Source organism: Niveispirillum sp. GW835-FHT14G11, from assembly GCF_058793615.1.
Window position 1 is genome coordinate 229,840 of the sequence record NZ_JBXAFZ010000006.1, and the last position, 84,387, is coordinate 314,226.

67 protein-coding genes and 1 pseudogene (1 of these 68 only partly in view) are annotated in these 84,387 nt (G+C 64.9%); 40 read left to right on the forward strand and 28 right to left on the reverse strand.

Annotation, left to right across the window (positions count from 1 at the left end):
* A protein-coding gene (locus AC1Q7F_RS13360) for a metallophosphoesterase family protein (RefSeq protein ID WP_492507549.1) crosses the window boundary here: on the reverse strand, positions 1-49 show its 5' portion. Its footprint begins 812 nt before the window's first position; only the first 49 of its 861 coding nucleotides appear in the window; the start codon lies at positions 47-49; its stop codon lies off the left edge, out of view.
* A gap of 98 nt (positions 50-147) precedes the next feature.
* On the opposite strand from AC1Q7F_RS13360, the gene AC1Q7F_RS13365 reads away from it, so the two are divergent.
* From AC1Q7F_RS13365 to AC1Q7F_RS13380, 4 genes are all read left to right on the forward strand, one after another.
* Complete coding sequence (locus tag AC1Q7F_RS13365; RefSeq protein ID WP_492507551.1) at positions 148-3,345, forward strand: ligand-binding sensor domain-containing diguanylate cyclase; 3,198 nt, start codon at positions 148-150, stop codon at positions 3,343-3,345.
* Positions 3,346-3,610: 265 nt separating this feature from the next.
* Entirely contained in the window at positions 3,611-5,425 is a 1,815-nt protein-coding gene (locus AC1Q7F_RS13370; RefSeq protein ID WP_492507553.1) for an IlvD/Edd family dehydratase, read from the forward strand.
* A gap of 201 nt (positions 5,426-5,626) precedes the next feature.
* Positions 5,627-6,094: a flagellar basal body-associated FliL family protein gene (locus AC1Q7F_RS13375; RefSeq protein WP_492507555.1), complete on the forward strand. Its 468-nt coding sequence runs from the start codon at positions 5,627-5,629 to the stop codon at positions 6,092-6,094.
* 183 nt (positions 6,095-6,277) lie between these two features.
* Positions 6,278-8,401 carry a sodium-translocating pyrophosphatase gene (locus tag AC1Q7F_RS13380; RefSeq protein ID WP_492507557.1) on the forward strand — a complete coding sequence of 708 codons (2,124 nt, stop codon included), beginning with the start codon at positions 6,278-6,280 and terminating at the stop codon, positions 8,399-8,401.
* Between the two features lie 103 nt (positions 8,402-8,504).
* Here AC1Q7F_RS13380 and AC1Q7F_RS13385 read toward each other — a convergent pair whose 3' ends face one another.
* From AC1Q7F_RS13385 to AC1Q7F_RS13410, 6 genes are all read right to left on the reverse strand, one after another.
* The gene (locus AC1Q7F_RS13385; RefSeq protein ID WP_492507559.1) at positions 8,505-9,698 is read right to left on the reverse strand and encodes a class I SAM-dependent methyltransferase; all 1,194 of its coding nucleotides are present in this window, start codon (positions 9,696-9,698) and stop codon (positions 8,505-8,507) included.
* Positions 9,699-9,787: 89 nt separating this feature from the next.
* Complete coding sequence (locus AC1Q7F_RS13390) at positions 9,788-10,453, reverse strand: GGDEF domain-containing protein (RefSeq protein WP_492507561.1); 666 nt, start codon at positions 10,451-10,453, stop codon at positions 9,788-9,790.
* Complete coding sequence (locus AC1Q7F_RS13395; RefSeq protein ID WP_492507563.1) at positions 10,450-11,217, reverse strand: substrate-binding periplasmic protein; 768 nt, start codon at positions 11,215-11,217, stop codon at positions 10,450-10,452. Before AC1Q7F_RS13395 ends, AC1Q7F_RS13390 begins: the two co-directional genes overlap by 4 nt.
* Positions 11,218-11,242: 25 nt before the next feature.
* Positions 11,243-11,659, reverse strand: coding sequence for a response regulator (locus AC1Q7F_RS13400; RefSeq protein WP_492507565.1), 417 nt, complete (start codon positions 11,657-11,659; stop codon positions 11,243-11,245).
* 500 nt (positions 11,660-12,159) lie between these two features.
* Positions 12,160-12,789 carry a flavin reductase family protein gene (locus AC1Q7F_RS13405; protein ID WP_492507567.1) on the reverse strand — a complete coding sequence of 210 codons (630 nt, stop codon included), beginning with the start codon at positions 12,787-12,789 and terminating at the stop codon, positions 12,160-12,162.
* A 137-nt stretch (positions 12,790-12,926) separates the two neighbouring features.
* On the reverse strand, positions 12,927-15,617 hold the full coding sequence (locus AC1Q7F_RS13410) for an exo-rhamnogalacturonan lyase family protein (protein ID WP_492507569.1): 2,691 nt from the start codon (positions 15,615-15,617) through the stop codon (positions 12,927-12,929).
* Positions 15,618-15,840: 223 nt separating this feature from the next.
* On the opposite strand from AC1Q7F_RS13410, the gene AC1Q7F_RS13415 reads away from it, so the two are divergent.
* The gene (locus AC1Q7F_RS13415) at positions 15,841-17,751 is read left to right on the forward strand and encodes a rhamnogalacturonan lyase (RefSeq protein WP_492507571.1); all 1,911 of its coding nucleotides are present in this window, start codon (positions 15,841-15,843) and stop codon (positions 17,749-17,751) included.
* Positions 17,752-17,953: 202 nt separating this feature from the next.
* Here AC1Q7F_RS13415 and AC1Q7F_RS13420 read toward each other — a convergent pair whose 3' ends face one another.
* Positions 17,954-20,899 carry a TonB-dependent receptor gene (locus AC1Q7F_RS13420; RefSeq protein WP_492507573.1) on the reverse strand — a complete coding sequence of 982 codons (2,946 nt, stop codon included), beginning with the start codon at positions 20,897-20,899 and terminating at the stop codon, positions 17,954-17,956.
* Between the two features lie 646 nt (positions 20,900-21,545).
* Here AC1Q7F_RS13420 and AC1Q7F_RS13425 point away from each other — a divergent pair.
* From AC1Q7F_RS13425 to AC1Q7F_RS13480, 12 genes are all read left to right on the forward strand, one after another.
* Entirely contained in the window at positions 21,546-21,860 is a 315-nt protein-coding gene (locus tag AC1Q7F_RS13425) for an L-rhamnose mutarotase (RefSeq protein WP_492507575.1), read from the forward strand.
* A gap of 17 nt (positions 21,861-21,877) precedes the next feature.
* A complete protein-coding gene (locus AC1Q7F_RS13430; protein ID WP_492507577.1) occupies positions 21,878-25,705 on the forward strand; it encodes a beta-galactosidase in 3,828 nt (1,275 codons plus the stop codon).
* Positions 25,706-25,906: 201 nt separating this feature from the next.
* The gene (gene bglB / locus AC1Q7F_RS13435) at positions 25,907-27,013 is read left to right on the forward strand and encodes a beta-galactosidase BglB (protein WP_492507579.1); all 1,107 of its coding nucleotides are present in this window, start codon (positions 25,907-25,909) and stop codon (positions 27,011-27,013) included.
* Between the two features lie 86 nt (positions 27,014-27,099).
* On the forward strand, positions 27,100-28,575 hold the full coding sequence (locus AC1Q7F_RS13440; protein WP_492507581.1) for an MFS transporter: 1,476 nt from the start codon (positions 27,100-27,102) through the stop codon (positions 28,573-28,575).
* Positions 28,576-28,757: 182 nt separating this feature from the next.
* The gene (locus AC1Q7F_RS13445) at positions 28,758-29,666 is read left to right on the forward strand and encodes an amidohydrolase family protein (protein WP_492507583.1); all 909 of its coding nucleotides are present in this window, start codon (positions 28,758-28,760) and stop codon (positions 29,664-29,666) included.
* Positions 29,663-30,874 (forward strand): glycosyl hydrolase 53 family protein, encoded by a 1,212-nt coding sequence (locus AC1Q7F_RS13450; RefSeq protein WP_492507585.1) that lies wholly within the window; start codon positions 29,663-29,665, stop codon positions 30,872-30,874. The genes AC1Q7F_RS13445 and AC1Q7F_RS13450 overlap by 4 nt, the downstream gene beginning before the upstream one ends.
* 158 nt (positions 30,875-31,032) lie before the next feature.
* Positions 31,033-32,262, forward strand: coding sequence for a rhamnogalacturonan acetylesterase (locus AC1Q7F_RS13455; protein WP_492507587.1), 1,230 nt, complete (start codon positions 31,033-31,035; stop codon positions 32,260-32,262).
* 25 nt (positions 32,263-32,287) lie between these two features.
* Positions 32,288-33,247, forward strand: a complete 960-nt coding sequence (locus AC1Q7F_RS13460) for an alpha/beta hydrolase (protein WP_492507589.1) — start codon at positions 32,288-32,290, stop codon at positions 33,245-33,247.
* Positions 33,234-34,223 (forward strand): family 43 glycosylhydrolase, encoded by a 990-nt coding sequence (locus tag AC1Q7F_RS13465; RefSeq protein WP_492507591.1) that lies wholly within the window; start codon positions 33,234-33,236, stop codon positions 34,221-34,223. Before AC1Q7F_RS13460 ends, AC1Q7F_RS13465 begins: the two co-directional genes overlap by 14 nt.
* Positions 34,220-35,722, forward strand: a complete 1,503-nt coding sequence (locus AC1Q7F_RS13470) for a rhamnogalacturonidase (protein ID WP_492507593.1) — start codon at positions 34,220-34,222, stop codon at positions 35,720-35,722. The genes AC1Q7F_RS13465 and AC1Q7F_RS13470 overlap by 4 nt, the downstream gene beginning before the upstream one ends.
* On the forward strand, positions 35,722-37,017 hold the full coding sequence (locus AC1Q7F_RS13475; RefSeq protein ID WP_492507595.1) for an oligogalacturonate lyase family protein: 1,296 nt from the start codon (positions 35,722-35,724) through the stop codon (positions 37,015-37,017). The genes AC1Q7F_RS13470 and AC1Q7F_RS13475 overlap by 1 nt, the downstream gene beginning before the upstream one ends.
* Before the next feature lie 151 nt (positions 37,018-37,168).
* Entirely contained in the window at positions 37,169-37,963 is a 795-nt protein-coding gene (locus AC1Q7F_RS13480; protein WP_492507597.1) for an IclR family transcriptional regulator, read from the forward strand.
* A gap of 106 nt (positions 37,964-38,069) precedes the next feature.
* Here the strand turns inward: AC1Q7F_RS13480 and lra1 are convergent, their stop codons facing one another.
* Entirely contained in the window at positions 38,070-38,834 is a 765-nt protein-coding gene (gene lra1 / locus AC1Q7F_RS13485; RefSeq protein ID WP_492507599.1) for an L-rhamnose 1-dehydrogenase Lra1, read from the reverse strand.
* A 197-nt stretch (positions 38,835-39,031) separates the two neighbouring features.
* Between lra1 and rhmD the strand changes: the two genes are divergently transcribed.
* The 3 genes from rhmD to AC1Q7F_RS13500 are packed head-to-tail and all read left to right on the forward strand — an operon-like array spanning position 39,032 to position 41,865.
* Positions 39,032-40,219: an L-rhamnonate dehydratase gene (gene rhmD, locus AC1Q7F_RS13490; protein ID WP_492507601.1), complete on the forward strand. Its 1,188-nt coding sequence runs from the start codon at positions 39,032-39,034 to the stop codon at positions 40,217-40,219.
* Between the two features lie 36 nt (positions 40,220-40,255).
* The gene (locus AC1Q7F_RS13495) at positions 40,256-41,119 is read left to right on the forward strand and encodes a 2,4-didehydro-3-deoxy-L-rhamnonate hydrolase (protein WP_492507603.1); all 864 of its coding nucleotides are present in this window, start codon (positions 40,256-40,258) and stop codon (positions 41,117-41,119) included.
* The gene (locus tag AC1Q7F_RS13500) at positions 41,116-41,865 is read left to right on the forward strand and encodes an SDR family NAD(P)-dependent oxidoreductase (protein ID WP_492507605.1); all 750 of its coding nucleotides are present in this window, start codon (positions 41,116-41,118) and stop codon (positions 41,863-41,865) included. The genes AC1Q7F_RS13495 and AC1Q7F_RS13500 overlap by 4 nt, the downstream gene beginning before the upstream one ends.
* Before the next feature lie 52 nt (positions 41,866-41,917).
* On the opposite strand, the gene AC1Q7F_RS13505 is transcribed toward AC1Q7F_RS13500, so the two are convergent.
* Both AC1Q7F_RS13505 and AC1Q7F_RS13510 read right to left on the reverse strand, forming a co-directional pair.
* Positions 41,918-42,256 carry a hypothetical protein gene (locus AC1Q7F_RS13505; protein WP_492507607.1) on the reverse strand — a complete coding sequence of 113 codons (339 nt, stop codon included), beginning with the start codon at positions 42,254-42,256 and terminating at the stop codon, positions 41,918-41,920.
* A 255-nt stretch (positions 42,257-42,511) separates the two neighbouring features.
* The gene (locus tag AC1Q7F_RS13510; RefSeq protein ID WP_492507609.1) at positions 42,512-44,875 is read right to left on the reverse strand and encodes a Tex family protein; all 2,364 of its coding nucleotides are present in this window, start codon (positions 44,873-44,875) and stop codon (positions 42,512-42,514) included.
* Between the two features lie 290 nt (positions 44,876-45,165).
* Here AC1Q7F_RS13510 and cueR point away from each other — a divergent pair, with 290 nt between their 5' ends.
* The 8 genes from cueR (at position 45,166) to AC1Q7F_RS13550 (ending at position 53,669) form a co-directional block, all read left to right on the forward strand.
* A complete protein-coding gene (gene cueR / locus AC1Q7F_RS13515; RefSeq protein WP_492507611.1) occupies positions 45,166-45,552 on the forward strand; it encodes a Cu(I)-responsive transcriptional regulator in 387 nt (128 codons plus the stop codon).
* A gap of 199 nt (positions 45,553-45,751) precedes the next feature.
* Positions 45,752-46,201, forward strand: a complete 450-nt coding sequence (locus tag AC1Q7F_RS13520) for a hypothetical protein (RefSeq protein ID WP_492507613.1) — start codon at positions 45,752-45,754, stop codon at positions 46,199-46,201.
* 251 nt (positions 46,202-46,452) lie between these two features.
* On the forward strand, positions 46,453-47,154 hold the full coding sequence (locus AC1Q7F_RS13525) for a LuxR C-terminal-related transcriptional regulator (RefSeq protein ID WP_492507615.1): 702 nt from the start codon (positions 46,453-46,455) through the stop codon (positions 47,152-47,154).
* 580 nt (positions 47,155-47,734) lie between these two features.
* Positions 47,735-48,406, forward strand: a complete 672-nt coding sequence (locus tag AC1Q7F_RS13530; protein WP_492507617.1) for a response regulator transcription factor — start codon at positions 47,735-47,737, stop codon at positions 48,404-48,406.
* A gap of 317 nt (positions 48,407-48,723) precedes the next feature.
* Positions 48,724-49,392, forward strand: coding sequence for a tetratricopeptide repeat protein (locus AC1Q7F_RS13535; RefSeq protein WP_492507619.1), 669 nt, complete (start codon positions 48,724-48,726; stop codon positions 49,390-49,392).
* Between the two features lie 19 nt (positions 49,393-49,411).
* Positions 49,412-50,809 carry a PQQ-like beta-propeller repeat protein gene (locus AC1Q7F_RS13540; RefSeq protein ID WP_492507621.1) on the forward strand — a complete coding sequence of 466 codons (1,398 nt, stop codon included), beginning with the start codon at positions 49,412-49,414 and terminating at the stop codon, positions 50,807-50,809.
* A gap of 13 nt (positions 50,810-50,822) precedes the next feature.
* Positions 50,823-52,244, forward strand: a complete 1,422-nt coding sequence (gene der, locus AC1Q7F_RS13545) for a ribosome biogenesis GTPase Der (protein WP_492507623.1) — start codon at positions 50,823-50,825, stop codon at positions 52,242-52,244.
* A gap of 219 nt (positions 52,245-52,463) precedes the next feature.
* A complete protein-coding gene (locus AC1Q7F_RS13550; RefSeq protein ID WP_492507624.1) occupies positions 52,464-53,669 on the forward strand; it encodes a hypothetical protein in 1,206 nt (401 codons plus the stop codon).
* 18 nt (positions 53,670-53,687) lie between these two features.
* Here the strand turns inward: AC1Q7F_RS13550 and sciP are convergent, their stop codons facing one another.
* The 6 genes from sciP to AC1Q7F_RS13580 form a co-directional block, all read right to left on the reverse strand.
* The gene (gene sciP / locus AC1Q7F_RS13555; RefSeq protein WP_492507626.1) at positions 53,688-54,002 is read right to left on the reverse strand and encodes a CtrA inhibitor SciP; all 315 of its coding nucleotides are present in this window, start codon (positions 54,000-54,002) and stop codon (positions 53,688-53,690) included.
* Positions 54,003-54,112: 110 nt separating this feature from the next.
* Entirely contained in the window at positions 54,113-54,781 is a 669-nt protein-coding gene (locus AC1Q7F_RS13560) for a flagellar hook assembly protein FlgD (RefSeq protein ID WP_492507628.1), read from the reverse strand.
* A 30-nt stretch (positions 54,782-54,811) separates the two neighbouring features.
* Positions 54,812-57,274, reverse strand: a complete 2,463-nt coding sequence (locus AC1Q7F_RS13565) for a flagellar hook-length control protein FliK (RefSeq protein ID WP_492507630.1) — start codon at positions 57,272-57,274, stop codon at positions 54,812-54,814.
* A 229-nt stretch (positions 57,275-57,503) separates the two neighbouring features.
* Positions 57,504-57,947 (reverse strand): hypothetical protein, encoded by a 444-nt coding sequence (locus AC1Q7F_RS13570; RefSeq protein ID WP_492507632.1) that lies wholly within the window; start codon positions 57,945-57,947, stop codon positions 57,504-57,506.
* Positions 57,944-58,291: a rod-binding protein gene (locus AC1Q7F_RS13575; protein ID WP_492507634.1), complete on the reverse strand. Its 348-nt coding sequence runs from the start codon at positions 58,289-58,291 to the stop codon at positions 57,944-57,946. The genes AC1Q7F_RS13570 and AC1Q7F_RS13575 overlap by 4 nt, the downstream gene beginning before the upstream one ends.
* Positions 58,291-59,448: a flagellar basal body P-ring protein FlgI gene (locus AC1Q7F_RS13580; protein ID WP_492507636.1), complete on the reverse strand. Its 1,158-nt coding sequence runs from the start codon at positions 59,446-59,448 to the stop codon at positions 58,291-58,293. Before AC1Q7F_RS13580 ends, AC1Q7F_RS13575 begins: the two co-directional genes overlap by 1 nt.
* A 282-nt stretch (positions 59,449-59,730) precedes the next feature.
* Between AC1Q7F_RS13580 and AC1Q7F_RS13585 the strand changes: the two genes are divergently transcribed.
* The gene (locus tag AC1Q7F_RS13585; protein WP_492507638.1) at positions 59,731-60,150 is read left to right on the forward strand and encodes a flagellar assembly protein FliX; all 420 of its coding nucleotides are present in this window, start codon (positions 59,731-59,733) and stop codon (positions 60,148-60,150) included.
* 172 nt (positions 60,151-60,322) lie between these two features.
* Entirely contained in the window at positions 60,323-60,751 is a 429-nt protein-coding gene (gene dksA / locus AC1Q7F_RS13590; RefSeq protein ID WP_492507640.1) for an RNA polymerase-binding protein DksA, read from the forward strand.
* A gap of 61 nt (positions 60,752-60,812) precedes the next feature.
* On the opposite strand, the gene AC1Q7F_RS13595 is transcribed toward dksA, so the two are convergent.
* Together AC1Q7F_RS13595 and AC1Q7F_RS13600 are read right to left on the reverse strand one after the other, a co-directional pair.
* Positions 60,813-62,264: a mannitol dehydrogenase family protein gene (locus tag AC1Q7F_RS13595; protein ID WP_492507642.1), complete on the reverse strand. Its 1,452-nt coding sequence runs from the start codon at positions 62,262-62,264 to the stop codon at positions 60,813-60,815.
* Entirely contained in the window at positions 62,264-63,796 is a 1,533-nt protein-coding gene (locus AC1Q7F_RS13600) for a UxaA family hydrolase (protein ID WP_492507643.1), read from the reverse strand. Before AC1Q7F_RS13600 ends, AC1Q7F_RS13595 begins: the two co-directional genes overlap by 1 nt.
* A gap of 177 nt (positions 63,797-63,973) precedes the next feature.
* Here AC1Q7F_RS13600 and AC1Q7F_RS13605 point away from each other — a divergent pair, with 177 nt between their 5' ends.
* From AC1Q7F_RS13605 to AC1Q7F_RS13615, 3 genes are read left to right on the forward strand one after another with little or no spacing between them, the layout of a single operon-like run.
* On the forward strand, positions 63,974-65,119 hold the full coding sequence (locus tag AC1Q7F_RS13605) for an ABC transporter ATP-binding protein (protein ID WP_492507645.1): 1,146 nt from the start codon (positions 63,974-63,976) through the stop codon (positions 65,117-65,119).
* Positions 65,120-65,130: 11 nt separating this feature from the next.
* On the forward strand, positions 65,131-66,024 hold the full coding sequence (locus AC1Q7F_RS13610; protein ID WP_492507647.1) for a carbohydrate ABC transporter permease: 894 nt from the start codon (positions 65,131-65,133) through the stop codon (positions 66,022-66,024).
* Entirely contained in the window at positions 66,021-66,896 is an 876-nt protein-coding gene (locus AC1Q7F_RS13615; RefSeq protein ID WP_492507649.1) for a carbohydrate ABC transporter permease, read from the forward strand. Before AC1Q7F_RS13610 ends, AC1Q7F_RS13615 begins: the two co-directional genes overlap by 4 nt.
* Before the next feature lie 21 nt (positions 66,897-66,917).
* Here AC1Q7F_RS13615 and AC1Q7F_RS13620 read toward each other — a convergent pair whose 3' ends face one another.
* The gene (locus AC1Q7F_RS13620; RefSeq protein ID WP_492507651.1) at positions 66,918-67,931 is read right to left on the reverse strand and encodes an agmatine deiminase family protein; all 1,014 of its coding nucleotides are present in this window, start codon (positions 67,929-67,931) and stop codon (positions 66,918-66,920) included.
* A gap of 79 nt (positions 67,932-68,010) precedes the next feature.
* Between AC1Q7F_RS13620 and AC1Q7F_RS13625 the strand changes: the two genes are divergently transcribed.
* The gene (locus tag AC1Q7F_RS13625; protein ID WP_492507653.1) at positions 68,011-68,238 is read left to right on the forward strand and encodes a hypothetical protein; all 228 of its coding nucleotides are present in this window, start codon (positions 68,011-68,013) and stop codon (positions 68,236-68,238) included.
* 144 nt (positions 68,239-68,382) lie between these two features.
* Here AC1Q7F_RS13625 and AC1Q7F_RS13630 read toward each other — a convergent pair whose 3' ends face one another.
* Positions 68,383-69,402, reverse strand: a complete 1,020-nt coding sequence (locus tag AC1Q7F_RS13630; RefSeq protein ID WP_492507655.1) for a PfkB family carbohydrate kinase — start codon at positions 69,400-69,402, stop codon at positions 68,383-68,385.
* Positions 69,403-69,664: 262 nt separating this feature from the next.
* Here AC1Q7F_RS13630 and AC1Q7F_RS13635 point away from each other — a divergent pair, with 262 nt between their 5' ends.
* The 3 genes from AC1Q7F_RS13635 to AC1Q7F_RS13645 all read left to right on the forward strand — a co-directional run bounded on the left by AC1Q7F_RS13635 (position 69,665) and on the right by AC1Q7F_RS13645 (position 73,937).
* Positions 69,665-72,496, forward strand: coding sequence for a TonB-dependent receptor (locus AC1Q7F_RS13635; RefSeq protein WP_492507657.1), 2,832 nt, complete (start codon positions 69,665-69,667; stop codon positions 72,494-72,496).
* 180 nt (positions 72,497-72,676) lie between these two features.
* Complete coding sequence (gene eda / locus AC1Q7F_RS13640) at positions 72,677-73,312, forward strand: bifunctional 4-hydroxy-2-oxoglutarate aldolase/2-dehydro-3-deoxy-phosphogluconate aldolase (protein ID WP_492507659.1); 636 nt, start codon at positions 72,677-72,679, stop codon at positions 73,310-73,312.
* A gap of 97 nt (positions 73,313-73,409) precedes the next feature.
* Positions 73,410-73,937 (forward strand): PepSY domain-containing protein, encoded by a 528-nt coding sequence (locus AC1Q7F_RS13645; protein WP_492507661.1) that lies wholly within the window; start codon positions 73,410-73,412, stop codon positions 73,935-73,937.
* Between the two features lie 58 nt (positions 73,938-73,995).
* Here AC1Q7F_RS13645 and AC1Q7F_RS13650 read toward each other — a convergent pair whose 3' ends face one another.
* Entirely contained in the window at positions 73,996-75,369 is a 1,374-nt protein-coding gene (locus AC1Q7F_RS13650) for a pectate lyase family protein (RefSeq protein ID WP_492507663.1), read from the reverse strand.
* 245 nt (positions 75,370-75,614) lie between these two features.
* On the opposite strand from AC1Q7F_RS13650, the gene AC1Q7F_RS13655 reads away from it, so the two are divergent.
* Positions 75,615-76,718, forward strand: a complete 1,104-nt coding sequence (locus AC1Q7F_RS13655) for a LacI family DNA-binding transcriptional regulator (protein ID WP_492507665.1) — start codon at positions 75,615-75,617, stop codon at positions 76,716-76,718.
* Between the two features lie 113 nt (positions 76,719-76,831).
* Positions 76,832-77,626, forward strand: a complete 795-nt coding sequence (locus AC1Q7F_RS13660; RefSeq protein WP_492507667.1) for a 2-keto-4-pentenoate hydratase — start codon at positions 76,832-76,834, stop codon at positions 77,624-77,626.
* A 108-nt stretch (positions 77,627-77,734) separates the two neighbouring features.
* On the opposite strand, the gene AC1Q7F_RS13665 is transcribed toward AC1Q7F_RS13660, so the two are convergent.
* Positions 77,735-78,829 carry an aldose epimerase family protein gene (locus tag AC1Q7F_RS13665; protein WP_492507669.1) on the reverse strand — a complete coding sequence of 365 codons (1,095 nt, stop codon included), beginning with the start codon at positions 78,827-78,829 and terminating at the stop codon, positions 77,735-77,737.
* Positions 78,830-78,976: 147 nt separating this feature from the next.
* Between AC1Q7F_RS13665 and AC1Q7F_RS13670 the strand changes: the two genes are divergently transcribed.
* Positions 78,977-79,903 carry a Gfo/Idh/MocA family protein gene (locus AC1Q7F_RS13670; RefSeq protein WP_492507671.1) on the forward strand — a complete coding sequence of 309 codons (927 nt, stop codon included), beginning with the start codon at positions 78,977-78,979 and terminating at the stop codon, positions 79,901-79,903.
* On the opposite strand, the gene AC1Q7F_RS13675 is transcribed toward AC1Q7F_RS13670, so the two are convergent.
* The 5 genes and pseudogenes from AC1Q7F_RS13675 to AC1Q7F_RS13695 form a co-directional block, all read right to left on the reverse strand.
* On the reverse strand, positions 79,904-80,611 hold the full coding sequence (locus tag AC1Q7F_RS13675) for a FadR/GntR family transcriptional regulator (RefSeq protein WP_492507673.1): 708 nt from the start codon (positions 80,609-80,611) through the stop codon (positions 79,904-79,906).
* Between the two features lie 3 nt (positions 80,612-80,614).
* Entirely contained in the window at positions 80,615-81,589 is a 975-nt protein-coding gene (yjfF, locus tag AC1Q7F_RS13680) for a galactofuranose ABC transporter, permease protein YjfF (RefSeq protein WP_492507675.1), read from the reverse strand.
* Positions 81,586-82,605, reverse strand: a complete 1,020-nt coding sequence (locus AC1Q7F_RS13685) for an ABC transporter permease (protein ID WP_492507677.1) — start codon at positions 82,603-82,605, stop codon at positions 81,586-81,588. The genes yjfF and AC1Q7F_RS13685 overlap by 4 nt, the downstream gene beginning before the upstream one ends.
* Positions 82,602-84,131 carry a sugar ABC transporter ATP-binding protein gene (locus AC1Q7F_RS13690; RefSeq protein ID WP_492507679.1) on the reverse strand — a complete coding sequence of 510 codons (1,530 nt, stop codon included), beginning with the start codon at positions 84,129-84,131 and terminating at the stop codon, positions 82,602-82,604. The genes AC1Q7F_RS13685 and AC1Q7F_RS13690 overlap by 4 nt, the downstream gene beginning before the upstream one ends.
* Before the next feature lies 1 nt (position 84,132).
* Positions 84,133-84,387 (reverse strand): annotated as a pseudogene (locus tag AC1Q7F_RS13695) (sugar ABC transporter substrate-binding protein); the annotation flags it as partial.

Below are 84,387 nucleotides of genomic sequence, written 5' to 3' on the forward strand. Positions count from 1 at the left end.
ATAGACGCGGCGCGCGGTTACCGCACCCGTTCGCAACCTGCAGCCGCATGGTGAATTCCACCTGGAAATGCTAAACTTGGCCCCAGTTTGAGGCGGAGGGAAGGTTTGGGCAACGCGGTTGGGCCAACATACGTCTGGATGGCGGCCATGCGTCGGCCCTTCCGGCATGCATTGGCGTTATTCTGCGCGCTGCTGGGCCTTTTCACCCTGGCGACTGTCGCGCAGGGAGAGGAAGACCCAGCCGCCGCCTATTGGAACGCGCGGGCCGAGGTTCTGTTTGAACGGATCGGCCGCGCGGCCGGCATGCCCAGCGACATTATCACCGCCATCGTCCAGGACCGGGCCGGCTTCATCTGGGTCGGTACCCCGGTGGGCCTGACCCGCTTCGACGGCTACCGGTTCCGGGTGTTCCAGCCGGACAGCCGCGACCCGTCCTCCCTGCCTGACGGTTATATCAATGCCCTGCATGTCGACCGGCGCGGGCGGCTGTGGGTGGGCACCAACAATGGCGGCGTGGCCCGTTTCATTCCGGAGACGGAAAGTTTCGCCCGTTATCCCGCCGGGCCCGGCGGCCTGGCGCATCCCACCGCCTACCGATTCGAGGAAGATGCGCGCGGTGACATCTGGGTGGCGCTGCGCTCGGGTCTGGCGCGGCTGGATGCCGAAACCGGGGCGGCAGAGAATTTCCGCACCCAGGATCCCCGCAATGACGGTTTGCCCGGCAATGTGGTGATGGATTTGCTGTTCGATGCGGCCGGCATGCTTTGGGTGGCAACCGACCAGGGGCTGGCCGTCCGCCGGCCGGGCCATAGCGGGTTTGAGCCGGTGTCGCAGGTGGTGTCGCTGCCGTCGCTGGCGCCCGGTAGCGCTGTCTCCACCCTGTTCCTCGACGGTCAGGGGCGCATCTGGATCGGCACGCGCGGCGGCATCGTCATCTGCCACGACCCGGCCACGGGCGTCGCCCGGTCCTTCGACATGGCCCGCGCCGAAGGCCGTATCGCCGACCGGCCGCACGTCCGCGCCTTTCAGGATCTGCGGGCCGATGGTGACCCGCGCGACCGCATCTGGGTGGCGACCGACCCCGGCGGGCTGGTGGAGCTGGATGTGGAGAGCGGGGCGGTGCGCTCCATCCATCATGACCCGTCCGTCCTGGCCAGCGTCAGCAGCGATGCGGTGCGCAGCCTGTTGCGCGACCGGTCGGGCCTGATCTGGGTGGCCACCTGGGGCGGGGGACTGAATGTCCACAACCCTGCCAACCAGGGCATCCTCTCCATCTTCTCCTCCCCTTCGCAGCCTGACAGCCCCAGCGAGCCGCAGGTGCGCTCCGTCCTGGCGGCACGCGACGGCAAGGTCTGGCTGGGGTTCGAGACCAAGGGCATCGACATCATCGATCCCGTGGCCGGCACACGGGAGCGGTTGGTACCGGGCCAGGGGCCGGCCCAAGGTCTGCCCCGCGCCAATGTCCTGGCCCTGGCGGAGGATGGCGCCGACAATGTCTGGATCGGCACGCAACTGGGCCTGTCGCGCTACAGCCGTGCCACGGGGCAGGTGCGGCCGGTCGATCTGCCGGGATCGGTGGCGGGCCAGCCCATCCATGCCATCCTGGTGCGGGACGGCGAATTGTGGCTGGCCAGCGAAGGGCTGGTGCGGTTCGATCCGCGCACCGGTGCCGTCACCCAGTTCCGCCACGACCCCGACGATGCCACGACGCTGGCCGACGATCGGGTACGGGTGCTGGCCGCCACCGGGGACGGCCGCATCTGGGTGGGCACCCATCGCGGACTGCATCTGGTTGATCCGGCCACAGGCCATGTCCGGCGGGTACAGAGCCGGTCCTGGGACTGGTCGTCGCTGGCCCATAATTACGTCACCGGCCTGATCCATGACCGGCAGGGCCGCCTGTGGGTGGGCACGCTGGGCGGTGGGGTCAGTATCCTGGCCAGTGACGTGACCGATGAGCGCTACCGCTTCACCACCCTCTCGCAGCGCCATGGCCTGCCCGGCGACAGCGTGCAGGCCATGGTCATGGATGATACCGGCCAGATCTGGGTCAGCACGGAGGATGGGCTGGCCCGCATCGACCCGCAGACCCGCGCCATCAGTGCCATCGGCTGGGACGACGGCTTGGGCGTGCGCGGCACCTGGGTCGGGTCGGCGACGCGGCTGGCCGGCGGGGAACTGCTGTTCGGTGGGCGGGAGGGGCTGACCCTGGTGCGGCCCGATGCGTTGCGCCAATGGCGGTTCCAGCCGCCGCTGGTGCTGACCGATATCCGCATCGACAATGAACCGGTGCCTGCCGCCGCCCTGAACCTGGCGCCCCTGCCCACGGAAACGACAGCGGGTGGGGCGGCCAAGGCGCGGACGGCCACGCCATCCGCCGTCATCATGCCGGCCGGGGCAAGGACCCTGACCGTTGGCTTTGCGGCGCTGGATTACGCGGGGCCGGCCAACCTGCGCTACAGCTACAGCCTGGAGGGGTTCGACAAGGGCTGGGTGGAGGTCGACGCGCTGGAGCGGCTGGCAACCTATACCAATCTGCCGCCCGGCACCTATACGCTGCGCCTGCGTGCCACCAATAAGGAGGGGGTGTGGGGGATGGCCGACCGGCTGGTCACGGTCGATGTCTTTCCCGCCTGGTACCAGACGGGGTTGGCCCGGGTGGGCGCGGTGCTGGCTGTGCTGGCCATTCTGGGACTGGTCATCCAGGCCCGAACGGCGGCCCTGCGCCGGCAGCGGCGCTGGCTGGAACAGCTGGTGGCCCAGCGCACGGAGGATCTGGTCAATGCCAATGCCGAGCTGGCGCGGCTGGCCAGCACCGATGGCCTGACCGGCCTGTTGAACCGTCGCCGATTCGAGGAGATGGGCCTGGCCGAGATCGACCGCGCCCAGCGTTATGGCCGCCCCTTCTCCCTGCTGCTGGTCGATCTGGACCATTTCAAGCAGGTAAATGACAATCACGGCCACAATGCCGGCGACGCCGTCCTGCGTGCCGCCGCGCAGCGCGTGCTCACCGCCGTGCGCACCACGGATGTCGTCGCCCGCTATGGCGGGGAGGAACTGGCCGTGCTTCTGCCGGAGACGGAAGAGGGGGAGGCCCGGGTGGTGGCCGAGCGTATCCGCCAGTCCATCGGCGGCCGGCCCATCGATTTCGAGGGCATGCCCATCGCGCTGACCGCCAGCGTCGGCGGTGCGCAATACGGTGCCGGGGATGACAGCCTGGCCATCCTGGTGGGCCGCAGCGATGCCGCGCTCTACCGTGCCAAGCAGGGCGGGCGCAACCGGGTGCAGTTCAGCGAACGCGGCGGCACCATCGGCCGCACCCCGCCACAGACCGTGGCACCCTGATGATTGTTGCCCGCGATGCGGGGTGCCAGCTTGCGACGGCCATGGGCGATACCCAGCGCGCTGAACTTGCGGCGCTCCGATTCTCCTCTGTCCCCCTTTCGAAAAGGGCTTGCCTTTGTGGGTGGCGAGGGGGTGTCCTGGCTGGATGGTGGCGGTTTCGCTGATTAATATGATAATAATAGAATTTGGTTGAAGCCCATGCTATTCCCAGAAGAGCCGGGGCCGCCACGTGGGCGGGGTCCGGAGGTTCTCAGGGAGACGCGTGATGGCCAAGGATCAGGTCGTGCAGGGTGCCGCACCCCGCCGCCTGCGGTCGCAGGAATGGTTCAACAACCCCGCCAACGCCGACATGACGGCGCTATATCTGGAGCGGTATCTGAATTTCGGGTTGAGCCGCGAGGAATTGCAGTCGGGACAGCCGATCATCGGCATCGCCCAGACCGGGTCCGACCTGTCGCCTTGCAACCGCCACCACATTGTCCTGGCCGAGCGCATCCGTGAGGGTATCCGCACGGCCGGCGGCATCGCCATCGAATTCCCCGTCCATCCCATCCAGGAGACAGGCAAGCGCCCGACGGCCGGGCTGGACCGCAACCTGGCCTATCTGGGTCTAGTGGAACTGCTCTACGGCTATCCGCTGGACGGGGTGGTGCTGACCATCGGATGCGACAAGACCACGCCGGCCATGCTGATGGCTGCCGCCACGGTCAATATCCCCGCCATCGCCCTGTCGGTGGGCCCCATGCTGAATGGCTGGCACAAGGGGGAACGCACCGGTTCCGGCACCATCGTGTGGAAGGCGCGCCAGATGATGGCGGCCGGCGAGATTGACTATAAGGGCTTCATCGACCTGGTGGCGTCTTCCGCCCCGTCGACCGGCTATTGCAACACCATGGGCACGGCCACGACGATGAATTCGCTGGCCGAAGCCCTGGGCATGCAGCTGCCCGGCTCCGCCGCCATCCCGGCACCATACCGGGAGCGCCAGCAGGTGGCGTACGAGACGGGCAAGCGCATCGTCGGCATGGTGCAGGAGGATCTGAAGCCGTCGGACATCATGACGCGCGACGCCTTCCTGAACGCCATCGTCGTCAATTCCGCCATCGGCGGCTCCACCAATGCCCCCATCCATCTGGCCGCCATCGCCCGGCATATGGGCGTGGAACTGTCGCTGGACGACTGGCAGAACTATGGTCACAAGATCCCGCTGCTGGTGAACCTGCAGCCCGCCGGCGACTATCTGGGCGAGGATTACCATCATGCCGGCGGCGTGCCGGCCGTGGTCAATCAGCTGATGGAACAGGGCCTGATCCGCGAGGGCGCGATGACCGCCAATGGCCGCACCATTGGTGAGAATTGCCGGGGCAAGGCGATCGAGATGCCCGAGGTGATCCGCACCTTCGACAATCCCTTGAAGAAGGATGCCGGCTTCATCGTTCTGCGCGGCAGCCTGTTCGACAATGCCATCGTCAAGACCAGCGTCATCAGCCAGGAATTCCGGGACCGGTACCTGTCCAACCCGGCTGATCCGGAAGCATTCGAAGGCAAGGCCTTCGTCTTCGACGGGCCGGAGGATTACCATCACCGCATCGATGATCCCGCCCTGGACATATGCGCGGACGACATCCTGGTGATGCGCGGCACCGGCCCCATCGGCTATCCGGGGGCGGCGGAGGTGGTGAACATGCGTCCGCCCGCCTATCTGATCAAGCAGGGCGTCAGCGTTCTGCCCTGCATCGGCGATGGCCGGCAGTCGGGCACGTCGGGATCGCCCTCGATCCTGAACGCCTCGCCGGAGGCGGCGGCCGGCGGCAATCTGGCCATCCTGCGCACCGGCGACCGGGTCCGCATCGACCTGACGAGTGGTACGGCCGACATCCTGATCCCGGCCGAAGAGATCGCGGAGCGGCGCCGGGTTCTGGAAGCGGCCGGCGGCTATGTCTATCCGGCATCGCAAACCCCCTGGCAGGAAATCCAGCGCCGCATGGTGGGGCAACTGGGCGATGGCGCGGTGCTGGAGCCCGCCGTGCAGTTCCAGCGCATCGCCGAGACGTATGGCGTGCCCAGGGATAACCATTGAGAATACCTTTCCTGCCTTCCCGGCCTTCGCCGGGAAGGCAGGAACTGACCATGAATTCGGTGTTTTTCTTGACAGACCGGATGGGTGTGAACGATGTTCACACCCATCCGGTCATACCTGCCCGCCTCCCGGCAATTGGCCCTGATGACCGCGGACCCGAGGTGCTATGATGGTGCCAGCGGTTGAAAGGCGCCTGTTCCCATGAAGAAGATCATCCTGCTTATCCTGGCTTTGCTGGTGCTGATCGGTGCCGGCGTGGGCGGCTATGTCATGTTCGGCCCCAAGCCCCACAAGGAGGGTGAGGAACATGTCGAGGAGAAGTCCAAGAAGAAGGAGCGCACCGGCCCGCCCGTCTTTGTGCAGGTCGGCCCGATGATCGTGCCGGTGCTGGGCGCCAAGACCGTTGAACAGAACATCATGGTCACCGTCAGCCTGGAAGTGGATGACGATGTCACCCGCGATCTGGTGCGCGTGCAGAGCCCGCGTCTGGTCGATGCCTATGTCCAGGCACTCTATGGCGGCATCGACAAGGGCCAGGTGATCGATGGCCAGGTGCTGAACATCCCGGCCCTGAAGACCAAACTGATGGAAACCACCGAGAAGGTGCTGGGCCCCGACGTCGTGCATGACGTGCTGATCCAGTCGGTCAGCCAGCGGCCCGTCTATTGACAAGGGCGTTGCATACCCCGTTGTGGCGCATCGCGACGCCGCTAAACGCTTTTCCATGCCCATTATTCATTGGCGGCGTATTGCCGCATCCAAAAACGCATGGCATGCTTGCGCCCGTCTAATGCCGCCGGCCGTCCGGTCATCAAAACAGAAGCGGCATCTTCAACAGGGTAAGGAAACGACATGACCACGCAAGTGTTGTACTTCGTGCTGGCATGCGGGGTGCTGGCCATCCTTTACGGGCTGGTGACGGCGCGTGCCGTGCTCTCCGCCAGTCCGGGCAATGCCCGCATGCAGGAAATCGCCCAGGCCATCCAGATCGGCGCCAATGCCTATCTGAACCGCCAATACACCACCATCGCCATTGTCGGCGTGGTGATCGCCGTGCTGGTGGGTTTTCTGCTGGGCATCCACGTCGCCATCGGCTTCATCATCGGCGCGGTACTGTCCGCCGCCGCCGGCTATATCGGCATGAACATCTCCGTCCGTGCCAATGTGCGCACGGCCGAAGCCTCGCGCCAGGGGCTGGCGCAGGGCTTGTCGCTGGCCTTCCGCGCCGGTGCCGTCACGGGCATGCTGGTGGCGGGTCTGGCCCTGCTGGGGGTCGCGGGCTATTACTTCGTGCTGAGCGGCATGGGCATCACCGGCCGGACGCTGATCGACGCGCTGGTGGCGCTGGGCTTCGGCGCCTCGCTGATCTCCATCTTCGCGCGCCTGGGCGGCGGCATCTTCACCAAGGGTGCAGATGTGGGCGCTGATCTGGTGGGCAAGGTCGAAGCCGGCATCCCGGAAGATGACCCGCGCAACCCGGCCGTGATCGCCGACAATGTCGGCGACAATGTCGGCGACTGCGCCGGCATGGCCGCCGACCTGTTCGAAACCTATGCGGTGACGGTGGTGGCCACCATGGTGCTGGCCAGCATCTTCTTCGCCGGCCAGGATGTGCTGTCCTCCGCCCTGGTCTATCCGCTGGCCATCGGCGGGTCCTGCATCATCACCTCGATCATCGGCACCTTCTTTGTGAAGCTGGGATCGTCCAACAACATCATGGGCGCCCTTTACAAGGGCTTCATCGCCTGCGGCGTGCTGTCGCTGGGCGCCATCGCGGCGGTCACGCACTGGGTGCTGCCGCAGGGCTTCGACACGGCCTTCACCACGGGTGCGGGCGTGGCCTTCACGGCCCGCGACCTTTACCATTGTGCCGTCGTCGGGCAGGTGGTGACGGGTCTGATCGTCTGGATCACCGAATATTATACCGGCACCAATTACCGCCCGGTGAAGTCGGTGGCGCAATCCAGCACGACCGGCCACGGCACCAACGTCATCCAGGGTCTGGCCGTGTCGATGGAGGCCACGGCCCTGCCGGCCCTGGTGATCTGCGTCGCCATCATCGTCTGCTTCCTGTTCGCGGGCCTGTTCGGCATCGCCATCGCCGTGACCAGCATGCTGGCGGTCGCCGGCATGGTCGTGGCGCTGGATGCCTATGGCCCGGTCACCGACAATGGCGGCGGCATCGCCGAAATGGCGGACCTGCCCAAGGAAGTGCGCGTCACCACCGACGCGCTGGACGCCGTGGGCAACACCACCAAGGCCGTCACCAAGGGCTATGCCATCGGCTCGGCCGGTCTGGGCGCCCTGGTGCTGTTCGCGGCCTATAACGAGGATCTGAAGTTCTTCATCGCCAATGCCGCGACATATCCCTATTTCGAGGGGGTGACGGTGGATTTCAGCCTGGCCAACCCCTATGTCGTCGTCGGTCTGATCCTGGGCGGCCTGCTGCCCTATCTGTTCGGCGCCATGGGCATGACGGCCGTGGGCCGGGCCGCCGGCTCCGTCGTGGAGGAGGTGCGCCGCCAGTTCCGCGAGGATAGCGGCATCATGGCCGGTACGTCCAAGCCCGATTATGGCCGCGCCGTCGACATGCTGACCAAGGCCGCGATCAAGGAGATGATCATCCCCTCGCTGCTGCCGGTGCTGGCGCCGGTGGTGCTGTATTTCGTGGTCGCCGCCATCGCGGGCAAGGGGGCGGCGTTCAGCGCCGTCGGCGCCATGCTGCTGGGCGTCATTGTCACCGGCCTGTTCGTCGCCATTTCCATGACGTCGGGCGGCGGCGCCTGGGACAATGCCAAGAAATATATCGAGGAGGGGCACCATGGCGGCAAGGGCTCGGACGCGCACAAGGCGGCCGTGACCGGTGATACCGTGGGCGACCCCTACAAGGACACGGCCGGTCCCGCCGTGAACCCGATGATCAAGATCACCAACATCGTGGCGCTGCTGCTGCTGGCCATCCTGGCCCACGGCTGAGGAAGATGTAGGTCAGGTCGAGCGGAGCGAGCCCTGACAGAAAAGGCCAAATGCCTGTTCTGTCAGGGCTCGGCTGACGCCTCGACCTGACCTACGGTTCACGTCAGAACCCCGCCTCTGCCCCCAGCAGCGCAGACAATTTGGGGGTCACGCCCCATTCCCGGACCAGCGTCTGGTACTCCTCCACCGCCTTGCGGTCCGCCGCCGCCCCGGTCTTCACGGCCCGCAGCAGCGTGTTGCGCGGGGTATGTTCGGATGGCACGAATTCGATGATCTCCGTCCGGTACCCGGCCTGACGCATCAGGCTGGCGCGCAGCGCGTCGGTCAGCATGTCGGCGAAGCGTTCGCGCAGGATGCCGTGGCGGGTCAGCAGGCCATAGGCGGCCGGCGCCTCTTTGCTGCGCAGCTGCCTTTGCAGATCATGATGGCAGCAGGGTGCGGCCAGCACATATTTCGCGCCCCAGGACACGGCGCGGGCCAGGGCGTCGTCGGTGGCGGTGTCGCAGGCATGCAGGGCCAGCACGATATCGGCGCCCTCCACCGGGGCCTCGGCGATGGTGCCCTCGATGAAATGCAGCCCGTCCCAGCCAAGGCTGGCGGCCAGTTCGGTGTTGCGCTCCCGCGCCTGACGCTTGGTATCGACGCCGGTGAAATCGACGTCCAGCCCGCGCACATGGGAGAGGAACCGATAGGCGGCGAAGGTGAGATAGGCGTTGCCGCAACCCAGATCGACCACGCGCAGCTTCCGGTCCTCGGGAAACTCCGCGCCCTTCAGCACGGCGTCGAGCGCGCGGATGAATTCCTCCACCTGCCGGTACTTGTCCTGGCGGGTGGGCTTGATGCGGCCTTCCGGGTCGGCAATGCCCACCGCCCGCCAGAAGGGATCGGCCGGGTCCAGCAGGCGCGGTTTGGCCCGGTCATGGTCGAGCGCGCGTTCCTTCGGGGCGGACGCCGCCGTGCGGCTGATCATCGCCTCGCCCTTCTTGGTGACGCGCAGCTGCACCGTGGCGTCCAGGGTCTCCACATGCCAGGTGCCCAGACCCAGGGTCAGCAGATCGTCCACCGCCTTCTCCGCGGCGGGGCCGAAGGCGGCGTTGCTGGTATGGGCCTGACGGTCATCATAGGCGACGACCTGCAGATGCGGGCCCGACTTCAGGGCGACGGGCCGCAGTTCCACCCGCCGCCAGGGCGGGTCCATGGTGCGCATCCGCCCGCCGGCCACGGCACGCACCAGCCGGTCCCCGTCCAGCAGCAGGGCGCGGATATCGGCAAGGGCGGGGGCGAGGGGGGAGGCCATGGATGATCATCTCGGGGGCTGTGCTTGTGCCCACAAAACTTAGTGATGGGTGCCGTGCTGGGAAAGACGTCAAATCGCGGTACAGGGTTTCAGGACGCGACGACCCGGTTGCGCCCGCCGCGCTTGGCCGCATAAAGCGCCTGATCGGCGCGCGCCAGCAGCCGGTCCAGGCTTTCCGGCCGATCGCTCCGGATGGCCAGACCGATGCTGGCCGTCAGAGTGATGGCACGGCCGCCATAGTGGAATATGGCCCCGGCAATGGATGCGCGCACACGTTCCAGCATGATCATGGCGCCGGCCAGATCGGTCTCCGGCAGCAGCAGCACGAACTCCTCCCCGCCGAAGCGGGCCACCAGGTCGCTGCCCCGGCACTGCGCCGACAACAGCCGCGCCACCAGCACCAGCGCCTCGTCCCCCGCCTGGTGGCCATGCCGGTCGTTGATCTGCTTGAAATGGTCCAGATCCAGCATGGCGACCGCCAGGGAACGGCCGCTGCGCGATGCCCGGGCCAATTCCGCCGACGCCATCTCCATGAAGCGGCGGCGGTTCATCACCTCCGTCAGCGGGTCGATGCCGGCCAAGCGCTCCAGGGCCGCCAGGGCATGGCGCAGCTCGGATGTCCGCTTCTCCACCAGCTTGTTGAGGAGATGGCGCTGGCGTTCAAGGTAGAGGGTGTGCAGGCGCAGGATGGCGCCCATGATCCCGGCCCCCATCAGCAGGGCGGCCAGGATCATCACCCCGTCCAGCCAGGTCACTGGGGTTCCCGCAGACCGTAGCGGGCCATGATCCGCTTCAGTTCACCCGAGGCGCGCAGCTGCCGGACCTTGGCATCAACCAGGGCGGCATAGATGCGGGCATCCGGGTCGGCGGGGGAGAAGCCGATGGAGACGGAGGAAGGCTTGCCGATCGGCGCATAATCGAAAATGCCCTGATAGCCCTTGGTTTCCGCCTGATAATCGATGACGTTCACATCCTCGATGATGGCATCGACCTTGCCGTCCACCAGCAGCCGGATCAGATCCTCCGTCAGATTGTCGCCGCCCACCGCCACCAGGCGCGGTTCCTTCTTGTGGGCATCGAGATAGGCGTTGACGCTCTCCTCATAGAAATAGTCGGCGCCGAAGCCGATGCGCAGCCCGTCCAGGCTTTTCAAGCCCGTGGCATGGACGCCGTGGCCCTTCAGCGTGACCAGGATGGTCTGGGTAATGCCCAGGCTTTCGCGCGGGAAGACCAGGGACGGCGCCTCCGTGGCGCTGGCGCCCACGGCCGCCGTGAAGCGCCCGGCTTGCACCTGGGCCAGCGCCTCGCTCCATGCGATCAGCTTGTAATCGACCTTGTGGCCGGCCTCACCCAAGGCCATGCCGGCGATTTCCACCAGATATCCCGGCGCCTTGCCCGGCTCGCAATTATAGGGGCACCAGGCATCGGCGCGCAAACTCAGCTCCTTGGCGCTGGTGGCGACGGGCAGGGCGGCGAACAGCATTGCGGCCAGCAGGCTGGCGGTGTGGATCTTCTTCATGATGGTCTTCCAGGGATATGAGTGGTCAATGACCGGAACGGCGGATGACATTGTGGGCGGCCAATGCCGCGATCATGCGCGACTTGATGTCGGCCAGGGACACGGGCTTCACCAGATATCCCGAGGCCTTGTGCCGGCGGGCGGCCAGGACCAAGTCGCTTTGCGCGTGGCTGGTGACCATCACTACAGGCAGGTTGATGGTCACCGGGTTCTCGCGGATGCGGCGCAGCACCTCGATCCCGTCGATGGGCTTCATCTCGATGTCGCAAAGCACGATGTCGGGCTTGAAATGCTCGATGATGGGCACGGCCATGTCGGGCGTGCCGATATCCTCGACCGTCATGTTCCCGAATTGCTGCACGATCCGGCGCAGCAGGCCGCGATAGAAACTGTCATCGTCGATGATGAGCACTTTCAGCCCACCCAATATTCGGTCCTGCATGGACAAGGCTCCTCACGACCGGAACCGGGGTCGGGTCCAGCCTGGCTGATTTCAGCGCGTGGGGTCGCCGCTGTTTTCAGGGGCGACGGGTGGGTTTCGTCAGGTTTTCAAAAGCACGGGGGGCATGGGCACGGGTTTCCTGTCGCGTTTCCGGTTCTTATGGCTGCGACGCAGGAGGACATAGCCCCACCCGACTTTGGATGAGGGTCCCGGTACGTGCCGGCCTGGTTGTGATGGGAACGAAACCAGCATCGCCGCCCCCCGGATCATGGATTGGGCGTCATGTATGGTATCGATGTCATCTGTTAAAAGGAATTAACCGAGACGCCGCCCGCTGTCAATTTTCATCGAATTTTATATAAATGAACACTGATATGCCGGACCGACATAGTTGACGTTAAGGGAAGATGGCACGCTTCTTGTTACCGTTAACGTCGCTGAAAATGGCGGAAATCCGGCCATGATAGCGATGTCATTGGTCTGGCTGTCGAAAATGCCTTTCAGCGCTTCCAATCGGGATCATAGGCTGGCCGGTCCATCTGCAAGGTTTCCCCGTTGCGCACATACCAGCCCCGGCCATGGGTGCGGCCGATCAGCTTCATGGCGGGCGTGTCGAGATGGTGGCTGGCGGCGTCCAGCACGAAACGGTCGGCCACATGTGCCGCCAGCACCTCCCCCAGCACCAGGGTCTGGCGGGGGCCGGTCTCGATCACCATATGGCGGCGACATTCGAAGCTGACGGGGGCGCTGGCGATCAGCGGCGGGCGGATCAGGCTGGACGGCGCCGTTTCGATCCCGGCATAGGCCAGTTCGTCCACGTCCGGCGGCGCGTCGGCGGAACAGCGGTTCATGCGCTGGGCGTCGGCCTCCGACACCAGGTTCACGGTGAATTCGCCCGTCGCCAGGATATTGGCCGCCGTATCCTTCAGCCGCCCGTCCGGCCGGTGCATCAGGCCCAGCGCCAGCAGCGGCGGATCATCGCCCACCATGTTGAAAAAACTGAATGGGGCGGCGTTGCGTACGCGGTCGGCCGAAATACTGGTCACCCAGGCGATGGGGCGTGGGGTGATGGCCGACGTCATGATCTTGTATCGCGCCGCGGGCGGCAACTCGCGCAGGTCGAAGCGCATGGGATGATCCTTGGGATGCCGGAAACCGGACAGCAGTTAGGACCCGGCGGCAGGGTCGGGGCAAGCGGGCAGCGTGCAACCCAGGAAACTACCAAGAAGGGGGAAAGGGCACGCCCCGCACGGACGCGCCCCATCCATCACCCCGCCGGCAGCCTGTCCCCGATCAGGGCCAGGTTCTGATAGGCCGCCAAGCCCCATTGCGAGACACTGTTGGTGGACATGTTCGCCGCCTCGTCCACCGGGTTCAGGACGGCGTTGCCGGCGATGCGGGTGACGGATCCTGCGATCTGTTCGCCCCTGTCGGTGAATTCCTTCCAGGCGCGGTCGGCCAGGGCCGGGTCTTTCAGATGGTGGGCGGCATAGGCGGTCAGGCGGGAATGGGCCAGGCGCAGGCCGCGGCCCTTCACGTCCAGCCCGTATCTGGCTTTGAATTCCGCCGGGGGCGCATTGTAGACGGTGCAATATTCCAGCCAGGCGGCCCGGTATTCCGGCTCGTCCAGCAAAGCCAGCAGCTCGGCATGCACCTCCACCGCGCCGAACACGGCCGACAGGTGGGAAATGCCGATCTTGTCACCGGGGCTGGAGAATTTGCCGGTCTTGACGTCATAGGGCGCGCCGCCGGCCAGCCAGCGATATTTCAAGGCGGCGATGGTGCGCATGCCATTAACGATGCGGTCGCGCCAACGCTTGTCGCCCGTGCGCTCCCACTCCGTCAGCCAGGCGGCGATCAGGGAGGACCAGCTGGTGCCGAAGCCGCATTCGATGACGCCGGCCGGTGCCGGGTTCTCCAGCTTGCGGCTGATATCGACATTGGCCAGCGTCTGGTCGCTGTCGATCAGGTCATGCATCAGGTCGCCCACCCGCTCATCCGCCGTCAGGTAATAATAGATGCGGCGATAGGCGGCGTTCGACACGCGGGGCTGCTTGGAACTGTCGGCCCAATGCTGCACGCCGTGGCGGGTGCCGAAGCCCTTGTACGGGCCCAGATGACAGACATCGACCTCGCCGGTGTGCCGGGTCATGGCTTCGGCCAGCCGGAACACATCCGCCCGGCCCGTACGCAGGAAACTGTACCAGAGCCAGAGGTCGGGGGAGAGTTCGGAATTGGCCCAAGCATAGCCACCGATGTCGTATCGCCATTCATGGCGGTCCACATCATAGGAATGCATGACGTCGCCATAATGCCAGAACCCGTACCAGCGGCGCTGTTCCACCTGATCACGGTAGAGGTTCAGCAGGAAGTCCGCCTGATCTTCGATCTTCGCGCGCGCCGGGGTCGCGCGGCTGACCAGGTCCCAGTCGCCGAAGATCGCCACCGCGCGCAGGCGGGCCGGCGGCACCATCAGGCGCGGCGGGGTGGTCAGCGCCCCGGCCACCTCCGTGAACCAGTCGCGCGCCGGGGTGGCCGGCAGGGACCAGAGATGCAGTTCGCTGGTGCGGGCGATGCCATAGGGCCGGCCCCAGCCTTCCTCATAATCCTCATAGGTGATTTCCAGGGCCTCACGCTCCTGTGGGTGGGTCTTGATGCCCAGCCCGTCATGGTAGAAGCGCAGATCCATGGCGGGCGCGTCCGGCGACCAGAGCCAGGCGGTCAGTTCCGCGCTGTCGGTCGCGGCGTTGCGGATATCCAGGCGCGCCGGGTGGCGCTTCCAGAAATCCCCCATGGCCAGGGCCGCCCCCCCGGCGGCCCCGCCGACATAGGCCAGGCCACCGGCGCGGCGGCCGGCCTGGGCGTCGATCCAGCCATGGCCGGGTTTGGTGCGCTTGCGGATGGCGAAGCCGTCGGCATTGGGCTGGGTCAGGGTGAAATCGCCCCAGGTGGGGATCAGGTCCAGCCGCTTGGACACGGTGGGCGCCATGGCATCCAGCGCCGGGACGGCGCGGCCGTCGATCTGGGCCTGGCGATAATCCTTGCCGGGATCGCGGCGCAGGCCGGTCAGGGGGCGGATGGCTTCGGCCCACAAGCCTTCGCCTTCGCCGGTGAAGCGGACATGGCGGTCATGGGGGGCGTCGGACAGGGGGACCGACGCCGTGACGCCCAGGCCGCGGATGAAATCCTTGTTCTCATCCCCGTCGAAGATGAAGCTGTGCAGAATGCGCACCGACTCCGCCCCGGCATGGAAATAAAGCCGGATGGTGAAGGGCAGCCAGGAACGCTCGCCATCGCGGTGGGCACCGTCCAGGCGGACCAGGGCGCGCACGGGGCCCTTCTGTTCCACGGTTACCGAGTTCACCATGCCGATGGAGCGGCGCTGGCTGACCGTTTCAGCCTCCGTCAGGTCGGGCTGATCCTGCGACAGGCAGAGCAGGCGCAGGTCGCGGAAGGCGGGTTTGCCATTGACGGTCGCCCGGTCGATCAGCGTGTCCCCGGATCGCGGAATGCGCCATTGCCGGGAACCGGATGTCACGGTGATGGCGTCGGCACCTTCGGTTACCGTCACGGGCAGGGCGGGGTCCTTGGCCTTGCCGGCCGACAGTTCCAGACCCGACAGGTCGGCGCGGTCGGCCCCGATGCTGTGCGCCGACCATTTCAGCGACCCGTCCGGCCAGGTGGCGATGGGCCAGCTCTGCACCGGCACCTCCGCGCCCGCCCCGTCGGTCAGTCGGAAGCGCTGGGCGGGCTTGTACAGGCCCTGGGGCCAGGGGGTGCCCCAGGTCTGGCCCAGCTGGCGGGCAGGGGGCTTGCCGTCGATCCAGCCGACGGGGGTGGCCGGTGCCTTGGGCTTGGCCGCCGCCTTCCCCCCGATCGTTGCCACGGTGCCCGAGGCCAAGGCCGTCAGGGCGGTGGCCTGCATGAAATGCCGCCGGTTGAAGCCTGGTGTGCCCATCGCTGTTTCCTTCCCGTTGGTTTGCTTTTGCCGTGGGTCAGGTCGAGGCGCCAGCCGAGCCCTGACGCACAGTGGCGTCGTCGTCTATCAGGGCTTGCCTGCGGCTCGACCTGACCTACGGACATTTATGATTTCCACAATGTGGTATTCAATCCTTAATATTGGAATTCTATTATCATATGAATATGGGTAAGGTAAGGCAAAACCGGATCAGGGAGGAAACATGACAACCCGGAAATGGCTGGCCACCGTCCTATTATGCGGCGTGGCCATGGTACCCGCGCAGGCGCGACAGATGGAGACGCTGGACCGCGGCGTCGTGGCGGTGACGGCGGAGGATGGTGTGCTGGTCGGCTGGCGCCTGCTGGCGAATGACCCGGTGGGTGCCGGGTTCGACCTTTACCGTGACGGCCGGAAACTGAACGCCCGGCCGCTGACCCGGGCCACCAGCTTCCTGGACAAGGGCGCCGATGGCTCCGCACGCTATGAGGTGCGGCGGACAGGCGCAGCGATGGGTGCCAGTGCCACTGTCTGGCGTGACGGGTACCTGTCGATCCCGTTGCAGCCGCCGGCCGATGGCGTGACCCCGGCGGGGGAGGCCTATAGCTACAATGCCAATGATGCCAGTATCGGCGATCTGGATGGCGACGGGCAATATGAGATCATCCTGAAATGGGATCCCACCAATTCCAAGGACAATGCCTTTGGCGGCTATACCGGCCCGGTGATCCTGGATGCCTATAAGCTGGATGGCACGCGGTTGTGGCGCATCGATCTGGGAAAGAACATCCGGGCCGGTGCCCATTACACCCAGTTCCTGGTCTTCGATTTCGATGGCGATGGTAAGGCGGAACTGGCCATGCGCACCAGTGACGGCACCGTGGATGGCACGGGTGCTGTGCTGGGTGACGCCAATGCCGATTGGCGTGCCGATGGTGGGGAGGTGCCGCAGGCCGACCGTACCGGTGCCACCACCACGCCCGACGGGCGCAAGGTGGCTCGCATCCAGGGTCGCATCCTGAAGGGCCCGGAATATCTGACGGTCTTCCAGGGCGCCACCGGCAAGGCCCTGGCCAGCGCGCCCTATTGGCCAGCGCGCCATCCCGACACCAGCGACCCGACGCCGGAGCAGATGCAGGCGGTGTGGGGCGACGGCTATGCCAACCGGTCGGACCGGTTCCTGGCCGGCGTGGCTTGGCTGGATGGCAAGCTGCCCAGCATCGTCATGGCGCGCGGATATTATGCCCGCACCACCCTGGCGGCCTGGGACTGGCGCGATGGCCAGCTGACGCCGCGCTGGCAGTTTGACAGCGCCACACCGGGGAACGAGGCGTTCGGCGGGCAGGGCAACCATCAGCTTTCCGCAGCCGATGTCGATGGCGACGGCAAGGACGAGATCATCTATGGCTCCATGGCCCTGGATGATGATGGTACCGGCCTGTGGTCGGCGGGGCTGCTGCATGGCGATACCATGCATGTGTCGGACCTGGACCCGCTGCGCCCCGGTCTGGAGAAGTTTGGCGTGCATGAAGTGCCGTCGCGCAATGGCGGCATCGGCGCCGCCATGCTGGACGCCGCCACCGGCAAGGTTCTGTGGTCCACGCCCACCGACAAGGATACCGGCCGCGGCGTGGCGATCGATATTGACCCGCGGTCGCCGGGGGCCGAGGCCTGGGCCAGCAACAGCCCCTATCTCTACAGCGCGCAAGGGGCGGTGATCGCCGCCACCCATCCCAAACAGGTGAATTTCGGTATCTGGTGGGATGGCGACCTGTCGCGCGAACTGCTGGACAAGGAACAGATTTCCAAGTGGGATTGGCAGAAGGGGGAGGCAGTGCCGCTGCTGTCGCCATCCGACGTGTCGTCCAACAACGGCACCAAGGCGACGCCGACTTTGTCGGCCGACATTATCGGCGACTGGCGGGAAGAGGTGATCTGGCGGGCCAAGGACAATAGCAGCTTGCGCATCTACACCACGCCGTTCCCCACGGAGCACCGGCTGGTGACCTTGATGCAGGACCCGGTCTACCGGCTGGGTGTCGCCTGGCAGAATGTCGCCTACAACCAGCCGCCGCATACCAGCTACTTCCTGGGTACGGGCATGAAGCTGCCGGGGACCGGTGACACACGCTGATGACGTCCCCCTTTCAGCCGCCTTGATCAAGGCAGCGTATAGGTTTGATCCTATGGCCCCTGGGTCCCGGCTTGCGCCGGGATGACGCGAACAGGGCGTGTCCAGTCAGAGGTAAACCGATCTAACGAACAATCTGCCACTCCCCGAAATAGAAAAGGCCGGCGGATCGCTTCGCCGGCCTTTCCCTTGTAAACAAGCCCGATCAGTACTTGTAGGACGCACCGGCATAGTAGCGCTTGCCGGAATAGGCCAGCTCGCCCAGGCGGATATCGTCGCCGGAGGTGGTGCGCTCGGCCTCGCCCGTCAGGTTCTTGCCTTCGATGAAGAAGGAGATGCCCGTGTCGTTCAGGCGGTAGGTGGCCTTGGCATCCAGATAGCCGGTGCCATCGCGGAACACCGGGTTGCCCGAGCGTTCGGCGGCAGCCTGCAGCCACTTGGTCCGGCCGTTATAGGCGACGCGGACATTGATGTTGTCCTTGTCGTAATAGCCGATCAGGTTGTAGCTGTGCTTCGACAGGCCGGGGAAGGGCAGTTCCGTGCCATCCAGCGAGTTGAACAGGCCCACATCCTTGGCGCGGGAGTAGGTGTAGTTCACCGACGCGCCGAACCCGTCAAACGGCGACGGCAGGAAGGTGAAGGCCGTCTGGGCCGACAGTTCCAGGCCGTCCAGCTTGGCGCCGCCGCCATTAATCGGCATGGTCACGTCGAACAGCGAACCGTCATTGAACAGATCGACATTGCGGACCAGCGTGCGCGACAGGATGAAGCTCTTCACGTCCTTATAGAAATAAGAGGCGTTCAGCAGCGTGTCGGCATTGACGTACCAGCCGACATTGACGTCGTACTGGTCGGCGCGGTACGGGTCGAGCGCCGGGTTGCCGGACGTGCAGGTATCCAGCAGATTGTCGGCCTTGCCGGCTTCCGTCAGGTCATAGAGGCAGTTGGCGGCGGGCACCAGATCGGTGGGCTTGGGGCGCGCCATCACCTTGGCCCAGCCCAGACGCACGATCACCTCGTCCGGGACCACACCGAAGCTGATATTGAAGGCCGGCAACGTGTCGGAATATTTCTCCGCGATGGCGACTTCCGTCACGCCCACCGTCACGATCGAGGTGATGGGCGAGCCCGTGCTGGTCGTGCCGGTCTGGCGGTTCTCGCGGCGGGTCAGGGCGCCGGTGGCGGTGATGTCGGTTTCCACATAGCGGACGCCGAAATTGCCGCTGACCGGGATGTCGCCGATATCGAACTCGAAATTGGCCTTGGCATAGCCAGCGGACACTTCCTCGCTGATGTCATGCGCGGGGACCTGCTTATAGCCGTTAGCTTCGCGGATCAGGTTGTGGTTGAAGCCGGACGTATCGAACCAGTCGCCGATCAAGGAGACGTCGGACGCCATCCAGCCGCGCGGGACGTTGCCGATATTGCCCTTATAGCCCTTGTAGAAATTCTGCGGTGTCAGGTGCGCCGTGGCGCGCACGAAGTCCACCAGCTTCTGCGGGGTCCAGATCAGGCCGTTATTGGTGGCACCCAGCGCCACGTTGGAGGTGACGTTGGCTGACGGGACGACAGTGCCGTCCAGCGCCGTATAGCCGCCGCCGGCATAACGCAGCGAACCGGTCTTGCGCCACTGACCGCCGACCTCCAGCGTGGTCAGGGCCCAGCGATCCAGGTCGTAGTCCAGATCCAGCTTGGCCGAATCCTCGCTGGTCTCCACCTCTTCCGGCCGGTATTGCACGGCGGCACCGCCATTGCGGTAGGTTTCCGGGTTCGTCGGATCGAAGGCAGTGGGGAAGGTGAAGCTGGGGATGCCGCTGTCCGACAAGGTCACGCCGACGCCGGGCACGGTGGCGCTGATGGCGACGGAGTTGGTTTCGCTGGACATCGTGGATTCGGAGGTTGAATAGAACCCCGAAGCCGACAGACGGTCGCCGGCCCAGTTGAAACCGCCCGTATAATATTTGGACTCCAGCGTGTAGTCGAAACCACGCATCTGCGAGCCGAAGATGTTGCCGGCACCGGTGGTGCTGCTGGGCGCCGTCGCGGCCGTCGTCAGGGCGATGACATTGTGGTTGTCATCCACCGTCACGCCGGCCGGGTTGATGCGGGCAGCAGCCGTCAGATCAATGGAATAGTTGTAATCGGTCAGGAACTGGTCGCGCTTGTTCCAGTTGATGTCGGCATAGACATCCAGCTCGTCCGTGACGCGGTACTGGATCGTGGTCATGGCCGACATGCGCTTGTCGTTGCGGTACCACATGCCATAGCGCGGAATGCGCGGCGACAGGTCGTACCATTGCGATTCGCAGCTGGTGCGGTTGGCGGCCGTGCTCTGGCTGGCGCAGGCAGCCTTGGTAGCGACACTCTCGTAGCCCGCGACATTGCGCGTCTTCTCGGCCGAATTGTCGTAATCGGCCAGCGCCACCCATTCGGTGTTGCGCAGGAAGTCGCCGCGCGTATCGACATCATCATAGGTGACGTTGACCAGCACGCCGAGGCGATCATCCAGGAACTTGTCGCCGTAGGTCAGGTTGCCGCGCGGTGTGACCTTCTTCTGCAGGTCCAGATACTGGCCGGCGGCGGAGACGGAGAACAGCATCTCCCGCAATTCCAGCGGCCGGCGGGTCTGCACCGATACGGTGCCACCGACGCCGCCTTCGGTCATGTCGGCGGTGAAGCCCTTGAACACGTCGATGGACTTGATCAGTTCCGACGCCATGTCGCGCAGGTCCGCACCGCGGCTGCCAGTGCCGGCACCACCCAGGACGGACACGCCGTTGATTTCCACGCGGTTCAGATCGGGTTCGACGCCGCGGATGGAGACCGATTCACCCTCGCCGAAGGCGCGGGAGAGCTGGACGCCGGTGATGCGCTGCAAAGCCTCGCCGACATTCTTGTCGGGGAAGGAGGCCACGTCTTCGGCCACCAGGCTGTCGACGACGGTATTGGCCCTCTTCTTGCGGTCGATGGCCGATTGCAGCGAGGCGCGGGTGCCGACGACGATGATCTCTTCCAGTTCCACGCCGCCGCCGCTGGCGGCCGGGGCGTCCTGCGCCTGGGCCGTCATGGTAACCGCTGTCAGGGCGAGACCGATGCTGGCGCCAGCCAGCAGTTTTCCAGACCGCGCCGCGCGGCCCTTTGCATACATCATCTCTCAACTCCTCCCCAGGTCGGACGCCACGGACGGGCGGCCAGGGTGTTTTTGTTGCGTCAGCCACCGGTGATCGTTCGTCCCGGTGCTTCTCTCAGGATATGGAAGCTCATCCCATAAATAATATAATACCAAAATATGATGCGTGAAAGCGTATTGTGGGATACGTGTTCAGAAATTTGTCAAACTGTTGCAAATCCCCCCTTCGGAAAAAATCCCCCGGTCGGGCAGCACCCGACCGGGGAGGCATAGGAGGGAAGCAAGGTGAAATATCACCTGCGTATCCGGGGGTCCGACAGGTTCGGAACAGCCCGGATACCGGCGGTGGGGGGCCACCGGCCGGTCCTGTAGCCGGCGCCTTTGCTCATCCCCGTCATGGGCGGGAGAAGAGAGGGGGCCGGAATGGCGTGGGCGATACTGACGGACCCTGTCCCATCATGCAAGTACATTTTTCATATTTCAGAATTATAAACCATAATATGGGATTAGTTATCATTGCTCACAAGGCCGCCGCCCGGATCCCCGCAAAATCCGCCATGCGCCGAAATCTCATATTGTGTGATGCATATCCACATTGTATGACTTAATTGTATGACATATGCAGGCCCCAAAGAAGGGCCAGACCGTAAAACCTGGGAGTGGATCCATGACGCCGATTGCGTTCCGCATGAAACTGAAGCCTGGCCACGTCGCGGAATATAAACGCCGCCATGACGTGCTGTGGCCGGACCTGGGCGACGCGCTGCGCGACGCCGGCATCTATGATTACTCCATCTTCCTGGATGAAGAGAGTCTATCGCTGTTCGCTGTGCTGCGGCTGACGCCGGACAACAAGGCCGACGCGCTGCCCACCCTGCCGGTGATGCGCCGTTGGTGGGATTATATGGCCGACATCATGGATGTGAATCCGGACAACAGCCCCGTGCAGGTGCCGTTGCCCAGCATGTTCCATTTCCCCTGATCCAGGCGGCGATACCGATGCAATTCATCCGGAAGAACGCGCGCCGCCTGGCGCTTGCCCTGTTGCTGGCCCCGCTGCCGCTGCTGCCGGCCGTGGCGGCGGATGCGCCCGGCTACATCCTGACCGCCTTCACCAATGGCGACGCCAAGTCGATGTCGGTCTACCGCTCTACCGATGCGGTAAATTTCACGCTGGACAAGGCCGAGGCATTCAAGCCGCCATCGGGCCTGCTGCGCGACCCCAGCATCATCCGGCACAAGGATGGCTGGTACTATGTCACCTATACGACCGACTGGAACAACGACCAGATCGGTTTCGCCCGGTCCAAGGACCTTAAGGAATGGACCTTCCTGGGCAATCATAAGATCACCATTCCCGGCACGACCAATTCCTGGGCACCGGAATGGTTCATGGATGAGGATGGCAGCGTCCATATCATCCTGGCCGTCTCGACCAACGGGCCGAACGGACAGTTCAAGACCTGGCGCCTGACCGCCATCGATGACAGCCTGTCCAATTGGACGGAACCGTCGATGATGCACGGACTGGGCCCCAACCATATCGACGCCAAGATCATTCAGGAGAACGGGCGTTATTACGCCTTCATCAAGAACGAGACGACGAAATTCATCGAGCTGGCGACCGCCCCCAAGCTGGATGGCCCCTGGGTGTTCACCCGCACGGGCGACTGGGCTGGCTGGGGTAATTTCGTGGAAGGCCCGTCGCTGGTGAAGCGTCCGGACGGCGGCTGGCGCCTCTATTTCGACCAGTATATCGAAAAGCGCTACTGGTACTCCGACAGCATCGGCCCCGGCTTCACCGGCCAATGGGCGCCCAAGGTGGAGCTGCCGGGCGGCCTGTCGGGCAAGGCCCGGCACTTCACCGTCCTGCGCGACGGCGGGGATGACAAGAAGGCCGTGGTCCCGGCCCCGACGACAACCGTCACCTGGGATCGCTATTCGCTGAAGGTCGGCGGGGAGCGGATTTTCAGCTGGGGCGGGGAGATGCACCCGTTCCGCCTGCCCAGCCCCGACCTGTGGCGCGACGTGTTCCAGAAGATGAAGGCGTCGGGTTACAACACCGTCGCCATCTATTTCGGCTGGGGCTACCACTCCCCCAAGCCCGGCGTGTACGACTTCACCGGCGTGCGCGACATGGACCGCGTGCTGACCATGGCCAGGGAGGCGGGGCTTTACGTCATCGTCCGGCCCGGCCCCTATATGAATGCCGAGGTGACGCGCGGTGGTTTCCCGTCCTGGCTGGTCAAGCAGCAGGCCAAGGCCCGCACCGACCATCCGGAATATCTGGCGGCATCGGATGAATGGCTGACGGCAATCAACGGCATTCTGAAGAAGCACCAGATCACCGATGGCGGCGGCAGCGTCATCGCCTATCAGATCGAAAACGAACTGGACGTGACGCAGCCCACGCAAGCGCGTTACATGCAGCACCTGTATGACAAGGCGCGCGCCGACGGCATCAATGTGCCGATCTTCCACAATGACAAGGGCCGCAACGGCAATTGGGTGCCCAAGGGCAGCAATGTGCCGGGCACGGTGGAAGGGCCCAACGACCTGTACGCCTTTGACGGCTATCCGGGTGGTTCCTGCGACGTCGACGCCACGGTGGGCAAGCCGAACCTGGCGCCGGACTGGGGCCTTTACGGTCCCGGCGGGGCGTCGGGCGGGGCCAGCGCGTCGCCCAATACACCAGGCTTCGCAGCCGAATATGGTGGCGGCTGGTTCGATTACTGGGGCAGCAACGGTGCCTATGGCTGCAACGCGCAGCGGCTGGGGTCGGCCTATCAGCGGGTGTTCTATGGCACCAACATCGCCAACGGCCTGACCATCCAGAGCTTCTACATGACCTATGGCGGGACGAGCTGGGGCTGGATGCCGGCCCCTGTGGTCTACACCTCCTATGATTACGGCTCCGCCATCGACGAGGCGCGGGGACTGCGGGAGAAGGCGCGCGGCATCAAGCTGATGGGCCATTTCCTCCAGACCGTGAAGGATCTGGCGCAGATGGACCGGGCCACGGGCCTGACGCCCAGCAGCCCCAATGTCCGGCTCTATCACAATGTGAACCCTGAGACGGGCACGCGCCTGCTGGTCGCCGCGCATGCGCCCAACAATGCGCAGACCGACGATGTGTTCAATTTCAAGGCCACGCTGCCGGACGGGGAATATACGATCCCGCAGGCCGGCACGCTGCGCCTGAACGGCCATGACGCCAAGCTGTGGTTGGCGGGCTATAATCTGGAACGCCAGCGGCTGGTCTATTCCACCTCTGAACTGTTCACCCATCTACGCTTTGGTGCGGGCGACCTCGCCCTGTTCTATGGCCGCAAGGGGGAGGATGGGGAGACGGTGCTGCGCTACGCTTCCGCCCCGACCGTCACATTGCTGGACGGCAAGGTCGACAGCGTGTTCGACGCGGCCAAGGGCGATTTGCGCCTGAATTACAGCCATCAGGGTCTGGCCCGGGTGCGGATCAGCGGCGGCGGCAGGCCCGACCTGACCCTGCTGATCGCTGACCTCCCCACCGCCGAGACGTTCTGGCGGCAGGAGACCAAGGATGGCGTGCTGTTGCAGCGCGGGCCGACCCTGGTGCGCACGGCAGAAATCAAGGGCAAGACCCTGGACCTGACCGGCGATACGGAGACGCAAAGCCCGCTGGAAGTGTGGGCGCCGGCCGGTGTCACCGCCGTGCGCTGGAACGGGTCTTCCGTGTCGATGGACAAGGGTGCCGGCGGCAGTCTGGTGGCGAGGAAGGAACTGGCGGGACCGGTGTCGGTGACGCTGCCCGACCTGACCCAGGCCGAGTGGCGCTTCCAGGCCGGATCGCCGGAGGCCGCCAAGGAGTTCGACGATAGCAGTTGGGCAAGCGCCAAGCCGGGCCGCACCGCCAGCTTCGTGAAGCCGCCGGGTGGTCAGCCGCTGCTGAACATGGATGATTACAATTTCCACCATGGCGATGTCTGGTATCGCGGCCGCTATACGGCCCAGGCCGGCGTGTCGAAGCTGGAGCTGCATTACGGGGCCGGCGGTGCGGGCATGCTGCAGGTCTGGCTGGACGGGCGCTATATCGGCCAGCATGTGCTGCCCACCGGCCTGCCGCGCCCGCCGGGCCAGGGCCTTGCGACCTTCACCATCCCGGAGGATATGCAGGCACCGGGCGAGCGTGTCCTGTCGGTGATGGTGCGCAACAATTCCCACCATTGGGACCTGGACGTCGACGATCTGCACAAGGAGGCGCGCGGCCTGATCTCCGCGTCGCTGTCCAGCCCGACGGGCAAGAGCTTCGCCCTGCCCATCGCCTGGAAGATCCAGGGCAATCTGGGGGGCGAGGATATTGCCGATCCGGTGCGCGGTGTCTTCAACAATGGCGGCCAGTATGGCGAACGCCTGGGCTGGCACCTGCCGGGCTTTGATGACAAGGGCTGGACCAAGGCGGCGGTTCCGGCCACCAGCGCCCAGCCGGGCACCGTCTGGTACCGCACGGAATTCATGCTCGACCTGCCCAAGGGTCAGGACAGCGCCGTGGGCCTGTCGTTCGGGGATGCGTCCGTGCCGCGCTCGACCGGTGCCTATCGCGTCCTGATCTTCCTGAATGGCTGGAACATGGGCCAGTTCATCGCCGATGTCGGGCCGCAACGCACCTTCGTGCTGCCCACCGGTATCCTGAACCCCAATGGCAGGAATACGCTGGCCCTGGCCGTGACGTCGGACGGCAAGCCCGGCGACGCGCTGGAGGTCGTGAAGCTGGTAAGCCTGCGCAACGCCCGCTCGCCGCTGAAGGTCGGCACGGTCCCGGCGCCGGGGTATAAGGAGGTGGTGAAGTGAAGGACAAACATCCCCGCCTTCCCGGCGAAAGCCGGGACCCAGGGGCCGCATGCCCGACCTTTCAGCCATCCTTCATCCGCATAAACCAATCCGTAGCCCCTCTGGCCCCTGGGTCCCGGCTTTCGCCGGGAAAGCGGGGGAGGGGGCGGAAACCCAGAAGCAACCTTTCGACCGATTTCGTACCCAGGAAAGACCATCCCCATGCCCAACCTCGCCCATGGCCTGCAGGCCGCAGACATCACCCGGACCATCGACCTGCTGATCAGCAATCTGGTCGATATCAAGGATCAGACCGGTGAATTCCTGCTGCGGCTGGATGATGGCCGCGTCATCGACACCAAAGGCTGGAACGATTGGGAATGGACCCACGGCATCGGCCTGTACGGCATGTGGAAATATTACGAGCAGACGAACAACGAGCGCGCCTTCCAGATCATGCTGGACTGGTTCCGCGACCGTTTCGCCGCCGGCACGCCGACCAAGAACATCAACACCGTCAGCCCGTTCCTGACGCTGGCCTATCTCTATGAGAAGACGGGCAACCAGACCTATATCCCGTACCTGGACACCTGGGCCGAATGGGTCATGCATGGCTTGCCCAAGACGGAAGAGGGCGGGTTCCAGCATATCGTGTTCAATTCGGAGAACCCGCAGCAGCTGTGGGACGACACGCTGATGATGAGCGTGCTGCCGCTGGCCAAGATCGGCCTGCTGCTGGGCCGCCCGGAATATGTGGAGGAGGCCAAGCGCCAGTTCCTCATCCATATCAAGTATCTGTTCGACACCAAGACCGGCCTGTGGTTCCACGGCTGGACCTTCGATGGCCGCCACAACTTCGCCAACGCGCTGTGGGCGCGCGGCAATTGCTGGGTCACCATCGCCATTCCGGAATTCATCGAACTGCTGGACCTGAAGCCGGGCGACCCGCTGCGCACCTTCCTGATCGATACGCTGGAAAACCAGGTCAAGGCGTTGGCCAAGTACCAGACCGACGATGGCCGCTGGCACACGCTGATCAACGACCCGACCTCGTATCTGGAAAGCTCGGCCGCCGCCGGTTTCGCCTATGGCATCATGAAGGCGGTGCGCAAGCGCTATATCAGTGCGGAATATGAGCCGATGGCCATCAAGGCCGTGCATGCCGTGCTGGGCAAGATCGCGCCGGATGGCGAGTTGCAGGAAGTGTCGTTCGGCACGGCGCTGGGCAGCGACCTGCAATATTACCGCGACGTCAAGATCACCTCCATGCCCTATGGCCAGTCGCTGGCCATCGTTTGCCTGACGGAGATGCTGCGTCGGTTCATTTGACGCGACTTTCTTTTCGCCTTCCAGGCCTTCGCCGGGAAGGCGATGAAGGAATTGCAATATAAACAAATAACCCCAGGGAAACGTCCATGAGCCAGCGTAGCGTCAAACCCATCAACTACCTGGCCTATGGCGCCAACGACATCCTGGGCGCGGGATCGATGGCCGTGATCAGCGGCTGGATCCTGTTCTTCTATACGACCTTCTGCGGGCTGTCGGCGACGCAGGCCGCGGCGATCTTCGCCATCGCCCGCCTGCTGGATGCCATTGTCAGCCCCATCGTCGGCCACCTGTCCGACAATTTCTACCGCACGCGTCTAGGCCGCCGCTTCGGCCGGCGCCGCTTCTTCCTGATGATCTGCATCCCGCTGGTGCCGTCATTTGCCCTGATGTGGGTCAGCGGGCAGGGGTTCTGGTATTATCTGGCCACATACGTGCTGTTCGAGACGGTCTATGCCATCGTCCTGATCCCGTACGAGACCTTGGCCGCTGAAATGACCAAGGATTACAAGATCAAGGCCAAGCTGGCCGGCATCCGCATCCTGTTCGCGCAAAGCTCCGCCATCGCCGCCGGTTTCCTGCCCGCCGCCATCGTCGGCTGGGTGGGTGGCAAGGACAGTGCGGAAACTTTCTTCATCATGGGCGTGATCTTCGCGGTGGCGTTCGCCATCGTGCTGGCCTTCACCTGGGCCTTCACCTATGAGCGGTCAGTGGAGGAAGTGGAGCAGCTGCGCGCCGGCGAGCCGGAAATGAGCCTGGGCGACAGTTTCAGGAAGCTCTACGCCAACCTGTTCTCCACCCTGAAGATCCGGGCCTTCCGCCTGCATCTGGGCATGTATCTGGGCGGTTATATCAGCCAGGACGTGTTCAACGCCGTCTTTACCTATTTCATCGTCTTCGTGCTGATGGGATCGGTGGCGGAAGCGTCGAGCCTGCTGGGCAGCATGTATATCGCCCAGCTGTTCTCCGTGGCCCTGTTCATCCAGCTCTGCCTGCGCTTCCACCCCGCGCCCTCATACCGGCTGGCCGTGTGCTTCTATATTCTGGGCGTGGTCGGTTTCCTGTCGATCCATTTCTTCCGGCCCGACAATCTGCATCTGTGGCTGTTCGTGCCCATCATCCTGTCGGGCCTGGGCCGGGGCGGTTTGAACTACATCCCCTGGAACACCTATAATTACATGGCCGATGTGGACGAGGTGGTGACGGCCAAGCGGCGCGAGGGCATTTTCGCCGGCGTCATGACCTTCATCCGCAAGGCCACGCAGGCGGCAGCCGTCATGGGCGTCGGCCTGATCCTGGAGGCCGGCGGCTTCCTGCCCAAGGCCCCGGTGCAGAGCGAGCAGGCCATCACCACCATCCTGGCCGTGATGGGCATCGGCACCATCGGCGTGCTGCTGGCCGGCTTCGCCGTGTCCCGCCGTTTTCGCCTGGACGGCCCGCGCCACGTGATCCTGATGGAGGAGATCGCCCGCTTCAAGGAGGGCCAGCATGAGACGACGCCGGAGCGCCGCGCCATCCTGGAGGACCTGACAGGCTGGAAGTATGAGCGGCTTTGGGGGCGGTGAATTCTACTCCCCCGTCATCCCGGCGAAAGCCGGGACCCAGGGGCCAAGCGCCCGACCCGTCGGCAGCATTGAGTGAAGCAGCGTAAAGGTTTTCCTTGTGGCCCCTGGGTCCCGGCTTTCGCCGGGATGACGAAGAGGCAGCGGGAACGGTAAGCCAAAGAACCGCATTCCGGGAGACGTCCATGACCAGCCTGCCCATCGTCGATCCCCACATGCATCTGTGGGATTTCACCCGCCAGCATTATTCCTGGCTGATGGACCGGCCGCTGCCGGCCAATGCCGCTGGCAATGTCGAGCCCATCGCCAAGCCCTATGGCCTGTCGGACTATCTGGCCGACACGGAAGGCTATGATGTGCGTGGCGTGGTGCATGTGGAGGCCGGGGCCAGCACCGCCCATTCGCTGGCGGAGACGCAATGGCTGCAGGGCGTGGCGGATGAGGGGCGGCTGCCCATGGCGCTGGTCGCCTTCGCTGCCCTGAACGATCCGGATGTGGAAAGGCTGCTGGCGGACCATGCTGCACACGGCGCGGTGCGCGGCATCCGCCATATCATCAACTGGCACAGCGATCCGGCCAGGACATATTCCGCCCGCGATGTGATCGGCGATGCGGACTGGCAGAAGGGCTATGCGCTGCTGGCCAAGTATGGCCTGTCCTTCGATTTGCAGATCTACCCCTCGCAGATGGCGGTCGCGGCCGACTTGGCGGCGCGGCATCCGGATATCCCGGTCATCTTGAACCATGCCGGCATGCCGACGGATCAGGATGCCGATGGCCTGGCCCTGTGGCGCCGGGGTCTGGCGCTGCTGGCAGCGCAGCCCAACGTGTTCATCAAAATCTCCGGCTTGGCGATGATCGACCGGCAATGGACATTGGACAGTTTGCGGCCCTTCGTGCGGCGCGCCATCGACGCGTTCGGCACCGACCGCGCCATGTTCGCCAGCAACTTCCCCGTCGACAAGCTGTATGGCGGGTTCGCGGTGCATTACGCGGCCTATGACGCCATTACGGCCGATCTCACCGATGGGGAGCGCCGCGCCCTCTTCGCCGGCAATGCCGCCCGGGTCTATCGCCTGGCGGTGACCCTGTGAAGGGTCTGACGCGGCGGGAACTGGGGCTTACCGCGCTAGCGGCCGGGGCGTGGTTCGCCATGCCGGCCGGTGCGGCGGTGGGGCCGGAACGGAAGGGCGATTTCATCCTGGGTGCCGACATCTCCTGGATCCCGGAGGATGAGGCGGCGGGGGCGGAATATTGGCTGGACGGCAAGCGGCAGGACATCTTCACGATCCTGACCGGGGCCGGGTTCAACTGGGTTCGCCTGCGCCTGTTCGTGAACCCGGAGAACGGGTACTCGGCGGGCAAGAAGGATGATCCCTGGTGCGGGCTGGTACAGACCATCCGCCTTGCCAAGCGGGTGAAGGCGGCGGGGATGAAGATCGCCCTGACCTTCCATTATTCCGACACCTGGGCCGACCCGCAGCATCAGGACAAGCCCGCCGCCTGGAAGGACCTGTCCTTCCCCGATCTGGTGAAGGCGGTGGAGGCCCATACGCGCGACAGCCTCACCGCCATGAAGGCGGCCGGCGTGGCGCCCGACATGGTGCATGTCGGCAACGAAGTGACGTTCGGCATGCTGTGGCCCGACGGCCGCGTGGCCCTGCGGGTGGGCACCGGCAACCCCGCCACCGATGCGGTGCATCTGAAGCCCGAAGGTATCGGCGGCTATGACCAGTTCGCCACCTTGCTGAAGGCCGGGATCAAGGCCACGCGCGCGGTGCTGCCCGATGCCAGCATCATGCTGCACAATCATCTGGGCCGGCATTGGGTGATCGTGCGGGAATGGACCGACGCGCTGCTGGCGCGCGGGGTGGAATTCGATCTGGTCGGTTTCTCCTGCTATCAGCAACTGGCGGAGGGCGATTGGGAGCGGACCTTTACAGAGTTTGTGAAGCGCTATCCCAGGTTGGGCTTCTGCGCCGTCGAATATTCCGGCCGCAAGGAATATCTGAACGATCTGGTGTTCCATGCGCCGGGCAAGCGCGGCTGGGGCACCTTCATCTGGGAACCGACGCGCCATCAGGAGGCTGTGTTCGACCTGGATGGTAGGAATGCCGGCGGCGGGGCCAAGCCCAACCTGCTGTCGCAGGGCGTCAATTCGGCTGAAGCGCCGGGCGCCGTGCAGCCCGGCATGGCAGCGCCGCCGCCGGGGCCTAAGCGCCATGGCAAGGGCGGGCGGTATGAGGCGAATGGGTTGCTGGAGACCTATCGCGGCCTGTCACGGCGCTATGGGGGGAAATGATGGGGGAATATTCTCAACCCGCCTTCCCGGCGAAAGCCGGGACCCAGGGGCCGCAGGATCAAATCTCGCGGCTGTCGGGATCGACGCGGCGGAAGGGTCGGGCGCGTGGCCCCTGGGTCCCGGCTTTCGCCGGGAAGGCGTTGGGAGTGTTCATTCTGATGTTCGCTTTATCAGCCATCGCCATGCCCGCCCATGCCGAACGCTGGGATTTCCGCTTCACCGGCAAGGGGGAAGGCGTCCCCGTCGCCGCCGATCAGACCTATGACCCCGCCCGGGGATACGGGTTCGAACCGGGCTATCTGCCGGACGGGGACAAGCCGTTCCTGTTTTCGCTGAAGGTACCGGAGGGCAATTACCGGGTCACGGTGACCTTGGGCGATGCCAAGCAAAAGTCGCGCACCAGCGTGAAGGCAGAAAGCCGGCGGCTGATGCTGCAGGGGATCGAGACACGTAAGGGCCGGTTTGAGACGCGGTCCTTCATCGTCAATGTCCGCGACACGTCCCTGCCGCCGCCGCGCCAGCACGCGCCGGGCGGCACGTCCGTGCGCATCAATGAGCGCGAGCAGGGCACGCTGCACTGGGATGACAAACTGACCCTGGAATTTGGTGACAAGGCCCCGCGTCTGGCCGCGCTGTCGGTGGAAAGCGTGGATGTGCCCACGATCTATCTGGCCGGTGACAGTACGGTGACCGACCAGCCGTCGGAGCCGGGTGCTAGCTGGGGCCAGATGTTCACCAGTTTTCTGACGCCCGACATCGCCGTGGCCAACCATGCGGAGTCCGGCGAGACGATGAAGAGCTTCATCACCGGGCTGCGGCTGGACAAGGTGTTGAGCCGGATGAAGGCGGGCGACACTCTGTTCATCCAGTTTGGCCATAATGACAGCAAGATCGCCTGGCCGCAGACCTATGTCGATGCGGCGACGACATATCCCGCCTATCTGCGCGTGTTCATTGCCGAGGCGCGGCGGCGGGGGGCCACGCCGGTGCTGGTGACCTCACCCCATCGCCGCACCTTCGATGCGGCCGGGTGCATCACCAACAGCCATGGCGATTATCCCGACGCCGTGCGCCGGGTGGCGGCGGAGGATGGCGTGGCGCTGGTCGATCTGAACGTCCTGTCCAAGGATATCTATGAGGCGCTGGGACCGGAAATCAGCCCGCGTGCCTTCAGCAATGACGGCAAGGATGCCACCCACCACAATAATTACGGCGCCTGGCTGATGGCCCGCGCCGTGGTGGCCGGGATCGCCGCGACCGACCTGGCGCTGAAATCTCATATCATTGCCGGCCTGGCGCCGTTCGATCCCAAGCATCCGCCGGGGCCGGATGCGCTGGTGCTGCCGGAAAGCCCAATGCGGTCGGATGTGACGCCGCGGGGAAATTGAACAGAAAACACCACAGGGAGTGACCATGGACCGCCGTCAGCTTTTCACCGCCGCCGCCGCGACCGCCCTGGTGGCGGGTGTGGCCACCGGTGCCCGCGCCGCCGACGTGGCGGGACACGTCCTGCCGCTCTGGCCGGGCAAGCCGCCGGGCGGGGACAAGGTGACGGTCACCCAGTCGGAGATCGTACGGTCGGACGATCCGCGCTTCAAGGATGTGGCGATCCTGAATGTCACCCAGCCCAACCTGACCCTGTTCCGCCCGGAAAAGCCCAATGGTGCGGCCATGCTGATCATCCCCGGCGGCGGGTATCAGCGGGTGGTGGTGGGCAAGGAAGGGTATGACATCGCGCAATGGCTGGCCGGGGCAGGTGTCACCGTCTATGTGCTGCTGTACCGGCTGCCGGCCGATGGATGGGCGGCGGGACCGGATGCCCCCCTGCAGGATGCGCAGCGCGCCATCCGGGTGATCCGGTCGCAGGCCGGGCGTTATGGTTTCGATGCCAACCGGGTGGGGGTGATGGGGTTCTCCGCCGGCGGGCATCTGGCGGCCATGGCAGCCACGCGGTATGGCAAGCAGACCTATCAACCGGTGGATACGGCGGACCAGCTGTCGGCCCGGCCGGATATCGCGGCCCTGGGCTATCCCGTCATCACCATGAAGCCCGGCCTGACCCATGGCGGGTCAGCCAAGCAGATGCTGGGGGAGAACCCGAGCGAGGCCCGCATCGCGGAGTTTTCGGCGGAGATCGGCGTGCCCGCCGACGCCCCACCCACCTTCATCACCCATGCCGCCGATGATGGGGCCGTGCCGGTGGAGAATGCCCTGCTGATCTATGCGGCCTTGCGGGCGCAGAAGGCCAAGGTGGCCATGCACCTGTTCGAGGTCGGTGGCCATGGCTTCGGCCTGCGCAGCGCCAAGGCCGCCCCCGTGGCAGCCTGGCCCACCCTGTTCATCGAATGGAGCCGCACCCATGGCTTTGCGTAGGCTGTTCGCCGCCGCCCTGCTGGCGGCGTCCCTCATGCTGCCGGCCCTGGCCGACGCGCCCAAGCCGCTGTTCCGCGACCCGGTTTTCGACGGGGCGGCCGATGCCTCCCTGGTCTATGACCCGTCAGGTCAGCAATGGGTGATGTTCTATACCAACCGCCGCGCCAGCATGCAGGGTGCCGAGGGCGTGGAATGGGTGCATGGCACCCGCATCGGCCGGGCGGTGTCCAAGGATGGCGGCAATACATGGACCTATGACGGCATCGCTGACATCCGCTATGGCCAGGGCGACGACATCACCTATTGGGCGCCGAACGTCGAGTATATCGATGGGCAATGGCACATGTTCCTGACCATCGTGCCAGGCGTGTTCAAGGATTGGAACGCAGCCCGAGAGATCGTGCGCCTGACCAGCCGCGACCTGAAGGTCTGGGATTTCGCCGGCAAGGTCGATCTGGGATCGGACCGGGTGATCGATGCCGCGGTGCATCCGCTGCCGGGCGGCGGCTGGCGCCTCTGGTACAAGGATGAACGTGACGGGTCCGCGACCCATTATGCCGACAGCCAGGACCTGAAGACCTGGACCCATGGCGGTGTGGCGGTGAAGACGCGGGGCGAAGGGCCACAGATCATCGAATGGCAGGGCTGGTACTGGCTGATCATGGATGCCTGGGACGGGTTGGGCGTCTATCGTTCCAGGGACCTGACCCGCTGGGAGCATCAGCCCTATAATTTGCTGAAGGAGCCGGGTACAGCGCTGACCGACCGGGCCAAGGGCGGGCATCCCGATGTCGTGGTCAGCGGCGGCCGCGCCTTCCTGTTCTATTTCGTGCAGCAGGGCGGGGAGCCGGAAGCCAAGAATGATCCCACCTGGCAGCGCCGGTCGGTGATCCAGGTGGCGGAACTGGGCGTCAAGGATGGCTGGCTGACGGCCGACCGGGAATCGCGCGTCGATGTGAAGCTGGTGGCGCCGTGACCGATGGGTTTGACATCCGCGCCTTCGGGGCGGTCGGCGATGGCGTGACCATCGACAGCCCCGCCATCAACCGCGCCATCCTGGCGGCGGCAGCGGCGGGCGGCGGCACGGTGATCGTGCCGGACGGCGTGTGGCTGTGCTTCACCATCCGGCTGGCGTCGCATGTCCGCCTGCATCTGGCGGCGGGGGCGATGATCCGGGCGGCGGTGCCGGGGGTGCTGGGCGCCTATGATCTGCCCGACGCCAACCCGCACGACATCTATCAGGATTTCGGCCATTCGCATTGGCGCAACAGCCTGATCTGGGGCGATGGGCTGAGCGATATTGCCATCACCGGGCCGGGTCTGATCGATGGCCACGGGCTGACGTCCAAGGGGCCCGGTGCGAAATGGGCCCAGCGCAAGGGCTATTTCCCCGAAAGCATGGCGGGGATGAGTGCGGCGGAACTGGCGGCGGAGGACCCGGCGGAGGTCGCCATGCAGGGGCAGGGCAACAAGGCCATCGGCCTGAAGAACTGCACCCGCGTCAGCCTCAGCGACTTCACCATCGCCAGGGGCGGGCATTTCGCCATCCTGGCCACCGGCGTCGATCATCTGGACATACAGCGCCTGCGCATCGATACCGACCGCGACGGCATCGACCTGGATTGCGTGCGCCATGCCACGGTCGGCCATTGCCGCATCAACACGCCCAATGACGATGCCATCGTGCTGAAAGCCTCGCTGGCCTTGGGTGAGGTGCGGCATACCGAGCATGTGCGCATCCATGATTGCCATGTCAGCGGCTTCGATCCCGGCACGATGCTGGACGGAAGCTTTGGGCGGACACAGGAGAAGGCGCCTGACCAGGACGGCATGACGGGCCGCATCAAGCTGGGTACAGAGAGCAACGGCGATTTCCGGGATATCGAGATCACCGACTGCCTGTTCGAACGCTCGCGCGGGCTGGCGCTGGAAACCGTGGATGGCGGGATGCTGGAGGATGTGCGCATCAGCGACATCACCATGCGGGAGGTCACCACGGCCGCTCTGTTCATCTATGCCGGCGCGCGCATGCGGGCGCCGGAAGGCGCGAAACCCAGCCGCGTGAAGGGCGTGCGCATCCACCGGGTCACCGCCATCGATGTGGACCCGCGCTTTGCCAGCATCATCGCCGGGCAGCCGGGATCGCCGGTGGAGGATGTGGAACTGTCGGACATCGACATCACCTATCGCGGTGGGTTGCCGGCGCTGGAGGGGCCGGTGCCGTTGAAGGCCGATGCCTATCCGGAGCCCAGCATGTTCGGCCCGCTGCCGGCCTGGGGCCTGTTTGTGCGCCATGCGGCGGATGTGCGGGTGGAACGGGTGCTTCTGTCGGCGGCGCTGCCCGACGGGCGGCCGGCCATCCGGCTGGAGCATGTCGATGGTGTGCATTTCAGCCAGGTTGAAACGAAGAATGCGGCCGGCACCCAGGCCCTGGTCTGCCAGGGTGTGACCGGCCTGACGGGGGAGGTTCTGTGATGATCGGACGTCTGGGTCTTCTGGCGCTGGCGCTGCTGGCCGGGCTGTCGGTATCGGCGGCAGAGGCACCGCGCGAATGGGTGGACAAGGATACAGGCCACCGTGTCGTCCGCCTGTCCACGCAAGCCGGCACGCGCAGCCTGTATTTCCACCAGAACGGCTATACGCCCGATGGGAAGAAACTAATCGTCACCCATCCCGATGGCATCGACACAATCGAACTGGCCACGCGCAAGCAGACGCGGCTGGTATCGGGGGCCGACCTGAACCTGCTGTTCACAGGGCCGAAGACCGGCCGCGTATTCTTCACGCGAAAGCCGCAGGTGGCGGAAGAAGACGGGGTGGATGTCTTCGCCGCCGACCCGGCCAATGGCAAGGTGACCAAGGTCGCCAGTGTGAAGAAGGGCCAGATCGGCAGCATCAATGCCGATGAAACCCTGCTGCTGGGCGTGCTGGCGGAACGGAAGTTCGAGTTGCAGCCGGGGGCAGCCGATCCCAAGAACACCCGGTTTGACAACCACTATGAGCATCTGGGCCCCGACGGCAAGCCGATGACCTATGCCGACGCCAAGGAGGTCCGGCTGTATAACCGGCTGGAGGCGCGGGTGCCGATGGAGATATTCACCATCGACCTGAAGACCGGGGCCCAGCGCAGCGTCCACAAGGCCACCGACTGGCTGAACCATCTGCAATTCTCCCCCACCGATCCCGGCCTGATCATGTTCTGCCATGAGGGGCCGTGGCATCGGGTGGACCGGATCTGGACTATCCGTACCGATGGCACCGGCCTGACCAAGGTCCATACCCGCACCATGAACATGGAAATCGCGGGACATGAATTCTTCAGCGCCGACGGTAAGACCATCTGGTACGACCTGCAAACCCCGCGCGGGGAGGATTTCTGGCTGGCCGGCTATGAGATTGCCACGGGCAAGCGCACCTGGTTCCACCTGACCCGTGACGAATGGTCGGTGCATTTCAACGTCGCGCGCGATGGCACGCTGTTCGCGGGCGATGGCGGCGACGCGGAGATGGTGGCCAGGGCCAAGGACGGCAAATGGATATACCTGTTCCGGCCCGAAGGCATCCCCGACGTGGCCGGCATCCATGCCCCCGATGCCGACGCACTGATCCGGCCGGGTGTGCTGCGATCGGAGAAACTGGTCAACATGAAGGATCATGATTACCGGCTGGAGCCCAACATCACCTTCACGCCCGACGGTAAATGGATTGTCTTCCGCTCCAACATGCATGGCGACGTGCATGTCTATGCGGTGGAACTGGCAAAGCCGTGATGGAAAGGGGGATTTGAAACGACATCCCTCTAAGTTCCTTGTTTTCCACAGATTTCCAACCCGCTCCGACAGCGTTGACATGTCCCGTACCTTGCCGTTTCGGCTTGATTATGGGATGTTGTTCCGCAAAATGAGAGAGTGACACGAGCAGATGAGCAGCCCTACCGCCGACCATGAAGACGAGGCCACGCCCAAGGCCACCCCCAGCGGCAGCCAGACGCTGCTGCGCGGGCTGGACGTGCTGGAGGCGGTTGCCGATGGGCCGATCAGTCTGGCCAAGCTGGCCCAGCGCCTGGACCTGACGCGCAGCACCACCCATCGGCTGGCCGCGGCCCTGGTGGAGCGTGATTTCCTGATCTTGACTCCGCGCGAGGGGTACCAGTTGGGCCCGAAGCTGCTGGAGCTGGGCTATCTGGCGCAGCGGCAGATGGACATTCCCCGTGTCGCCCGCCCGCATATCGAGGATCTGGCCGCCGCCACCGACGATACGGTGCATCTGGGTATCCTGGACGGGGACGAGGCGCTGTACCTGGACAAGATCCCCGGCCGCCGGCGGATCGAGATCGGGTCGCGGGTGGGCGAGCGCCATCCCATCGCGTCGACCGGTCTGGGCAAAGCCCTGATCCTGGACGAGGCGGAGGCGCGCTGGCGCAGCTTCCACGACAAGCGCTACGCCGAGAGCGACTGGCCCGTCTGGGTGCAACGCATGCGCAATTACGCCAATGGCGGCTATGCCTTCGACCTGGAGGAGAATGAGGACCGCATCCGCTGTGTCGCGGCACCCATCCGGGGTGCCAACGGCAAGATCATCGCCGCCATCAGCCTGTCCAGCGCCGCCCAGTATATGAGCGACGACCGCATGCAGGACCTCATCTCCACCGTCAAGGACACCGCCCGCGCCATCAGCCGGGGCATGGGCTGGAGCGGGGCCACGGGCCGGCGGTAGGGCAAGTTCTGCGCACACTCGCGGCAGCCTTCTCTACCGTCACCCCGGCTTTCGCCGGGGTGACGGTGGGATATAGCGATGCGGGGGAGATTTCCCCGCATCCCCCTTACTGCAAATTCACGAACGCGCCGCCATCGACCAGCAGGGCGGCTCCGGTGACATAGCGTGCCAGGTCAGAGGCCAGGAACACCACCGGCCCGCCCATATCCTCCGGCTGGCCCAGGCGGCCCAGCGGGATGCGGCCTTCCATATAGGTGCGCTTGGCGGTATCGGCCAGGTCATCCTTGTTGATGTCGGTCAGGATGGTGCCCGGCAGCAGCGAGTTGCAGCGGATGCCATAGGGGCCCAGCGCGATGGCGCAGCTCTGCATCAGCGAATGCACACCGGCTTTGGTGGGCGTGTAATGGGTCTGCATGCCGCCGCCGACGAGAGCGGAGATCGACGAGATGGCGATGATCGCACCGCCGCGGCCCTGATCCTTCATGCGGTTGGCCGCCGCCTGGGTCATGTAGTAGGCGCCGTTCAGGTTCACCTTGATGGTGCGGTCCACGACATCGACCGGCATGTCCAGGAAGGAATGGAACGGGCAGATGCCGGCGTTGGAGACGAACACGTCCACGCCGCCGAAGGCGTCCACGGCGGCCTTCACGAATTCCGGTGCGGCCGTATGGTCGGACACATCACCCTTCACGGCGATGGCCTTCTGTCCCAAAGCTTCGATCTGCGCCACCACGTCCTCGGCCGATGCAGGGGAGGAGGCGTAGTTGATGGCGACATTGGCGCCGTGACGGGCGCATTCAACGGCCACAGCCGCACCGATGCCGCGCGACGCGCCGGTGATCAGAACGGTCTTGCCCTCTAGCAAACGCATGGCTTTCCTCCAAATCTCATATTGCGGAATGGTGTCTCATAAACCAAAATGGATGGCAAGCCTGATCCAACCTGGGGACAAGGCCGCTGCTGTTGACAGTGCTTGTCCCATTTTATAAAACTGTGTCCCACAATTGAGAACATGGCGGGTGCCTCAGCGCCTCTGCGCCGTGCCCCTTCAGGGAGTGTGAAAACACCATGGCTTTCCCCGTTATCCGCGATGTCCGCGCCTATGTGGTGCGCGGCGGTGGTGCCGATTATCACGACCAGGGCGACGGCCACTGGATCGACGACCATATCGCCACGCCTATGTCCCGCTATCCCGAATACCGGCAAAGCCGGCAGAGCTTCGGCATCAACGTGCTGGGCACGCTGGTGGTGGAGATCGAGGCGGCGGACGGCACCATCGGCTTCGCGGTCACCACGGGCGGCGAGCCCGCCTGCTATCTGGTGGAAAAGCATTTCTCCCGCTTCCTGATCGGCCGCTCGCCGGTCGAGGTGGAGAAGATCTGGGACCAGATGTATTTCGGCTCCCAATATTACGGCCGCAAGGGCCTTGTGGTGAACGCCATCTCCGGCGTTGACCTGGCGCTGTGGGACCTGCTGGGCAAGCTGCGTCAGGAGCCTGTCTATCACCTGCTGGGCGGTGCTGTCCGCGACGAGCTGACCTTCTACGCCACCGGCGCGCGCCCGGATCTGGCCAAGCAGATGGGCTTCATCGGCGGCAAGATGCCCCTGCATCATGGCCCGGCCGAGGGCGAGGAAGGCCTGCGCAAGAATATCGAGGAACTGGCCACCATGCGCGAGCGGGTGGGCGACGATTTCTGGCTGATGTATGATTGCTGGATGTCGCTGGACCTGAACTACGCCACCAAGCTGGCCCACAAGGCGCATGAATATGGCCTGAAATGGATCGAAGAGGCGCTGTCGCCCGACGATTACTGGGGCTATGCCGAGCTGAAGAAGAAGGCCCCCACCGGCATGCTGGTGACGACGGGCGAGCATGAGGCCACCCGCTGGGGCTTCCGCATGCTGATGGAGATGGATTGCTGCGACATCATCCAGCCGGACGTGGGCTGGTGCGGCGGCGTGACCGAGCTTACCAAGATCGCCAACATGGCCGACAGCCGTGGCATCATGGTCATCCCGCACGGGTCGTCCGTGTACTCGTACCATTTCGTCATCACCCGGCATAACAGCCCGTTTGCCGAATTCCTGATGATGGCGCCCAAGGCCGACAAGGTCGTGCCGATGTTCCATCCCCAACTGCTGGGTGAGCCGGTGCCCGTCAATGGCAAGCTGAAACTGTCCGACAAGCCGGGCTTCGGCGTGGAGCTGAACCGCGAGGTCGCCCTGCACCGTCCTTATGTCGGTGCGGGTAAGTAATCTCCCAATCATTTCCGATCACGAAAGCCACAAATCATGAAGCTGCTGCGCTATGGCCCCAAGGGCCAGGAAAAGCCGGGCCTGATGGATGCCACGGGCACCATCCGCGACCTGTCCGCCCATATCAGTGACATCACCCCGGACGTGCTGGGTCCGGCCGGTCTGGCCAGGATCGCCGCCATCGATCCGGCCAGCCTGCCGGCGGTCGAGGGTTCGCCCCGCTACGGCGTGCCGATCAACGGCGTGCGCAAGTTCATCGCCGTCGGCCTGAACTTCGCCGACCATGCGGCGGAGTCCAACCTGCCGATCCCGGCGGAACCGGTGCTGTTCACCAAGGCCGTCTCTTGCCTGACCGGCCCCAACGACCCGGTGATGATCCCCAAGGGTTCGGTGAAGACCGACTGGGAAGTGGAGCTGGGCATCGTCATCGGTAGCCGCGCCCGCTATGTGTCGGAAGAGAACGCGCTGGACCATGTCGCAGGCTATGTCCTGATCAACGACGTGTCGGAGCGTGAGTTCCAGACGGAACGCGGCGGCACCTGGGACAAGGGCAAGGGCTGCGACACGTTCGGCCCGGTCGGCCCCTGGGTCGTGACCTCCGACGAGGTTGGCGATGCCCAGGCCCTGGATATGTGGCTGGAGGTCAATGGCCACCGCTACCAGAACGGCAATAGCAAGACGATGATCTTCACCTGCCGTCAGCTGGTCGCCTATATCAGCCAGTTCATCACCCTGGAGCCGGGCGACCTGATCACCACCGGCACCCCGCCGGGCGTGGGCCTGGGCCAGAAGCCGGAGCCCAAGTACCTGAAGGCCGGCGATACCATCCGTCTGGGCATCGAGAAGCTGGGCGTGCAGCAGCAGAACGTCATCGCCTGGACCCAGGAAGGTGTTGCATGACCGTCTATGCAGATCGCTTCAAGGGCCAGGTCGCCGTGATCACCGGTGGCGCGTCGGGCGTGGGCCGCGAGGTTGCGGCCCGCCTGACGCAGGAAGGCGCCAAGGTCGTCCTCTGGGACATGAACGAAGCCGCCCTGGCCGAGGCCAAGGCCGACACCGGTGCTGTGGATGCCATCGCGCTGGACGTGACGGATGCTGACGCGGTGACCGCGGCAGCGGCGTCCGTTGCGGAAAAGTTCGGCCGCATCGATGTGCTGGTGGCCAGTGCCGGCATCACGGGTGCGACCGTCCCCGTGCATGAATTCCCGCTGGACAGCTGGCGCCGGGTCATCGACATCAACCTGAACGGCCTGTTCTATTGCTGCCGTGCGGTCGTCCCGCACATGCTGAAGAATGATTACGGCCGCATTGTCAATGTCTCCTCGGTGGCCGGCAAGGAAGGTAACCCCAATGCGTCGGCCTATTCGGCGTCAAAGGCCGGCGTGATCGGCCTGACCAAGTCGCTGGGCAAGGAACTGGCCAAGACCGGCATCCGCGTCAACGCCCTGACGCCGGCCACCTTCAAGAGCCCGATCCTGGAGCAGCTGCCGCAGAGCCAGGTCGACTACATGCTGTCCAAGATCCCCGCCGGGCGCCTGGGCGAGGTGCATGAGGTTGCGGCCATGATCAGCTGGATGGCCAGCGCCGAATGCAGCTTCACCACCGCATCGACCTTCGACATTTCCGGTGGCCGTACGACGTACTGAGTTTTCAGTGGGTTGAGATTGGGAAGGGCCGGTCCGGTGGGGCCGGCCTTTTTCATTGCGCGGTGCCCAGCGGGCTTTGGTCCATCGTCACGATCCGGCGGCCCAGGTCGAGAATACGGATGCCGCCGGGAACGCGGCAAGATGCGGAGAGATAGCGGATGACGCGTCCGCCGCTGATCGGCCGGTCCCAGGCGAAGATGGGGCAGGGGCCGTCGGGGCCGGGATGGGTCTGGCCCGTCTCATAATTCTCGTAATTGCCGAACTGGCTGCCGGAACCGCCGCCGATGCTGACGGGTGGGACAGGCGGAGTTGCCGGTAGCGGCGGATTGCTGGCGCAGGCAGACAGAAGCAGCGCACCGGTGATCGGTGCGAGACGACGCCGTAATCCCAAGATGTCCCCCGTTCTCCCTAACGTCCCTATGGTTGGACGGGGGAAATTGACCGAGGAATTGGGGCTTTTTGTGGGTGATTCCACCGTAGAGGGAAGCAACTGACAATCCCTCCCCCGTCATCCCGGCGAAAGCCGGGACCCAGGGGCAGCGAGCCCGACCTGTCGGCCAGCGTTGATCGACGCGGCTTAACCGTCGCTCTTGTGGCCCCTGGGTCCCGGCTTTCGCCGGGATGACGGTAATGGGCGGGATGCCCCCTACCGCTTGCCCTTCGCCTTGGCCGCCGCGAAGGCTGCCGCAAACGCGTTGTCCTCCGCCGCCGGGGCTGGCTTCTTGGGCGGCGGGTTATTTTGCTGCGGCGGGCGCTGCCCCTGCTGCTGCCGGTTCGGTGGCGGGCCGCGGCGGTCGTCGCGACGGTCACTACCCGGTGCCGCCGGCCGGGCGGGGGCGGGGCGTTCGTCCAGTTTCATGGTCAGGGCCACGCGCTTGCGCTTCAAATCCACTTCCATGACCTTGACCTTGACGATGTCGCCGGCCTTCACTACCGCATGCGGGTCCTTCACGAAGCTATGGGACAGCTGGCTGATATGCACCAGGCCGTCCTGATGCACGCCGACATCGACGAAGGCGCCGAAGGCGGTGACGTTGGTCACTACGCCTTCCAGCACCATGCCGAGCTGCAAATCCTTCAGCTCCTCCACCCCTTCCTTGAAGGCGGCGGTCTTGAATTCCGGGCGGGGGTCGCGGCCGGGCTTTTCCAGTTCCTTCAGGATGTCGGTAACGGTGGGGATGCCGAACTTCTCATCGGTGAAATCGGCGGGGTCGAGTGATTGCAGGAAGGCCACGTCGCCGATCAGCTTGGCCAAGGGACGCCCGGTCTTCTTCAGGATGCGTTCGACGACCGGATAGGCTTCCGGGTGGACCGAGGAGCCATCCAGCGGGTTCTCCCCATCACGGATGCGCAGGAAGCCCGCCGCCTGCTCAAACGCCTTAGGCCCCAGGCGCGGCACGTCCAGCAATTGCCGGCGCGAGCGGAAGGCGCCCTTTTCATCGCGAAAGGCGATGACATTCTTGGCCACGGTTTCAGACAGGCCGGAGACGCGGGCCAGCAGGGGGACGGAGGCGGTGTTCAGGTCCACGCCGACGCCGTTCACGCAATCCTCGACCACCGCATCCAGGGCGCGCGACAGCTTGGCGGGGCTGACATCATGCTGGTACTGGCCGACGCCGATGGATTTCGGATCGATCTTCACCAGTTCGGCCAGCGGGTCCTGCAAACGCCGGGCGATGGAGATGGCCCCGCGCAGGGTCACGTCCAGCTTGGGGAACTCCAGGGCGGCGACTTCCGAGGCGGAATAGACCGATGCGCCGGCCTCCGACACCATCACCTTGGTGAGGCGCTGATCGCCCAGCAGCGCGATCAGGTCGGCGGCCAGCTTGTCGGTCTCCCGGCTGGCGGTGCCATTGCCGATGGCGATCAGGTCGACGTCATGGCGCTTGACCAAGGCCGCCAGCGTGGCCAGCGATCCCTGCCAATCCTTGCGCGGTTCATGCGGATAGATGACGCCGGTATCCAGCAGCTTGCCGGTGGCATCGACCACCGCCACCTTCACGCCGGTGCGGATGCCAGGGTCCAGGCCCAGGGTGGCGCGCTGGCCGGCGGGCGGGGCCAGCAGCAGATCCTTCAGGTTGCGGCCGAAGACATGGATGGCCTCATCCTCCGCCTTCTCGCGCAGGACATTCATCAGGTCCAGTTCGATATGCAGGGCGATCTTGGTCTTCCAGGCCCAGCGGCAGCATTCGGCCAGCCAGCGGTCGGTCGGTCGGCCCCTTTCCTGGATGTGGAAGGCAGCGGCGATCAGCCCTTCGGCCGGATGCGGGCTGCCCGGCGGCGGCTCGTCCCCCACGGCCAGCTTCAGATCCAGCACCCCGGCCGCACGGCCGCGAAACAGGGCCAGGGCGCGGTGCGACGGCATCTTGCCCAGCGGCTCGCTGAAATCGAAATAGTCGCTGAACTTCGCCCCTTCTTCCGCCTTGCCATCGACAAGACCCGACACGACACGCCCCTGGGATTGGGCGAAGTCGCGCAGGCGGCCGACCAGGGTGGCATCCTCGCCCATCCGTTCCACCAGGATCGACCGCGCGCCCTCCAACGCGGCCTTCATATCGGCCACGCCCTTGTCGGCAGAGACGAAGCCGGCAGCCTCGGTTTCCGGTGACAGGGTGGGGGTGGAGAGCAGGCGGTCGGCCAGCGGCTCCAGCCCCGCCTCACGCGCGATCATCGCCTTGGTGCGGCGCTTGGGGCGGTAGGGGAGGTAGAGATCTTCCAGCCGCGTCTTGGTGTCGGCTTGCATGATCTGCTTTTGCAGTTCGGGCGTCATCTTGCCCTGTTCGGTGATGCTGGCGACGATGGTGGCCCGCCGCTCCTCCATCTCCCGCAGGTAGCGCAGCCGTTCTTCCAGATTGCGCAGCTGGGTATCGTCCAGGCCGCCCGTCACCTCCTTGCGGTAGCGGGCGATGAAGGGGACCGTGGAACCCTCATCCAGCAGGCCCACCGCCGCCTCCACCTGGGCGGGGCGGACGGAGAGTTCGCTTGCGATCTTCTGGGCGATGGACAGCATGGAAGGCGACCTTGGATGCGGGATCTGGGGTGGCGGTGATAGCGCATCGGACAGGGTGGGGGAAGATGGGGCGGGGACCTATCCATAAGCGCAGTGCAGATGCGCAACAAAGAGGCAGGCGATTAACCAATCCATAACTCCTTCGCCTCTATAACTGCCTTCAGCAACATCTTCTGTTGTTTCCCTCCCAGAAGTTCCCACCTGAACAACCCCGTCACCCCTGGTGACGGGGTTCTTTTTTGCCTGAGTCAGCCCCATCTTCGGTGCGTGACCAGCAATGGGGGGTGGGCGTGAATATCGGTGAGGCGGCGGCGGCCACGGGCGTGTCGGCCAAGATGATCCGGCATTATGAAAGCATCGGCCTGATCCAGCCCGCCCTGCGGACGGCGGCCGGGTACCGCGTCTATCAGGACGCGGACATCCATACCCTGCGGTTCATCCGGCATGCCCGCGACCTGGGCTTCTCGCTGGATGACCTGGACGCGCTGCTGCTTCTATGGGCCGACCGGGGCCGGTCATCGTGCGAGGTGAAGAAGCTGGCCCTGGCCCATATCGCTGCGCTGGACCGCAAGATCGTTGAATTGCAGGCCATGCGCGCCACCCTGACCGATCTGGCCGACCGTTGCCACGGCGACGAGCGCCCGCATTGTCCGATTCTGGAGGGGTTGGCCGGCTGAGGCAGCCTGGGACGATCTATCGGCCGGCAATATCGGCCCGATTGCCGCCGTTTAAGACTTTTTTAAGGGGTCGGAAGAAAATGGCTTGACCCAGGGCGCGATTTGAAAGAAATAGTCTTCCACCGGGCAGGAACGCTTCACTTGTTTCAACAAGGGTCGCTTCCGCGCTTACCGAGCGGCCAAAAAGAAAGGCCGCTACATGAGCGGCCTGAGTTTAGGGAGGAAACGCCCGATAAGGGCAAGCAGCACAACGTGCTGCGATGCACAATATGGCGCGGACGGCTTGCCAAGGCAAGCACAAAACAGCCCTCATAGCGGGGCTGTTGCCGTTTCCGGTGCCACCGGTGGACAGTGTGCGGCCACCCTTGAAAAGCCCAAGCGGTCTGCGCCATCGCGACGTCCCGCAGATAAACCCTTCCAAATGAATATGAATTATCATTCATCCACAGGATGGCCGCTGTCGATCCGTGTTGCGGCGCAACATCAGTCATGCGCGGATGTTCATGGCGACCTGCAATGTCCGCATGACTACGTTGTCTTGGTGCCCTTCGTCCCTGGACTGAAGGCGCTAATGACATTAGCCGAAATTAAATACATATTCGATCTAATCCAGAACATGAATTGGGTAAACGGCGGGGACATGTCCTGATCCACATGCCCATGAATATGGCTATTGCTTAAAGCCTATGCGGCGATGTCACGGCCCAATTCTGTCCATTTCATGGCTTGTTTACTGGCATAGGCCGAAAGTATTCACAAAATACTGCGTTAGAGGGGTGTTGAACGCCAACGGAGAGGGATAAAGTCTATATGGACTGAAGATGCCGGTGCTTCTCGCCTTCCATCGCTATCCGCAAGGATTGGGGGGCGCCATCCACCGGCCGGGTAGGAGCGAACGCCATGAGCATACGGACCGTGATTTTGATCGACGCGAACAAGCTGTTTCGGGAAGGGCTGAGCCGCCTGCTGCTCGACGTGCCGTTCCAGGTAACGGCCGAGTATGCCAGCGTGGATGAAGCGATGGCCGACAGCTCGGTACCGGCCGAACTGCTTCTGGTCGACCCGGGCGAGGATATGGGGGCGCTGGCGCGTGTCAGCCAGTTGCGCCAGCAGCGGCCGGATGCCCCCATCGTTATCCTGACGGGCGGACTGGATGCGCGGCGTCTGACCCAGGCGCTGGAGGCCGGGGTCTCCGGCTATCTGATGAAAGACATGTCGGCCGATGCGCTGGCTCAGTCTCTGCGCCTGGTGATGATGGGGGAGAAGGTGTTTCCCACCCATCTGGCCGAACTGCTGGTCACCGGTCAGGTACAGCCCCAGCACGCCACGGAGATAACGGCCCTGCGCAAGGGTCTGTCCCAACGCGAGACACAAATCCTTCGCTGCCTGATCGACGGCGACAGCAACAAGATCATCGCAGGCTCTCTGGGCATCACAGAGGCCACCGTGAAGGTCCACCTGAAAAGCCTGTTGCGTAAAATCAATGCCGTGAACCGGACCCAGGCCGCCATCTGGGCCATGAATAATGGCCTCGGCCATAATGAAGGTGCTTCGGCCGCGAACAGCGACACCCCCGAAGCGGCCGGCGCCGCTTCGGCTTGAACCGGAACCGCCTGACTGCGGCATGAGCGCTGCCCTGGGCCCGCCAGGGCGGCGTTCTTCTTATGTGCATATGACAAGCGCAATCGAACCGCGATTGCATATAGAAGTATGTTTATGGCACAAAAACCTTTAACCATACCCGCTCTTATGCGGTGGGCACGGGGGTGCTCCATCGCTATCCGGAGGGATAGCGCGTTACATCGGTATTACATTTTTAGAAATTTGATATAAGTTGAGTATCGTACGTGGGCACTTAGGGAAATGTTAATAACTTCCTAATTTTTGACGGGAAGTTGTTGTAGCGCGACGGATCGGGTGGAAGCTCGATTTAAGTGCTTGATCAGTAAGTATCGGCGCCGTCTTTTCGGCACAGGCTCGCCACACCATATTGGTAGTGGTATGGATTATGTCCTGGAAGCCTGCCGCTGCTTGAGGGTCGACAGGGATTTCCCGCCTTCATGCAATTTTTCGCAGCGGTTGCTGCATAAAATTGTAGGAAGCAGAGAATTCATGTACGGTAGGGAAATTCTGCACCCAAACACCCATGACAGGTTGCGGGAAAGCGTAGAGGCCGTGGAAAATGCGTCTGATACTGATCGATCATGAAGCCGCTTTTGTAACCCGTGTGCGGCAGCTGGTGCGCCGCGCCGGGCTGGACGATCCGGTTGATGAGGTTGCCGATCTGGCCGATCTGGCACGGCTGGCCGAACGCTACCCCCAGGAGATGCTGGTCGGCATGGTGTCCACCACCATGGCAGTACGCGGTGCCATCAAGGAATTCGTGCAGCGCTGCCCGTCGGTGCCGTTGATCGCCGTGGGTGGCAATGATCCCGACCGGATGCGTGCGGCCCTGGGAGAGGGTGCCCGCGCCTATGTCCGCCGCGGCGACGTGGGGGAGGAGTTGCCCAGCGCGCTGGAGGTCGTACGCGATGGCGGCGTCTTCGTGCCGCCCGTGGTGGCCATGCGGCCTGGCGGGGAACCGCTGATGACGGTGGCCGGCCCCGTGCCGGCCGGCTTCTTCCGCGAGGATGCGGGCAAGCAGCTGACCCCGCGCCAGCGAGAGATCCTCGCCATGATCCGCAATGGCCGGAACAACCAGGAAATCGCCGACATGTTGGACCTGACGGTCGGCACGGTAAAGATCCATATCACCGCGATCTTCAAGGCGCTGGGCGTGCGCAACCGCACCCAGGCCATGGTGGCGGCCGACTGGCTGGATCTGCCCGCGGTGGAAGTGGTGACGACGGCGTGATGGTCTTCCCCATGTCGGGCGCCAGCGGCGTGAGTCGGAAACGCACGCTGTTGGCATGACCGTTCCAGCATATCGGTTTCCAGGGTGTATGGGGGGCGGCTTCGTGCCGCCCCCAGCTTTTTGCCCCGCAATTGCCAGAAAGCAGCGTATTGTGTCGTGGCGACCACCGCTTGTTCCGCCCCTGCCGGGCGTGCAAGGGGGGGAACAGCGGGGGCAGCCGCCTTGCCGGAACGGGGCCGTCCGCCTTGACCCGGAACGGGGGGTCTGCTATCGCCGCCCTTTATTCATTCGGTTCGGCGAACAGCCGAGGGTGATGCATGTCCGATATCTTTCGTGAAGTTGACGAGGATCTGCGCCGCGACCAGATCATGACGTTCTGGAAGCGGTATGGCGGCCTGGTCATCGCGGCCGCTGTCCTGGTGGTGGCGGCCACGGCCGGCAATGTCGGCTGGAAGCATTGGCGCACCACCCGCATGGAGGAGCGCACGGCCGTCCTGTCCGACGCGCTGGCCAAGCTGCGCCCCGCCGACGAGAACACGCAGCCCGACACCAGGGCCGCTGCCGACGCGCTGGCCGCCGCTTCCGCCAAGCTGGGCGAGGGGCATGCCGACCTTGCCCGCTTGTACGAGGCGGGGCTGCGCGCCCGCGACGGGCAGCGTGACGAAGGCGTGAAACTGTATGATCAGGTGGCCGGTAATGGCGCCGCCGATCCGATGTTGCGTGACCTGGCCACCCTGCTGTCGGTGCAGCTGCAGCTGGATACGGGCGATGCCGCGGCGCTGCGCGGCCGGCTGGACCCGTTGCTGAAGCCGGGCAGTGCCTGGAAGGCATCGGCGACCGAGGCGTCGGGCCTGTTGGCCGCGCGCGCCGGTGACAATGCCGGTGCTGCCGCCTTGTTCAAGGAACTGTCAGACGACACCACCGCCCCGCAGGGCCTGCGTGCCCGCGCCACCGAATTGGCCGCGCTCTACGCGGCGACGAAATAAGTCCGGGATCAAGGATAAGATGGTCGACACCACCCGTTTCGCCGCCGCTGCAATCCGCCGCCCCGGCACCACCCCCTCCCGGACCCGTTACCGCATGGCTGCGCAGATCGCAGCGCCGCTGCTGGCCTGCCTGCTGCTGTCGGGCTGCGGCATCACCGACTGGTTCGACAGCGAGGATGATGGCCCCAAGCTGGGCGGCAACCGCATCTCCGTCCTTCAGCTTCAGCAGCAGCTGGAAGTGGACCCGCAGGTGACGGCGTCCGAGGTGACACTGCCCGAAGCGGTCGTCAACCCCAACTGGTCCCAGGCCGGCAGCAACCCGGCCCATTATCCGGGCCATGTCGCGCTGGGCAGCAGCCTGCGCAAGGTCTGGAGCACGTCGATCTCCGGTTCCGACAGCAGCGTGCGCCTGCTGGCCGGCCCCGTCATCTCCGGTGGCCGGCTGTTCGTGCTGGATACCGAGTATGACCTGCATGCCTTCGACGCCCAGTCCGGCAAGCGCATCTGGACGCAGAACATCCTGCGCGAGAAGCAGGATGGCGAGGCGTTCGGCGGCGGTGTGGCTGTGCATGACAACCGCATCTACACCACCAATGGCTTCGGCGAAGCCGTGGCGCTGGATTACGACAATGGCAGCGTCATCTGGCGCCGCCGCATCGCCGGCCCGATTCGCTCCGCCCCCACCGTGTTGGACGGCCGCGTCTTCGTTTCCACGGTCGATAACCAGATGATCACCCTGTCGGCGGAAAACGGCGCGCTGCAATGGTATCACACGGGCTTCCTGGAGCCTGCGGCCCTGCTGGGCGGTTCCGCCCCCGCCGTGGAAGGCGACACGGCCATCGTTCCCTATTCGTCGGGCGAGCTGTTCGCGCTGCGCGTGGAGAATGGAAGGCAATCCTGGCAGGACAGCCTGGCGTCGGTGCGTCGTGGCGAGAACCTGACGGGCCTGGCCGACATTCGCGGCCTGCCGGTCATTGCCGACGGCATCGCCTATGCCATCAGCCATTCCGGCCGCATGGCGGCGGTGGATATCCGCTCCGGCCAGCGCGTTTGGGAGCAGGATATCGGCGGTATCACCACGCCGGCCGTCATCGGCGACTGGATTTTCGTCACCACCAATGACGGCCAGGTCGTGGCGCTGACCAAAAAGGACGGCCGCGTCCGCTGGATCTCCCAGCTTCAGCAGTGGGAGGATGAGGAGGACAAGGAGGACCCGGTCCTGTGGACGGGCCCGCTGGTGGCCGGTGGCCGCCTGCTCCTGACCAACAACCAGGGCGAACTGGTGGAAATGTCGGTTGCCGACGGCAAGGTGCTGAAGACCACCGACCTGTCCGGCCCCACCCTGCAGGCCCCTGTCGTGGCCGGCGAAACGCTTTACCTTTTGACGGAAGATGGCGACCTGGTCGCCTATCGGTAATACGGAGTTTTAAGTGATCAAGGCCACGCACCGACTGACGGTCGCCATTATCGGGCGGCCGAATGTCGGCAAGTCCACCCTGTTCAACCGGCTGGTCGGCAAGAAGATCGCCCTGGTTGACGACCAGCCCGGCGTGACGCGCGACTGGCGCGCCGCCGACGGGCGCGTCGGCGGGCTGGAATTCACCGTGGTCGATACGGCCGGCCTGGAGGATGTGTTCGACGACAGTCTGGAGTCGCGGATGCGCCGCCAGACGGAGCGGGCGGTGGAACGGGCCGACGTGGCCCTGTTCCTGATCGATGCCCGCGCCGGCGTCACGGCCATGGACAAGCATTTCGCGACATGGCTGCGCAAGGCCGGCAAGCCCACCATCCTGGTCGCCAACAAGTGTGAGGGGGCGGCCAGCCGCCCCGGCCTGATCGAGGCGTTCGAACTGGGCCTGGGCGAGCCGGTCCCCTTGTCGGCCGAGCATGGCGAGGGCATGGCCGACCTGGTGGAGGCGCTTGAACCTTTCATGCCCAAGGACGACGAGCCCGAGGAGGAGGAGGCGTTCGACGAGGAAGCCGCCGAGGCCAGCGTGCGTGAGGTTGCGGCCGACGGCGAGGAGTTCGTCGAGGAGGAAGAGCCCAAGGCGCTGCAGCTGGCCATTGTCGGCCGGCCAAACGTGGGCAAGTCCACCCTGCTGAACGCCCTGGTGCGCGAAGAACGCGTGCTGACCGGCCCGGAGGCGGGGATGACGCGCGACGCCATCGCCGTGGAATGGGAATGGAAGGGCCGTCCCATCCGTCTGGTCGATACCGCCGGCCTGCGCAAGCGGGCGCGGGTGGAGGCCAAGCTGGAGAAGATGGCGAACCAGGACACGCTGCGCGTCATCCGCATGGCGCATGTCGTGGTGCTGGTGCTGGATGCCGACGGTATCCTGGACAAGCAGGACCTGACCATCGCCCGGCTGGTGGTGGAGGAGGGCCGCGCCCTGGTCATCGCGCTGAACAAGTGGGATGCGGTCCAGGACAAGAATGCCGCGCTCCGCCGCATGGCCGACCGGTTGCAGACCTCCTTGCCGCAGGTCAAGGGCATTCCCACCGTCGCCATTTCCGCCCTGAAGAACCAGAGGCTGGTCGATCTGCTCGACGCGGTGGTCACCACCTATGGCGTCTGGAACCGCCGCATCCCGACATCGGCGCTGAACCGCTGGCTGGCGAGCATGACGGAGAGCCATCCGCCGCCCCTGGTCGATGGCCGCCGCCTGAAGATCCGCTACATGACCCAGGTGAAGAGCCGGCCGCCGACCTTCGCCCTGTTCGTCAGCAAGCCCGTGGACCTGCCGGACCATTATTCCCGCTATCTGGTCAACGGCATGCGCGAACATCTGGACCTGCCCGGCGTGCCCATCCGCCTGCTGCTGCGCAAAGGCAGCACGAATCCCTACGATTGAGTTTTTGCTGTTCAGGCGCCGGGTGCCCGCATCCGCGGGCTTGGCGCACGCCGCATGGGCGGCGGGCCGGCGGTCATGAGAATGACCGTCGGGCAGTCTCTGCAAATAGAGAAAAGCGCGTCCGGTCATGCATGACCGTTTTCCTTCCACGCCTACAGGATAGTTGCCAAATCACCCCTATCCATTAGACTAAGACTAATCGGATAGGGTTGGAGCGGTATGATTTTCGGTGTCAGCTTCTGGAACAAGAAGAAGACTTTCGAAGTCTTCCTGAAAAAGGAAGACCGCTGGCAGCTGCATGTCTTGTGCGATGAGGAAAAGGACGCCATCAACGAGGCGCAGCTGCTGTTGCGTCTGGGCAAGTCCCAGGCCGTGAAAGTGGTGCGCCACCGCATGCTGTCCAGTTCCGCCACGTCGGAGATGGTGGTCTATGAGGCCACGGCCAATCCGCCCAAGGAAAAGCCTATCGTCATTTCCACCCCGGTTGGCGAGCTGGCGGTCTGCAAGGTGGTGGATGATCTGTTCACCGCCGACGGGCGCCGCACCATCGGGCAGGTGATGCGCGACTATCTTCAGCGCGCCAATATCTGCACCACCGAACTGCTGCACAGTTTCAGCCATATCCGCAAATTGCAGGATGCGCAGGGACTGGTGAATGCCGGGCTGCACCGCGTCGGCTCCGCCCAGGCGGCGGCCATGGGTGTGTCCGTGAAGGAACGGATGCAGTTGCTGGATACACTGGTCGCCCAGGCCCAGCAGAAGGCGCGTGCCTTTGCCGCCGAACGCGGTAGCTTCCCGGAATTCAAGGGCAAGGATCTGGGAGTCCTGTCCAACGCCGTCGGGCAGAAGGTGGGGCTGGAGCATCATGACTATGTGCTGAATGCCCTGATCTGCATCTGGCTGTTCGAATGCCGGTCGCTGTTGTCCAAAGTGGACGCGCTGACCCGGCTGGCCCAGGATAATGTGGAGAACGGGCTGGTGCGGCAGGTGGATGCAATCCTTTCCGACACCATGATCTTCGCCGAAGTGGTGCAGGAATTGTTTGCGCCGCAGCCCAATCTGGGGACTGCCCTGCGCCAGATGGGCGCCGTGGTCCTGTGCCGCAAGGGCATCGCCGACCAGGTGGCCAACCCGACCTTGAAGATCATTGCCGGCATGATCCAGCAGGGCCATTTGCCCCAGACCCAGGCGGCGCTGGCCGACCGGCTGCTACGCGAGATCAATACCGACCGTCCGCTGGACCAGCGGGCACCGGATCGGGAAGGCGCCTTGCTGGACGAGCTGGTGCTCTCCCTGACGGGGGAGGACGGCACCATCCTGGGTGGGGAGCGCACACGCCAGTCGGTAGACCGCCGTCGCCTGCGCCAACGTCAGGAAATCCTGCGTGCCCAGGGCCTGCACAGCGTCGCGGACAATCTGCGCTGAAATACCTGTAATTCCGGCCTATTCCTCGCGGCGGCGATAGTCCTGCAGGCGGGTGACGCGCAGGGCCTGGACGCCATGACGATCGATCATTTCCTGCCAGGATGCGAATTCCTCGGCCGACAGGCCGTAGCGGGCGCAGGCTTCCTCAACGGACAACAGACCGGCGCGCACGCCGGCCACAACTTCCGCCTTGCGCCGCATGACCCAGCGACGGGTATCGGCTGGGGGAAGATCGTCCAGCGTCAGACGGCCGCTGCCATCGGCGATACCCTGGGTATCGGCTTCCGATTCCGCGCGAAGGCGAGAGGTTGCGGCTTGGTTGAGCTGTTTCATGATGGGTGTCGCCTTCAATCCAGTACACCCTGGTATCGATAGCGCCCGCCCCTTAACAAACGGTGAACCGGGGAGCAAATCCTGGCAATCAAATTCGGTAATCGCCAGGATCAATCCTTGATCGACAGGACATTGGTCATGGTGATCGGCAGGGTTCCGAGCATCAGGTAAGGTTCCGTGGCCGTCAGATCAATGCCTGTGACACGTCCGAAGCTCATCACCTGGGCCTCCACGGCCTTGCCGTCGGCTCCGGTTATTTTAGCCACACCCTTGTAGGTACCGTCCTCCACCGGCTCACCGCTGCTGTCCAGCCCGTCCCAATCGACATCCTGGGTGCCGGCGAACTTGGACAGTTCGATGGTGCGGATCAGTTCGCCGGTTTTGGCGTCGCTGATCTCGAACACGGCACTGGAGGCCGGCGTGTCGGTGGACACGGTCAGGTGGGCCTTGCCATCCTGGAGCGCGATGCCGTTCGACTGGATCTCCACGGTCTTGCCCATATAACCCAGCGCCTGGTTGGGCTGGCCGTTATTGATGGCACTGATGACGTTGTCCAGCTTGTCGTTGGTTTTGATCGACTGTTCGACTTGCGAATATTGCACCAGCTGCTTGGTGAATTCTGCGGTGTCGGTCGGCTGCAACGGGTCCTGATTCTGAAGCTGCGAGGTCAGCAGCGTCAGGAAAGTCTCGTAATTGTCCGACAGATCCCCCAGCGCCGATTTCTGCGTCGTGGAGGAGTTGCTGGTACCGGTCGAATTGGAGACGCCGGAAATGGACATGGCTCAATCCTTCCCCATCAGGGTCGTGGGTCAGACCCGGACATCCACCCGCCCCAGTTCCATGATCTGGGCCTGGGCGATAATTGCCGGGTCTTCCTGCTCGACATCATCAGAAGCAATCCCTGTGCCATGTCCCTGCTGCTCCCGCTGCTCCTGGCGTTCGCGGGCCTGGTCGCCGCTATCCTGAAGCGAGAAGGACAGGCTGTTCTGGTCGGTCTGCAGGCCGGCATCCTGAAGTGCTTTTTCCAGGTGCTTGGAGTCCTTCTGGAGCATCTCCAGGGTCTGCGGGTTCTCCACCATCACCTTGGCCCGCAGCTTGCCTTCCGCCCCGATTTCCAACTGTACGTCGATACGGCCCAGTTCCTGGGGATTAAGGCGGATGGACAGACGGTCATTGCCGTCCTGGACGGCGCGCTGGACATGGAAGGCCATCTGCTGCGTGGGCGGCATATAGGCGCCCGGACGGTGCGGGGCGGTGGTCTGGCGCAGCGATTGCGTGAAATCCGTGCCCTGCGCCTTGCCCGGCTCGCCCGTTTGGGCGCTGCCGGTCACACCATCCACGGTATCGGCCGGGGTGCCGGTATCGGGATTGCTGGCGGCATTCTCGTCACCGGCGGTCTTGCTCTCGCTGCCCTTGCCGGCGGCGGTGACGGCGCGGGCCAACAGGTTATCCTCCCGCTCGCCATTGACGGTGGGGGGGGCCGTATCACGGATACCGGTCTGGTTCTGCCCGGCAGATTGTGCCTGCCCGGCAATCCCGTCCTGCATCTCCGTCTGGGCCTCCGCACCCACATGGCGGGGGGCCAGCATGCGATTGTTGGTCGCCTCCTCTTCCTGCACCGGGGCGTCGGCCAGGTCAGCCTCCGCCTCAGGCGCGGGCTGACCGGCGGCGGCCTGGACATGGGCCGGCGACGCCGCTGCCGGACGTACAGGGGCGGCAGCCGGACGGGCAGGACCGGTGGTCGGGGCGGCCGTTGCCACCTGGAATGCCGTCTGGGTTGCCGGTTCGTCCGTTGCCATGTCAGGCATTTCGACCGGGGCGTCCGCCACCGGTTCGGCCGGCAATGCCGCCAGTTCCACCGGATTGGCCTTCGCAGCCTCCAGTCTGGGCGCTGGCGCCGCGACAGGCTGGGCTTGCGGTTGGGGAGCGGCATTGGTCGTCGATGCCGCCGCCGGCGTCGGCGCGACTGGGGTGGCAGAGACAGCCTCATCGGCATCCACCGCCATCTCCGCCGCCGCCTTCGCTTCCGTCTGTGCCGTCACTTCCGCCGTCATGACGAGGGTCGCCGGGGCAGGGGTGTCTGTCACGGGCGTTGCCGGAAGGGGTTGGGCAATCGGGGCGGCGGCGGGCCGTGCCGCCGACTGCGCGACCGGTGTGACCACCGGTGCGGTGTTCTCAGCCGGCTTGGCGGCTTCCGCCAGCTTCGCAACCATGGCGGCCGGGATCGGCGTCTCATCCGTCTGGGCCGTGGCCGCCAGCTCGGCCGGCAGAGCGATGGCGGCCACGCGCTGACCGACGACCGGCTTGGCGGCCGGGATGGCAACATTGGTTGCGGTGGCAATGGGGGGGACCGCTGCGGCGGCCGGCGTGTCGGCGGACGGCACCACGGGCGCGGCCACCAGCGGTTCAGCTGCTTCAACCGTTGCCGCAGCCTCTGCGGTCGTTGCCACAGGGACCGGCCCCGGGGCCACCGGGGCCGTGGGCGCAGCCGCCATGAACGGTGCCTTGGGCGCAACCGGGGCCGTTGCCAGACGGGGAATGATCGGGGCCGCCGCCGGGGCGGTCGTCTCCTCCGATGCCGGTACGCTGGGCAGGGCTTGCAGGCCGGTACCCGCCACGGTCAGCGTCATACCCAGCGAGCCGGGCGTCTGCTGCACAGTGTCGCGCGGAATGACACTGGGGGTGATCACAACCGACAGCGCGGCATTGAGAATGGGCAGGGGCTGGGCGGGCGCCTCACCCTCCGCCAACAGCAGGGTCTCAGCCTCCGCCTCGTCCTCGCCGACCGATTTCACGGCCAGATCCAGGGAGATTTCCCCCTCCATCGGCACGCCTTCGGCCGTGATGGCGGTCGACAGGTCGTTCAGAAAGGCCACGACCTCCTGGTTCAGTTCCTGCCCTGCCAGCGCGCTGCCGGCCAGGAGGTTGAGGCCCGACTGGGCCCAGCGCCCTTCCAGGGCCTTGCCGCCCTGCAGGCCGGTGCCGGCCATTGCCGTTGTCAGGTTCAACCCCTGGAACAGACCTGTCGTCCCCTGCGGCAGGGACGGGTTTGCAGCACCGTCGGTCGCGACAGGCATCAGCCCGTCGGTCGCCGTGGCACCCTCCGGCGCCATTCCGCCCGTCAGAGCCAGGAAATTGCCCAGCAGCTGGTTGAAACTGTCCAGACCCTCCCCCGCTTCACCCGGTGCGGTGGCACCGCCCATGGCACCAAAGGAGAGGGCAGCCGTGGAGGCCGCTGTAGCTGGTGCCGTGAAGAGGGTCGAGACGTCCATGGCTTTGGTTCCTGCGCTTATCCGGTTGGGACCATGCACCTATCGTGCCAGCATGATTTGGCAGGTTCCAGCAGGGTCCAGGTCCTGGAGGACCCTGCCGGGCGGCAGAAGCTGCCGGCCCATGGGCAAGGCTTGCCGGGCGATGGCCGCAGGCAAGGGGGAGGCGTTGCGGCGAACCCGATGGGTGCCGCGGACATAAGACAAAAATCCTATATACCTGAACTGTCCCTCAGAACGACTTGTTGTAAGCCATCGAGGGGGCACCCTTGCGGGTATAGGCGGCCGGCGAGACCGTGCCACCGCGTCGCGTATACATGCCATCATCGGCGCGGGCCTTGTTGATGGCCCCGACCAGCGTGTTGATGGTGGATTGGGTCACCTGGGTGGCCGCGCGTACCAGGCGGGCATGTTCCAGGGTGGCATTGATGAAATCGTCCGACGCCTGCTTCAGCCGCGCCTTTGACGCGTCATCCATGCGTTGCAGCGTTTCGGTGTCCGCCTTCACGGAGCGCACGCAATCCTCATAGGTGCGGACCAGCAGGGGCTTCTTGTCGGCGATGGCGTTCAGGGCCGGGATGTTGCGTCGGCGGATGGCATCGTTCTCCAACTGGAACAGATCCGTCAGCCGCTGCATGGCCTCGATCAGCGCGTCCGCGCGGGTGTTTGCGGTCATTTCGGTCCTTTCTTGCCTTGTTCTTCTTCCTGCATGCGCAGCATGGCGGCCTTGACCTCGTCGGCCAGGCCGACACCGCCGGACTTGGCGATCTGCTTGCCATATTCCTCGATCATCATGCCGCGCCAGGTGTTCTCTGCCTCGCCGCCGCCGAAGGTTTCGTCCGCCGCCACGCCCTGCCACATCTGGCCCAGCATCTGGGAGAGGAACACCGCCTCGAACTCCTGCGCAGCCTTGCCGACATCCTTCATGCTGGGCGACTTGGCCTTGGCGTTGGTCTGTTGGGCCTGGGACAGGGCCTGCGGGTCGAAGCCGGGGGTGGAGAGTTTCATGCCGTCGGACATCACATCACCTCGATCTCGGCCTGGAGCGCGCCAGCCGCTTTGATGGATTGCAGGATCGAGATCATATCACGCGGCCCCACACCAAGCGCGTTCAGGTTCTGCACCAGTTCCTGGAGAGAGACACCGGCCGGCATCACGGCCAGCTTCTTGTCCGCACCATCATCGACCTGGATGTCGGTGCGCGGCACGACCGTGGTCTGGCCACCCTGGCTGAAGGGGGCGGGCTGCGACACCTGCGGCGTCTCGGTGATCTTGATGGTCAGGTTACCCTGGGCGATGGCCACCGTGGAAATGCGCACATTCTCGCCCATGACGATGACGCCCGACGCCTCGTCGATGACGACGCGGGCCACCTGGTCGGGCTGCACGCGCAACTGTTCCACCTCGCCCAGGAAGGCGACAAGGTCGGCGCGGCGCTGGGGCGGGACATTGATCATCACGCTGGTCGGGTCGGCGGCCTTGGCCGTCTGCTGACCCACGAACTGGTTGATGGCGTTGGCCACGCGCACGGCGGTGGTGAAATCCGGGTTGCGCAGCGACAGGCGCAGATAGGGCAGGTCGGAGAGGGCGAAATCGATCTCCCGCTCCACGATGGCGCCGCCGGCGATACGGCCGCTGGTCGGCACGCCGCGGGTGATGGAGGCGCCGGCCCCCTGGGCGGAGAAGCCGGAAATGGCCACCGCCCCCTGGGCCACGGCATAGACCTCGCCATCGGCACCCAGCAGCGGGGTCACCAGCAGGGTCCCGCCCTGAAGGTTCTTGGCGTCCGCCATGGCGGCGACGCTGATATCGATGCGCGCCCCTTGCGAGGTGAAGGGGGGAAGGGTGGCGGTGACCATGACGGCCGCGACATTCTTGGTGCGGATCGTGTCGCCGCGGACATTGACGCCCAACCGCTCCAGCATGCCGATCAGGCTCTGTTCGGTGAAGGGCGAGTTGTTGATCGTGTCGCCCGTGCCGTTCAGGCCGACCACCAGGCCGTACCCGATCAGCATGTTGTCGCGCACACCCTCCACATCAGCGATATCCTTGATTCGGCTCTGCGCATGCGCCATGTCGGGCGCCATCAGCGTCAGCGCCGTCACGATCGCGGCCAGCAGCTGGCCGATCCGGGTCTTGGCCGAGATTACTTGGGTGGAGATCACGGGCGTCGCCATGGCGGTCGTTCCGATTCTGTCGCTTGCCTTCGGTCCAGGGCTTTGTTTGCCCCTTTGTCGGCGGGACAGATGCCAGAACCATGCCAGTCCAGGCATTGCGCGCCTTCCAGGCCGGCCGGTCAAGCTTTGCCGGGTGCCTTGCGCCGGGCATCCGCCAGCCGGGGCAAAAAATGCCCTACCGGACCGGTCGCCGTGGGTGATACCTGTAGTTAAATCCGCGCGGCCGGCCTATATATTTGGTGTCGGAGCCGCCACCCAATAGCGAAAGCAGCCATCCGCGCCATGAAGATCGAGGGTCCTTCCTCCGCCCGTCCCGGCCAGGTGAAGAAAGCCACGCGCAGCGGCGGCGGCGAATTCTCACGCCATATCCAGGGCGGGGACGAGGATGAGGGCGTTACCCGGTCGTCAGGTCCACAATCGGCGGCCGGCATCAACCCGCTATTCGCGCTGCAAGAGGTGGACGACCCCACTTCCGGCAAGAAGCGCCGGGCCCGCGCGCGGGGCGAGGATATCCTGGACCGGCTGGACGAGCTGCGGCTGGGCCTGTTGACCGGCTCCATCCCGCTGGAAAAGCTGCATGAGCTGACCCGGGTTCTGCAGAACCAACGGGACAGCATCGATGATCCCCGCTTGCAGGAGATCCTGGACGAGATCGACCTGCGCGCGCAGGTGGAGATCGCCAAGCTGACGCCGCAGGGCTGAGGCCCCGCCGACGGACTGCATACGACTGAAGGCCAAGCGCTTTCAGCTTCCCAGGAAATTGTTTCAATTCAGCACATTAGAAGTTTTGCGCCGATGTTGCTCGGCTGTTGCGGGGCGCGCTCTGTCTCCCTATACTCCGCGCCGTTTCCAGGCCCAGGATCGGACCAGTCAGATGTCGTCATCGTTGCCTCTGCTTCCCCCCGATTACCGCCCGTCGGAAGACGAGGAATATATGAACCCGCTGATGCGGGCCTTCTTCCGGCACAAGCTGCTGCAATGGCGCGCGGAGCTGCTGCGCGAAAGCAGCGAGACGCTGAACAGCCTGCACGAGGATGGCGGGCTCCAGGAACCCGACATCGCCGACCGCGCCACGCTGGAGACGGATCGGGCCCTGGAGCTGCGTACCCGCGACCGGGAGCGCAAGCTGATCTCCAAGATCGATGCCGCCCTGCAGCGCATCCATGAGGGCGAGTACGGCTATTGCGAGGAGACGGGTGAGCCGATCGGCGTCCGCCGCCTGGAGGCCCGCCCCATTGCCACCCTGAGCCTGGAGGCCCAGGAACGCCACGAACGCATGGAACGCACCCACCGCGACGATTGAGGCGCGGTTCGGTCGCGAATGTGACGAAGGCCGGCGGGGTGATCCGCCGGCCTTTTTTCCGTCAAATCCCTTTCAACGCCGCCTGAACCCCGCCGTCCAGCAGCGTATAGGCCCGTTCCAGGGCCGCGCGGAAGACGGGGTTGCCGGTCAGGGCCGGCGGGAACACCTGTTCCAGGGCGAAGAAGCAGGAGACGTCGCGATGCGCGTCGCCTGTGGCCGTGCGGCCGATGGTCAGCAGCGCATCGGCCAGCGGGTCGGTCAGCTTGGTGCCGTCGCTGGCCTTCCTGCGCACGAAATGCATCCAGGCGGCCACGGGCAGGGCCAGATTGTCCACCGGCGCCCCGGCCGCCAGCCGTTCGGCGATGGTGCCGAACAGGCGGAAGGGCAGCTTGGCCGACCCGTCCCAGGCGATCTGCGACAGAAGATGGCGAATGCCGGGATTGGCGAAGCGGGCCAGGATGGCGTCGATATAGGCGGGATAATCGATGCCGGCATCTTGGTTCAGCGTGGGGCGGATATCGTCCAGCATCAACCGGCGCACGAAGCCGGCCAGATCGGTATCACCCATGGCGTCGGCCACCGATTCGTAACCGGCCAGGATGCCCAGATAGGCCAGGGTGGAATGCGGGCCGTTCAGCAGGCGCAGCTTGGCCCGGTCATAGGCGCTGACATCCGTGGTCAGGGTCACGCCGATGGACGCGAAGTCGGGGCGGATATTGCTGAACTTGTCCTCGATCACCCATTGCGTGAACCGCTCGCGCTGGATGGGCCAAGCATCCTGCACGCCGGTATCATGCGTCACGCGGGCGCGCAGGGCGTCGTCGGTGGCCGGCGTGATGCTGTCCACCATGGTGCGGGGGAAGGCGACATGCGCGCGAATCCAGGCGGCCAGGGCCGCATCCTGCCTTTCCGCCAGATCGGCGACGGCGCGGCCCAGCTTGTGGCCATTATCCACCAGATTGTCGCAGGAGATGACGGTGAAGGGGGTGGTGCCGGCGGCATGGCGGCGGCGCAGCCCTTCCACCAGATGACCGATCAGGCTGACCGGGTTCAGGGGTTCGGCCAAGTCATGGGCGATGTCGGGATGGTCGAAATCCAGGCTGCCATCGCCCTTCAGGCAATAGCCCTTCTCCGTCACCGTCATGGTGACGATGACCGTATCCGGGTTGGCCAGACGGTCCAGCAGGGCGGGGCGGTCGGCCGGGCCGGCCAGCGTCTCCTTGATCGCCCCGATCACGCGGTACCGCGTCTCCCGCTCCAGCTCCGCCAGGATGTAGAGATTATCCTGGGGGCGCAGCGCGTCGCGCACATCGGTGCTGCGCAAGGCGGCGGCGCAGATGGCCCAGTTGCCGCCCTGGGCCAAAGCCTCATCGAAGAAGAAGGCCTGGTGGGCGCGGAAGAAGGCGCCGGGGCCGAAATGGACGACGCCGATGCCGGCCGCGTCGCGGTCATAGGCGGGGCGGGCCACGTCGGCGCTGAGCAGGCCCAGATTGGCGGTGGAAAGCGACGGCATCAGAGGGTCACTCCATTCTTCCAGATGGCAATTTCGCGCTGACCATTCTTTTCGGCGCGTGTTTCCTGGCCCGATGCGGTGTCCAGGATCAGGGACCAGAGGGCATCCGCAGCCCCGTCCAGGCCGGCATGGGTCAGCGCCAGGCCGGCGTCGAAATCGATCCAGTTCGGCTTCTGCCGGGCCAGCACAGAGTTGGACGCGATCTTCAAGGTCGGGGCCGGGAAGCCCAGCGGCGTGCCCCGGCCCGTGGTGAACAGGATTACCGTCGCCCCCGCCGCCGTCAGGGCGGTGCTGGACACCCCGTCATTGCCCGGCGCTTCCAGCAGGGTCAGGCCCTTCTTGCGGCGCAGCTTGCCATAGGCGATGACATCGCAGAGCGGGGCGCGGCCGCCCTTCTGCACAGCCCCCAGCGACTTTTCCTCCAGCGTCGTGATACCGCCCGCGATATTGCCCGGCGACGGGTTCTCATAGACCGGCTGCTTGTGATCCAGGAAATATTGCTTGAAGCCATTGACCACATCGACGACGCCGTCGAACACCTGTTCGTCAACAGCCCGGCGCATCAGAAGTTCCTCCGCCCCGAAAATCTCCGGAATCTCGGTCAGGATGGCGCTGCCGCCGGCCACCGTCACCCGGTCGGCCATGCGGCCCACCAGGGGATTGGCGGTCAGGCCGCTGAACCCGTCCGACCCGCCGCATTTCAGGCCGATCACCAGGTCCGACGCAGGGCAGGGCTCGCGCTTGTCCTGGGCGGCGATCTCCACCAGTTCGGCCACGGCATTGATGCCGTCCTCCACCTCGTCGCTGGACGCCTGGGCCGTGAAGGCGCGCAGGCGGGAGCGGTCGATGCCGGGCGCATCGCGCAACAGCTTGTCCAGTTGGTTGCTCTCGCACCCCAGGCCCAGCAGCAGCACGCCGCCGGCATTGGGATGCTGTGCCAGGGCGGCGATGATCGACTTTGTATAGTTCAGATCGTCGCCCAGTTGCGAACAGCCGAACGGATGCGGCAGGGCCAGCACCCCGTCCACCTTGCCGGCGAAACGCTGGCCCGCCAGGGTGGCAATACGCTCCGCCGTGCGGCTGACACAGCCGACGGTACACAGGATCCAGATCTCGTTGCGCGTGCCCACGCGGCCATCGGCGCGGCGATAGCCCATGAAGGTCCGTTCGGACCGGGGCTGCGCTGCCCAGGCGGCATCGGTATCCGCCGGCTCGTACCGGTAGCTCAACGTGCCCGACAGGCCGGTGGCCAGATTATGGCTGTGGACATGGGCGCCAGCTTCAATGCCAGCGGTGGCAACGCCAATGGGCCAGCCATATTTGCGCACGGGCTCGCCCGCCTGGATGGCATGCAGGGCGAACTTGTGGCCGCGCGGAATGTCGGACAGCAGGGTGACGACCTGTCCCGCCAGTTCGATCCGTGTGCCCTGGTCCAACGCCTTCACGGCCACGGCGACATCGTCGGCCGGGTCGACAATATGGGCCGGGGGCAGTTCGTCCGGGGACAGGGCGGGAGGTTGCGCACAACTCATCTTGGCGTCATCCTTGGCATTCAGGGGCAGCGGACGCGCGTCAGGAGACCCCGGCGCGCGACACGTCTGGCTCATTGCAATTGACACCGGTTACCGGATAAAATCAAGAGAACAGGTGGCGTCCAAGACCATCGATTGCCGAAGAGGCGACCAACGATAAAAGCAGGGGGATGGGGGTTGGCCAAAGGTCGGGTGCAACTCAGCGGCGTGACGAAGAGCTTCGGCGCCGTCGATGTGATCAAGGGTGTGGACCTGGATATCCAGCCGGGGGAGTTGACCGTGTTCGTCGGCCCGTCCGGCTGCGGCAAGTCCACGCTGCTGCGCCTGGTGTCGGGCCTGGAACTGCCCACGGGTGGGTCGATCATGATCGGCGACCGCGACGTCACCCTGACCCACCCGTCCAGGCGCGGCATTGCCATGGTCTTCCAGTCCTATGCGCTGTACCCGCATATGAGCGTGGCGGAGAATATGGGATTCGGCCTGAAGATTGCCGGTGTGCCGAAACCGGAGATCAAGGCCAAGGTCGCCAAGGCGGCAGAGATCCTGCAACTGACCAACCTGCTGGACCGCAAGCCGCGTGCGCTGTCCGGCGGACAGCGCCAGCGGGTGGCCATCGGCCGCTGCATCGTGCGAGAGCCGGAAGTGTTCCTGTTCGACGAGCCCCTGTCCAACCTTGATGCGGCGCTGCGCGGCCAGATGCGGGTGGAGATCGCGCGCCTGCATACCAAGCTGGGCGCCACCATGATCTATGTGACCCATGATCAGGTGGAGGCCATGACGCTGGCCACCCGCATCGTGGTGCTGAATGCCGGCCGCATTGAACAGATCGGCGCACCGATCGAGCTGTACCGCAATCCCGCCAACCTGTTCGTTGCCGGCTTCATCGGCTCTCCGCAGATGAATTTCATGGGTGGCATCGTGGAGGGGGCGGAGGCGGAAAGCGTCAGTGTCCGCCTGAACGGCGCCAGCCTGCGCCTGCCCCGCCATCAAGCCGATGTGAGGCGGGGGGCCAAGGTCACCGTCGGCATCCGGCCCGAACATTTCCGGGTGGGGGAGGATGCCGACGCCCGCGACGAGCCGGGGATGGATTTCGATGCGGTCATCGATCTGGTGGAACGGCTGGGCGGGGAGACGCTGGCGCATCTGCGCATGCCGGCCCTGCTGGACGGGGTGCTGGTGGTGAAACTGTCGGGCGACGTGCCGCTGCGGATTGGTACGGGCCTGCGCGTCGGCGTGCGGCTGGCGCAATGCCACCTGTTCGATGCCGATGGCCGCGCCGTGGGCTGCCCCGCGGGGCGTGTCGCGGCCGTGGCGGCGGCGTAGGAGAGCAGCCCATGCATGACAACCGCCTGTCCGGCTATCTCTATATCGCGCCCTTCCTGATCGGGTTGGCGACCTTCACCCTGTTCCCGTTCCTGTCCTCCTTCCTGCTGTCCTTTTCGGATTATCAGCTGCAGGACCCGGTGGACCATGCCCACTTTCTGGGGTTGGGCAATTACACACAGATGGCGGGTGACGCGACCTTCCACAATTCGCTGGGCGTCACCTTCCTCTACGTGTTCATCACGGTGCCGCTGAAGCTGGCCTTCGCGCTGTTCATCGCGTTTGTGCTGAATTTCCGGCTGCGCGGCATCGGCTTCTTCCGCACCGCCTATTATGTGCCCTCCATCCTGGGCGGGTCGGTGGCCATCGCCGTGCTGTGGCGCTATGTGTTCGCGGGCGACGGGCTGATCAACCAGGTGCTGGTCTGGGCCGGCGGGGCGCCGCTGAACTGGCTGGGGGAGCCGGCCTATGCCCTGTTCACCGTCGTGCTGCTGCGCCTGTGGCAGTTCGGATCGGCCATGGTGGTGTTCCTGGCCGGATTGCAGAACATTCCCGGCGACCTGTACGAGGCGGCGACCATCGACGGGGCCGGCAAGGCCCGCATCTTCTTCACCATCACCCTGCCGCTGCTGACCCCGGTGATCTTCTTCAATTTCATCATGCAGATCGTGCAGGCGTTCCAGGAGTTCAACGGCCCCTACATCATCACCGGCGGCGGGCCGTTGAAATCCACCTATCTGCTGCCGCTGATGATCTATGAGGAGGCGTTCAAATATTTCAATGTCGGCTATGCCGCCGCCCTCTCTTGGGTGCTGTTCATCATTATCGCGCTGTTCACCATCATCGCCTTCGCGTCGGCCAAATATTGGGTATTCTACGGCAATGAGCGGGAGGAGGGAGAGTGAGCATCAGCCTGCCCACGCCCCGTCGTGACGTCGCCTGGATGGGGCGGTTGAGCGCAGGCCTGCGCTATGGCGTGCTGCTGGGGGTGGGGCTGGTCATGCTCTATCCGCTGTTCTGGATGGTGGCAGCCAGCTTCAAGCCCAATCACGAGATCTTCGGGTCCATCGGGCTGTGGCCGCAGGAGCCGACCCTGGACGGGGTGGTGAAGGGCTGGCGCACGGGCACGGAATACAGCTTCGCCACCTACCTCCTGAACAGCTTCGCCTTCATCATTCCCAAGGTGGTGTTGACCGTGGCGTCGTCGGTGTTGGTCGCCTATGGCTTCGCGCGGTTCAAGATGCCGGGCAAGCAGCTCTGGTTCGCGCTGATGGTGGCCACCATCCTGCTGCCCAAGAGCGTGCTGCTGATCCCGCAATATCTGATGTTCCGGGAATTCGGCTGGCTGGATACCTATCTGCCGCTCTATGTGCCCTGCGCCTTCGCCACCGACGGGTTCTTCGTCTTCATGGTGGTGCAGTTCCTGCGCGGCATTCCGCCGGACATGGAGGAAGCGGCGGTGATCGATGGCTGCAATTCGGTGCAGGTGCTGTGGCATGTCGTGGTGCCGGTGATCATGCCCGCCATCATCTCCGTGGCATTGTTCCAGTTCATGTGGAGCCTGAACGATTTCCTCTACCCGCTGATCTACCTGTCCTCGGTGGGGAAATATCCCGTGGCCCTGGCCCTGAAGATGGCCATCGACGTGACGGAGGCCACGGCCTGGAACCAGGTCCTGGCCATGTCCACCATCGCCCTGCTGCCCTCGCTGATCGTGTTCTTCCTGGCGCAGAAATATTTTGTCGAGGGGATCACATCGGGGTCGGTGAAGGGGTAGGGGGGCCGCAACGCCCCCCACTCACCCCGCCGGCTGCTGCTGGGTGATGCAATGGATGCCGCCGCCGCCACGCACGATGTCGAGCGCGGGCACGGGGATGATGGTGCGGTCGGGGAAAAGCTTGCCGAACAGGCTGACGGCTTCCCCGTCCATCGGGTCCTCGAACTGCGGCATGACGATGCCGCCATTGGCCATGTAGAAATTCGTGTAGGACAGGGTCAGGCGCACGCCATTCTGTTCCTGGCGGGCGGGGGTGCGCAGGGTCACCACCTCCAACTCCCGGCCGCTCGCATCACGCGCGCTGCGCAGGCGGGCGAGATTGTCCTGGAACACGGCATAGTTCGGGTCGGACGTGTCGTCCGTCACCATGGTCAGCACCACGCCCGGCTTCACGAAACAGGCGATCTCATCGATATGGCCATCGGTTTCATCCTCCTCATAGCCCTTGGCCAGCCAGATGAACTGCCGCACGCCCAGATGCGCCGCCAGTTCCGCCTCGATCTGGGCGCGTGACAGATGCGGGTTGCGGTTGGGGTTCAGCAAACATTCCTCGGTCGTCAGCAGCGTGCCCTCGCCATCGACATGGAAGGACCCGCCCTCCATCACCAAAGGGGCCGCGAAGCGCTTCAGCCCCTGGTTTTCCAGGATCAGGCGGCCCACCTGGGTGTCTGGCTGGAAATCCTCATAATTCCGGCCCCAGGCGTTGAAGCCCCAATGCACGCCGGCCACCTCGCCCTTGCCATTGACCACAAAGCTGGGTGCATTGTCGCGCAGCCAGCTGTCCGAACAGGGCAGGGGCAGGACGGACACACCGGCCCCGCAGGCGATGGAGACGTCCGCGATCTCGCCATCGGGGCAGAGCATGGTCACCGGTTCGAACTGGGCGATGGCCCTGGCCACCGCCGCATAAGCCTTGCGGGCGGCGGGCAGGCCGTTGGGGAAGGTCTCCGCCCGCACCGGCCAGGCCATCCAGCAGCGGGTGTGCGGGGCCCATTCGGCCGGCATGAAGAAACCTTCGGCGGCGGGAGTGGACATGGATGGTGATCCTTCCTGAAGGTCCGGCGAGGTGTGGACATGAAAAAGCCCCGGCGAGATTAATCACCGGGGCCATATCATGACAACCATGCCGGTCCAGAAACGGGGGCCAGCGATGAGTTGTCATCAGACTGAAAAATGGGAACTGCTTAAAGAAGCAGGCCTTTCCGCCTTAATAATGGCGGTTGGCCGGGGACTGCTCAACCGAAACGGCATATCGGGAAAAAGCACCGAGCCGCAGCATGTGAAGCAGAAAAAAGTACCGCATGATGTCTCTCCATCGTTGTTTTCGATGGACGTAATATAGTTGCGCGCGACGTTTTGCGCCAGCCGGGGGCAACGCCGGGGCAAGACTGCGCGGCGCGCATGGCTCCTTGGGGGTAGCTCCCACCCTTCTCGTCATCCCGGCGACAAGCCCGGGATGACAAGAAAAGGAAGCGGCAGCAAGCGCTTACCGCTTCACATCCAGCCCTTCCTCATTCACCAGGCTCATCACGTCGGCCACGCTGACCAGATTGGCGTCGCCGGGCACGGAATGCTTCAGGGCGGCGGCGGCGGCGGCGAAGTTGATGGCGGCGTCGGCGGCCCAGCCCTTGTCCAGACCGTGGATCAGGCCGGCGGCAAAGGCGTCGCCGCCGCCGATACGATCGACGATGCCGTTCAGCTTGTAGGTGCGGGAATAATGGACACGGTGGTCGCGGGCGGCCACGCGACCCGTCAGTTCCTGATGGTCGACGTCATGATGGGTGCGGATGGTCGAGGCCAGCCAGTTCAGCCCCGGCCAGGTCTTGAAGGCCAGTTCCGCCGCCGCCAGGAACCGTTCCGACAAAGGCAGGGCGTGGAAATCGGCGCCCAGGATCAGGGCGATGTCGCGCTCGTTGCCGAACATCAGGTCGGCGCAGGATGCCAGTTTGTCGAACACGCCCGGCGCGTCCCCGCCCCGGTCGGCCCACAGCTTGGCGCGATAGTTACAGTCGAAGGAGACCTTCACGCCGGCGGCCTTGGCGGCCTGGGCCGCCGCGATCACGGCATGTTCGGCCTGCTCACTGACGGCGGGGGTGATGCCGCCGACATGCAGCCATTGCGCCCCCGCCAGCAGCGCCGGCCAGTCATAGGCCGATGCCTCGGTGACCGCGAAGGCGGAGCCGGCGCGGTCATAGATGATTTCCGACGGGCGCTGCATGGCGCCGACGGTCAGGAAATACAGGCCCATGCGGCCATGGCGCATCTGGATGCCGCGCGTGTTGATGCCGTGCCGGCGCAGGTCACCGCGGCACGCCTCCCCGATGCCCTGGTCGGGCAGGGTGGAGACGACGGCCGCATCCCAGCCGAATCGGGCCAGCGACACGGCGACATTGGCTTCCGCCCCGCCGAAGCTGGTGTCCAGGCGGGGGCTTTGCAGCAACAGCTCCCGTCCCGGTGCCGTCAACCGCATCAGCAATTCCCCGAAACACACGATACGAGCGCTCATCGCGCCACTCCCTTTTCCGTCGCGAACCCGCCAGTGCGGGATTTGTGCCACATCTTGTGACGAACTTGGACAGTCGAATGCAAAAACGTATTGCCACCGGTGTCAGTTCGGGACATTAATGGCGCTGTCACCGGTGTCAACGCCAACCGGCAAACGGCAACGGCATAAGACCCAAATCGTTCGACCCGTCCTGATCCTCCTGCCCCCGGCAGTGGGCCGGGAAGGTGCGGCCAGAACGATAAAACCGAAGGGGAAGGAAGCAATGAAGAAGTTCGCGGGTACGCCCTGCATTCGCCGCCGTTTGGCCGGCGCGTCCGCCCTGGTCATGCTGGCCGGCCTCATCCCGGCCGCCGCCCAGGCCCAGGATGCCGCGCTTGAAGAGATCGTGGTCACCGGCTTCCGTGGCTCGCTGGCCAGCGCCATCAACAAGAAGCGCAACGAGAATGACATCGTTGATGTCATCAACGCCGAGGATATTGCCGACTTCCCGGACCTTAACCTGGCCGAATCGCTGCAGCGCATTCCCGGCGTCTCCATCGACCGCGATGGCGGCGAGGGCCGTTCCATCACCGTGCGTGGTCTTTCCTCCACCTTCACCCGCGTGCGGCTGAACGGACTGGAAGCGCTCGCCACCACCGGCGGCAAGGACGGGTCGGGCGGCGCCAACCGTGGCCGCGGCTTCGACTTCCAGATCTTCGCGTCCGAACTGTTCAACAGCTTGACGGTGCGCAAGTCCACCTCCGCGCAGACGGAAGAAGGCTCGCTGGGCGCCACGGTCGACCTGCAGACGGCGCGTCCCTTCGACTATAACAAGTTCGTTTTCGCCGCCGGTGGCCAGATCGGCTATAATGACCTTTCGAAATCCAAGGACCCGCGTGGCACGCTGCTGGTCGGCGATACGTTCGCCGACGGCAAGATCGGTATCCTGGCGTCGGTCGCCTATGCCAAGACCAACCGTCTGGAAGAGGGTTCGTCCACCGGACGCTGGGAAAACCCGTCGGTGGCCGGTAATTCCGCCGGCCGTTTTGAAGGCGGTGGCGCGCTTAACTCCGCCGCCAATGCCGCCCTGCCTGAGAACAATGCCTGGCACCCGCGCATTCCGCGTTATGGCCGTCTGGATTACGACCAGGAGCGCCTGGGCGTCACCACGGCCCTGCAGTTCCAGCCGTTCGAGACCACGCGCATCGACCTTGATCTGCTCTATGCCAACCTGAAGGGTACACGCCAGGAACAGTATCTGGAAATCATCTCCTTCAGCCGTAATGCCGCGGCCGGCGGCAACGGCCAGACGGACGTGGTCAGCGCCCAGTATGACGATGACGACAACCTGATCGCGGGCACCTTCAACGATGTGGATGTGCGCACCGAGCAGCGCCGTGATCGGCTGGAGACGGAGTTCCTGCAATATTCGGTAGGACTGGAACAGGATTTCTCCGAAAGCGTGCGTTTCAAGGGCACGGCCGGCTGGTCCTCCTCCTTCCAGGACAATCCGGAACAGACGACGCTGTCGCTGGAACGTTACAACAGCGACGGCTATTCCTACGATTTTGCCAAGATGAACCTGCCGGCATTCAATTACGGCTTTGATGTCAACAACCCGGCCAACTATGTCTTCAGCCCCTCCACCCGCGCGGCCACGGGCGGGGCAGTACTGGGAGACCAGTCGCTGATCCGCATGCGCCCCAACCGTACGGATAATGATTTCCGCACCTTCCGCGGCGAATTCGAATGGGATGCCCAGGATTGGGTGCAGTTGAAGGCCGGTGCGGTCCACAAGACCTATGAGTTCGACACCGAGGAAGAGCGCCGTTACACTACACGCGATCCCTTCAGCACAGCCAACCTGACGGAAGCTGCGGTGGCGCTGCCCGCCGGCACGACCATCGCCAGCATCTCCGACCTGGTGACGGGCTTCGGCCGCAATCTGGGCATGCCCAGTGGCACCCCGACCAGCTGGGTTGTCCCCAGCATCGACAAGGTGGCGGATATCCTTGGCATCTATTGCAACTGCGTGAACCAGTATGGTGATTTCCGCCTGGACATGGCCAACCAGCGTGGTGCCAACCGGTCCGCACGCGAGAAGAGCCTGAGTGCCTATATCCAGGCCGATTTCAACACCGAGATCGGGGACATGCCGCTGCGCGGCAATATCGGTGTGCGTCAGGTGAAGACGAAGCTGTCTTCCACCGGCTTTGTCGGCACCACGCTCGCCACGGTCGAGCGGGAGTATGACAATACCCTGCCGGCCCTGAACCTGACGCTGGAGCCGGTGGACGATGTCCTGGTGCGCTTTGGCGCCGCCAAGGTGATGTCCCGCCCCGACCTGCCGCAGCTGACGCCGGGCGGTTCCATCACCAACGCCTCGCAGACGCTCAGCATCGGCAATCCGTTCCTGGAACCGATCAAGGCCAATACGGTGGACCTGTCCTTCGAATGGTATCCGGAGCGTGAGACCCTGTTTACTGTTGGCCTGTTCTACAAGGACATCAAAACCTATATCCAGAACATCTCCGAGACGATTCCGTTCCGCGATACGGGGCTGCCGGAAAGCCTGCTGACCAATAACAATACCATGGATACGGTGTTCACCGTGACCCGTGCCGGTAATACCGAGGGCGGTCCGCTGAAAGGCTTCGAGATCAGTCTGCAGAAGCCGTTCAATTTTCTGCCGGCCCCGTTCGACAATTTTGGCGGCATCGTGAACTTTACCTACGTGACGTCGGACATCGACTATATCGTAGCTGGCCGCACCGTGACCGAGCCGCTGGTCGGCCTGTCGCCCAAGTCGTTCAATGCCACGCTTTACTATGAGGATGAAAAGTTCTCGGCCCGTGTCTCCGGCTCGTTCCGTGACGAATATCTGACACAGATCGCACCGGGTAATGGCAACGAAATCCGCGGGAAATCCTCCACCTTCAACCTGGACTTCTCGGCCAGCTACGAGGTGACAGATCAGATCACGGTATCGTTCGAGGCCATCAACCTAACCGACCAGTTCGACGAGCGCTGGGTTGGCACCAGCGACCGCAAGAACCTGGAAAGTTACGAGCATACCGGCCGCCAGTTCTTCCTGGGCGCACGTTACAAGTACTGAAGCCAATGATGGCGACCAGGACACCCTAAGTCCTTCCCACCCTGGCGCAGCGCCGGACGGTGTGGAAACCGGTGGCATTGTGCCCCTGCCTCCGGTATTTGCTTGACCTCCTGTTTCAAACTCACAACGGCCCCTCCGGACATGGCGGGGCCGTTTTCCTGTTGATTGGAGCTTTGACAAGTGAACATCCAGGCCTTCACCCTGCTGCTGAAACGCTCGCCCGTCATCCCCGTCCTGACCCTGGAAAGGGTCGAGGATGCGGCCCCGCTGGCAGAGGCGCTGAGTGCCGGCGGATTGTCGGTGGTGGAGGTGACGCTGCGCACGCCGGCGGCCCTGGATGCCATCACTGCCATGAAGCGCGCCGTACCGGGCTTGATCGTGGGTGCGGGCACCATCCTGAAGCCCGCCGACCTGGATGCGGCCATGTCGGCCGGGTCGGACTTCATCGTCACGCCCGCCACCACCCGCGCGCTGGTGGCGCCGCTGAAGGCCTGCGGCGTGCCGGTCATTCCCGGCGTGGCCACGCCCAGCGAGGTGCTGGAGCGTCTGGATGACGGGTTCGAGGTGCTGAAGCTGTTCCCGGCGGAGCAATATGGCGGTGCCGCCACCATCGCCGCCCTGGCCGCCCCCCTGGCCCATGCCCGATTCTGCCCCACCGGCGGCATCGGGCGCGACAAGGTGGCCTCATATCTGGCGCTGAAGAATGTGGTCGGTGTGGGCGGGTCCTGGATCGCCACCAACGCCCTGATATCCGCGGGCGACTGGGCCGGCATCACGGAGAATGCCCGCGCCGCGGCGGCCTTCGCCAAAGTCTGATCGGGTAAGGGCGGCTGGCCCAGAAGGGGTAAGCCTGGAACCGGCGGCAGCCTGGGCGTGTTTCAATGGCATCCGACTAACTTGGAGGAAGCCTACCATGAAAATGCTACTCGGCACCGCCGCTCTGGCCCTGGTCCTCACCACCCCGGCCATGGCCGCCAATTCCGATGGCGAGATCGCCGCGTTCCGTCAGGCCAGCGTCTCGCTGACCCAGGCCATCGCCCAGGCTGAAAAGCAGGGCAAGGGCAAGGCGGTCGATGTCGATTTCGACACCAAGGACAATGTCGGCCTGTATCAGATCGACATCGTGTCCGGCGAGACCGTGACCCGCTGGGACGTCGATGCCTCCAACGGCAAGATCGCCTCGGCCGACAAGCAGACGCTGGCCACCTGGGCGCAGAAGCTGGGGGCCGGTGTGGAGGCGGCGGAACTGACCACGTCGTCCACCAGCCTGGCGCAGGCCATCGGCATCGCCGAAGCCAAGGGCGGCGGCAAGGCCATCGAGGTCGATGTCGGCCACGACAATGACCGCCTGACCTATGAGGTCGAGGTTCTGAATGGCACCGCCACCAAGACCATCCGCGTCGATGGCGCCAGCGGTAAGGTGCTGGCCGACAAGAGCTGATGCTCACATCGGCCTGAAAGCCCCCGGTCCCGGCCTCCCTCCGGGGCCGGGGGCTTTTTTATGGTCGCAGCCCGTTCAGATACTCTTCCAGGTTCGTATAGCCATCGCCATTGGCGTCCTTGGCGCCATCGGCCGGGTCGGATGGGTTCAGGCCATGGGCCTTCTCCCAGGCGTCGGGCATGCCGTCGCCGTCGCCATCGGCCGGGGTGGGGGCCGTGGCCAGGGTGGGCCAGCCGCCGACATCATCCTGGCTGTCGATGATCCTGCCATCACCCTTTGCCAGGCCGGCGATCACCCGTTCATCCACCGCGTCCCGCACGGGGCCCGCCCCCGCCTTGGCCAGCACGGCGCGATAGGCCGCGTCGGCCGGCTCCGTCGTCACCGGCGCCATGGGGATGGCGGCAGGCTGGCGGTAACCTTCAGCCTGTTCGCCCGTGACCAGCGACCAGGGATCGGCTGGTTCGGCATGGTTCATCCAGTTGCCGGCGAAATAGCCCTTCGCCACCGGGCTTTTCTCATCGAAGGCCTTGGCGCCCTTCGAATTCGGCCCGGAGACATAGTAGTTGTTCACGAAATTATAGGCGGTCACCGCGTCGGTATCGGCGTTATAGCCGGACGCGCCCTGCTTGCCCGAGCCCTTCCAGTTGAAGAACACATTGTTGCGGAAATCCATGAAGGCGCCGGTGGGGTCCACCGACTGGCTTTCGAAATTGCCGGGGCGCGGCATGCGGGCCGTGTGGCTGGCCCAGAGATTGTGATGGAAGCTGTAACGCGCGCCGAACGAGCCGCGCGACAGGGTGCCATAGCCATGGTCGCCCTTGGCATGCACCGACTTGTTCAGGCTTTCGGCGATCACCGACCATTGGATGGTGACCTGGTCCAGCCCGATCAGACCGTCCTTGTATTTCTGCGAAACCGACAGGCTTTCATCGGTGGACCAGCTGGCCGACACATGGTCCAGGATGATGTGCTTGCCATCATAGACGGAGATGGCGTCCGCCTCCTGGCCCGAGGCGCTGCCCAGACGGGAGCGGACATGGCGGATGACGACATGGTTGGCGGCCACCACCAGCGGAAAATCGCGCAGGGTGATGCCACCGCCCGGCGCCGTCTGGCCGGCGATGGTGATGAAATCGTTCTTGATGTTCAGGTTGGATGTCAACCGGATGGTGCCCGACACGGCGAAAACGACCGTGCGCGGCCCCTTGGCCGTTACCGCCTCGCGCAGCGTGCCGGGGCCTGCATCCTCCAGGCTGGTGACGATGAAGACGCGGCCTGCCCGCCCCCCCATGGCATGGGCGCCAGCCCCCTCAGCACCCGGAAAGGCGGGAATGGCGGCGGGCACCACGTCACGCCCCACGGCCCCGGCGGGAGCGGGCGCCAGCATCAGCAGAGCCGCAAAGGCCGTCAGAAATTGATTACGCAGTAGCATGGCTATCCTCCCCTGGGGACGGGCGGCAGTTATAAGTGCCGTCTTTACAGCCCCGCTGACACCGGTTACCATCAAACGATCGATCCTGGCAAATGAAATGGCGGTGCCGGACCAGCCCTGATGTCCCGGACCAAAGCCGTTTAGGGGTTGCGCCCTGGCGCTGCCCGGTGCAGTAAGTCTATGGATTGTCCCCCAGGTGGACAATGAATGCCCTTGAACATCAAGACGATGGGACCGCGCCCTCCATGCCCCGTGCCCGCACTGCCGACGCCGAGACCGACGCGCCCGTCACCGACCAGCCGGAAACGGCCAAAACTTATGTCTGGGACCTGAAGCGCCGGCCCACCATCAATGACGTGGCCCGCCTGGCGGAAGTGTCGAAGAAGACGGTATCGCGCGTCATCAACCAGTCGCCGCTGGTCAATGATGAGACGCGGCAGAAGATCATGAAGGTGATCGACGATATCCGGTATGAGCCGGACCCCCAGGCCCGTGGTCTGGCCTCACAGCGATCGTTCCTGTTGGGCATCATCTATGACAATCCCAACAGCCAGTATGTGGTGAATGTCCAGGCCGGCATTCTGGAGGCCTGCCGCAAGAGCGGGTTCGAGCTGGTGGTGCATCCCTGCCTGCGCGGCAGTCCGACCTATATGAAGGAGATGCGGCAGTTCGTGGAGCGGCAGAAGCTGGATGGCGTCATCCTGCTGCCGCCCTTGTCGGAGGATGAGGCGCTGGCCGCCATGCTGGCGGAGATCGGTTGCCGTTTCATCCGTGTGGCCTGCGTGCCGCTGGACGTGGCCGCCCATCTGGTCGTGTATGAGGATTACAAGGGGGCGGCGGAGGTGGCCGACCATCTGGTCGAGCTGGGCCATCGCCGCATCGGCTTCATCGCCGGCACACCGCAATACAAGTCCGCCCAGGAGCGCCGCCGCGGTTTCGCCGATGGTCTGGCCCGGCATGGGCTGGCACTGGACCCCGAACTGTGCGTCCAGGGCGCCTACACGTTCGAGAGCGGGCAGGAATGTGCCGAAAAGCTGTTGACGATGGAGAACCCGCCTACGGCCATCTTCGCCTGCAATGACGAGATGGCGGTCGGCGTCCTGCGTGTCGCCTATCGCATGGGCATCCCCATCCCGCAGCAATTGACGCTGGTCGGCTTCGATGACAGCCCGCTGGCCCCGCGCGCCTGCCCGTCGCTGTCCACCGTCCGCTCCCCCATCCGCGATATCGGCCGCATGGCGGCGGAAAAGCTGATCCAGCGCATCGCCCAGCCGGACGCCAAGCTGCGCGAAACCATCGTGCAGCCGCATCTGGTGGTCCGTGAAAGCAGCGGGCCGGTGGCACGGTAAGCAGTTCCAGCGCGCTGAAGGTCGGCGCCCGGGAACATGAATATTGAATGGAAACCGGTGTCATCATAGGATGGCGCCCGCAAACCCCTTTTCAAATGCCCAGGAGCCTTCCGGTGTCCGCACCCCAGGAAATCGCCCAGCGTTTCGTCTCGTCCCGCCTTGCCGCCACGGCGCTGCCGGATTATCCCGGCACCATTCCGGACAACCTGACCACCTCCTATGACATCCAGGACGTGGCGCGGTCGCTGTGGCCCACGACGGTGCGCGGTTGGAAGATCGGCATGGTGCCGCCCGCCTTTCGGGAAAAGCTGGGCGCCATGCGGCTGGCCGGTCCGGTGTTCGACGGCAATGTCTGGGATTACAGCGCCGGTCAGGTGGTGGAACTGCCGATCATTCCCGGCGGCTTCGCCGCCGTGGAAGGCGAGTTCGTGGTCAAGCTGGGGGCTGACATGCCCGCCGATGGCCCGTCGGATGAGGCGGAGGCCCGGTCGCTGATCGGGTCCATCCATGCCGGGATCGAACTGGCGGGCAGCCCGCTGGCCACCATCAACAAGCTCGGCCCCACCGTGGTGGTCAGCGATTTTGGCAATAATGCCGGGCTGATCGTCGGGCCGGAACTGACCGGCTGGCAGGATGCGGCCCCGGAAAGCCTGACCGTGGAAACGCGGATCGAGGGGGAAGTGGTCGGCACCGGCAGCTTCGCCAGCATCCCCGGCACGCCGGTGCAGGCGGTGGCCTTCCTGTTGGCCCATTGCCGGGCGCGCGCCATCGCCCTGCCGGCCGGTACCCTGATCACCACCGGCGCCGTCACCGGCATCCATGACATCGCGCTGGGCCAATCCTCCACCGTCACCTTCGCCCCGGGCGGGGAGATCAAGGTGGTGACGGTGCAGGCGCTGCCGCGTTGATATTTACGCGCGCCCTCAAGCGCCGGGCGCCGCCATCCGGCGGCTTGGCTTACGGCGCATGTGCGCCGGGCCGGCGGTCGCCGGCCTTCAGCGGCACGAGCCCAAGGCTCATGCCGCTGAAGTGGTAACCCCGAACCGGTAGATGGAGACGTGGCGGTACACCTGCCCCGGCTCCAGCCGGGCGGAGGGGAAGGCGGGCTGGTTGGGGCTGTCGGGGAATTTCTGCGGCTCCAGGCACAGAGCGTCGCCCTGGCGATAGAGCCGCCCGCCCTTGCCCGGCAGATTGCCCGGCAGGAAATTACCGGAATAGAACTGCACGCCGGGTTCGGTCGTGGACAGTTCCAGCGTGCGGCCGGTGGCGGGGTCGGCCAGACGGGCCGCGAACGCGGGCTCCGTCCCGCCGCCGGCATCCAGCACGAAATTATGGTCATAGCCACGCGCCAGCACCAGCTGCGCCTCGCCCGCGTCGCGGATGCGGGTGCCGATGGGCTGGGCTGTGCGGAAATCGAACACGCTGCCGGCCACATCACGCAACTCCCCCGTGGGGATCAGGTTGGCGTCCACGGGTGTGTAGCGGCCGGCGGCCAGGGTCAGTTCATGGCCCATGATGTCGCCCCCTTCCACTGCCCCGCCCAGGTTGAAATAGGCGTGGTTGGTCAGGTTCACCACTGTCGGCGCATCGGTCACCGCCTCCAGCGTCACGGACAGGGCGTTGTCGTCGCCCAGGCTGTAGCGTGCGGTGATGTCCAGATTGCCGGGGAACCCCTCTTCCCCATCGGCGCTGCTGCAGGTAAAGACCGCTTCCTGCGCGCTGTGGCTGACCAGCGTCCAGGGCACCAGATCCAGCCCCTTCTTCCCGCCATGCAGACAGTTCGGCCCGTCATTACGGGCGGTCAGGAAGGCCTTGCCGTCCAGGTCGAACCGCCCGCCGGCGATGCGGTTGGCATAGCGGCCGACAATGGCACCCAGGAAGGTGCGGTTGGCCAGATATGTCGTCAGATCGTCATGGCCCAGCACGATATCGCCCAGCACACCGTCGCGGTCCGGCACCCAAAGCGATTGCAGGCTGGCCCCCAGCCCGATCAGCCGGGCGGCGACCCCATGCGCATTGACCAGCGACACCCATTCCACCGCCGTTCCGTCCGGCATGGTGCCGAACAGGCCGCGGCCGGGTGCGGTGGTGAGGGGAGCAGCGATGGGCATGGCATAGGTTCCTGCGGCGCGGATCGGGTGGGCAATGTTTAGGCCGAATAGTAAGACTATTCAAGCGGACGGCCCGGTCGGCGCTGGATTTATCATATAAAATGAGCTATCCAGACGCACCCTGTCCCCATGCCCTAAGGAACGCCCATGTCCCGCATCCGGATCGGTCTGGTTGGTGTCGGCAAGATTGCCCGCGACCAGCACCTGCCCGTCATCGCCGCCAGCCCGGATTATGAACTGGCCGCCGTGGCCAGCCGGCATGGGCGCGTCGATGGCGTGGCCAATTTCCAGACGCTGGATGCCCTGCTGGACGGGGCTGGCGACGTGGACGCCATCAGCCTGTGCACCCCGCCGCAGGCCCGCCACGCGCTTGCCCGCCGTGCGCTGGCGGCCGGCAAGCATGTGATGCTGGAAAAGCCGCCGGGCGCCACCCTGTCGGAAGTCTATGATCTGATCGATCTGGCGCGGGAGAAGGGCGTGGCCCTACTGGCCACCTGGCATTCCCGCTACGCCCCAGCTGTGGAGCCGGCCAAGGTCTGGCTGGAAGGCAAAGACCTGCGCCGCGTCCATGTCTCCTGGAAGGAGGATGTGCGCCACTGGCATCCCGGCCAGGAATGGATCTGGGAACCGGGTGGCCTGGGCGTCTTCGATCCCGGCATCAACGCCCTGTCGATCATCACCCATATCCTGCCGCACGCCCTGATCGTGAACGAGGCCACGCTGGAGGTGCCGGGCAATCGTCAGGCGCCGATCGCCGCCAGGCTGGAAATGCATGATCATCAGGGCTTGGCCGTGACAGCGGAATTCGACTGGCGCCAGACCGGTCCGCAGACCTGGGACATCGTGATGGAGACCGACCAGGGCACCCTGACCCTGTCGCGCGGCGGCGCGGTGCTCAGCATCGACGGCGTGGCGCAGCTGGAACAGAAGGAGCAGGAATATACCAACCTCTACGCCCTGTTCGCCAGGCTGGTGGCGGAGCGGAAGGTGGATGCCGACCTGGCGCCCCTGCGCATCGTCGCCGATGCCTTCCTGTGCGGGCGATGGCAGCGGGTTGAGGATTTTGTGGAGTAACTACACCCGATCATACCCTGACTGAATAACCTTGCGCATGGCGGCGGCGGCGCGGTCGCCGTCCCCGGCCTCGATCGCATCGACGATGGCAGCATGGTCGGCCACCACGCGGGCCTGAAGTTCCGGCCGGTCGGTGGGAGAGGTCAGCGAGAAGGAGGCCAGCAGCGCCACCTCGATCACCGCCGCGAAGGACCGCATCATCGGGTTGCCGGTGGCGCTGCCCACGGCCACGTGGAAATCCAGGTCGGCATGGGCGAAGCTGCGCTGGTCATGGGCCGGGTCGCCCATGGCGGTGATGCAGCGGCGCAGCTCCACCACATCCTCTTCCGTCCGGCGCAGGGCGGCCAGTGAGGCTGCCTGCGGTTCCAGCGCGGTTCGCACCTCCAGCAGGTGGCGGCGCAGGGTCTCGTCCAGACCCTGGCTGACCTTCCAGGACAGGACGTCGGCGTCGAAGAAGTTCCAATGGATCGGGTCCTGCACCTTGGTGCCCACCCGTGTCTTGGAAATCAGCAGCCCCTTGGCCGACAGGGTCTTCAACACCTCGCGCAGCGCCGTTCGGGAAATGCCGAAGCGGGACAGCAGAACCGGCTCCGGTGGCAGGTTGGCACCCGGTGCATGCACGCCGGTCAATATCTCCAGCCCCAGGGTCCGGACGATCTGTTCATGGTTGGACAATGGACGATCGATGACCCAGCGGGCGATGGACATGTTCTACCCCGTGCGCCCGGTGGGGGCGGAGAATTGCAGGATCAGGCGTTGCAGTCCGATGAATATGAATAAAAGCAGGCCGATGGCAATCTTCGTCCACCAGGATGACAGGGTGCCGTCGAAGGTGATCCAGGTTAGGATCAGCCCCTGGATCAGCACGCCGATCAGCGATCCGGCCATGCCACCCACCCCGCCGGACAGCAGGGTGCCGCCGATCACCACCGCCGCGATGGCATCCAACTCCACCCCCACACCGGTCAGCGCATAGCCGGAGCGTGTGTAGAGCGAGAAGGTGATGCCGGCCAGGGCCGCCATCAGGCTGGAGAAACCATAGACCAGGATGGTGGTGCGGGCGGTATCGATGCCCATCAGGCCGGCGAAGCGGGCATTGCCGCCCAGCGCGTAAATCTTCACCCCGAAGCGGGTGAAATGCAGCAGCACCCCGCCGGCCAGGAAGGCCAGCAGCATGATGATGGCGATCAGCCCCAATCGCCCGCCGCCCGGCAGATCGATGGCCAGGCCCGACAGCGACTGGTAGAAGCCGTGGCGCACGGGAATGCTGTCGGTGGACAGCATGAGTGCGGCCCCGCGCGCCAGGAACATTGCCGTCAGGGTGACGATGAAGGGCGGGGCCTTCAGATAATGGATGGCCGCCCCCACGCCGCAGCCGAACAGGGCACCGCCAACCAGCACGATGGTGAAGGCGGCCAGCGGGTGCAGGCCCAGATTTTCCACCGTCACCGCCAGGGCCACGGTGGTGAAGCCCATGACCGCCCCCACCGACAGATCGATGCCGCCCGACAGGATGACGAAGGTCATGCCCACGGCCAGCACGCCCAGGAAGGCGTTGTCGGTCAGCAGATTGGCCATGACGCGCGTGCCCAGCATGGCGGGAAACTGTACCGCGCAGGCGGCATAGAGCAGGATGAAGACGAACAGGGTCGCCACGAAGGGCAGGGTACGGGCATTGATGCTCATGATGCCGCACTCCGGCCCTTCCCGGGGCGCTTCAGTCGGGCGGTGACACGCGCGATGGCCGGTTGGCAGGCTGGAGACTGCACCACCAGCACCAGGGCCACGACCAGGGCCATCAGCAGCAGGTTCAGTTCCGGCGGCAGACCGGAGCGCAGGATGCAGGTGCGCATGCCCTGCAGGATGACCGCACCCAGCACCGACAGACCGATGCTGAACCGCCCACCATACAGGCTGGTGCCGCCGATGACCACGGCCAGGATGGCGTCCAGCTCCAGCCACAGGCCGGCATTGTTGGCATCGGCGCCGCGGATGTCGGCCGTGGCGATCAGGCCGGCCAGGGCCGCCATCAGCCCCGACCAGACATAGACGGAGATCAGTACCGACGGGGCCGGCACGCCGGCCAGCCGGCTGGCGCGCGGGCTGGTGCCCACCGCTTCGATGAACAGGCCCAGGGCAGTGGCGCGGACCAGCAGGCCGGTGACGATGGCGGCCATCAGGGCCAGGACGATGGGCAGCGGCAGGCCCAGCAGCGTGCCGCTGCTGATGCCGGCCAGACCGTCATCGGTGAAGGTCAGGACGCGGCCTTCTGTAATCATCTGCGCGACGCCGCGCCCCGCCACCATCAGGATCAGGGTGGCGACGATGGGCTGCATGCGAAAGAAGGTGACCAGGATGCCGTTCCACAGCCCGCAGGCGAGACCCGTGCCCAGGGCGGCGATTACCGCCACCGGCCAGGCATGGCCCGCATTCACGGTCGCGGCGGCGACCGCCCCGGCGATGGCCATGACCGCCCCGACCGATAGGTCGATGCCGCGCGTGGCGATGACCGGCGCCATGCCCACGGCCAGCAGCATGACCGGCGCGCCGCGATTCAGGATGTCGATAATGCCGCCGAACAGGCGGCCATCGACCAGCCGCAGTTCCAGAAAGCCCGGCGCCACCACCATGTTGGCCAGCAATACCAGCGCCAGCAGGGCCAGGCGGGAGCGGGACGCGACGAACCAGGCCGGCACATTCATGCCGCCCGTCCCGACGGTTCCCCGTCCAAAGGCGTGACGATGGCGCCGATGATGGCGGCGGGCGTCACGTCATCGCCCGACAACAGGCCGGCCTGGGTGCGTTCGCGCATCACCATCACGCGGTCGGCATAGGCGGCCACCTCCTCCACCTCCGACGAGATGACATAGAGCGCCATGCCCTCATCACGCAGTTTCTCCAGCAGCACAATGATCTCCGCATGCGCGCCGACATCAATGCCGCGCGTCGGCTCGTCCAGGATCAGCAGGCGGGGTTTGGTGGCCAGCCAGCGGGCCAGCAGCGCCTTCTGCTGATTGCCGCCGGACAGCAGCTGGATGGGCTTTTCCGCGTCGGGCGTTCGGATGTTCAGCAGCTTTATGTACTCGTCGGCCAGTTCGCGCTGACGGGCCGGGGGCACGCGTTTCAGCCAGCCCTGGCGGGCCTGCAGGGCCAGCACGATATTTTCCCGGATCGACAGGTCGGGGATGATGCCGTCCAGCTTGCGATCCTCCGGGCAGAAGCCGAAACCCAGGTGGATGGCATCACGCGGGCCCCTCAGTGTGACCGGCTTGCCGTCTACCAGGATCTCACCGGTATCGGCACGCTCCGCCCCGAACAGCAGCAGCGCGGTTTCCGTGCGACCGGACCCCAGCAGCCCGGCCACGCCCAGCACTTCCCCCTGCATTATCTCGGCATTGAAGGGGGCGACAAGGTGGCGGCGGCCCAGGCCTTTGACCTGCACGAAGCTGGAACCGGTGCTGCGCGCCGCATGGCGCTGCAGATGGCTGTCGGCACTGGGCAGCTTGCCCAGCATCATCGCCACCAGATCCAGGCGGGGCAGCTCCGCCGTCATGCGTTCGCCCACCAGCCGGCCACCGCGCAGCACGGTGATCCGGTCGGAAATGGCGTAGACCTGATCCAGGAAATGGGTGACGAAGATGATACCCATGCCCGATGAAGCCAGTTCGCGCATCAGGCGGAATAAGACCGCCACCTCCGCACTGTCCAGGCTGGCCGTCGGCTCGTCCAGGATCAGGACACGGGCCGACATGTCCACGGCGCGGGCGATGGCGATCAGCTGCTGCACGGCGGTGGAGAAGCTGCCCAGCGGCAGGGACGGATCGATGGACAGGCCGAACCGGCGCAGCAGCACCGATGCGTCCTGGCGCATCCGGGCACGGTTGACTAGACCGAACCGCGTCGGCTCCCGACCCAGATAGATATTCTCCGCCACCGACAGGTTGGGCAGCAGGGTGATCTCCTGATAGACGGCGACGATGCCGGCAGCGGCGGCATCGGCCGGGCTTTTCGGCGATACGTCACGTCCGTCCAGGCGGATGGTGCCGCCATCGATCGGCTGTGCGCCGGTGGCCAAGTTGATCAGGGTGGATTTGCCGGCCCCGTTCTCCCCCAGCAGCGCATGGATTTCACCGGCGCGCAGCGTCAGGTCGACACCGTCCAGGGCCCGGACGCCGGGATAGACCCGCGTCAGGCCCCGTGCCTCCAACAAAACCGGCGCTTGGTCCATATCAATACAGGTCCTTGCGCCGATCATACTCGGCGGCGGCCGTGTCCGGCAGGTACAGGGTGGACGGGGTCTGCACCCATTTCGGCGGCACCGTGCCATCCTTCTTATAGGCCAGCAGCAGGTCATAGGCGGGGCCGGCCATGTCGGGTGTCAGCTCGACCGTCGCATTCGCCTCCCCATCGGCCATGGCCTTGAATATGTCGGGCACGGCGTCGATGGACACGGCCAGGATGTCGGTGCCGGGCTTCAAACCGGC

Coding starts and splice junctions, on each gene's coding strand:
- AC1Q7F_RS13550 (WP_492507624.1), top strand. CDS start 52,464: ATGATTTTCGGTGTCAGCTTCTGGAACAAGAAGAAGACTTTCGAAGTC.
- AC1Q7F_RS13405 (WP_492507567.1), bottom strand. CDS start 12,789: ATGCGCTTCGACCTGCGCGAGTTGCCGCCCGCGGCGCGATACAAGATC.
- AC1Q7F_RS13610 (WP_492507647.1), top strand. CDS start 65,131: ATGCATGACAACCGCCTGTCCGGCTATCTCTATATCGCGCCCTTCCTG.
- AC1Q7F_RS13480 (WP_492507597.1), top strand. CDS start 37,169: ATGAGCAGCCCTACCGCCGACCATGAAGACGAGGCCACGCCCAAGGCC.
- AC1Q7F_RS13540 (WP_492507621.1), top strand. CDS start 49,412: ATGGTCGACACCACCCGTTTCGCCGCCGCTGCAATCCGCCGCCCCGGC.
- AC1Q7F_RS13625 (WP_492507653.1), top strand. CDS start 68,011: ATGACAACCATGCCGGTCCAGAAACGGGGGCCAGCGATGAGTTGTCAT.
- AC1Q7F_RS13595 (WP_492507642.1), bottom strand. CDS start 62,264: ATGCCGTCGCTTTCCACCGCCAATCTGGGCCTGCTCAGCGCCGACGTG.
- AC1Q7F_RS13420 (WP_492507573.1), bottom strand. CDS start 20,899: ATGATGTATGCAAAGGGCCGCGCGGCGCGGTCTGGAAAACTGCTGGCT.
- bglB (WP_492507579.1), top strand. CDS start 25,907: ATGCCCAACCTCGCCCATGGCCTGCAGGCCGCAGACATCACCCGGACC.
- AC1Q7F_RS13675 (WP_492507673.1), bottom strand. CDS start 80,611: ATGTCCATCGCCCGCTGGGTCATCGATCGTCCATTGTCCAACCATGAA.
- AC1Q7F_RS13535 (WP_492507619.1), top strand. CDS start 48,724: ATGTCCGATATCTTTCGTGAAGTTGACGAGGATCTGCGCCGCGACCAG.
- AC1Q7F_RS13500 (WP_492507605.1), top strand. CDS start 41,116: ATGACCGTCTATGCAGATCGCTTCAAGGGCCAGGTCGCCGTGATCACC.
- AC1Q7F_RS13365 (WP_492507551.1), top strand. CDS start 148: ATGCGTCGGCCCTTCCGGCATGCATTGGCGTTATTCTGCGCGCTGCTG.
- AC1Q7F_RS13560 (WP_492507628.1), bottom strand. CDS start 54,781: ATGTCCATTTCCGGCGTCTCCAATTCGACCGGTACCAGCAACTCCTCC.
- AC1Q7F_RS13425 (WP_492507575.1), top strand. CDS start 21,546: ATGACGCCGATTGCGTTCCGCATGAAACTGAAGCCTGGCCACGTCGCG.
- AC1Q7F_RS13460 (WP_492507589.1), top strand. CDS start 32,288: ATGGACCGCCGTCAGCTTTTCACCGCCGCCGCCGCGACCGCCCTGGTG.
- AC1Q7F_RS13650 (WP_492507663.1), bottom strand. CDS start 75,369: ATGCTACTGCGTAATCAATTTCTGACGGCCTTTGCGGCTCTGCTGATG.
- AC1Q7F_RS13495 (WP_492507603.1), top strand. CDS start 40,256: ATGAAGCTGCTGCGCTATGGCCCCAAGGGCCAGGAAAAGCCGGGCCTG.
- AC1Q7F_RS13530 (WP_492507617.1), top strand. CDS start 47,735: ATGCGTCTGATACTGATCGATCATGAAGCCGCTTTTGTAACCCGTGTG.
- AC1Q7F_RS13430 (WP_492507577.1), top strand. CDS start 21,878: ATGCAATTCATCCGGAAGAACGCGCGCCGCCTGGCGCTTGCCCTGTTG.
- AC1Q7F_RS13685 (WP_492507677.1), bottom strand. CDS start 82,605: ATGAATGTGCCGGCCTGGTTCGTCGCGTCCCGCTCCCGCCTGGCCCTG.
- AC1Q7F_RS13510 (WP_492507609.1), bottom strand. CDS start 44,875: ATGCTGTCCATCGCCCAGAAGATCGCAAGCGAACTCTCCGTCCGCCCC.
- AC1Q7F_RS13375 (WP_492507555.1), top strand. CDS start 5,627: ATGAAGAAGATCATCCTGCTTATCCTGGCTTTGCTGGTGCTGATCGGT.
- AC1Q7F_RS13395 (WP_492507563.1), bottom strand. CDS start 11,217: ATGAAGAAGATCCACACCGCCAGCCTGCTGGCCGCAATGCTGTTCGCC.
- AC1Q7F_RS13475 (WP_492507595.1), top strand. CDS start 35,722: ATGATCGGACGTCTGGGTCTTCTGGCGCTGGCGCTGCTGGCCGGGCTG.
- AC1Q7F_RS13520 (WP_492507613.1), top strand. CDS start 45,752: ATGAGCGGCCTGAGTTTAGGGAGGAAACGCCCGATAAGGGCAAGCAGC.
- AC1Q7F_RS13630 (WP_492507655.1), bottom strand. CDS start 69,402: ATGAGCGCTCGTATCGTGTGTTTCGGGGAATTGCTGATGCGGTTGACG.
- AC1Q7F_RS13575 (WP_492507634.1), bottom strand. CDS start 58,291: ATGTCCGACGGCATGAAACTCTCCACCCCCGGCTTCGACCCGCAGGCC.
- AC1Q7F_RS13600 (WP_492507643.1), bottom strand. CDS start 63,796: ATGAGTTGTGCGCAACCTCCCGCCCTGTCCCCGGACGAACTGCCCCCG.
- AC1Q7F_RS13410 (WP_492507569.1), bottom strand. CDS start 15,617: ATGGGCACACCAGGCTTCAACCGGCGGCATTTCATGCAGGCCACCGCC.
- AC1Q7F_RS13400 (WP_492507565.1), bottom strand. CDS start 11,659: ATGCAGGACCGAATATTGGGTGGGCTGAAAGTGCTCATCATCGACGAT.
- AC1Q7F_RS13415 (WP_492507571.1), top strand. CDS start 15,841: ATGACAACCCGGAAATGGCTGGCCACCGTCCTATTATGCGGCGTGGCC.
- AC1Q7F_RS13465 (WP_492507591.1), top strand. CDS start 33,234: ATGGCTTTGCGTAGGCTGTTCGCCGCCGCCCTGCTGGCGGCGTCCCTC.
- AC1Q7F_RS13580 (WP_492507636.1), bottom strand. CDS start 59,448: ATGGCGACGCCCGTGATCTCCACCCAAGTAATCTCGGCCAAGACCCGG.
- AC1Q7F_RS13585 (WP_492507638.1), top strand. CDS start 59,731: ATGAAGATCGAGGGTCCTTCCTCCGCCCGTCCCGGCCAGGTGAAGAAA.
- AC1Q7F_RS13525 (WP_492507615.1), top strand. CDS start 46,453: ATGAGCATACGGACCGTGATTTTGATCGACGCGAACAAGCTGTTTCGG.
- AC1Q7F_RS13440 (WP_492507581.1), top strand. CDS start 27,100: ATGAGCCAGCGTAGCGTCAAACCCATCAACTACCTGGCCTATGGCGCC.
- sciP (WP_492507626.1), bottom strand. CDS start 54,002: ATGAAACAGCTCAACCAAGCCGCAACCTCTCGCCTTCGCGCGGAATCG.
- AC1Q7F_RS13665 (WP_492507669.1), bottom strand. CDS start 78,829: ATGCCCATCGCTGCTCCCCTCACCACCGCACCCGGCCGCGGCCTGTTC.
- AC1Q7F_RS13380 (WP_492507557.1), top strand. CDS start 6,278: ATGACCACGCAAGTGTTGTACTTCGTGCTGGCATGCGGGGTGCTGGCC.
- dksA (WP_492507640.1), top strand. CDS start 60,323: ATGTCGTCATCGTTGCCTCTGCTTCCCCCCGATTACCGCCCGTCGGAA.
- yjfF (WP_492507675.1), bottom strand. CDS start 81,589: ATGAGCATCAATGCCCGTACCCTGCCCTTCGTGGCGACCCTGTTCGTC.
- AC1Q7F_RS13655 (WP_492507665.1), top strand. CDS start 75,615: ATGCCCCGTGCCCGCACTGCCGACGCCGAGACCGACGCGCCCGTCACC.
- AC1Q7F_RS13455 (WP_492507587.1), top strand. CDS start 31,033: ATGTTCGCTTTATCAGCCATCGCCATGCCCGCCCATGCCGAACGCTGG.
- AC1Q7F_RS13570 (WP_492507632.1), bottom strand. CDS start 57,947: ATGACCGCAAACACCCGCGCGGACGCGCTGATCGAGGCCATGCAGCGG.
- AC1Q7F_RS13445 (WP_492507583.1), top strand. CDS start 28,758: ATGACCAGCCTGCCCATCGTCGATCCCCACATGCATCTGTGGGATTTC.
- rhmD (WP_492507601.1), top strand. CDS start 39,032: ATGGCTTTCCCCGTTATCCGCGATGTCCGCGCCTATGTGGTGCGCGGC.
- AC1Q7F_RS13635 (WP_492507657.1), top strand. CDS start 69,665: ATGAAGAAGTTCGCGGGTACGCCCTGCATTCGCCGCCGTTTGGCCGGC.
- AC1Q7F_RS13565 (WP_492507630.1), bottom strand. CDS start 57,274: ATGGACGTCTCGACCCTCTTCACGGCACCAGCTACAGCGGCCTCCACG.
- AC1Q7F_RS13690 (WP_492507679.1), bottom strand. CDS start 84,131: ATGGACCAAGCGCCGGTTTTGTTGGAGGCACGGGGCCTGACGCGGGTC.
- lra1 (WP_492507599.1), bottom strand. CDS start 38,834: ATGCGTTTGCTAGAGGGCAAGACCGTTCTGATCACCGGCGCGTCGCGC.
- AC1Q7F_RS13645 (WP_492507661.1), top strand. CDS start 73,410: ATGAAAATGCTACTCGGCACCGCCGCTCTGGCCCTGGTCCTCACCACC.
- AC1Q7F_RS13670 (WP_492507671.1), top strand. CDS start 78,977: ATGTCCCGCATCCGGATCGGTCTGGTTGGTGTCGGCAAGATTGCCCGC.
- AC1Q7F_RS13620 (WP_492507651.1), bottom strand. CDS start 67,931: ATGTCCACTCCCGCCGCCGAAGGTTTCTTCATGCCGGCCGAATGGGCC.
- AC1Q7F_RS13370 (WP_492507553.1), top strand. CDS start 3,611: ATGGCCAAGGATCAGGTCGTGCAGGGTGCCGCACCCCGCCGCCTGCGG.
- AC1Q7F_RS13385 (WP_492507559.1), bottom strand. CDS start 9,698: ATGGCCTCCCCCCTCGCCCCCGCCCTTGCCGATATCCGCGCCCTGCTG.